Below are 115,343 nucleotides of genomic sequence, written 5' to 3'. Positions count from 1 at the left end.
CCGCCATATGGCCCGGCGTGCAGAAGGTGTATTTACCCTCTTTCACGTAGTTAAACAGCGCGCGGGTAAACGGCGGGGTGATGTTATCGAGATATTCTTTGGTGTACTGCCCTATGCGCGTGGCGATGTCTTCCTCCGCGCCCAGCGCGTACTCAAAGAACCACAACGCCATGCGCATATCGTTGATGCTGACGTCGAGCGTCGAATGGGTGTTGATAAAGGCGTACAGCGGCAGGTATTCGTTGAGCTGATTGATATCGCCGCACAGATCCTCGCCGTACTCATCCCAGTCGAAGATAACGCCGCAAATCCGCGGATTTTGCTCAACAAACTTAATGAGATCGGCGCTGTTCTGCGGCCAGATGATTTTAAATCCCTGTTGGGTCAGCGCCGCTTCAAGATCTTTAATCGGCTGATCTTTGTGGTAGACACCGTGCGGGCCCATGATGGCGATAATATTCACGCATTCCTCCTGGAAAAAACCTCCGTTAATCATAGCGCAAGTGAATAGCGGATATAAAAAAAGCCACATAATCTGTGGCTTTTTCGGAGCACTCTTTTTACGCGCTTTTAAGCGTAGCCGTAGCTCATCAGACGCTGATAGCGACGGTTCAGCAGATCTTCGGTGCTCAGCACGTCGAGATCGGCCAAATCGGCCAGAATCTGCGCTTTCAGGCTTGCGGCAATCACTTCTGGCTTACGGTGCGCACCGCCCAGAGGTTCCGGGATCACGGTGTCGATAAGCTTCAGCTCTTTCAGACGCGGAGCGATAATGCCCATCGCTTCTGCGGCCAGCGGCGCTTTGTCGGCGCTTTTCCACAGAATGGAGGCACAGCCTTCCGGAGAGATAACGGAATAGGTGCTGTACTGCAGCATATTCACTTTATCGCCCACGCCAATCGCCAGCGCGCCGCCGGAACCGCCTTCGCCGATGACGGTGCAGATAACCGGCACTTTCAGGCGAGACATTTCACGCAGGTTGCGAGCGATAGCTTCAGACTGGCCGCGCTCTTCCGCGCCCACGCCAGGGTATGCGCCCGGCGTGTCGATGAAGGTCACGATTGGCATGTTGAAGCGCTCTGCCATTTCCATCAGGCGCAGCGCTTTGCGATAGCCTTCCGGTGCTGGCATGCCGAAGTTACGGCGAATTTTCTCTTTGGTTTCACGGCCTTTCTGATGGCCGATGACCATCACCGGACGTCCGTCCAGACGCGCGATGCCGCCCACGATGGCTTTGTCGTCGGCATAGGCGCGGTCGCCTGCCAGTTCGTCAAATTCATCAAACGCCAGACGCAGATAATCCAGGGTGTATGGGCGCTGCGGATGGCGAGCCAGCTGAGCAACCTGCCATGCACCGAGATCGGCGAAGATTTTGCGCGTCAGCTCTACGCTTTTTTCGCGCAGACGATGCACTTCTTCGTCGATGTTAATATCCAGTTTTTCATCCTGACGGCCAACGGACGTCAGAGAATCGATTTTCGCTTCCAGCTCTGCAATCGGCTGTTCGAAATCAAGGAAATTCAGACTCATAGTATTCCTGTATTAGTCAAACTCCAGTTCCACCTGCTCCGACCCAATGAGGCCACGCAGATCGTTGAGTAAACGATCGCTCGGAGAAACACGCCAGGTCGCGCCAAAGCGCAATCGTGCGCGTGCATCCGCCCTCTGATAGTAGAGATGTACTGGAATGGTCCCCGACCGATGGGGTTCCAGAGACTGACGGAGACGGTTTAAAAGCTGGTCATCAATTTGCCTGTCCGTCAGCGAGATAGCAAGCCCGCGAGCATATTTTTCCCGGGCTTCGTCAATATCCATGACTTCGCGGGCCATCATTTTAAGGCCTCCGCTGAAGTCATCAAAGCTGACCTGTCCGCTGACGATGAGTATGCGGTCTTTTTCCAGCAAATGCTGGTATTTATCCAGCGCTTCGGTGAATAACATCACCTCCAGGCGCCCGGAACGGTCATCCAGCGTACAGATGCCGATGCGATTCCCGCGCTTGGTGACCATGGTCCGCGCGGCAATAACGAGACCCGCCGCCATGGTCACTTTACCACGATCGGTCGGATGCATGTCTTTAAGCCTTACGCCACCGGCGTAGCGCTCAATCTCTTTCAAATATTGGGTAATCGGGTGACCGGTGAGGTACAAGCCCAGCGTTTCACGCTCGCCTTCCAGCACCACCGGTTCAGGCCACGGCATACAGCTGGCATACGATTGTTCGACCTGTTCTGGCTCCTCGGCCAGTACGCCGAACATATCTGCCTGCCCGATGGCTTCGGCTTTCGCATGCTGATCGGCCGCTTTCAGCGCATCCGGCAGCGAGTTTGCCAGCGCCGCACGATGCGGGCCCAGCCTGTCGAACGCGCCGGACATTATCAACTTTTCCAGCACGCGCTTGTTCAATTTTTTGGTGTCTACGCGAGCACAAAGATCGAAGAGCTCACGGAAGTAACCGCCTTCGTTTCGCGCTTCGAGAATGGCTTCGATCGGGCCTTCACCCACGCCTTTAATCGCACCGATGCCGTAAACAATCTCACCGTCGTCGTTGACGTGGAAGTGATACAGCCCGGAGTTAATGTCCGGCGGCAGAATCTTCAGGCCCATGCGCCAGCACTCGTCCACCAGGCCTACCACTTTCTCAGTGTTGTCCATGTCGGCGGTCATTACCGCGGCCATAAACTCTGCCGGATAGTGCGCCTTCAGCCATAGCGTCTGGTACGACACCAGCGCATACGCCGCGGAGTGAGATTTGTTGAAGCCGTAGCCGGCGAATTTTTCTACCAGGTCGAAGATCTTCATCGACAGTTCGCCGTCGACGCCGTTGTTCTTCGCGCCATCTTCGAAGGTGCCGCGCTGCTTGGCCATCTCTTCAGGCTTTTTCTTACCCATCGCACGACGCAGCATATCCGCGCCGCCGAGGGTATAACCCGACAGAACCTGGGCAATCTGCATGACCTGTTCCTGGTACAGAATGATACCGTAGGTTGGCTCCAGAACAGGTTTCAGGCTTTCATGCTGCCACTGCACGTCCGGGTAGGAAATCTCTTCACGACCGTGCTTACGGTCGATGAAGTTATCCACCATGCCCGACTGCAGCGGCCCCGGACGGAACAGCGCCACCAGGGCGATCATGTCCTCGAAGCAGTCCGGCTGCAGGCGCTTAATCAGGTCTTTCATGCCGCGGGATTCAAGCTGGAACACGGCGGTCGTTTCCGAGCGCTGAAGCATGTCGAAGCTTTTCTTATCTTCCAGCGGAATGGCGGCAATATCAATTGGCTCCAGACCCTGCTTCGCCCGGCGCGGGTTGATCATCTTCAGCGCCCAGTCGATGATCGTCAGCGTGCGCAGGCCAAGGAAGTCAAACTTCACCAGCCCCGCATATTCCACGTCGTTTTTATCAAACTGGGTAACGGGATGATGCCCGGATTCGTCGCAGTACAGCGGCGCAAAATCGGTAATTTTGGTCGGCGCGATAACCACGCCACCGGCGTGCTTACCGGCGTTACGCGTGACGCCTTCGAGCTTACGCGCCATGTCGATCAGCGCTTTAACCTCTTCATCCGCCTCGTAAATTTCCGGCAGCTGCGGTTCGGCTTCGAAGGCTTTGGCCAGCGTCATGCCCGGGTCGGGCGGCACAAGCTTAGAAATACGGTCGACGAAGCCATAAGGGTGACCGAGCACGCGCCCTACGTCACGGATAACCGCTTTCGCCGCCATCGTACCGAAGGTGATGATCTGCGATACCGCATCGCGCCCATACATATCGGCGACGTGTTCAATCACCTGGTCGCGTTTCTCCATGCAGAAGTCGACGTCGAAGTCGGGCATCGAGACACGTTCCGGGTTAAGGAAACGTTCGAACAGTAGGTCAAATTCCAGCGGATCGAGGTCGGTAATTTTCAGCGCGTATGCGACCAGCGAGCCCGCACCGGAGCCACGGCCTGGGCCTACCGGCACGCCGTTGTCCTTCGACCACTGGATAAATTCCATTACGATAAGGAAGTAGCCCGGGAACCCCATCTGGTTGATAACCTGAAGTTCAATGTCCAGACGTTCGTCGTATTCCGGGCGTTTCTCTGCGCGCTCAGCCGGATCCGGGAATAAGAACTCCAGGCGCTCTTCCAGCCCTTCCTTCGATTTCACAACGAGGAAATCTTCAGTGGTCATCTCACCGGTCGGGAACTGCGGCAGGAAGTATTCGCCGAGGCGAACGGTCACGTTGCAGCGCTTGGCGATTTCAACGGTATTCGCCAGCGCTTCCGGAATATCAGAGAACAGCTCGCACATTTCATCTTCGGTGCGCATGTACTGCTGCGAAGAGTAATTGCGTGGGCGCTTTGGATCGTCGAGGGTAAAGCCGTCGTGGATGGCGACGCGGATTTCGTGGGCGTCGAAGTCACCTGCGTCAATAAAACGCACGTCGTTGGTCGCGACAACCGGCAGTCCGCGCTCTTCGGCGAGCTTCACCGCAGCGTGAAGATAACTCTCTTCATCGGCACGGCCTGTGCGGATTAACTCAAGGAAATAGCGATCCGGGAAGTGCTCTTCGTAAAAGGCCGCACACTGCTCAACCAGCGCAGGGTTTCCGCGCAGCAGCGCTTTTCCGACATCGCCCATCCGCGCGCCGGAGAGTAAAATCAGCCCTTCTTTCTGCTCCACCAGCCAGTCGCGATCGATGTACGGCCCCTGAGCGCCGTAACCGCGCTGGTACGCACGTGAAATCAGCAGCGTCAGGTTCTGATAGCCTTCGTTGTTGGCGGCGAGTACCGTCACCTGCGTCAGCTCATCGGCAAACAGATCGCTCTTAACGTGGAAATCGGCGCCGATAATCGGCTTCAGGCCAGCACCGTGCCCCGCGCCATAGAACTTCACCAGACCGCAAAGGTTGGTGAAATCGGTGATCGCCAGCGATGGCATGCCGAGCGCGGCCGCCTTTTTCACCAGCGGCCCGGTTTTCGCCAGCCCGTCAATCATGGAGTAGTCGCTATGCACCCGCAGGTGTACGAAACGTGGTTCAGCCATCTTCAGTTTCCGCTTAGCTTATTCAGGCAATGCCCAGTGCGCGTTTGACCGGCCCGAAGCTGCGCCGGTGATGTTCGGTGGCGCCATGCAGAGCCAGCTTTTCCAGATGAAAAGCCGTTGGATACCCTTTGTGCTGAGCAAAGCCATATTCGGGGAATGTCTGGTCCAGCGCCGCCATCTCCGCGTCGCGGGAGACTTTCGCCAGAATGGAGGCCGCACTAATTTCTGCCACGCGGCTGTCGCCTTTGACTACAGCCATTGAAGGCACCGGTAACGCAGGGCAGCGGTTGCCATCAATCAGGACATATTCCGGAGGAATGTGCAGGCCCGCAACGGCGCGCTGCATGGCCAGCATTGTGGCATGCAGAATATTGAGTTCGTCGATTTCATGCGGCTCGGCGCGGCCAAGGCTCCAGCTCAGCGCCTTCTCTTTAATTTCATCGAACAGCGCCAGGCGGCGTTTTTCGCTTAATTTTTTAGAGTCGTTCAGGCCGACGATTGGCTTGGCAGGATCGAGGATCACCGCAGCGGTGACAACCGCGCCCACTAAAGGACCGCGGCCCACTTCATCAACGCCCGCCACCAGAGTGGTGTGTGGATACACAAATACGTCGGTCATTGCGCCAGCTCCAGCACCGCATCGGCTGCCTGCTCATCGGCATTGCAGCGGATCTGCTGGTGCAGTTCGCGGAAGGTGTCATGCATGGCGTGGCTGGTTTTACCATCCGCCAGCAGAGGGAGCAGCGCTTCGGCCAGGCTTTCCGGCTGACACTCATCCTGCAAAAGTTCTTTCACCAGTTCCCGGCCCGCCAGCAGATTAGGCAGAGAAACATAGTCGGTTTTCACCAGACGTTTCGCCAGCCAGAAGGTGAACGGTTTCATGCGATAACCCACGACCATTGGGCATTTTGCCAGCATGCATTCGAGCGCCGCCGTGCCGGAAGCCAGCAGTGCGGCATCGCTGGCAATCATCGCCTCGCGCCCCATGCCGTTCAGCATATGGACGTTGAGCTCGGGAGCCACCTCAGCTTTGATTCGCTCGAACTGTTCGCGGCGTTTGGCATTGACCAAAGGCACGACAACTTCGAGGTCCGGATAGTGATTACGCAGCAGCTGGGCCGTTTTCAGGAAATCCGCGCTGAGCATTTCAACCTCAGCCCCACGGCTTCCCGGCAGCAGCGCCAGGCAATGCACGTTGTGAGCAATGCCGAGCGTGTCTCGCGCGGCATTTTTATCGGGATCCAGCGGCATGGCATCTGCCATTGTGTGGCCGATAAAGCGGCAAGGCACGTTGAAACGGTCGTAAAACGCTTTTTCGAAAGGCAGAAACGCGAGCACCAGGTCGGTGGCTCTGCCGATTTTGAAAACGCGTTTTTGTCGCCAGGCCCAGACGGACGGGCTGACGTAGTGAATGGTTTTGATCCCCTGCTTCTTCAGGTTCCCTTCGAGGGTAATGTTGAAATCCGGGGCATCAATGCCGACAAACACATCGGGCTTGAGTTCGGTAAAGCGGCGGGTCAGGTCGGCACGAATATGCAACAGACGGCGCAGACGACCGAGGACTTCAACAATCCCCATCACCGCCAACTCTTCCATTTCGTACCAGGCTTCGCAGCCTTCAGCCTGCATCAATGGCCCCGCCACGCCGACGAATCGGGCGTTTGGAACGCGTGCTTTCAGGGCCCGAATCAGGCCAGCACCAAGAATATCGCCGGAGGTTTCTCCGGCGACCAGGGCAATCGTTAGCGGGCGGTTCTCGACCATTAACGAATCAGACCACGAGTAGAGCGTTCGAAGAAATCAGAGAAGGCTTTCACTTCAGGATGCTGCTCTGCAAGCTCAGCGATTTCCGGTTTAACTTCTTCCAGCGTTTTACCGCTGCGGTAAAGCAGTTTGTACGCATTGCGGATGGCAATGATCGCCTCTCTGCTGAAACCACGGCGCTTCAGCCCTTCGATGTTAACACCGTAAGGCGTGGCGTGGTTGCCCTGCGCGATAACGTAAGGCGGGACGTCCTGTGCTACGCCGGAGCAGCCGCCAACCATCACGTGTGCACCAATGATGCAGAACTGATGGATAGCCGTCATGCCGCCGACAATCACAAAATCGTCCAGAGACACGTGACCAGCGAGCGTGGCGTTGTTCGCGAGGATGCAGCGGTTGCCGACTGTGCAATCGTGCGCGACGTGCGCGTTGATCATCAGCAGGTTGTCGCTGCCTACCTTCGTCAATCCGCCGCCCTGTGTTGTGCCGCGGTGAATGGTGACGCTTTCGCGGATGCGGTTGCGATCGCCAATCTCCACGCGAGTCGGTTCGCCAGCGTATTTCAGATCCTGGTTAACTTCCCCGATGGAAGCGAACTGATAAATTTCATTGTCGCGGCCAATGGTCGTGTGACCGTTAACCACCACATGAGACTTCAGTACGGTCCCTTCGCCAATCGTGACGTTCGGGCCCACAATACAAAACGGACCAATGTGTGCGTTGGCACCGATAACGGCACCCTCTTCCACAATGGCGGTAGGATGGATAAAGGCAGTTTTATCAATCACGTATCAGGCCTCCCGGCTACGCGCACACATCATCGTTGCTTCGCAAACCACTTTACCGTCAACCAACGCCACGCCCTTAAAGCGGGTCAGGCCACGGCGAGTTTTCTCGAAAGTCACTTCCATGATCATCTGATCTCCAGGCACAACCGGGCGCTTGAAGCGCGCTTCATCGATACCTGCGAAGTAATAGAGTTCACCCGGCTCGAGTTTACCGACGCTCTTGAATGCCAGAATACCGGTGGCCTGAGCCATGGCTTCCAGAATCAGTACGCCTGGGAAAATCGGCTTACCCGGGAAATGCCCCTGGAAAAACGGCTCATTTACGGAGACATTTTTAACTGCGCGCAGAAAACGACCTTCTTCAAAATCCAGCACGCGGTCGACCAGTAAGAACGGGTAGCGGTGTGGCAGAAGTTCCAGAATCTCTTCAATGTGCAGAGTATGAGTGTCAGTAGTCAAAATACTCTTCCTGTCTAAAAATACTTAAAGTGCAATAATAACACGGCCTGCCGGATTATAAAAAATCAGACAGGCCGGGAAGGTTGGCGCTTAAGATGAAACGTTAGTCTTGCTGACTGTTTTTACGCTCGAGTGCTTTGAGGCGCTTGCTCATGTCATCAATGTTCATCACCAGCGCTGCGGTTTTACGCCACGCCTTGTTAGGCTGCAGCGGAATGCCGGAGGAGTAGACGCCAGGCTCGGTGATCGGGCGCATTACCATGCCCATGCCGGTCACCGTCACTTTGTCGCAGATCTCCATATGGCCGTTGATGACGCTTGCGCCACCAATCATGCAGTAGCGGCCAATTTTGAGGCTGCCGGCCATGATAACCCCGCCCGCAACGGCAGTATTGTCACCGATGACCACGTTGTGCGCAATCTGGCACTGGTTATCAATGATCACGCCGTTGCCGATCACGGTGTCATCCAGCGCACCGCGGTCGATCGTCGTACATGCCCCGATCTCCACACGATCGCCAATGATAACGCGACCTAACTGGGGGATCTTCACCCAATTGCCGCGATCGTTCGCGTAGCCGAAACCATCCGATCCGATAACGGTGCTGGACTGGATCAGGCACTGCTCACCGATCTCAATTTCGTGATAGACCGAAACGTTCGCCCAGAGGCGTGTTCCGTTACCAATTTGGGTGTTTTTACCCACGAAACAACCTGCGCCAATGCGCACGTTATCACCCAGCACAACGCCGGATTCGATAACCGCATTCGCCCCGATTGAGACGTTTTGTCCAAGCTTCGCCGTGGCATCAACGACCGCGCTGGGCGCGATGTCCTGTGCCGGCTGCGGCGTGGAATCAAGAATTTGAGCCATACGGGCGTAGGTCAGGTAGGGATTTTTCACTACCAGCGCCGCGCTTTTGGCGAAAGGTAAATCGTCCGCGGTCATAACGACGGCGGAGGCCTGGCATGCGGCCAGGTGTTCACGGTACTTAGGATTTACCATGAACGTAATTTGGCCTGCATTAGCGGATTGCATGGACGCAACAGCGGTGATGACGATATCGCCATCACCGTGTAATTCTGCATCCAACTGCTGCGCTAAGTCAGCCAGTCGAATTGAAGGCATTACTTATTTAACCTGTTTCAGCACATCAGCGGTGATGTCTTTCACGTCACTGCTGTTGTAAGCAACGGTATTGGCATCAACAACCAGATCGATTTTCTGGTCTGCCGCTACGCTCTTCACTGCAGCCTGGATACGGGTAACCAGTTTGCCGCGCTCTTCGTTAGAACGACGCGCACGATCCTGCTCAAACTGCTGAGCTTTCTGGGAGAAAGCCTGGCGCTGAGACATGATGTCTTTTTCCATTTTGCTGCGATCGCTGGCTTTCATGGTAGAGCCGTCACGCTGCAGACGCTGCATTTTGCTCTGCAGGTCAGATTCCTGACGCTGCAGATCGCTTGCACGACCTTTGAACTCGTTTTCAAGCGTAGCAGATACGCCCGTTTTCTGAGCAACCTGCTGGAACAGACTACCCATGTTAACAATTGCAATTGTGTCTGCTGCTTGTGCAGACGCGGCCATTGCCAGACCCAGACCTGCAGCTACTAACCACTTTTTCACAATAAAACTCCTTACCATCCCATGAGTGCCCGAAGGCACCGTTCTTTGCGAAGTCACATACAACCACGCGAGTGATCGTCAGATGTCATCGCTACACTGCACTAGCATTCCTTTGCACAGAACAATTACCAGGTTTTACCAATGTTAAACTGGAACTGTTCCGCTTTGTCTCCATCGTACTTTTTAAACGGCTGGGCGTAGGAGAAGACCAACGGCCCCAATGGTGACATCCATTGTAATGCGATACCGGCAGACATACGAATGTTGCCCGGGTCGCCGTAATCCGGCACCCCTGCGGCCTGCATCTGCGCGGTGTTTTCCCAGTTTGTATCCCAGACGGTACCGGTATCCCAGAAGAGAGAGGTACGGACTGAGTTAGCATATTTATCGCTGATAAACGGCGTTGGTACAATCAGCTCGGCGCTGGCGACAGCCATGGCGTTACCGCCGACAGCATCATCAGATTTACACAGCGTGTCGTTACTACAGTTATCCTGGTTTGGTCCGTAGTAGACCGCTTTAGGACCGATGTTGTTCGACTGGAAGCCACGCACAGTGCTGGAACCACCGGCATAGAAGTTCTCATAGAACGGCAGCTCTTTACCGCCTAAACCGTCGCCGTAGCCCCAACGTGTACGACCCAGCAGCACCCACTTGTGATCGTCATCGATCGGGAAGTAGGAAGCCGTGTCCAGCGTCACTTTGTAGAACTCGTTATCGGAGCCTGGAATGGTCACTTTACCGTTCAGATTGACGCGAGAGCCGTCCGTCGGGAAGAAACCGCGGTCAAGATGGTTATACGTCCAACCGTAGTTGAATGTGAAATCATCCGCTGAGAATCCGGCATCATCGTTGGTGGTACTGGTGCCCTGACCAATCGAGTCAAGGTAGCGGTTCATCGCCACCTGCGGCTGCATGTTAGACAGGTCGTTATGCACGTAACCTAAGCCTGCACGCAACGTGTTGTACTCGTTGATTGGGAAGCCCAACGTTCCGTCCACACCATAGCTTTTGTTGGTGTAGGAGGAGAGGTCCGCATCATCTGCTTTGAAGTCATTGTAGAAGATACGCCCGCCGAGGCTGACACCATCCACCGTAAAGTACGGGTTGGTCACAGAAAACTCAGAGTAGGTCTGATAATCGTTCTTGGTGCCGTTGATGCCGACGGAGTAGCCAGTACCCAGCCAGTTATCCTGCTGGACGCCAACCTGGAAGCTGATACCACTTTCGGTACCGTAGCCCACGCCGAAGTTGAAGCTACCGGTGTTACGCTCTTTCACCTTGTAGACAACGTCAACCTGATCCGGGCTACCCGGTACGCGCTGCGTGTCCACATCTACGGTTTCGAAGTAACCCAGACGGTTCAGACGATCTTTACCGGAATCGACCAAATCACTGCCAAGCCACGCGCCTTCCATCTGGCGCATTTCGCGACGCAGAACGGCATCTTTGGAGGTGTCGTTACCTTCAAAGCGAATTTTACGCACGTAGTAACGGTTGCCCGCATCCACGCTGACGTGCAGCTTAACGGTTTTATCCGCATCGTTGATTTCAGGCTGAGACTGAACGTGCGGGTAGGCGTAGCCGTAGCGACCGAGAAGTTTCTTGATGTTATCTTCCATTTTGGTCACTTTGGCGCCGTTGTAAAGCTCACCTGGCTCCACTTTGGTCAGGCTTTCGATCTCCGCAGAGTGGCCTGCCAGGTTCCCGTTCACCTCAACGCCCTGCAGCTTATACTGATCGCCTTCGGTAATGTTGATAGTGATGTAGATACCTTTCTTGTCCGGCGTCAGGCTGACCTGCGTGGAGTCGATGTTGAAGCGTGCATAGCCGCGATCCAGATAGTAGCTGCGCAGGGTTTCAAGGTCGCCCGCCAGTTTCTGCTTCTGATATTTACGATCGCCGACCACGTTCCACCACGGCACTTCGTCACGCAGCTGGAAGGTGGAGATCAGCTCATCGGTGCTGAACGCATGGTTACCGACGATGTTGATCTGTTGAATTTTGGCCGAAACGCCTTCCTGGAAGACCAGCTTGAGGTCTACGCGGTTACGCGGCAGCGGCGTGACAACGGCTTTAACGCTCGCGCTGTACTTACCGACGCTGTAGTAGAAATCTTCCAGGCCTTTTTCGATGTCCCCGAGCGTTGTACGGTCGAGGGACTCGCCGACGCGAACGCCAGAGGCTTCGAGGTTTTGCTTCAGCATGTCATCTTTCACCGACTTGTTGCCGGAGAAGGTGATGCTGGCAATCGTTGGGCGCTCTTTGACCTGCACCAGCAACGTATCACCATCACGCAGAACGCGCACATCCTCGAAGTTGCCGGTGGCAAACAGCGCACGGATGGTGTTACTGATATCTTCATCAGTCACCGTGTCGCCGGGACGAACGGGCATGCTGAGGAGGGCCGCACCAACAGCGACTCGCTGCAAGCCTTCGAAATGAATATCCTTCACTACGAATCCGTCAGCACCGTATACGGTCGCGCTGCCGAAAAGCAGCGACGCTATGAGCAACTTTTTCATCGCCATCGTTATTATGCGTTCTTCCTAACACTCTCGCTTATAAGCGAGAGAAATCATTGAAAAGTGCAAGCCCCATTAACAGCACCAGCAGTATTGAGCCAATGCGATAACTAAAGTCTTGAACTCGCTCGGATACCGGCCCGCCCTTCAGCTTTTCAATCGCCAAAAAGAGCAGATGACCCCCGTCTAAAACGGGTAGCGGGAACAGGTTGATAATGCCCAGATTCACACTGATGAGCGCAAGAAACATCAGATAGTAAATCAACCCAAACTCCGCTGACATCCCAGCCCCCTGAGCAATCGAGATTGGCCCACTGAGGTTGTTCAGTTTTACGTCACCGGTTATCAATTTCCCCAGCATTTGAACCGTCAGCTTCATCAACTGCCAGGTTTTATCCGTGGCCTGGATGATGGCGGCAAACGGCCCGTACTGGCGCACTGTTTTGTACTCATTGGGCAGCGGGATAATTTTTGGTACAACCCCTGCAAACCCTTCAGCTTTCCCTTTACCGGGCTTTGTGTCTGGCGTCAGCGTAACGGACAAGGTACTGCCCTGTCGATCAATCTCGAGCGCCAGCGGCTTCCCGGGATTGTCGCGCACCAGAGTGACAAATGTCATCCACTGAGTCAGTGGCTGACCATCGACTTTAACGATCCTGTCCCCCGCTTGCAAACCTGCTTTTCGCGCAGCGGAGTCGTTTTGCACTTCTGCCAGCACCGGTTCTATCTGCGCACCCTTAGGTCGAATCCCCAGTGACGTAACGGGATCTTCCTTATCGGGCTCAAAAGCCCAGTGGCGCAGATTGAGAATTTTATCCTGACGCTGCTCTGTTCCGAAAGGGGCAACGGTGAGCGTTGTTTGCTCGTCGCCAATTTTGGTGACCAGAGCCAGGCGAACTGCATCCCAATCAGGCGTTTCGATACCATCTACGGCTTTAAGTTCCGTTCCAGGTGCAATTTGTGCTTCTGCGGCAATCGAATTGGGTGTTATTTCATCAATGACCGGACGCACGCCAGGGACACCGATGATAAACACCAGCCAGTAGGCAAAGATGGCAAACAGAAAATTCGCAACCGGACCGGCTGCAATGATGGCGGCCCGCTGACCGACAGTTTTGTTATTGAACGCGTAGTGACGCATTTCCGGCGCAACCGGGTCAACGCGCTCATCCAGCATTTTGACGTAGCCGCCCAGTGGGATAAGGGCGATAACATATTCGGTTCCCTGACGATCAACGCGACGCCAGAGCGCTTTGCCAAAACCAATGGAAAAACGCTCCACGCGGACGCCGCAGCGACGAGCAACCCAGAAATGACCAAATTCATGCACGGTGATCAACACACCCAGTGCAACAATGAATGCCGCCAGATTCCAGAGAATGCTCAGCATAAACCCTTCCGTCAAATCGTCCTGAAGACTAAAAGTAGCAGACAAGCGAAGACCGGAACCGCCGCGGTCAGACTGTCAATGCGATCGAGAATGCCGCCATGTCCTGGAATTAAATTCCCGCTGTCTTTGATACCGGCTTCACGTTTGAACATACTCTCGGTCAAATCACCCAGCACAGAAGCCAGCGCAGCAACCAATGAGCACGTTAACAGCGTGGCGGGTGCAACGTCCAGATTCACACACAGGCCATAAATCCAGGAGATAACGGCTGCAGTGAACAGACCACCGATAAAGCCCTGCCAGGTTTTGCCTGGAGAGACCTTCGGAGCCAGTTTGTGCTTACCAAACAGTTTGCCAAACATATAGGCACCGGAATCAGCGCCCCACACCAGAATCATGACGTAGAGCAGCCAGAGCGCGCCACTGTAGTGGTTCTCATCATAATGCCAGGCGCGCAGCGCCAGCATTCCCCAAAAGAAGGGGATGATGGTCAGCAGACCGAACAGCAAACGCAGCGCTTTAGAGTTGCGCCAAATCGTCGCTGACCCCGGGTAAAAGAGCACCAGCAGCAGCGCCGCAATCCACCACCCCATCGACGCCCAAAGCGCCCCTTCAACCAAAGGTTGATGAACGTTGTGATGATATTCCGGCAGCCAAAAGAGCATCGCGGCAAGGATTAACCCGCAAAGCACCGCCAGCCACACTCGCTGAGAGCGAGTTTTAAAACCGCTTAATTGACCCCATTCCCACGCCGCCAGCATGCACACCACCAGGGTGACAATGGCAAAAGCGACGGGCGGCAGTAAAAACAGCGCCGCGATAACAACGGGTATTAAAACGAAAGCAGAGATCAGGCGATACTTCAGCAAGAGCTACCCCCATCAGGCTTTGTCGCCACCAGGCTCGGTGCCGCCGAAACGACGCTCGCGATTGGCAAAAGCATTCAGCGCACCTTCAAAGTCTTGTTCATCGAAATCGGGCCAGAGAACATCTGTAAAGTAAAGTTCTGCATAGGCAATTTGCCAAATCAAAAAGTTACTAATGCGATGCTCTCCCCCAGTCCTAATTACCAAATCTACGGGAGCCAGTTCGTGCATGCTGATTTGCTGACCCAGCAAATCTTCGGTTATCTCTTCCGGACGCAGTTGTCCTTCCTGAACCTGTGCAGCCAGATGCTGAACTCCCTGAATGATATCCCAGCGACCACCGTAATTCGCGGCGATATTGAGCGTCAGCCCGGTGTTGTTTCCGGTCAGCGCTTCGGCCTTACGAATGCGCTCCTGTAAGCGGGCGTTGAAGCGGCGGGTATCACCAATGATGCGCAAGCGAACGTTATGTTTGTGCAGGCTTTTGACTTCGCTGTCCAGCGCCCAAACAAACAACTCCATGAGTGCGCTGACTTCTTGTTCCGGACGGTTCCAGTTTTCACTGCTGAACGCGTAAAGGGTGAGCGCCTCAATGCCGTTATTAGCGGCATATGAAACGGCCCGGCGGACCGATTTCGCCCCGGCTTTATGGCCGAAAGCGCGGATCTTCCCTTGTCGCTTCGCCCAGCGCCCGTTGCCGTCCATAATGATGGCCACATGATGACAGCCGTGGGCAGGCAGGTTCTCGCTGATTGGTTTGTTAGCAGACAACATAACGCGTTATTAGTCCATGCAAAGGAATTAGCGGCACCGGAATACAGACGCTTAGCGCAAAAAAGCCGTGCAAATCCACGGCTCACTCGATAACACTTTGTCGTTACAGCGTTATCGGGTGGCGCAGACTATAACACTGAAGCCCAGCGCTAACAAATGAAGCCGTATCCGTTGAACGGATAATCATCAGCTTGCGAGGCGTATCACCTGCTGGCTTGCAAGGCTTCTGGCGTGGGCATCCACACTCATCACCTCCTCAACGCTGGCAGGTTCCTGCAGATCCAGCGCTGAAAGCACGGCCAGATTGACGGCAGCAATATCCGTAAAGCGGATCTTCGATGTCAGAAACGCTTCAACGCTGACCTCATTGGCAGCATTGAGCGCCGTGGTTGCCGCCTGCCCGTGATCGAACGCGTCCATAGCCAGCTTCAGGCACGGATAGCGCTGGTAATCCGGCGCGGCAAATGACAGTTCACTCAGGGCATAGAAATCCAGAGGCTTCACGCCGGAGGACACACGATTCGGCCAGGCCATAGTGTGAGCAATCGGCGTACGCATGTCCGGCTCGCCGAGCTGCGCCATTACGCTGCCATCGCGGTAACGCACCATCGAGTGAATGACTGACTGAGGATGGATAATGACTTCCATCTGGCTTGCTGAAGCGTTGAACAGCCATCGCGCTTCAATGTATTCCAGACCTTTGTTCATCATGGTGGCCGAGTCGACGGAAATCTTACGTCCCATTGACCAGTTCGGATGCCGGCAGGCCTGATCTGGCGTCATAGCGCGCAGGTCAGCCAACGGCGTTTCACGGAACGGGCCACCAGACCCGGTCAGCAGAATCGATGAAACACCGTTCTGCTCCAGGGAAGCGTAACCCAGCTGGTTTTGAATTGTTTCCGGTAAACTCTGAAAAATAGCGTTGTGCTCGCTGTCCACCGGCAGCAGGCGCGCCCCACTCTCTTTCACTGCATCCATAAACAGGCGGCCGCAGGTGACAAGCGACTCTTTGTTGGCCAGCAGAATGGTTTTTCCGGCGCGAATCGCCGCAAGGGTTGGCATCAGCCCGGCCGCCCCAACAATAGCCGCCATTACCTGGTCGACATCGTCCAGCGCAGCCACTTCGCAGGCAGCCTGTTGTCCACTCAGCACTTCAGTCTGACTTCCGTGCTGGCGCAGGGCCACAATCAGCGCCGCAGCGCTTTGCGCATCATCCATCACCGCGTACTGAGGAGAGAATTCCAGGCACTGTTCGACCATTCGGTCAACGTTTTTGCCCGCCACCAGCGCGGTCACGCTGAAAAGGTCACGATTGTTACGCACCACGTCTAGCGTGCTGCAGCCAATGGAGCCCGTGGAGCCCAGAACGGTTAAATGCTTCATGAAAAACCCGAAGAGAGAGGAACTAAAAAGCAAAACGCCGCCAGCAAAACCCGAAGGTTTCCTGTACGGCGTTCATCAGATAACGTCAGAAATCAGAACTGCATCAGTTCCGCTTCTTTCTCTGCCAGCGCCGCGTCCACTTTCTTGATCGCAGCGTCGGTCATTTTCTGTACGTCGTCCTGAGAACGACGATCGTCATCCTCACTGATCTCTTTTTCTTTCAGAAGAGCTTTCACTTTATCGTTCGCATCACGGCGTACGTTACGCACGGAAACGCGCGCCTGCTCAGCTTCACCGCGAACGATCTTGGTCAGATCTTTACGACGTTCTTCCGTCAGCGGAGGCAGTGGAACGCGAATGTCTGAACCCGCAGAGCTTGGGTTAAGACCGAGATCGGACGCCATGATCGCTTTTTCTACGGCCGGGCCCAGAGAGCGGTCAAACACGTTGATTTTCAGCGTACGGGAGTCTTCTACGGTCACGCTTGCCAGCTGGCGCAGCGGAGTCGCCGCACCGTAGTATTCTACTACGATGCCATCCAGCAGGCTTGGTGAAGCACGGCCAGTACGGATCTTGCTGATCTGGTTTTTGAATGATTCTACGCATTTTTCCATGCGTACTTCGGCATCTTTTCTGATATCGCTAATCACGTTACGAATCCTTGAAATCTTGTCTCAGGCTGACCATACAGCACGCCCACGGGTTGCGAGTGTGCTAAGTATAGCCTGTATAAAACTTGCCGCCGCAATGGGCCGCCCGGTAAGCGTCGCAAAAATAAAGCGGAATCTTACCCTGATTTGTGGCTGACGGAAATTATTCCGTAATTAAAGTGCCTTCTTTCTCACCCATTACCACGCGACGCAGTGCCCCTGCTTTGTTCATGTTGAAGACACGAATCGGCAACTTGTGGTCACGAGCCAGCGTGAACGCTGCAAGATCCATCACTTTCAGCTCTTTATCCAGCACTTCAGTATAGGTGAGCTGTTCGTACATGGTGGCAGTGGGATCTTTTGCCGGATCGGCGGTAAACACGCCGTCAACTTTAGTGGCTTTCAGCACCACGTCAGCTTCAATTTCGATCCCGCGCAGGCAGGCCGCTGAATCAGTGGTGAAGAACGGGTTACCGGTACCGGCGGAGAGGATCACCACGCGGTTGTTACGCAGCAGGCTGATAGCTTCGGCCCAGCTGTAATTGTCACAAACGCCATTCAGCGGAATGGCGGACATCAGGCGGGCGTTCACATAGGCGCGGTGGAGTGCATCACGCATAGCCAGGCCATTCATAACCGTTGCCAGCATGCCCATGTGGTCGCCCACAACGCGGTTCATACCCGCTTTTGCCAGACCCGCACCACGGAAGAGGTTACCGCCACCAATTACCACACCGACCTGGATCCCCAGTTCAACCAGTTCCTTAATTTCCTGCGCCATACGGTCGAGAATGCTGGCATCGATACCGAAGCCTTCAGTTCCCTGCAGTGCTTCGCCGCTGAGCTTAAGCAGAATGCGTTTGTAGACGGGTTTTGCATTGGTAGCCATATTTCTTTCCTGGGACTGTCAACGTTTGAGAAGGGTAAAATCTGGCGACAAGAGTATGTCGCTCATCAGTGCAAGCCTATAGGAACCTGACTGATTTTCACTTGATGGGGCTCAAAAAGAAGCCGCCCTCAGGCGGCTCCTTTAAGAAAATTAAGACTGCTTGGACATCGCAGCAACTTCTGCTGCAAAGTCAGTCTCAACTTTCTCAATACCTTCGCCCACTTCGAAGCGGATGAAGTTAGTCACGGTCGCGTTGTGCTCTTTCAGGAACTGACCCACGGTTTTGCTTGGATCCATAACGAAAGGCTGGCCGGTCAGAGAAACTTCGCCGGTGAATTTCTTCATGCGGCCTTCAACCATTTTCTCTGCGATTTCTTTTGGCTTACCGGACTGCATGGCGATGTCCAGCTGAACCTGGTACTCTTTTTCTACTACTTCAGCAGAAACGTCTTCCGGGTTCACGAACTCAGGCTTGCTTGCAGCAACGTGCATTGCAACGTGCTTAACCAGCTCTTCGTCAGCGCCTTTAGCGGCAACCAGAACACCGATGCGAGCACCGTGCAGGTAGCTACCCAGAACTTCGCCTTCCAGCGCAGCAACGCGACGGATGTTGATGTTCTCACCGATTTTAGCAACCAGAGCAACGCGCTCTTCTTCGAACTGCGCTTTCAGCACTTCAACGTCAGTGATTTTGCCAGCAACAGCTGCGTCCAGAACTTTGTTTGCGAAAGCCTGGAAACCGCCGTCTTTAGCCACGAAGTCAGTCTGGCAGTTAACTTCCAGAATGATGCCGTAGTTGCCGTTGATCTTAGTGATGATCACGCCGTCAGCAGCCACGTTGCCTGCTTTCTTAGCTGCTTTGATCGCGCCAGATTTACGCATGTTTTCGATTGCCAGCTCGATGTCGCCGTTCGCTTCAGTCAGCGCTTTTTTGCAATCCATCATGCCTGCGCCAGTACGCTCGCGCAGCTCTTTTACCAGGGAGGCGGTAATTTCAGCCATTCTAAAATCCTCGGGAAATGGTGACCGCCCGGCGTTAAGCCAAACGGTCTAAAAGTGAAAAAGGGGCCGCTAAGAGGGCCCCTATCCATACTCGGTACTAATAAGGGCTAAACCTTATTATTCAGCTTCTACGAAGCTTTCTTCCGCCTGAGAAGCCAGATCCTGAGAACGGCCTTCACGAACGGTCTGAGCAACGGCATTCAGGTACAGGTTAACTGCACGGATTGCATCGTCGTTACCAGGGATAACGAAGTCAACGCCGTCTGGATCAGAGTTGGTATCAACGATAGCAAATACTGGGATACCCAGGTTGTTTGCTTCTTTGATAGCGATGTGCTCGTGGTCAGCATCGATAACAAACAGTGCGTCCGGCAGGCCGCCCATGTCTTTGATACCGCCGAGGCTGTTTTCCAGCTTGCCCAGTTCACGAGTACGCATCAGCGCTTCTTTCTTGGTCAGCTTGTCGAAGGTGCCGTCCTGAGACTGAGTTTCCAGGTCTTTCAGACGTTTGATAGACTGACGAACGGTTTTCCAGTTAGTCAGCATACCGCCCAACCAGCGATGGTTCACGAAGAACTGGTCGCAGTTGTTAGCAGCTTCTTTTACCGCTTCGCTTGCAGCACGCTTAGTACCAACGAAAAGGATTTTGCCTTTGCGAGAAGAGATCTTGTTCAGTTCAGCCAGAGCTTCGTTGAACATTGGTACAGTTTTCTCAAGGTTGATGATGTGAACTTTGTTACGCGCGCCGAAGATGAAAGGCTTCATTTTCGGGTTCCAGTAACGGGTCTGGTGACCGAAGTGAACACCAGCCTTGAGCATGTCGCGCATGGAAACAGTTGCCATGTTTAAAACCTCTATATAAATGTTGGGGTTATGCCTCCACGTATCCCATACGACCGACCCCGAAGGGCACCCCGGCGTATGTGCCGATACGTGTGTGTTATTACACAAAGTGAGATTAGTCGCTGCCAGACCGCTTTTGTGCATATCAAACGGAATGGAAGTTCGGCGCGCTTTATACCATAAATCACGAGTGGAAACCAATAAATGTTGGCGCAGTGTGCTGTTAATGATTCTCAGTTTGGCACGAGGTACGGCGGGCTGATACCATTGACGGCACTTACACTAGTATTGCCGATAAATCGGCCCTGATGGACAGAATTCATGGCTATCTCTATTAAGACCCCCGAAGAAATCGAAAAAATGCGCGTCGCTGGCCGCCTGGCTGCCGAAGTGCTGGAAATGATCGAAGCGCACATTAAACCGGGCGTCAGCACCGGCGAACTGGACCGCATTTGTAACGACTACATCGTCAACGAGCAGCACGCCGTCTCCGCCTGCCTCGGCTATCACGGTTTCCCGAAATCCGTCTGCATCTCTATTAATGAAGTGGTGTGTCACGGCATCCCGGACGACGAGAAGCTGCTGAAGGATGGCGACATCGTCAACATCGACGTCACCGTCATTAAAGATGAATACCACGGCGACACCTCGAAGATGTTTATCGTCGGCAAACCGACCATCCTCGGCGAACGCCTCTGCCGCGTCACCCAGGAAAGCCTCTACCTGGCGCTGAAAATGGTGAAACCGGGTATCCGTCTGCGCACGCTGGGCGCGGCGATCCAGAAATTTGCCGAAGCGGAAGGCTTCTCCGTGGTGCGTGAATATTGTGGTCACGGTATTGGCCGCGTGTTCCATGAAGAGCCGCAGGTTCTGCACTATGATGCAGATGACGGCGGCGTGGTGCTGCAAAAGGGCATGACCTTCACGATTGAACCGATGGTGAACTCTGGCGATTACCGCATCCGTACCATGAAGGACGGCTGGACGGTGAAAACCAAAGACCGGAGCTTGTCTGCGCAGTACGAGCATACTATTGTGGTGACAGACAACGGCTGCGAAATACTGACGTTACGCAAGGATGACACCATCCCGGCGATAATCTCGCACAACGAATGATGAAAAGCCGGCGCGAGCCGGTTTTTTTTTGGAGTAATTGTTTTTTCTTATGGGTGGCGCAATGAGTAATTTCTTCCCTGAAACCGCCTTATCCGTTCTGCCTGACCCGCCGGAAGATCCGGCCAGCTGGGCCGAATCCGAGCTGAACTGCGCCAGCATCAAGGCGCATCTTGACGCATTCCAGCACTGGCTGGGTGAAGCCTTCGACAACGGCACGTCCGCCGAACAGCTGATCGCCGCCCGGACAGAATTTATCGATCAGATGCTCCAGCGCCTGTGGCTGCATTACGGTTTTGGTGAGGCCGACGATGCGGCGCTGGTTGCCGTCGGCGGCTATGGCCGTGGAGAGCTGCATCCGCTCTCCGATATCGACCTGCTGATCCTCAGCCGCAAAAAGCTGCCCGACGACCTGGCGCAGAAAATTGGCGAGCTGCTGACGCTGCTGTGGGATCTGAAACTCGAAGTCGGCCACAGCGTGCGCACCCTCGAAGAGTGCCTGCTGGAAGGCCTCTCCGACCTCACCGTCGCCACCAACCTGATTGAGTCCCGCCTGCTTATCGGTGACGTTGCCCTCTTTCTGGAACTGCAAAAGCACATTTTCAGCGAAGGCTTCTGGCCGTCTGAAAAATTCTTCGCCGCTAAGGTGGAAGAACAGAACGAGCGCCACAAGCGCTACCACGGCACCAGTTACAACCTGGAGCCTGATATCAAAAGCAGCCCCGGCGGCCTGCGCGACATCCACACGCTGCAATGGGTGGCGCGCCGCCACTTCGGCGCCACATCGCTGGATGAAATGGTCGGCTTCGGCTTTCTCACAGAAGCAGAGCGTAATGAGCTGAATGAGTGCCTGCACCTGCTGTGGCGCATTCGTTTTGCTCTGCATCTGGAAATTAACCGCTACGACAACCGCCTGCTGTTCGACCGCCAGCTGAACGTCGCTCAACGCCTGAATTACAGCGGCGAAGGCAACGAGCCGGTTGAGCAGATGATGAAGGACTTCTACCGCGTCACACGACGGGTCAGCGAACTCAATCAGATGCTGCTCCAGCTGTTTGATGAGGCGATTCTGGCCCTCACCGCTGACGAAAAGCCGCGTCCGATTGACGACGATTTTCAGCTGCGCGGCACGCTTATCGACCTGCGCGACGACGACCTGTTTATGCGCGAGCCGCAGGCCATCCTGCGCATGTTCCACATTATGGTGCGTAACAGCAGCATAACCGGTATTTATTCGACCACGCTGCGCCATTTGCGCCACGCCCGTCGTCATCTCAGCCAGCCGCTTTGCTACATCCCGGAAGCGCGTGAGCTGTTTTTAAGCATGCTTCGGCATCAGGGCGCAGTCAGCCGTGGTTTGCTGCCAATGCACCGTCACAGCGTGCTTTGGGCCTATATGCCGCAGTGGTCGCACATCGTCGGCCAGATGCAGTTCGACCTGTTCCACGCCTATACCGTGGATGAGCACACCATTCGCGTGCTGCTCAAACTGGAAAGCTTCGCCAAAGAAGAAACCCGCTCCCGCCATCCGCTGTGCGTGGAACTGTGGCCGCGCCTGAATCATCCCGAACTGATCCTGATCGCCGCCCTCTTCCACGACATCGCCAAAGGCCGCGGCGGCGATCACTCCATTCTCGGTGCGCAGGACGTGCTGAAATTCGCCGAGCTGCATGGGCTGAATTCGCGCGAAACCCAGCTGGTCGCCTGGCTGGTGCGCCATCACCTGCTGATGTCCGTCACCGCGCAGCGCCGCGACATTCAGGACCCGGAAGTGATCAAGCAGTTTGCCGAAGAAGTGCAGACGGAAAACCGCCTGCGCTATTTAGTCTGCCTGACCGTCGCCGATATCTGCGCCACCAACGAAACGTTGTGGAACAGCTGGAAGCAGAGCCTGCTGCGCGAACTCTATTTCGCCACGGAGAAACAGCTGCGTCGGGGCATGCAAAGCACGCCGGACATGCGCGAGCGCGTGCGTCACCATCAGCTTCAGGCGCTGGCCCTGCTGCGCATGGACAATATCGACGAAGAGGCGCTGCATCAGATCTGGTCTCGCTGTCGCGCAAACTACTTCGTGCGCCACACGCCAATCCAGCTGGCGTGGCACGCGCGGCACCTGCTCAAACACGATTTGCTGAAACCGATGATCCTGCTGAGTCCGCAGGCCACGCGCGGCGGCACTGAGATTTTCATTTGGAGTCCAGACAGGCCGTATCTGTTTGCCGCCGTCTGCGCGGAGCTCGATCGCCGCAATCTCAGCGTTCACGACGCCCAGATCTTCACCACCCGCGACGGGATGGCGATGGACACCTTTATCGTGCTGGAGCCGGACGGCAGCCCGCTTTCCGCCGATCGGCACGAGGCGATTAGTCAGGGTCTGGAGCAGGCCATCACCATGCGCAGCTGGCAGCCGCCCGCACCTCGCCGCCAGCCTGCGAAGCTGCGTCATTTTACCGTTGATACCGAGGTCAATTTCCTGCCCACTCACACCGACAGAAAGTCATTCCTCGAGCTGATTGCTCTCGATCAGCCAGGGCTTCTGGCGCGCGTCGGCCAGGTGTTCGCCGACCTCGGTATTTCGCTCCACGGGGCGAGAATTACGACAATTGGTGAACGAGTAGAAGATTTATTTATAATCGCGACGGCAGACCGGCGTGCCCTTAATAATGAGCTGCAGTTGGACGTGCAACAGCGGTTGACAGAGGCCCTCAATCCAAACGATAAAGGGTAGTGTTTTTTTTAATGGAAAGAGTTTAACAATGCAGCAGTTACAGAACGTTATTGAGACCGCTTTTGAGCGCCGCGCCGACATCACGCCGGCGAATGTAGATACCGTGACCCGTGAAGCGGTTAACCAGGTGATTTCCCTGCTGGATTCCGGCGCACTGCGCGTAGCGGAGAAGATTGACGGTCAGTGGGTAACGCATCAGTGGCTGAAGAAAGCGGTTCTGCTCTCTTTCCGTATTAACGACAACCAGGTCATCGACGGCGCAGAAAGCCGCTACTTCGACAAAGTCCCGATGAAATTCGCCGACTACGACGAAGCGCGTTTCCAGAAAGAAGGTTTCCGCGTGGTACCACCGGCGGCGGTGCGCCAGGGCGCATTCATTGCACGTAACACCGTGCTGATGCCATCTTATGTGAACATCGGTGCCTACGTTGACGAGGGCTCAATGGTGGACACCTGGGCGACCGTCGGCTCCTGCGCGCAGATTGGTAAAAACGTTCACCTGTCCGGCGGCGTCGGCATCGGTGGCGTACTTGAGCCACTGCAGGCCAACCCAACCATCATCGAAGACAACTGCTTCATCGGCGCACGCTCCGAAGTGGTTGAAGGCGTTATCGTTGAGGAAGGCTCCGTCATCTCCATGGGCGTTTACATCGGCCAGAGCACCAAAATCTACGACCGTGAAACCGGCGAAGTGTTCTACGGTCGCGTACCGGCGGGCTCCGTTGTCGTTTCCGGCAACCTGCCGTCGAAAGATGGCAAATACAGCCTCTACTGCGCGGTTATCGTGAAGAAAGTGGACGCGAAAACCCGCGGTAAAGTGGGCATTAACGAACTGCTTCGCACCATCGACTAAGCGGGTCGTTCAAAAAGCGGGGGCAACCCCGCTTTTTTTATATCTGCCGCTGGCGAAAATAGATTTTTTCGTTAATTATTCAAAGGTTATGTTTAATTCAAGGATACCGCTATGTACGACAATCTGAAAAGTTTGGGCATTACCAATCCTGATGAAATCGATCGTTACAGCCTCCGGCAGGAAGCCAACAACGATATCCTGAAAATCTACTTTCATAAGGATAAGGGCGAGTTTTTCGCGAAAAGCGTGAAGTTCAAATATCCACGTCAGCGTAAAACCGTGGTCGCCGATGGCGTGGGCCAGGGCTACAAAGAAGTGCAGGAAATCAGCCCCAACCTGCGCTATGTGATTGATGAGCTGGATCAGCTGTGCAAACGCGATCGCACTGAAGTGGATCTGAAGCGCAAGATCCTCGACGATCTGCGCCATCTCGAGAGCGTGGTGGCGAACAAGATCAGCGAAATTGAATCCGATCTTGAGAAGCTGACTCGCGGGAAATAAGTGCGGTAATGAAGGGATTGTGCGGTCTGATGCCCTCACCCCGGCCCTCTCCCACAGGGAGAGGGTGCAAACACTAAAAACGGCAACCGAGTGTTGCCGTTTTGCATTAAGCTATCTCTGTTCATCCAGCTGCAAAGCCACATACAGCAACAGCCTGTCGTCAAAATTCCCTAAGTCCAGCCCGGTCAGTTCAGAAATGCGGTTCAGCCGATATTCCAGCGTGTTGCGGTGAATAAATAAGGCTTTGGAAGTGGCCAGCGGCTGCACGTTATGGCGAAACCAGGCCGCAAGGGTGCGCCTAAGCAACCCGTTGTTATCCATCGTTTTCAGTTTTGCCAGCGGGCGCGCAAGTTCGTTGGCCTGCCAGCCACCGCGCAGGCTGTCGAGCAGCACCGGCAGCATCAAATCCTGATAGAAATAGCTGCGGCTCTCTGGCATGCGCTGTTTGCCAACCATGAGCGTGGTGCGGGCCGTGCGATAGGAACGGGCAATGCTGCCCTCCCCGGTAAAATAGTTGCCCAGGGCTACGCGAAATCGCAGCTGACCGTTCTCTTTCATCCGCGCAATCAGCTGCTCAACGCGCTTGCGATGATCTTCCGCATCCCAGCGCCCAAAGGGGTTCAGCGCAGGCTTCAGCACCACCATTTCCGTCAGTGACACAATCGCCACCAGGTTGTTGCGCTCAGGAACAGTCAGCGCGGTTTGCAGCTGCTGCAATTCCGCCATCGCGCTGTCCACACCCAGCTGCCCGCTGTCGACTTCAACAACAGCAACCACACGCGGCTGATTGAGATCGATCCCCAAACGTTGCGCCCACTCGGTCAGCGCGGGCGTCTGTTCTTCCGCCTGGATCAGGTTCATCACCAGCTCTTCGCGCAGACGCGTATCCTGCGCCAGCAGATGCATCAGCCGCGACTGCTCAAGCATCATTTCGGCGGTCATGCACACCAGTTCACCGTATTTTCGCAGCTGTTCGGGCTCCCCCGTCAGGCCAATCACGCCGACGATTTCACCCTCCAGCCGCAGCGGCAGGTTAATCCCCTGGCGAACACCGTGCAGATGGCGCGCTACGGCGTCGTCGATATCCACAACGCGCCCCTGGGACAGCACCAGCAGTGCACCTTCGTGCAATTCACCAACACGCTCGCGATCGCCACTGCCGATAATGCGCCCGCGCGCATCCATGACGTTGATATTGGTATCGATAATGCGCATTGTGCGCGCCACGATATCCTGCGCCATTTTGGTATCAAGATGCCAGCCAGCCATAACCCCTCCCGTCTGCAGGAGAACAGAATAAGGGAGCGAATCAGCCCGCGCATTGTGCAATTGCACAAACTGCCGCGGGGAAGTATGAATATGTGGGAAGGTTCACAGAAACAGCGGAGGGCCAAAGAAAAGCGCCCTCCTCACTGCGGAGAAGGGCGTTTGAAGCTTACTGCATCAGCAGATAAATGGTGCTGTCACCACGCTGAATGTTCAGCGCCAGTACGGACGGTTTGCTGTCGAAAAGCTTACGCAGGTCAGCAATGTTTTTCACCGGCTGCTGGTTAGCACCGATAATCACATCACCTTTCTTCAGACCGATTTGCGCGGCCTGAGAGCCCGCTTTCACGTTGCTCACCACCACGCCTTTGTCATCACCTTTGTTGCTCATCTCTGCGCCATCAATACCGCTGAAGATGCTGTTGGAATCGACCTGAGTCTGGCTGCTCTGCTGCAGTTCGAGATTCACGGTTACCGGCTTGCCGTCACGAACCAGGCCAAGCTCGATTTTGCTGCCCACTGGCATCGTACCGACCTGAGCACGCAGCGCCGAGAAGCTGCTGATTGGTTTGCCGTTCAGGGAAGTGATCACGTCCCCGGCTTTAATACCCGCTTTTGCCGCAGAAGAATTCGGCAGTACCTGGCTTACGAATGCGCCACGCTGCGCGTCCACTTTCATCGCTTTCGCCAGATCGGAGCTCAGTTCGGTGCCCATAATGCCCAGCTCGCCGCGCTTAACCTGGCCGTATTTCACCATCTGGCCGGTCAGGCTCTGAACCATGTTGCTTGGGATAGCAAAGCCGATACCGATGTTGCCGCCATCCGGGGCCAGAATCGCGGTGTTAATACCAATCAATTCACCGTTGAGATTCACCAGCGCACCACCGGAGTTACCACGGTTGATAGCCGCATCCGTCTGGATGAAGTTTTCGTAGTTTTCGACGTTCAGGCCGCTACGACCCAGCGCAGACACGATACCCGAAGTCACGGTTTCACCCAGGCCAAACGGGTTGCCGATAGCCACGGTGTAGTCACCTACGCGCAGCGCGTCGGAGTCGGCGATTTTAATGGCGGTCAGGTTTTTCGGATCCTGAATCTGGATCAGCGCAATATCGGAGCGCGGATCTTTGCCGACCACTTTCGCATCAAACTTACGCCCATCGCTCAGTGAAACCTTAATGGTGCTGGCGTTATCCACCACGTGGTTGTTGGTGACCACGTAGCCTTTCGCGGCATCAATAATGACGCCGGAGCCCAGCGCCATGAATTTTTCCTGCTGGCCGCCGCCGTTACCGCCAGGTCCGGCCTGGCCGCCTTGACAGAATGGCGAATTCTGGAACGGAGAACCGTCCTGGCAGAACGGAGAATTGTCACCAAAGAACTGCTGGAAGTTACGTCCCATCCGCGGGGTGTTCACCGTGGTGCTGCCTTCCACATTGATGCTCACAACGGAAGGCATCACTTTTTCAAGCATCGGTGCCAGGCTTGGCATCTGCTGGGCGTTTGCTGCTGAGGAAGCGGTTTCCGCAGCTGATGCAGACAGCGGGGAAAGGGCCAGACCTAAACTCAGAGCCAGTGCACTCATTGCTAATGTGGTTTTTTTCATGTTTCGTCGTCTCGAATGTCAGATAATGCAAAAATTGCCGTGTATGTGACTGTCAGAGTCAATTTATTACGCTAAGTTCCGGATTTAAGTCTCTGTGAAAAGTAAAAATTTATTGTCCGTCTTTACAAAACTTCGCGCCTTATTCCACAGCCATTAGCCTTCGATATTCATCCCACGCATAGAGATCGGTCATACCGCTGATATAGTCCTGAATCAGGCGACAGCGATAATAGTACTCCATGAGCGGATACTCTGTGGCATCACGCGGGACTTTATTCACCGCTTCAACATAAGCCAGCCGGTGTCGCGTAGAGAGTTTCTGGAACAGCCGACTTTCAATGGGCAAATGGCGCAGGCGCTCTTTTTCCACCAGCTCGTTAAAATCCGCCAGAGATAATTTCAGCAGCGGCTGGTAGATCTCCAGCAAACCGGTAATGACGCGGTATCCCTGCAGTTCGAGCTGTTCAACGTCCGGGTGGCTGAACACCTGTTTAATGGCGACATTTTTATATAATTCAAGTAGCTGACTGAAGTCGCTGTCGTCTTCCAGCAGCGCGTGATTGAAGTCACCGGCAAATATCTGCGGAAGATTATCAATAAACCGCTGCGCGGCGAACGGCACCAGTTTATTCAGCGTATTCACCCGCAAATACATAAAGAACTGATCTTCCGTGCTGCGGCTCAGGGTATTAGAACGCGATTTTTCCCAGGCGTTTTCGACAACCTGAGAGAACAGGGAACCTTTTTCGTGGCTGCCCCATGCGTCATACAAATGCTGATAAAGTTGTTCCACGCTGAAGATGCGTTTTTCCACGGCATCTTCAAGATCGGCCACGCAATAAGAAATATCGTCGGCCGCTTCCATAATCCACGTCAATGGAAAGCGGCTGTAAGGAGCCAAATCGAGTTCTTTACGTAACCTTGAAATATAGGCTTCTTCGGAGAAGTAGTAGCCGGGCTTCTTCATTAAATAGCTGTGGCTTTCGGGGGGATTTCCGCGCCACCAGGCCGGACGGGTGTACTTAAGAATACAGCCCACCTGTGCCCAGGTCAGGTTCATTCGCATCAGGGTATGCACCAGACGAATGCCCTGCGCGTTGCCCTCAAACTGGCACAGGTCCTGACGCACGCGGCGGCGTAATTCATTCAGCGTATCTTCGCCATCACGCAGGCGCAGCGTACCGACCAGACAGCGATCGTCGCTCAGCGGCTGAGTGGCCGCATCGCCGGGCCACAGGAGTTTACGGAACCAGTCGTTAATCGCCGCTTCGCCAAAATGCCCGAACGGTGGATTGCCGATGTCGTGCATCAGGCAAGCCATCTCGACGATGCTTTCAAACGGCCCGGTGAGTTCATCCAGCCCATAGGTTTCCAGCAGCTTGCGTGCTTTCAGGCGGCTCAACACTTCTTTGGCGATATAGCGCCCGACCTGCTGTACTTCGAGAGAATGCGTCAGGCGCGTGCGAACCGCGGCGTTGCGCTCCAGCGGGAAGACCTGGGTTTTCTGCTGCAATCGTCGGATTGCCGGAGAATTGATAATTCGCCCGCGATCGCTTTCGAAAATGCGCAGAATTTCATGTTCCGTCGCGGCACTCTGCGGCGAGCGGTAACGCCGGTGCCAGTTTATCTTTGTGCGAAAATCAATTGTGGCCATAGCCTCTCCCGGTCCGGAAATGCGAGCTCCGTGATAAACTATGCCTTTAAACCCAAAACATCGCGAGTAAATCTATGAAAATCGGCATTATTGGTGCAATGGAAGAAGAAGTGACGCTGCTGCGTGACAAGATCCAGAACCGTCAGACCCTCACCATTGGCGGCAGCGAAATCTACACCGGCCAGCTGAACGGCGCTGACGTTGCGCTGCTGAAATCAGGGATCGGCAAAGTGGCCGCCGCGATGGGTGCTGCCCTGCTGATCGAGCTGTGCAAACCAGACGCTATCATCAACACCGGTTCCGCGGGCGGCCTGGCGCCAACGCTGAAAGTGGGCGATATCGTCGTGTCTGATGAAACCCGCTACCACGATGCCGACGTCACCGCGTTCGGCTACGAGTACGGCCAGCTTCCAGGCTGCCCGGCAGGGTTTGCCGCCGACACGAAACTGATTGAAGCGGCGGAAAGCTGCATTAAACAGCTCAACCTGAATGCCGTACGTGGCCTTATCGTCAGCGGCGATGCGTTCATCAACGGCTCCGTGGGCCTCGCGAAAATCCGCCACAACTTCCCGCAAGCCGTCGCCGTCGAAATGGAAGCCACCGCTATCGCGCACGTTTGCCACAACTTCGGAATGCCGTTTGTGGTCGTTCGCGCCATCTCTGACGTGGCCGATCAGCAGTCGCACCTGAGCTTCGACGAGTTCCTCGCCGTCGCCGCCAAACAGTCCAGCCTGATGGTGGAAACCCTGGTTCAGAACCTGGCGAATGCGTAAGCGCCTGACTTCGGGGCTTGTCGCCCTGCTGTTCACCCTTCCGGCGTGGCTGATGGCCGCGCCGAGGGTTATCACCCTCTCCCCCGCCAATACCGAACTGGCTTTTGCTGCGGGTATTACCCCGATCGGCGTCAGCAGCTTTTCTGATTATCCTCCAGAGGCGAAAGGCATAGAAGAGATTGCCAGCTGGCAGGGAATGAACCTGGAACGCATCGTGGCGCTGAAGCCTGACGTGGTTCTGGCCTGGCGCGGAGGCAATGCCGAACGGCAGGTGAATCAGCTGAGCGCGCTGGGAATCAAGATTATCTGGGTTGAAACCGGCAGCGTGGAGCAAATTGCCAATACGTTACAGCAGCTGGCGGCATGGAGCCCAAAACCACAGCAGGCAAAAGAGACAGCAAAATCACTTCGCGACGAATTTGCCGCGCTGAAACGTGCACACGCCCAGGACAGAAAGAAAACCGTCTTCCTGCAATTCGGTACGAACCCTCTGTTTACCAGCAATCAGGACTCGATTCAGAACGAAGTGATTGAAGCCTGTGGTGGCAAAAATATCTTCGCCAACAGCCGCGTGCCCTGGCCGCAGGTGAGCCGTGAACAGGTGCTCGCCCGTCAGCCACAGATAATAGTGACCGCAGGCAATGAGGCAGAAAGAGACAAAATTGCGCAATACTGGCGCGGTCAGCTCACTATTCCGGTGATTCCTGTGAACAGCAACTGGTTTGAACGTGCTTCCCCGCGTATTATCCTCGCCGCGAAACAACTCTGCACCGCCCTGGCGCAGGTCAATTAACGGGAAACGGATCGATGCTTGTCTATTGGCTGGATATTGTCGGGACTGCCGTCTTTGCCATTTCCGGCGTGCTGCTGGCCGGTAAATTACGGATGGATCCTTTTGGCGTGCTGGTGCTTGGCGTGGTTACCGCCGTCGGTGGCGGAACCATTCGTGATATGGCGCTCGCGCACGGCCCGGTCTTTTGGGTCAAAGATCCCACCGACCTGGTGGTGGCGATGGTGACAAGCATGCTGACCATTCTGCTGGTGCGACAGCCACGCCGTCTGCCAAAGTGGATTTTGCCGGTGCTGGATGCTGTCGGCCTGGCGGTGTTCGTCGGCATTGGGGTTAATAAAGCCTTTATAGCCGGAACCGGCCCGCTGGTCGCCATCTGTATGGGCGTGATAACCGGCGTTGGCGGCGGCATCATTCGTGACGTGCTGGCGCGTGAAGTGCCCATGATCCTGCGAACTGAAATCTACGCCACGGCCTGTATCGTCGGAGGGATTGTGCATGCGACGGCGCATTACACCTTCAACATGTCGCTGGAAAATTCCGCGATGTTCGGCATGTTAGTCACGCTGGGGATTCGTCTGGCGGCCATTCGCTGGCACTTAAAACTGCCGACGTTTGCGCTGGATGAGAACGCCAGATAGCAAAAAGCCGCTAAATTTAGCGGCTTTTTTGTTTCGGCAGCATGATCAGACGCTGAACGAAGATCCACACCCGCAGGTGCTTTTCGCATTCGGGTTGGTCACGATAAAGCGTGAACCTTCCAGCCCTTCGGTGTAATCCACCGAACCGCCCACCAGATACTGCAGGCTCATCGGGTCAACCACCAGGCCTACGCCCTGTTTCTCGATGGTCATGTCACCGTCGTTGATCTGATCGTCAAAGGTGAAGCCGTACTGGAAACCGCTACAGCCACCGCCGGTGATATAAACGCGCAGTTTCAGGTTCGGATTGTCTTCATCCGCAATCAGGTTTTTCACTTTGCTGGCGGCTGCGTCGGTAAATTGCAGAGGCAGCGCTACGTCATCGCTCATGTCTTACTCCAGTTAATTCGCCTGGCCTGAAATCTCGCCGGGTCTTTTCACTCATTATCCAATACCTGACTAAATCGTTCAAGTATTGTCCCCGACGGGCTGCTTCTCTTTTGCCGCCTGCTCCGCTTCCTGTTTCGCCAGCGTCCGCGTCAGAATCGACGAATAGAGCGGCTTGCCGCCCAGGAACTGGGCCAATAGTGTTGCGCCAAGACAGGTAATAATCATTGGCAAAATGAGCTGATAATTGTCGGTCATTTCCAGTACAAGCACGATTCCGGTCAGCGGCGCACGCACCGAAGCCGCAAACAACGCGCCCATGCCAGCAATGGCGAAGGTTCCAGGTTCAAGATGATAGGCCGGGAACCACGCGGTCACAGCCATGCCGAAAGCGGTCCCCAACAGCGTACCGAGCGCCAGCATCGGGGCAAAAATGCCGCCCGGTGCGCCAGAGCCAAAGCACAGTAATGTGGTCACGACGCGGGCAATAAAGATAAACATCAGCAGGCCGACGGTGTAATTCCCAGCCGCCGCGATCGGAATAAGGTTAAAGCCGCCACCTGCCGCTTCAGGCTCAATCAGCCCCAGCACGCCGCAGAGGCCACCAAGCAGGCCGCCGATCAGCACCCATTTTTTGATGTTCCCGCCGTGGATACGCTGGAACATATCCTGGGTACGCAGCACCAGGCTGTTAAACAGCGGACCAAAGCAGCCAAAAATCATCCCCAGAACGAGGTACAGCCAGAGCGTATTAACCGGCGCGTTGGCGAGCTTGCCCACCTCAATCACCGCCGTTTCCCCGTTGAAGACGCGGAACACCACGCTGGACATGATGACGCCGATAAACACCGCTTTAATGGAAATCAGGTTGTAGCGGAACTGCGGACGCATCTCTTCGATGATGAACAGAATGCCCGCCAGCGGCGCGTTAAAGGCCGCAGCCAGACCCGCCGCCGCACCGGTTGCCAGTAAAGAGTGGCGCGCTTCGGCGGTACGCAGCCGGAAGATATCGAGCACCATTCGCCCAATGTTGCCACCCAGCTGTACCGTCGGCCCTTCACGTCCCAGCACCATACCTGCGCCAAGCGTGCCCATGCCGCCGATAAATTTCACTGGGATAACACGCCACCAGCGTACAGGACGTAGCTCTTCCAGCGCCCCTTCGATTTCAGGAATGCCCGAGCCGCCCGCTTCCGGCGCAAAACGGCGCACCAGGTAATAGCCAACCATCGCCAGCAGCGCGGAGAGAATAAAGGCCAGCGGCCAGACCAAAAACCAGTGATTTGCCACCTGAGCCAGTGAGCCGATACGCACGTTCTGCACCCAGTTGACGGCTTTCTCAAACGCGACACCGACCAGCCCCGCCAGCGTGCCGACTACGGCCGCCATCAGCAGAATTGCCAGGGGTGTTTTATCCCTGCGAACTAAACGACGAACCGCATCCCCGCGGCGCAAACGAACGATTTGCTGTGATTCAAAAGAGGGAGTTTCTGCTTTCATGCCATTAATCATTTATTGGTAATACAAATTGCAGAGCGCATTGTAACCAGCTCAGAGCGGTACGTCGCGTTAAAAGTCCTTCATAATGACATTGTTTCAATTGGGCAAAACTTTCATAACCTTCCTGGAATACCTTAGAATAGTCGGCTAATACGCTTTCTACGAACCAGGACCCTCGCAATGAGCAAATCTGAGAATCTCTACAGCGCGGCGCGCGAACTGATCCCCGGCGGCGTCAACTCGCCGGTACGCGCCTTTACCGGCGTTGGCGGCACCCCACTGTTTGTTGAGCGCGCTGATGGTGCGTATCTGTACGATGTGGACGGCAAAGCCTACATCGATTACGTCGGTTCCTGGGGCCCGATGGTGCTGGGTCATAACCACCCGGCCATCCGCGACGCGGTGGTTGAAGCCGCCACGCGCGGCCTGAGCTTCGGCGCGCCCACCGAGATGGAAGTCAAAATGGCGGAGCTGGTCACCGAACTGGTGCCGACCATGGACATGGTACGTATGGTGAACTCCGGCACCGAAGCCACCATGAGCGCCATCCGTCTGGCGCGCGGCTTCACCGGCCGCGGCAAAATCATCAAGTTTGAAGGCTGCTACCACGGCCACGCCGACTGCCTGCTGGTGAAAGCGGGCTCCGGCGCGCTGACCCTCGGCCAGCCGAACTCCCCGGGCGTACCTGCGGATTTCGCAAAGCATACGCTGACCTGCACCTATAACGATCTGGATTCCGTTCGTGCCGCGTTTGAGCAGTATCCGCAAGAGATTGCCTGCATCATCGTGGAACCCGTCGCGGGCAACATGAACTGCATCCCGCCACAGCCGGAATTCCTGCCGGGGCTGCGCGCGCTATGCGATGAGTTTGGCGCGCTGTTTATCATTGATGAAGTCATGACCGGTTTCCGTGTTGCGCTCGCGGGCGCACAGGATTACTACGACGTGGTGCCCGATCTCACCTGTCTGGGCAAAATCATCGGCGGCGGCATGCCGGTGGGTGCGTTTGGCGGACGTCGCGACGTGATGGAAGCCCTGGCCCCGACGGGCCCTGTATACCAGGCGGGTACGCTCTCCGGTAACCCAATCGCCATGGCCGCAGGTTTTGCCTGTCTGACGGAAGTCGCCCAACCGGGCGTGCACGAAACCCTCACCAGCCTGACGAACCAGCTGGCGGACGGTCTGCTGCGTGCCGCGCACGAAACCGGCATTCCTCTGGTGGTAAACAACGTGGGCGGCATGTTCGGGATCTTCTTCACCGAAGCGAAAACCGTGACCTGCTATGCCGACGTGGTGAAGTGCGACGTGGAACGTTTCAAGAAGTTCTTCCATCTGATGCTGGAAGAAGGCGTGTACCTTGCGCCATCGGCGTTTGAGGCGGGCTTTATGTCCGTGGCGCACAGCAAAGAAGATATCAATAAAACAATTGATGCGGCTCGTCGGGTATTTGAAAAGCTGTAATGATCGATGCGGCCTGATGCCCTCTCCCACGGGAAGAGGGTGTAAATACTAAAAACGGCAACCAAGGTTGCCGTTTTGCATTTTTACCGACTCTGCTTCCTCAGCAAATAGATAAAGTACGGCGCGCCGATAAACGTCGACAGCAGCCCCGCCGGGATCTGGTACGGGAACAGCAGCATACGGCCACACCAGTCCGCAATGACTAACATAATGCCCCCAACTAGCGCCGACAGGATCATGTGCGGCATCGTACGGCGGAAGCCCATCATTCGCGCAATGTGCGGCGCCATCAGGCCGATAAAGCTCAGCGGACCGATGGTCATCGTGGCGGTTGCCGTCAGGCTCGCAGCCAGCAACAGAAGCAGCACGCGGCTCGGCGTTAACGCTATCCCGACCGCTCGCGCCGTATCGCCACCGAGCGGCAGAATCGTCAGCCAGCGGCGGCAGAGCGGTGTCAGAGCCAACAGGACGATCATCACCAGCCCGGTACGCCAGACCTGCTCGTAAGAGGCGTTATACGTCGAACCTGAAATCCAGGTAAGGATTTGCGCCATGCGCGGATCGCCGCTCGCCTGAAGCATCATCAGCAGCATAGTGAACGCGGTGCTGAGCGCCATCCCCGCAAGCAGCATCCGGTGTGGCGAAAAACCGCCCCGCCCGGCCGCAATCAGAATGATCATCAGCGTTACCGCCGCGCCCAGGCTCCCCGCAGGCAGCAGCCAGCCAAAAGCGTTGCCCGGCACGAAGAACAGCATCAGCACCACGCCGAACGCCGCACCGGAAGAAATCCCCAGCACTTCAGGGCTGGCCATCGGGTTGCCGGTCAGGCGCTGGATAATGCACCCTGCCACCGCCAGCATCATCCCGGCGATCAGCGCGGCAAGAATGCGCGGCGCGCGCCACTCCATCAGCGCGTTAAGCAGTTCGCCATTTGCCCAGTGCCAGCCGTGCGCATCGCGCCCCAGCGTCAGGGCAACGTACATCCCCAACAGCAGCACAGCCAGACCGATTAACGACCAGGTCAGCACGCGCTGACGCTCAACGTACACTCTGTCGCCCGCATCCATCGCTGGCGCGCTGATACTGCGCAGACGCGGCAGCAGCCACAGCAGCAGCGGCGCGCCAATCAGCGCCGTTACCGACCCCGTAGACACTTCCATCCACACGGTAGAAAGCCAAAGGATAATTTGGTCGGACAGCCAGAGGATCAGCGCCCCGATCAGCGGCGCGAGCATAAGGCGTGCCAGCAAGCGCCGTGCACCGAGCATCTTGGCCAGCAGCGGCGCGAACAGGCCGATAAAGCCGATAATACCCACGGCATTAACCAGCAGCGCACTGATGACAATCGCCAGCGTCAGGGCACCAAGGCGTGCAAGCGACAGCGCCAGGCCAAGATTGCGGGCTACGCCGTCGTCCAGCCCCATTAACGTTAGCGGACGCAGCAGAAGCAGCGTCAGCATCACGCCGCCGAGCAGCTGTGGCCAGAGCTGATGCACCACGCTCCAGTCGGTTTGCGTCAGGGTGCCGGTGCTCCACAGGAACATGCTTTGCAACTGATCGTGATGGAAAATCACCAGCAGCTGATTCACCGCGCCGCAGTACATGCTGACGACCAGCCCGGCGAGGATCAACGTCACCGGTGAGAGACGCTTGCCCCAGGAGACGCCGAATACCAGCGCTCCAACGATGCAGGCCCCCGCCAGGGCAGCAAACTGCGTGGAAAACGCACCTGGCAACGCAAACAGCGTAGTGATGGTGATCCCGAGCTGTGCGCCGGTTGCCACGCCGAGCGTGGTCGGTTCCGCTAACGGGTTGCGCAATACCTGCTGGAACAGCACGCCAACCAGCCCGAGCCCTGCGCCTACCAGCAGTGAAATCACCACGCGCGGGAGCAAACTGTAATGGAACAGCATCTGGCGGATGCTGTCGACGTCCGGCTGCCAGAGCGCTTCACGCCACTGCGCGCGAGGCAGCGCAACGTTAAAGTTGTGCCAGCTCAGCCAGGCCGAAATCACAAACAGCACCAGAAGGAGCAACGCCGGGAAACGCGCGATGCGCGGGCTCATGCTTTGCCTCCCAGGGCGTTATCCAGAATGCGAACAAAATTCATCACCGAGAGCGTCGCGCCGTAGAACCACACGGCGGGCACGCGCTGGAATCGCTGCTGGCGAACAAACGGCATCGCCTGCCACAGCGGCGTCGCCATCAGCTTTTGCATGTCAGCTTCATTGCCGTGATCGAAGCAGATAACGTCGGCGTCTTTGAACTCGCCGAGCCTGTCGATACCGACCACCTGGCTGCCCCAGAAGTTGGTTTCGCCCTGCCAGGCGTTCACGATGCCGTAATCATCAAGGATCTGCTGGAATAGGCAGTTGGGCCCGAAAGCCAGTACGTGGCGGGCATCGAGCAGCGTAATCATCAGTAGCGGGCGGCTGCCGCGGGCGGCAAAGCGTGGTTTACGCTGGGCCACAAATTCGTCGAAATGCGTGAGGTGAGCGTGAGCCTGATTTTCCATGCCCAGCAGCTGCCCCATTTCGACGAGCGACTGGCGAGCGTTAGTGAGCGGGTGCTTACCATCGCTGAAATTAAAGCCGCGCCCCGGGGCGATACGCGCCAGCTTTTCCGGTGACGGGCCATAACCTGCCGACCACACCATGTACGACGGTTTCATTTCGGTCAGCAGTTCGAGATTGGGTTCAGTGCGCAGGCCAACGTCAATCACCGAGGCTGGTAGCCCAGGTTCGTTCACCCACAGGTTGTAATTGGGAATGTCGGCGACGCCATAAGGCGTGACGCCCAGCGCCAGCAGCAGTTCGACCGGCAGCCATTCGAGGGCTACGATCCGCTGCGGATCCACTGCGGCAGCGTGCGCGCTTTTCATCTGCCAGAGCAGAGGCGACAGGGCCATCGCCGTCAGCAAACGACGACGGCTAATCAGATGTGAGTTAGTCATCAGTAAACAAAACTTACCGGGGCGGCGCCTGCGGGATGCGGCAGGATGCCCATTGGAATGCCGTAAATCTGTTCGAGCGTTTCACCACGCATCAGCGTCTCTGGCGTGCCCTGAGCGATCATTTCGCCGCCGCGCAGCGCCACAAGATAGTCGCAGTAGCGTGCCGCCATGTTGATGTCGTGCAGCACGGCAATCACCGTTAAGCCGCGCTGCTGGCTGAGGCGATGCACCAGCGCCAGCACATCAACTTGATGAGCGATATCCAACGCGGATGTAGGTTCATCAAGCAGTAAGCAACGGCTGTCCTGCGCCACCAGCATTGCAATCCATGCACGTTGGCGTTCACCGCCGGAGAGGCTGTCCACCAGACGATGGGCCAGCGGCTTCAGGCCGACTAACGCTATGGCCTCTTCCACTTTCTCACGATCCGCCACGCCGAAGCGCCCCAGCGCCCCGTGCCACGGATAGCGACCAATCGCCACCAGCTCGCGCACCGTCATGCCTTCCGCCTGCGGTAACTGCTGCGGCAGATAAGCCACTTTGCGGGCAAAGGCTTTGCTGTTCCAGCTCTCCAGCGGCTGCCCGTCGAGCATAATCTCGCCCTCAGATGGCGGCTGGTGACGGCCCAACATTTTCAGCAGCGTGGATTTTCCGGAACCGTTATGGCCGATAAGGCCAGTCACTTTTCCCGGAGGGAAGGTCAGCGAAAGCGGGTGCAGCAGCGTACGGCCTGGCACACGGAAGGTGACCGCGTTCAGGGCGAACGTGGTGTCGGTCTGAGATGTGGTGTCCTGCATAACGGCCAACTTGTTAAAAGGGCACGGCGAACCGTGCCCAAAGACGAGATTAGAAACGGAAGGTGGCGGTGGCCACAACCTGACGCTCCGCGCCCCAGAAGCAACCGTAAGTATTGAAGCAGCTTGCCACGTATTCACGGTCGAACAGGTTGTTTACATGAAGCGCCACGTTGGAACCTGCCATGTTGAAGCGAGCCAGGTCATAACGTACCAGTGCATCTACCACCGTGTAACTGCCCACCTTGAAGGAGTTCGCCGGGTCGCCGTAGCTGGAACCGGTTAAGCGACCGCCGGTGCCTAAGGTCAGGCCTGAAAGCACGCCATCATAGAAGGTATAGTCGCCCCACAGAGAAGCCATGTGTTTTGGCACCTGCGCCGGTGTGTTGCCCTTGTAGTTGGTGTCGGTGGTGTACTGTGCATCCGTGTAGGTATAGGAGCCTACAACGTTAACGCTGGCAGACAACGCCGCTTTGGCTTCAATTTCAACGCCGCGGGAACGGATTTCGCCGCCCTGAACGGAGAAGAATGAACCCGCCGGGTCGGCCATCAGGTTATTGGTCTTCGTCAGCTGATAAACCGCACCGGTGATAACGATAGGACGATCGTTTGGAACATACTTCACGCCCGCTTCGTACTGCTTGCCTTTCGACGGTGCGAACAGTTTACCCTGTGCATCGGTTTGTGAGGCTGGCTCGAAGGATTCGCTGTAGCTGAAATATGGCGTCACACCGTTATCAAACAGGTAGTTAACACCGCCACGCCAGGTGAACTGCTTATCGTCACGCTCTGAAGTTGTACCCGCCACGCGGTTAAAGGAACTCTGATCGGCCCAGTCATAACGGCCACCCAGGGTCACTAACACCTTATCCCACTGCGCCTGGTCCTGAACGTACAGGCCCGTTTGCTTCTGACGGTTCAGTACCTGATAAGCGCCTGAGTTAGACGGATCTTTCGAGTTGAAATCGAAGTCAGTATAGACCGGGTTGTACAGATCCAGCAGTGGAACGGAGCCGTCGTAACCAAACCAGGAGTTGATGTCGTTACGCATACGCATAAAGTCAACGCCCGTCAGCAAGGTATGGTCGACGTCACCGGTCGCAAATTTGCTCTGCAGCTGCGTATCAACGTTAAAGTTTTGCAGCTTTTCATTATCGACAACGTATTTACGCGCCAGGTAATGGCCTTTGTCTTCCGGCGCTAACGCTGAGCAAAGCGCATTGAAGCTGTTTGCAGGATCGGAACAGACGCCATAGCCGTACACGCTGTTTTGAGAGGTTTTGTTCTCAGCAAAACGCAGGTTCTGACGTACGGTGAAAGTGTCGTTAAACTCGTGGTCGAAGCTGTAGCCAACCATCTTCTCGTTACGAGAATAGGTATTGTTGTTCGCCCCTTCGTTGAAATCGGTAGGCAGACGACTGCCGTTTGGCAGCGGTTGAACAGTCCCCTCTTTTGGCAACCAGCCGTAGTAGCCTGTATCAGGCTCATTCTGGAAATAAGAGAGGAAGGTGAAATTGGTCTTATCATCCGGACGCCAGGAGAACGATGGCGCGATGGTGTAACGCTGCTCTTCTGCACGCTCTTGTTGCGCATTGTTGGAACGCGCAAGGCCCGTTAAGCGATAGGAATATACGCCGTTATCGTCGATGGCATCGCTGAAATCGAAGCCCGTCTGCAGCAGGTTATCGGTTCCTACTTTGAACTGAATTTCCTTCAGCGGCTCCGTCGTCGGGCGCTTACTGACCATGTTCAGCAAACCGCCAGGGCTGCTTTTTCCGTACAGAACGGATACCGGGCCACGCATAATTTCAGCGCGCTCCAGCATGTAAGGATCAACGACCGCATCGTTGTAGAAGTTGCCCTGCAGCTTCATCCCATCCAGATAGTTGTTCTGGCTTTGCCCATCAGCGGCAAAACCGCGGATAACAAGGTAGTCATAGGTGTTGGAAGCACCACGCGTCCCTACGGCAACACCCGGGGTATAGCTCAGCGCTTCTTTAACTGAGCGAGGCTGGTGCAGCGCCATCTCTTCGGCAGTGACGACGGAGATAGACTGAGGAACTTTTTGAATAGGGGTATCGGTTTTGGTACCGGTCGCAGACTGGCGTGCAGCAATTGTCGCCGCAGGCCCCCACGCGCTTTCCGTTGGGGCAGGAGCGGCCGTTACGGTGATGGTTTCTTCTTTTGGTTGTGTTGCCGCATGTGCAAAAGCAGACATGCCGCCGACCGCTGTGGCTACTACCACGGCAAGCTTACGCAACGAGGTATTGACTGGCTGAGCAGTGTTGAGACGCGCCATTGTTGTTCTCTGATGATATTGAGTGAATGATAACGTAAACGAGAATTATTATTATGCCCGCAGAATAATAGGCGAAACGCGGAAGGCATAGCAAGCGGAATACGCCCCTACCAGAATTGAGGGTTTAAAAAATAACCTGAGGGTTGGTAAGGAGTTATGAGAAAGTTAACGCGAGGTTTGAAAAACCCTCTCCCTGACGGGAGAGGGTTAAGGCTTAGTTACCGCCGAACATGTCTTTGATCCAGCCCGCTACACCGTCGCTCTTCTCCTGCTGCGCGGGTTGCTGTTGCTGCTGCGGCTGCTGCTGAGGCTGCTGGGTACCGCCGCTGAACGGGTTATTATCCTGCTGCTGCTCCTGCATCGCCTGGCTCTGCTGGCAGAGCTGATCTGGGTTGGTGGTCCAGACAGGAAGCTGACGCATCCCGCCACCGCCGCAGATAAAGTTGCCGTTGTCATCGACGCCCATATTGACGATATCTTCCGGCGCCGTCAGATCCAGTGGGATCGGCGACTCGTTAGACAGATAGCGCTGGTAGATGGACATCGCGCCGCTGGCACCGTAGAGCTTCGTCGGCTGGTTGTTATCGCGACCCACCCAGGTGATCACCACTTCACGACCGTCGATTCCGGCAAACCAGGTATCGACGTTGTTATTGGTGGTCCCGGTTTTCCCTGCCAGGTGCAGGTTCGGGTATTTCGCGCCCAGCTGACGACCAGTCCCGCGCTGCACAACCTGCTGCATGGTCCACAGGGTCATGTAAGCAGCCTGGGCAGGAACGGCGCGTTCCGCCTGCGGATAGCTCTGATAGAGCACGGTGCCGTCTTCAGCGATCACCGAACGCAGCGCAGAAAGCGTCGCGCGGTTACCGCCGCTGGCGATGGTCTGGAACGCCTGCGCGACTTCGATTGGCGTCAGGTTCAGCGCCCCCAGCAGCATCGCCGGTACGGCATTGAGCTGATCTTTCGGCGCGCCAAGCTTCTGCCAGGTGTCGATCACGGCTGGCAGACCGTTCGCCATCCCGAGATTTACCGTCGGTACGTTCATGGAACGCGTCAGTGCGTCCACAAGCATCACCTGCCCGCTGAAGCGCTTATCATCGTTCTGCGGCGACCAGGTCTGGCCGTTAGAAAGATGAATAGTCACTGGCGCATCGGCAATCCAGGTGTTCAGTCGATAGGTGTTCGGCTGGCTCAGCGCGGTCAGATAGGTGGCCGGTTTCGCCAGGGAACCAATCGAACGGCGCGCCTGCATCGCACGGTTGTAGCCTGCAAACTGCGGCTCTGCCCCGCCGACCATCGCACGTACTTCGCCGGTCATTCGGTCGACAATCACCATCGCCGTTTCGAGGTCGGCAAGCTTACGCTGCTTCTTCAGCACCGGAATGCCTTCGGTGGCCGCTTTTTCAGCCGCGTCCTGGGCGACGGAGTCGAAGGTGGTAAAGATTTTCACGCCGGAAAGATCTTTCACCTTGTCGCCGAGCTTCGCCTGCAGCTCCTGACGCACCATCTGCATAAAGGCAGGCTGCGGCGAAATCACGCCGCCGCGCGGCTGCACGCCCAGTGGACGGGCGCTCAGCATGTCGTACAGTTCCTGATCGATAACCTTCTGCTGCTGCAGCAGGCGCAGGACCAGGTTACGACGCTCCAGCGCCAGTTTCGGGTTACGCCACGGGTTGTAGATCGACGCCCCTTTCACCATGCCCACCAGCAGCGCCTGCTGGTCAAGGCTCAGCTCTTCCACCGGACGGCCAAAGTAGTAAAGGCTCGCCAGCGGGAAGCCGCGGATTTCATTGTCGCCGCTCTGACCGAGGTACACCTCGTTCATGTACAGCTCAAGAATGCGATCTTTGCTGTAGCGCGCGTCCATGATCAGCGCCATGTACGCTTCGTTCGCTTTACGCCAGTAGGAGCGTTCGCTCGAGAGGAACAGGTTTTTGACCAGCTGCTGCGTCAGGGTACTTGCGCCCTGCACCGTGCGCCCTGCCGTCAGGTTCGCCAGAACCGCACGCCCCATCGAGTAGAAGCTGATGCCGTCATGCTCGTAGAAGTGACGGTCTTCGGTGGCGATCAGCGTGTCGATCAGCAAATCCGGGAAACCGCTGCGCGGCACAAACAGACGCTGCTCGCCGTTTGGCGACGACATCATGGTGATAAGACGCGGATCGAGACGGAAGAAACCGAACTGGCGGTTGTTATCCATGTTGGTGATCGAATCCAGACGATCGCCGTCGAAGGTCAGACGCGCACGCACCTGCCCTTCTTTACTGTCCGGGAAATCGAACGGGCGGCGGATCATCTCGATGCTGTTCGCCTGCACGGTGAACTCACCCGGACGCGTCATCGCCGTCACCTGACGATACTGCGTCGCGGTCAGCAGGCGCACCATCTCACCTTTGCTGATCGACATATCCGGCTCGAGGCTGACCATACGGCCATAAACTGCCGCCGGCAGTTGCCACACTTTACCGTCGATTCGGCTGCGAATTTTTTGGTCCAGGTAGACGCCATAAATCGCCATCAGCACCGCAAAGACGATGCCAAGCTTCACCAGCAGCCAGAACCTGCCGTGCTTACGCCGTGGTTTTTTACCTTTGCCTTTCCCGTTGCGCGGCATGGGCTCATCTTCCTCATCATCGTAATCGTCGTCGTCGTACTCATCGTCCCGAAGACGACGACGGCTAATCTTTTGCTTTGCCGGCCGCGCAGGCTTGCCTTTGCGTCCAATCGGCTCGCGGTCATTCCCCGCCATACATTTTCTCCGCTAAATTCAGGCGTAAGCGCCTGATTCTCTTTTCTTTCACCCAAAGGTGAAAGAAGAAATCTCTCAAAATAAACTGCAAACGCTTTTCAACGAAAAGCGTTTTAGTGTTTGCACCCTCTCGAGGTAAACAGCAAGGCGTGCCTTTCGTGTTTGCTCCCTCTCCCTGTGGGAGAGGGTTGGGGAGAGGGCATCAGACCGCACAATTTTCCCCCTCTCCCAAAATCACGAATACTTCTTCGTGCGCCGCGTCGGCGCCGTATTCGCCGGATCGTCCGGCCAGACGTGCTTCGGGTAGCGCCCTTTCATCTCTTTTTGCACTTCGCGATACGCCCCGGCCCAGAATGCGCTCAAATCGCGCGTAATCTGCAACGGTCGCTGCGCCGGGGAAAGCAGCTCCAGCACCAGCGCCACGCGGCCCTGAGCAATCGTCGGCGTGGCAGCTTCGCCAAACATCTCCTGCATCCGCACAGAGAGTACAGGCGGGTTATCGGCATCATAGCGCAGCGCTATCCGACTTCCGGTCGGCACAGTGTAATGCGTGGGTAACTCAGTATCCAGACGTTGTCGCAGTGACCAGGGCAGAAGCCCCTGTAATGCCTCACGAATATTCAGCGCCTTCAGGGCTTTGAGCGAATGCACGCCCGTCATGTGCGGCAGCAGCCATGACTCCAGCCCAGCCAGCAGCACCTCATCGTCCATTGCCGGCCACTCATCATCCGGCAGCCAGCGCGCGGCGCACTGAATACGCAAGCGTAGCTGCTCCGCCTCCGGCGTCCAGTTCAGTATGCTCAATCCTTTGTCACGAATGCCGTTGAGCATCGCCTGATGCAGCTCCTCCTCGGAGGGCTTCGCCAGCGGCTGGACTTTCACCGTCAGCTCGCCGATGCGGCTGCGACGCCAGGCCTTCAGCGTGCCCTGTTGTTCATCCCATTCAATGATGTCGGACTGCGTGAGCAGCGCCGGACAAGCCGCCACCAGGGCGTCAACATCCAGAGGCTGGGCCTGCAATATCCGCGCATCCGGCGACTGGCTGCCCTGCAACAGCAGCGGCGCAATCAGCCATTCATGGCGGCCCAGCGCATCGTCTACGTCGAGCATTGCGCCCATGCCGTTTGCCAGCTGATAGCGGCCTTCCTGACCGCGGCGACGGGCGATTCGGTCGGCAAAACCCTGCGCCAATAGCAGGGGTATTAGCCCGGCATCCGGCGAACCAGGGGCTGTATTCAGCCGCTGAACCAGCGCCCTAGCACGCTGCTGCCAGTTCGGCTGATTTCGCGCAAAGGCTGAGCTGAGATCGGCATTACCGCCTCGCGGTGGTTCTTCCAGAATCGCCGCCAGTTTTGCCGCCGTCGCCATTTCATCCGGGGTTTTCGCCGCAATCAGCATCGCCGCCAGGCGCGGGTCGTTGCCGATGGACGCCATCTTCTGCCCCTGCGGCGTCAGCTGCTTGCCGTCATAAGCGCCGAGCTGTGACAGCAACCTGCGCGCAGCCGCCAGATTGGTTTCAGGCGGCTGATCCAGCCAGCTAAGCTGCGCCGGATCCTGACAGCCCCACTGCAACAGTTCGAGCATCAGCCCACACAGGTCGCTTTGCAGAATCTCAGGCTCACCCTGAAGCGCCGCACGTTCGGCCTGCTCTTTGCCAAGCAGATGCAGGCCGATCCCCGGTTCCAGACGCCCCGCTCGCCCGGCACGCTGCGTCATTGATGCCTGGCTCACTCGCTGTGTGACCAGACGGGTCAGCCCGCTACGAGGGTCGAAACGCGCCACGCGCTCCTGAGCGCAGTCCACCACCAGCCGGATGCCTTCGATGGTCAGGCTGGTTTCGGCGATATTGGTTGCCAGCACCACTTTTCGCGTGCCTTTTTCCGCCGGGAGAATCGCTTTGCGCTGATCGGCGAGCGACAGTGCTCCATAAAGCGGGCAAAGCACGACATCCGTTCCCACTCGCCCGGCGAGCTGCTCCGCCACGCGCTGAATCTCTCCGACGCCCGGCAGAAACAGCAGCAACGAACCAGACTCCTGGCGCAGCAGTTCTGCCGTCGCCACAGCCACGGCTTCATCAAAACGCTGGTGTGTGGGCAATGCCTGATAGCGCCGCTCCACCGGGAACGCACGACCTTCCGAGGCAATGACCGGTGCGTCCGGCAACAGCGTTTGCAGGCGGGCGTTGTCGAGCGTGGCTGACATGATCAGCAGTTTGAGATCGTCCCGCAGACCGCCCTGGACGTCGAGCAGCAGTGCCAGCGCCAAATCGGCCTGTAAGCTGCGCTCGTGGAATTCATCGAGGATCACCAGCCCCACGCCGCTGAGTTCAGGATCGCGCTGGATCATGCGCGTCAAAATCCCTTCGGTCACCACTTCCAGCCGCGTGTTCTTACCCACGCAGGTTTCCGCCCGCATCCTGTAACCGACCGTCTCGCCTGGCTTTTCATTCAGCAATTCGGCCAGACGCTGGGCAACGTTACGTGCCGCCAGTCTGCGCGGCTCCAGCAGGATGATTTTGCCTTCAATAACACCCGCCTGAAGCAGCTGAAGCGGCAGCCAGGTGGATTTACCGGCCCCGGTGGGCGCATTGAGCAGCACCTGTGGCGCGCGGGTGAGTGCTTCGAGCAGTTCGGGAAGGATGGCGGCGACGGGCAGTGACGACACAACGGACTCCGGTGGGTGACTTTAGAGGGCCCGGCATTGTAGCATTGCGCCAAATCATTACCGAGTCCCTCGCATGTCTGAACCCAAAAGACTGTTTTTCGCCCTCGAACTTCCCGACGACGTGCAGCAGCAGATTATCCACTGGCGAGCCGCAAATTTTCCCGCCGACAGCGGACGCCCGATCGCGGCGGCGAACCTGCATCTGACGCTGGCGTTTCTCGGTGAGGTGAGCACTGAAAAGCAGCGGGCGCTGGCGGCGATGGCCGGACGCATTCGCCAGCCGGGTTTTGCCCTGGAGTTAAACGACGCGGGGCAATGGCTGCGTTCGCAGGTGGTGTGGCTCGGCACGCGCCAGCCTCCTCGTGGATTACTCCAGCTGGCGAATATGCTGCGCGCTCAGGCCGCACGCAGCGGCTGTTACCAGAGCCCACTGCCGTTTCACCCTCACATCACGTTGATGCGCAACACAGCCCATGCGGTCCCCATTCCCGCGCCGGGTTTTAGCTGGAAAGTACCCGTCACAGAGTTCGGTCTCTACAGCTCCGAATTTTCCCGCGGTCGCACCCGCTACACCCGGCTTGAACGCTGGACGCTGAACGATAAATAAGGACGCCTATGCAGTTTTCGCCCCCGCTCAAACCCGCCCGTTTGCTCCAGCGCTATAAGCGCTTTCTGGCCGACGTGGTCACGCCTGAAGGCGAAGAACTTACTTTGCACTGCCCGAACACCGGGGCAATGACCAGCTGCGCGACGCCTGGCGATACCGTCTGGTATTCCACGTCGGACAGCAAAACGCGGAAATATGCCCATACCTGGGAAGTGACGGAAACGCAAAATGGAGCGTTTATTTGCGTGAACACGCAGCGGGCCAATCAGCTGGTGAAGGAAGCACTCCTGTTGGAAAACATTCCTGAACTTACCAATTACAGTGTATTGAAAAGTGAAGTGAAATACGGTGAAGAGCGCAGCCGGATTGATTTTCTGCTACAGGCAGAGAACCGCCGCAACTGCTATATTGAAGTGAAATCGGTTACGTTGGCGGAAGAAGAGTACGGTTATTTTCCCGATGCGGTGACAGAACGTGGCCAGAAGCATTTGCGAGAGTTGATGGGGGTGGCGGCCTCAGGCGATCGTGCCGTGGTGTTATTTGCGGTCCTTCACTCTGCCATTACCCGTTTTTCACCCGCGCGCCATATCGATGCTAAATACGCGCAATTGTTGAATGAGGCACAAAACAAGGGGGTCGAAATTCTGGCTTATAAAGCGGAACTTTCTGCCGATAATATGACTCTGATAGAGCCGTTACCCGTGGTGCTATCCCCGGAGATAACGACTGAACAATAAGTGTGCTGGTCGCGTGCGCAAATACGCTTTTCCTCACAGGGTTGTCAAGTGTAACGTTTAGACAATTGCTATCCTGAAAAGCATCTGCTATTTATAGCGGCCTGATTTTTCCCCCACATGGGGATCGATAGTGCGTGTTAAGGAGAAGCAACATGCAAGAAGGGCAAATCCGTAAAACATCGTCCCTGAGTATTCTCGCCATCGCTGGGGTGGAGCCATACCAAGAGAAGCCGGGTGAAGAGTATATGAACGAAGCCCAGCTGTCTCACTTCAAGCGTATTCTTGAAGCGTGGCGTAACCAACTCAGGGATGAAGTTGATCGTACCGTGACACACATGCAGGATGAAGCTGCCAACTTCCCGGACCCGGTAGACCGTGCGGCCCAGGAAGAAGAGTTCAGCCTCGAACTGCGTAACCGTGACCGTGAGCGTAAGCTGATTAAAAAGATCGAGAAAACGCTGAAGAAGGTCGAAGACGAAGATTTTGGCTACTGCGAATCCTGCGGAGTGGAAATCGGAATTCGTCGTCTGGAAGCGCGTCCAACTGCCGATCTTTGCATCGACTGCAAAACGCTGGCGGAAATCCGCGAAAAGCAAATGGCGGGCTAAGTCCCCCGATTGCATCATCACCATGGCGGGAGCACTTCCCGCCTTGTTCTTTTCTGAACCTGAGACATGGCAATTTCTGATTATATCGGGCGTTTTGCGCCTTCCCCTTCTGGTGAACTCCATTTCGGCTCTCTGATTGCCGCCCTCGGCAGCTATTTGCAAGCCCGCGCCCTGGAGGGAAAGTGGTTAGTTCGCATCGAAGATATCGATCCCCCCCGTGAAGTTCCCGGTGCCGCACAGACGATTCTGCGTCAGCTGGAACATTATGGTCTGCACTGGGATGGCGAGGTGCTGTGGCAATCTCAGCGCCACGAGGCCTACCGCGAAAGGCTCGCCTGGCTGCGCGAACAGGGCCTGAGCTATTACTGCACCTGCACCCGCGCACGTATTCAGAGCGTCGGCGGTATTTACGACGGCCACTGTCGTGAATTACACCTCGGCCCGCAGAATGCCGCACTGCGTTTGCATCAGACGCATCCTGTCCTGAATTTTCACGATGGCCTGCGCGGCAATATTGTCACTAACGAATCGCTCGCCCGCGAAGATTTTATTATTCATCGCCGGGATGGGTTATTCGCCTACAATCTGGCTGTCGTGGTCGACGACCATTATCAGGGCGTGACCGAAATAGTGCGCGGCGCAGATTTAATTGAACCAACGGTGCGGCAAATTTCTCTGTATCGCCATTTCGGCTGGGCGGAGCCTGACTATATTCATCTGCCGCTGGCGCTGAATCAGGAGGGCGCGAAATTATCCAAGCAGAATCACGCGCCCGCGTTATCCACCGGCGACCCGCGTCCGGAAATTATTCGGGCATTACAGTTTCTTAATCAGTCTATTGTTAATGAGTGGCAGGACTGCTCGCTTGAGAGCCTGCTGGCGAATGCGGTGGCAAACTGGAGCCTCCCGGCGGTAAAAGATTCTCAAACGCTCCCCGGTGAGCTATGATTAGCCGCAATTTTTTGTCCGCACGTCTTCCGACTGACACGATAACCGAGGTGTAACATTTTTACCCGAGTCGCTAATTTTTGCCGTAAGGTGCTAACCCGTGATGAAACCGGGGCTGAAACCGTCGACGTAAAACCTGAAATGACGGTCATTCCGCGTGAGCAGCACGCTATTTCCCGCAAAGATATCAGTGAAAATGCCCTCAAGGTGCTCTATCGCCTGAATAAAGCAGGCTATGAGGCTTATCTCGTCGGCGGTGGCGTACGCGACCTGCTGCTGGACAAAAAACCAAAAGATTTTGACGTGACCACCAGCGCCACGCCTGAACAGGTGCGTAAGCTGTTCCGCAACTGCCGTCTGGTCGGTCGCCGTTTCCGTCTGGCCCACGTGATGTTCGGCCCGGAAATTATTGAAGTCGCCACCTTCCGCGGCCATCACGATGGATCCCCGGACGATCGCGCCACCTCACAGCGCGGCCAGAACGGCATGCTGCTCCGCGACAACATCTTCGGCAACATCGAAGAAGATGCCCAGCGCCGCGACTTCACCATCAACAGCCTCTACTACAGCGTGGCGGATTTCACCGTTCGCGATTACGTCGGTGGCATGCGTGATTTGCAGGAAGGCATCATTCGCCTGATTGGCAACCCGGAAACCCGCTACCGTGAAGATCCGGTGCGTATGCTGCGCGCGGTGCGTTTCGCCGCCAAGCTGAACATGCGTATCAGCCCGGACACCGCCGAGCCCATTCCACGCCTGGCAACGCTTATCAACGACGTGCCGCCCGCGCGCCTGTTTGAAGAATCCCTGAAGCTGCTGCAGGCCGGTTACGGCTTTGAAACTTACAAGCTGCTGCGTGAATACAGCCTGTTCCAGCCGCTGTTCCCGACCATCACCCGCTACTTCACCGAAAACGGTGACAGCCCGATGGAGCGCATCATCAGCCAGGTGCTGAAAAATACCGATAACCGCATTCACAACGACATGCGCGTGAACCCGGCGTTCCTGTTTGCCGCCATGTTCTGGTATCCGCTGCTGGAAACCGCGCAGCGCATCGCGCAGGAAAGCGGCCTGGCCTATTACGACGCCTTTGCGCTGGCAATGAACGACGTGCTCGACGAAGGCTGCCGTTCGCTCGCCATTCCAAAACGCATTACCACGCTGGTGCGCGATATCTGGCAGCTTCAGCTGCGCATGTCTCGTCGTCAGGGTAAACGCGCCTGGAAGCTGATGGAGCATCCGAAATTCCGCGCTGCCTACGATCTGCTGGCGCTGCGTGCCGAAGCGGAAAGCAACCATGAGCTGCAACGTCTCACTCAGTGGTGGGGCGAATTCCAGGTGGCCGCGCCGCCAGCACAGAAAGATATGCTCAACGGCCTGGATGAAGAACCGGCCGCACGTCGTCGTCACCGCCGTCCACGCAAGCGCGCCCCGCGTCAGGGTGGCAACGCGTGACACGCGTTTATATCGCCGTCGGCAGCAATCTGGCTTCACCGCTCGATCAGGTGAATGCGGCGATCGCTGCGCTCGGCGAAATTCCACACACGGCAATAGCTGCCGTGTCGTCGTTTTACCGCACGCCTCCGCTCGGTCCGCAGGATCAGCCTGACTATCTCAATGCCGCCGTAGCGCTCGACACGGAACTGGAACCAGAAACCCTTCTGGACAATACCCAGCGCATCGAGCTCCAGCAGGGCCGCGTGCGGAAAGAAGAGCGCTGGGGGCCGCGCACGCTGGACCTCGATATCATGTTGTTCGGCGATCGCATCATCCATTCTGACCGCCTGACGGTGCCGCACTACGACATGCACAACCGTGGCTTTATGCTTTGGCCGCTGGCCGAAATCGCTGCGGATCTCATTTTCCCTGACGGCAAAACTCTGGCCTCTCTCCTGCAAACGCTTAACAGCGCAAAACCTGCTCACTGGTAAACGGCAAAACGATTGCCCGTGTGAATGTGACTGATACAATGCCGCAAGATTCGGCTTTCGTTATCAGGAAACGCTATGAAACCCACCACCATCTCCCTGCTGCAGAAATGCAAACAGGAAAAGAAACGCTTTGCCACCATCACCGCCTATGATTTCAGCTTTGCGAAACTGTTCGCCGATGCCGGGATCGACGTCATGCTGGTCGGCGACTCGCTGGGCATGACCGTGCAGGGTCATGACTCCACGCTGCCTGTAACCGTTGAAGATATCGCCTACCACACCCGCGCCGTGCGCCGTGGTGCGCCGAACTGCCTGCTGCTGGCGGACCTGCCGTTTATGGCTTACGCCACGCCGGAGCAGGCGTTTGAGAATTCCGCCGTGGTAATGCGTGCAGGCGCCAATATGGTGAAGCTTGAAGGCGGAGCCTGGCTTGCGCCAACGGTGAAAATGCTGGCTGAGCGCGCCGTGCCGGTGTGCGGGCATCTCGGTCTGACGCCGCAGTCGGTGAACGTGTTCGGCGGCTACAAGGTTCAGGGCCGTGGCGATGCCTCGCAAACCCTGTTTGACGATGCCCTGGCGCTGGAAGCCGCAGGCATTCAGCTGCTGGTGCTGGAGTGCGTGCCCGTTGCGCTGGCAAAACGCATTACCGAAGCGCTGACCATTCCGGTTATCGGCATCGGCGCGGGCAACGTGACCGACGGGCAGATCCTCGTGATGCACGATGCGTTTGGCATTACCGGCGGCCATATCCCTAAATTTGCCAAAAATTTCCTGACGGATGCGGGCGACATGCGCGCCGCCGTGCGGCAGTATATTGCCGAGGTCGAGTCCGGTGTCTATCCGGGTGAAGAACACAGTTTCCACTAAGGAGTTTGTTGTGCTGATTATCGAAACCCTGCCGCTGCTGCGTCAGCATATCCGTCGTCTGCGTCAGGAAGGCAAGCGCATCGCGCTGGTGCCGACCATGGGCAACCTGCACGATGGCCATATGAAACTCGTCGATGAAGCCAAAGACCGCGCCGACGTGGTGGTGGCCAGCATCTTCGTCAACCCTATGCAGTTCGACAGAGCCGACGACCTCGCACGCTACCCGCGCACGCTGCAGGAAGACTGCGAAAAGCTGAACAAGCGCAAAGTGGATTTCGTGTTCGCGCCTGCGCCAGCGGATATTTACCCGAAAGGCACTGACGCCCAGACCTTCGTCGACGTGCCGGGCATTTCCACTATGCTGGAAGGCGCCAGCCGCCCGGGCCATTTCCGTGGCGTCTCCACCATCGTCAGCAAGCTGTTCAACCTGGTACAGCCGGACGTGGCCTGCTTCGGCGAGAAGGACTACCAGCAGCTGGCTCTGATCCGCAAAATGGTCGCCGACATGGGCTACGACATTGACATCGTTGGCGTGCCAACCGTGCGCGCCAAAGACGGCCTCGCGCTAAGTTCCCGCAACGGCTACCTCACCAGCGATCAGCGCAAAATCGCGCCGGGTCTGAGCAAAGTGATGAACGGCATGGCGGAAAAAATCACAGCCGGTGACCGCGATATCGAAGAGATGATTGCCCTGGCGGAGCAGGAGCTGAACGACAAAGGCTTCCGCGCCGATGACATTCAGATCCGTGATGCCGACACCCTGCTTGAGCTGTCAGAAACCAGCCAGCGGGCGGTTATCCTGATGGCCGCATGGCTCGGTCAGGCGCGGCTTATCGACAACAAAACCGTTGAATTAAGCTGATAGACAAGGGTTAAAAAACGGGCAATACTGCCGTGAATTACGCCCGGCGGCACTTTCGCCTGCCGGGCCTACGTAGGTCGGGTAAGCGAAGCGCCACCCGACACAGCACCGTGAAGGTAAAGGTAAAGTTATGATTCGCACTATGCTGCAGGGCAAGCTCCACCGCGTTAAAGTCACTCATGCGGACCTGCATTATGAAGGCTCTTGCGCCATCGATCAGGATTTCCTGGATGCTTCGGGGATTCTGGAAAACGAAGCCATTGATATCTGGAACGTTAACAACGGTAAGCGTTTCTCCACTTACGCAATCGCGGCGGAACGTGGCTCGAAAATCATCTCCGTTAACGGCGCGGCGGCACACAACGCCGAAGTTGGCGACATTGTGATTATCGCAAGCTTCGTCACCATGTCCGACGCCGAAGCACGCAGCTGGCGTCCAAACGTTGCCTACTTCGAAGGCGACAACGAAATGAAGCGCACCGCAAAAGCCATTCCGGTTCAGGTCGCTTAAGCTTTACCCCTGCGGCTGATTGCTGATCAGCCGCGACATCGTCTCTAACGAATCCGTTCTTAAGATATACAAGCGCTTCAGTAAGAACGGATTATCGCCCGGTTTCACCTTCCCCTTCACCGTCGTCACCGCCAGATGAAAACCTGCGTCGTTCGCCGCCTGCACTGCCGTCGCGTTATAGCCGCCGAACGGGTATGAGAGGTACAGCACGTGCGGGTTGAATTGGGTTAACGCGCGACGGGAACGCTCGAAATCAAACAAAATGTTGTGATAGCTGCGGCTCAGCAGAATTGGCCGCCGGTATCCATCCACCCGGTGCAGGAAATGGGTGTGCGACTGAATATCAAACACGTCCTGAATTTGACGCAGCTCTGAGATGCTCATGAACTGTAGCGATTTCGGATCCCACTTTTGCGGATGGCGCTTGATGCGCGACGAGATGATAAAAGCCGTCGCCTTGAAGCCGTACTCCTTCAGAACCGGGTAGGCATAGCGATCGACCGACTTCAGGCCATCGTCAAAGGTGATCACCACCGAGCGCGCCGGAAGATTCATTTTATTGCGGATATAGCCTTCCAGCTGATACATCGTCAGGGTGGTGTAGCCCTGATCGCGCAGCCAGGTCATCTGGTTGCTGAACGCGCGCACGGAGGTTGTGGTGGAGGTATGGCGGAAACGGGTGTTCTCTTCATCGCGCAGAATGTGGTGGTAAGTCAGGATCGGAATGCCGTTGTCGAGCTGCGCATCGAGGCTGCTGACCCACGCCAGACGGTTGCCGATACGGATCTGAAACCAGGTCTGATTAAGGCGGTCTTTAAGCTTCGCCATCACCGGGTAGCGCAGGTTATCCGCCAGTACGCCAAAAGGTGCACTGCCTGCATTCGGGGCGTTATAGACCGGCGTGTCGCGCCAGGTGATGAGATTCTGATTGCTGAGCGGCTTGTTCAGGTCGCCGAGGCTGTCCTCCACCCGCTGGTTCCCCTGTACGGGTTCCAGGTGCCCTTTGTCGATAAACCCGGTGCCAAAGCCGAAGCTAAACTCGTAATAATCGGCCGCCGTAGGCACAACCGCGAGAATTTGCCCGGCGTGCACGTTGCCGACGGTGACGACATTATTCCCGACCTGCGCCCAAATGGTGGCATCTTCGGTGGTTTGCATGTAGCGGGCGGGTTGACCTTGCTGGCTCAGCAGGCTGGCAGAAGCCCCGCCAGAAAGGAGGATCAGAAGGGAGAATATAACGCGTATCAGCATGCGCTCTAACCGGTGCGATAAGTCAGCCGTTAGTGTAACAAATACCTCATCAATACCAACGCTTAATTCGCATACAGGTCATGCAGGAGAACAAAAGGTGGATTTTTTTGCTGCTGGTGCCAGAGGCTGCTGGCTTCAGGTCGCCCTTTCGCCACGATAGCATCGCGAAAGGCTTCGCTGCTGAGAATATCGCGAAACGGAAGCATAGATTCAATCAGTGGATAGCTGATACCGGAAATGACTTCACAGTGCGAATGCTTGTGACTCAGCAACGCGCCGACACGATAAGGCGCGTCTCCGGCGCTGTCGGTGAGAAAAATGACGCCGTCGCCGGTGTCGGTTTGATGCAGCGCATCACACATCATACGGCTGAGCATATTGGTGCTGAGCCCACGCCAGAAGGTCACCGCCCGGCAGTGCGGCAGCGCCCCATACTTTTTCTCCAGCCGATCCAGCAGCACCTGCGCCCGATCGTCATGGCAGGCAATCACCCAACCCAACATAGCTCATCTCCTTCGCAGGCAAGTAGTTTAGCGAAGTGAAGATTGCGCTGAGGTGCGATCGATCAAGGTTTGGGGCAGCCGGGCAACTGTGCGCTGCCCGGCGGGTCAGACAATCAGCTACGCAGGCCGCGCCCGCGCTGAATCAGGTACCAGCACAGCGCGTAAAACGCAATGATGAACACCACCAGCACTCCAACGGTGGTGAACAACGGCACGTCAGTAATACCCAGGAAGCCGAAACGGAAGCCGCTAATCATGTAGACAATCGGGTTCAGGTGCGACAGCGCCTGCCAGAAAGGCGGCAGCAGCGTCAGCGAGTAGAACACCCCGCCGAGGTAGGTCAGCGGCGTCAGCACGAAGGTCGGGATCAGGCTGATGTCATCAAACGTCTTGGCGAATACCGCATTCAGCAGGCCCGCCAGCGAGAACAGGATTGCCGTCAGCAGCAGCGTCAGCCCGACGAACAACCAGGAGTGCACCTGGAACGGTACGAAGAACAGCGAAATTGCCGTCACCAGAACCCCCACGCACAGCCCACGCGCTACGCCACCGCCAACGTAACCAGCAATAACGACATGCGTCGGCACCGGCGCCACCAGCAGCTCTTCAATATTGCGCTGGAACTTGGCGCTGAAGAACGATGAAGCCACGTTGGCATAGGCGTTGGTGATCACCGCCATCATAATCAGGCCCGGCACGATGAACTGCATGTAAGTGAAGCCATGCATGTCGCCAATGCGGGAACCGATCAGGTTGCCGAAAATAATGAAATAGAGGGTCATGGTGATGACCGGCGGCACCAGCGTTTGGATCCAGATCCGCATAAAGCGGTTAATTTCTTTGGCCCAGATACTTTTCAGCGCCACCCAATACAGCTGCATCATGCCTGCTCTCCTGTCTTACCCTGCACCAGCGTGACGAACAGCTCTTCCAGACGGTTGGCCTTGTTACGCATACTCAATACCTGCACGCCCTGCTCGCTCAGCTGCGCAAAGACGCTGTTGATGCCCTGCTCGCGCAGCACTTCCACTTCCAGCGTCGACGTATCAACCAGGCGGTACTGATAGCCTTCGAGCTTCGGCAGCGGGCTTTTCGCCGCCAGGTCCAGAATGAAGGTTTCCGACTTCAGCTTCGACAGCAGATTTTTCATCGAGGTGTTTTCCACCAGTTCACCGTGCTGAATAATGCCGATGTTACGGCACAGCATCTCGGCTTCTTCCAGATAGTGGGTGGTCAGAATGATGGTGGTGCCTTTATCGTTGAGATCCTTCAGGAACCCCCACATGGAGCGGCGCAGTTCGATATCCACGCCCGCGGTCGGCTCATCGAGGATCAAGAGCTTTGGCTCATGCATCAGCGCACGGGCAATCATCAGACGGCGCTTCATCCCGCCGGATAACATGCGCGCACGTTCGTTACGCTTTTCCCACAGATCGAGCTGTTTAAGGTACTTTTCGCTGCGAGTGACCGCTTCTTTACGCTCAACGCCGTAGTAACCCGCCTGATTGACCACAATCTGCTGGACGGTTTCAAACGGGTTGAAGTTGAACTCCTGCGGCACCAGTCCGAGCTGGCGCTTGGCGTTGACGACGTCCTTTTCGAGACTGTAGCCAAAGACGTTTACCTGCCCGGAGGTTTTGTTCACCAGTGAGCTGATGATCCCGATGGTGGTGGATTTCCCCGCGCCGTTCGGCCCGAGCAGAGCGTAAAAGTCTCCCGCCTCGACCGTCAGGTCGATACCGCGCAGCGCCTGCACGCCGCCCGGATAGGTTTTTTTAAGCTGTTTCAGTTCAAGTGCAATGGTCATTCATATTCTCTTTTTAAGATTTTGCCATCGATGTTTGGTTTTCAATAAAGCCCGGTTGACCTATATTAGCGCAACGCACTTATTGGGTTACAGGTCATCAACCTCCATGAACGACATAGATACACTCATCAGCAACAATGCACTATGGTCAAAAATGCTGGTGGAAGAGGATCCCGGTTTTTTTGAGAAGCTGTCGCAGGCTCAGAAGCCCCGCTTTCTCTGGATCGGCTGCTCCGACAGTCGCGTACCGGCGGAACGCCTGACCGGGCTGGAGCCGGGTGAGCTTTTTGTTCACCGTAACGTAGCAAACCTGGTTGTTCACACGGACTTAAATTGCCTGTCAGTCGTTCAGTATGCGGTAGATGTGCTGGAAGTCGAACACATCATCATTTGCGGCCACTACGGCTGCGGTGGCGTGCAGGCGGCTGTTGAGAACCCGGAGCTGGGCCTTATCAACAACTGGCTGCTGCACATCCGCGATATCTGGTTCAAGCACAGCTCACTGCTCGGCGAAATGCCGCAGGACCGCCGTATGGACACCCTCTGCGAACTGAACGTAATGGAGCAGGTTTATAACCTGGGCCATTCCACCATCATGCAGTCAGCGTGGAAACGCGGGCAGAAAGTGACTATCCACGGCTGGGCATACGGCATTCATGACGGCCTGCTGCGCGATCTTGACGTGACGGCCACCAACCGCGAAAGCCTGGAACAGGGCTACCGTAAAGGCATCTCCAACCTGCACACGCGTCATATCAATCACAAATAACATCTGTAAAAAAGCCGGGTGGCGGAAATAAATGCAAAACGGCAACTTCGGTTGCCGTTTTTAGTGTTTGCTCCCTCTCCCCGTGGGAGAGGGTCGGGGTGAGGGCATCAGGCCGCACCGAGGTAAATTACTCGTCCAGCAGCACCACTTTGCCGACGTACGGCAGATGGCGATAGCGCTGTGCGTAGTCAATGCCGTAGCCGACCACGAACTCATCAGGAATTGAGAAACCAACAAACTCAACGGGCACCTGAACTTCACGGCGCTCTGGTTTGTCGAGCAGGGTACAAATCGCCAGTGATTTTGGCTCACGCAGACTCAGGATTTCGCGCACTTTGGAGAGCGTGTTGCCGGAGTCGATAATGTCTTCGACGATCAGCACGTCTTTGCCGCGAATGTCTTCGTCCAGGTCTTTGAGGATTTTCACATCACGGGTGGTCGACATACCGCTGCCGTAGCTTGAGGCCGTCATAAAATCGACTTCGTGGGAGACGTGAACTTCACGGCACAGGTCCGCCATGAACATGAATGAACCACGCAGCAGGCCCACCAGCACCATTTCGCTGCCGCTGTCCTGATAATGTTCGGTAATCTGGCGGCCCAGTTCAGCGATACGCGCTTTGATCTCCGCTTCGGGGATCATCACTTCAACAGTATGTTTCATTATACTAACCATCTGATTTCAGAGATAAATCTCTCAACCACGCGCACCTCAGCACACGCCGTTGATCGGCAAGCCATGCAGTATACCAGCAAAATGATTTATCTGGGGTATGAGAAAAGAAAGCTCATTTTGTGATTCCGATCACACTTGTTAAATCCTATAATTAATTGCTACTAAAAAATTAAATAGTTAGAGGTGTGCTTTCTATGGCGGAAACAAAAACACAACAGCCCGGGCTTCTGGTGAAGCTGACGGCGCTGTTCGCAGCCTTCTGCGGGCTGTATCTTCTTATTGGTGGGGTCTGGCTCGTCTCACTGGGCGGTTCATGGTATTACCCGATTGCCGGGCTGGTGATGCTGGCCGTCACCGCAATGCTGTGGCGCAGTAAGCGCGCGGCACTGTGGCTGTATGCGCTGGTGCTGCTGGTAACCATGGTCTGGGGCGTCTGGGAAGTTGGCTTTGACTTCTGGGCGCTGACGCCGCGCAGCGATATCCTGGTCTTCTTCGGCATCTGGCTGATCCTGCCATTCGTCTGGCGTCGCCTGATTGTGCCTTCCGCGGGGGCGGTTGCCGCGCTGGTGGTGGTGCTGTTAGTGACCGCAGGCATTCTGACCTGGGCAGGCTTCCACGACCCGCAGGAAATCAACGGCACGCTGAGCACGGAAGTGACGCCAGCGGCACCAATTTCTCAGGTCGCCGATCAGGACTGGCCGGCGTATGGCCGTAATCAGGAAGGTCAGCGCTGGTCGCCGCTCAAGCAGATCAACGCCGATAACGTGCATCAGCTGAAAGAGGCCTGGGTCTTCCAGACCGGCGATCTCAAGCAGCCGAACGATCCGGGTGAAATCACCAATGAAGTAACGCCGATTAAAGTCGGCAACATGCTCTATCTCTGCTCCGCGCACCAGCGTCTGTTCGCGCTCGATGCCGCAACCGGGAAAGAGAAATGGCACTTCGATCCACAGCTCAATACCAACACCTTCTTCCAGCACGTGACCTGTCGCGGCGTGTCTTACCATGAAGCCAAGGCGGACAGCTCTCCGGCTGACGTGGTGGCTGACTGCCCGCGCCGTATCCTGCTGCCGGTGAACGACGGTCGCCTGTTCGCGCTGAATGCCGACACCGGCAAGCTGTGCGAAACCTTTGGCAACAAGGGCGTGCTGAACCTGCAAACCAATCAGCCAGTGACCACGCCGGGAATGTACGAACCGACGTCACCGCCGATTGTGACCGACAAAACCATTGTCATTGCGGGCTCCGTAACGGACAACTTCTCCACGCGTGAAGCGTCCGGCGTGATCCGTGGTTTCGACGTGAACACCGGTAAGCTGCTGTGGGCCTTCGATCCGGGTGCAAAAGATCCAAACGCCATCCCGAACGACGAACACAAATTCAGCCTGAACTCGCCGAACTCCTGGGCGCCTGCCGCCTACGATGCGAAGCTGGATCTGGTTTATCTGCCGATGGGCGTCACCACGCCGGACATCTGGGGTGGCAACCGCACACCAGAGCAGGAACGCTATGCCAGCTCGATTGTGGCGCTGAATGCGACGACCGGGAAACTGGCCTGGAGCTACCAGAGCGTTCACCACGATCTGTGGGACATGGACCAGCCTGCCCAGCCAACGCTGGCGGACATCACCGTTGACGGTAAAACCGTGCCGGTAGTCTACGCCCCGGCCAAAACCGGGAACATCTTCGTGCTGGATCGCCGTAATGGCCAACTCGTGGTGCCAGCGCCTGAAAAACCTGTGCCACAAGGGCCAGCCAAAGGCGATCGTCTGAGCCCGACTCAGCCGTTCTCTGAACTGAGCTTCCGTCCGAAGAAAGACCTGACCGGCGCGGACATGTGGGGTGCCACCATGTTCGATCAGCTGGTGTGCCGCGTGATGTTCCATCAGCTGCGCTATGAAGGCATCTTCACGCCGCCGTCTGAGCAAGGCACGCTGGTGTTCCCGGGTAACCTGGGGATGTTCGAATGGGGTGGCATTTCTGTCGATCCGAATCGTCAGGTTGCGATTGCTAACCCGATTGCTCTGCCGTTCGTTTCGCGCCTGATGCCGCGTGGCCCGGGCAACCCGATTGAACCACCGAAGGATGCGAAAGGCTCCGGGACTGAAACCGGTATTCAGCCACAGTACGGCGTGCCATATGGCGTGACGCTGAATCCGTTCCTGTCACCGTTTGGCCTGCCGTGTAAGCAGCCGGGCTGGGGTTATATCTCTGCGCTGGATCTGAAAACCAACCAGATCGCCTGGAAAAAACGTATCGGTACCCCGCAGGACAGCCTGCCGTTCCCGATGCCGTTTAAGCTGCCGTTCAATCTGGGGATGCCAATGCTGGGTGGCCCGATCTCCACCGCCGGTAACGTGCTGTTTGTAGCGGCAACCGCGGATAACTATCTGCGCGCTTACAACATGACCAACGGCGACAAGCTGTGGGAAGGTCGTCTGCCAGCAGGTGGCCAGGCAACACCGATGACTTATGAGGTGAATGGCAAGCAGTACGTGGTCATTTCCGCAGGCGGTCACGGCTCGTTTGGCACGAAGATGGGCGACTATATTGTGGCTTACGCTTTGCCGGACGACGCTAAGTAACTGAAATGCCCGGTGGCGCGCTGGCGCTTACCGGGCCTACAAAACGATCCGTAGGCCGGGTAAAGCGAAAGCTGCCACCCGGCTTTTTTTACACCGTAAACCCGAGCATCATTCCGGTATCTTCATGCTCGAGCAGATGGCAGTGCGCCATATACATATGCTCTTTCGACGCCTCATGATCGAACTTCACCAGCACTTCACTCACCGCCCCTTCCACTCTCACCGTATCCTTCCAGCCTGAGCGATGCGCCGCTGGAGGTTTGCCATTCTCCGACAGAATGCGGAACTGCGTGCCGTGAATATGGAACGGATGGAGCATCATGTCGCCCTCGCCTGAAATCGTCCAGCGCTCAAACTGCCCGCGTTGGGCGGCAAACATCGGCTGATTCATATCGAAGGCTTTGCCGTTGATCATATTGGCGTTATGGAAATCAAAGCCTTTGCCACCGTGATTCATGTGGCCCATGCTGCCGTGATCCATATTGCCCATCTTCATGTCGCCGTGGCCCATCATCTGACCGTGGTCCATGCCGCCCATCGCCTGTTTGCCGTACTTTTTCATCAACGCCTGCATGCCCATCATATCGAGCATCGGGTCCATTGAGAGCTGGAACTTGCGCTGCGTCAGTCCGTCCAGCGACGGCAGAGCAGGCAGGCTTGCCAGTGAATCAGGCAGTTCGGCGGAGCCCAGGATCGCCAGCGGCTGAATACGCATCACCGGGTGAGCCTTATCGAACGGTGCGATTGCCATCCCCATCTGATTGACCGGCAGCATGACGAGGTCGAACGCTTTGCCATCGCTGGTATCCACCAGCACCTCGAAGCGCTCACCCATCAGCATCGGCAGCTCAGTCACCTTAACAGGCTCGGCGAGCAAACCGCCGTCGCTGGCAATGACGTACAGCGGGCGATTATCGCTGGCCGCCAGATTCAGCGAGCGGGCGTTACACCCGTTCAGCAAACGCAGACGCAGCCAGCCTTTGGGTGCCGCGTGCTGCGGGTAAATTGCGCCGTTGGTCAGCAGCGTGTCGCCAAACCAGCCCACCGCAGCGCTCATAATATCCAGCTGATAGTCGATTTCCCCATCAGCGTTAAAACGCTTGTCCTGAACGATCACTGGCACATCGTCGATGCCCCACTGCTTGGGTAACAGAAGGCTGTGAATCTGCGGATCTTCAATTAATACCAGCCCCGCCAGCCCCATCGCTACCTGATGCCCGGTTTTGCCGTGCTGATGCGGATGGAACCAGCAGGTTGCGGCCTGCTGCGTGGGGGTAAAGGTAACGGTGCGCGTCGCGCCCGGTTTGATAATGCCCTGCGGGCCGCCGTCAACGTCGCCCGGGATCTCCAGTCCGTGCCAGTGAACGGTTGTCTCTTCAGAAAGCTGATTGTGGATATCAACGGTGACCGCTTTTCCCTGCTGCAGCTGCAAAGCCGGGCCAAGCAGATTGCCGTTATAGCCCCAGGTTAGTGCATTTTGCGAGCCAAACTGCGTTTTGCCACTTTGCACCGTCAATGCGATGCGGCTGCGGGCATCTGCGGTAAGTAAATTAGGAATGGGTAAAGCCGGGCGTTCGGCCGCCAGCACGCTTCGACTCCATAGCGGTAAGGCGCTGGCAACCCCCACGGCGGTGGCTAATTTGATAAATTCACGACGTTGCATCTGCACTCCCTTTTCGACGACTGGTGATTAATTGAGCTTAAACCTTTCCCTTACCGGAAGGTCAAGGAGAATCCCTTGAATAAAGCCCTGCGGACCTTTCAGAAGTGTGCTAACGTTGAATTTCGTGGATGCATTGGTAACTAAAATGAAGACGTTATTCAGAACTGTGGTACTTGGATCGCTGCTTGCTCTCTCCTCTAACAGCTACGCACTGAACGAATCCGAGGCCGAAGATATGGCCGATCTGACGGCGGTATTTGTCTTTCTGAAAAACGACTGTGGTTACCAGAATTTGCCGAACCAGCAGATTCGTCGCGCTCTGGTCTTTTTTGCCCAGCAAAATCAGTGGGATCTCAGCAACTACGACACCTTTAATATGAAAGCGCTCGGCGAAGACAGCTATCGCGATCTGAGCGGCATTCGTATCCCCACCTCTAAAAAGTGCAAAGCCCTGGCTCGTGACTCTCTGAGCCTGCTCGCCTACGTCAAGTAAGACCTCCTGCTGAAATATTGACCGTGCATCATCGGTCAATGTTAGCTATTATGTTGCGCCTGTTTTGACGGGGTGTTAACGAAGGAGGGTGCAATCCATGACCGATAACAAAGTGTGGCATGAAACGCTGCACGACCAGTTTGGTCAGTACTTTGCCGTTGAAAATGTGCTGTATCACGAAAAGACGGATCACCAGGATCTCATCATCTTTGAAAACGCCGCCTTTGGCCGCGTGATGGCGCTCGACGGCGTGGTGCAGACCACCGAGCGTGACGAATTCATTTATCACGAGATGATGACTCACGTCCCCCTGCTGGCCCATGGTCACGCAAAACACGTGCTGATTATTGGCGGCGGTGATGGTGCAATGCTGCGTGAAGTCAGCCGCCATAAAAACATTGAAACCATCACCATGGTGGAAATCGATGCGGGCGTGGTTTCCTTCTGCCGCCAGTATCTGCCGAACCACAATGCGGGCAGCTATGACGACCCGCGCTTCAGCCTGGTTATCGACGACGGCGTCAATTTTGTTAACCAGACGACGCAAACGTTTGACGTGATCATCTCTGACTGCACCGATCCGATTGGCCCAGGTGAAAGCCTGTTCACCTCGGCGTTTTACGAAGGCTGCAAGCGCTGCCTGACTCCGGGCGGCATTTTCGTGGCGCAGAACGGCGTGTGCTTACTTCAGCAGGACGAAGCGCTCGACAGCCACCGCAAGCTCAGCCACTACTTTGCCGACGTGAGCTTCTATCAGGCAGCAATCCCGACCTACTACGGCGGCATCATGACCTTTGCCTGGGCGACGGACAACGAAGCGCTGCGCCATCTCTCAACGGAGATTATCCAGGCCCGCTTCCACCACGCCGGATTGACCTGCCGCTACTACAACCCGGCCATTCACACCGCGGCCTTTGCACTCCCGCAATACCTGCAAAACGCCCTGGCCGCGACCCGGGAGGTGAACCCAATTGAAAAAGCTTAAACTGCATGGCTTTAACAACCTGACCAAAAGCCTGAGTTTTTGTATTTACGATATCTGCTATGTGAAAACGGCAGAAGAGCGCGATGGCTATATCGCCTATATCGACGAACTCTATAACGCCAACCGCCTGACGGAGATCCTGTCAGAAACCTGCTCCATCATCGGCGCGAACATCCTGAACATCGCGCGTCAGGATTATGAGCCACAGGGCGCCAGCGTCACCATTCTGGTGAGTGAAGAGCCGGTTGACCCAAAACTTATCGACCCCACCGAGCATCCTGGCCCGCTGCCGGAAGCGGTGGTGGCGCACCTCGATAAAAGCCATATCTGCGTGCATACCTATCCGGAAAGCCACCCGGAAGGTGGGCTCTGCACCTTCCGCGCCGATATCGAAGTCTCGACATGCGGCGTGATTTCACCGCTAAACGCACTGAACTATCTTATTCACCAACTGGAGTCCGATATTGTGACCGTCGACTATCGTGTACGCGGCTTTACCCGCGACGTGAACGGCATGAAACACTTTATCGATCATGAAATTAACTCCATCCAGAACTTTATGTCTGAGGATATGAAGGCGCTGTACGACATGGTGGACGTGAACGTCTATCAGGAAAACATCTTCCATACCAAGATGTTGCTGAAAGAGTTCGACCTGAAGCACTACATGTTCCACACCAGACCGGAAGATTTGAGCGAAGCGGAACGCAAAGCCATCACCGACCTGCTGTGGAAAGAGATGCGTGAGATTTACTACGGCCGCAATATTCCGGCCGTATAGGTTGTTGGGAGCAGGGAAGCTCCCGTGAGTTACTTCTGCTGCATAAAGGCGCGATACGCCGTGACCACCTGAAGAAAGTCCTCCACGCCACACATGGATAAGCTCTCTTCGTCGTAGTAGCTCATACCCTCTTCCATCTCATCGCCTGAAAATTCCAGCTGGTTGGCACGAACCATCACTTCTTCACCGTCCATCCAGACCGTGTATTCGTGACCCGCACTCTGCCATGAGTTTTCGGTTCCCTTTACCGTCTGTGCCGCCGCTTCGACTTCATCGAGCAGCGCAAGGTTCTCTTTTACTTCTTCGTTAAACCAATGCCCAACCGCTTCGTGGCCCATCGACATACGCACTTTCACCACCCCGGTGATGTCGCGCAGAAATTCGTAATCCATGGTGTTGTCCTCTGCAAAGCCATTGCTGTAATTATCGCAGGTGGAGAGGAGAAAAAAAGCGGGACGGGTGTCAGGAGTGGAAAATAAAAACCCCACGCAGAAAACGTAGGGTTTTGGAGGCCTGATAAGCGCCAGCGCCATCAGGCAATTCGGGGAACAGTACGGTCTGGTGCCCTCTCCCCCAGCCCCTCTCCCACGGGGAGAGGGGAGCTGAACATTCCCTCTCCATTTGGGAGAGGGTGCAAACACTAAAAACGGCAACCGAAGTTGCCGTTTTGCTGTTTATACAGCCGTCTGGAAAATCACGCCGTCGGCTTTCTCGGTGTACTGAGTCAGCTGGTCGAAGTTCAGATAGCGGTAGGTGTCTGCAGCGGTCTTATCAACCTGCGCCACAAACGTCTGGTACTCTTCCGGCGTTGGCAGCTTACCAATCAGCGCCGCAACGGCTGCCAGCTCCGCAGAGGCCAGGTAGACGTTTGCCCCGGTACCGAGACGGTTCGGGAAGTTACGGGTTGAGGTGGACACCACCGTCGCACCGTCTGCCACGCGCGCCTGGTTACCCATACACAGGGAGCAGCCCGGGATCTCGATACGCGCGCCGCTCTTACCAAAGACGCTGTAGTAGCCTTCTTCAGTCAGCTGTGCTGCATCCATACGGGTAGGCGGTGCCACCCACAGGCGCGTTGGCAGCTGGCCTTTGTGCGTATCCAGCAGTTTACCTGCGGCACGGAAGTGACCGATGTTGGTCATGCAGGAGCCGATAAACACTTCGTCGATCTTGTCGCCCTGCACGTCTGACAGCAGACGCGCGTCGTCCGGATCGTTTGGCGCACAGAGAATTGGCTCTTTGATATCCGCCAGATCGATGTCGATCACCGCCGCGTACTCCGCGTCAGCGTCAGCTTCGAGCAGTTGCGGGTCCGCCAGCCATTTTTCCATGCCCTGGATACGGCGCTCCAGCGTACGGCGATCGCCGTAGCCTTCGGCAATCATCCACTTCAGCAGCACGATGTTGGAGTTCAGATACTCTTCGATCGGCGCCTGGTTCAGCTTGATGGTACAGCCCGCGGCGGAACGCTCGGCGGACGCATCGGTCAGCTCAAACGCCTGCTCGACTTTCAGATCCGGCAGACCTTCAATTTCCAGAATGCGGCCAGAGAAGATGTTCTTCTTACCTTTCTTCTCAACGGTCAGCAGGCCCTGCTTGATGGCATACAGCGGAATGGCGTGAACCAGGTCGCGCAGGGTGATGCCCGGCTGCATTTTCCCTTTGAAGCGCACCAGCACGGATTCCGGCATGTCGAGCGGCATGACGCCGGTCGCGGCGGCAAACGCCACCAGGCCAGAGCCCGCCGGGAAGGAGATACCGATCGGGAAACGGGTGTGGGAGTCACCGCCGGTACCGACGGTGTCCGGCAGCAGCATGCGGTTCAGCCAGGAGTGGATCACGCCATCGCCCGGACGCAGGGACACACCGCCACGGTTCATGATGAAGTCCGGCAGCGTATGGTGCGTGGTGACGTCAACAGGCTTCGGATAGGCCGCAGTGTGGCAGAAGGACTGCATCACCAGGTCAGAAGAGAAGCCCAGGCACGCCAGGTCTTTCAGCTCATCACGGGTCATCGGGCCGGTGGTGTCCTGAGAACCGACGGAGGTCATCTTCGGCTCACAGTAAGCGCCCGGACGAATGCCGGTCACGCCGCAGGCGCGGCCAACCATTTTCTGCGCCAGAGAGTAGCCACGGTTGCTTTCAGCTACGTCTTTCGCCTGACGGAACACTTCGCTGTGTGGCAGGCCCATCGCTTCACGCGCTTTGGTGGTCAGACCGCGGCCGATAATCAGCGGAATACGGCCACCGGCGCGCACTTCGTCGATCAGCACGTCGGTTTTCAGCTCGAAGCTTGCCAGAAGTTCGTTGGTTTCGTGGTTGCGTACTTCACCCTTGAACGGGTAAACGTCGATCACGTCGCCCATGTTCAGGTCGTTTACGTCCACTTCAATCGGCAGCGCGCCCGCATCTTCCATGGTGTTGAAGAAGATAGGTGCAATTTTGCCGCCGAGGCACAGGCCGCCGCCGCGCTTGTTCGGCACGTGCGGGATATCATCGCCCATGAACCACAGCACGGAGTTAGTCGCGGATTTACGCGAAGAACCCGTACCGACAACGTCGCCGACGTAAGCCAGAGGGAAGCCTTTTTTCTGCAGTGCTTCGATCTGTTTGATCGGGCCAACAACGCCTGGCTGATCCGGATCAATGCCTTCGCGGGCGTTTTTCAGCATCGCCAGAGCGTGCAGTGGAATATCAGGGCGGGACCATGCATCCGGTGCCGGAGAGAGGTCATCGGTGTTGGTTTCACCGGTCACTTTGAAAACGGTGACGGTCATTTTTTCCGCCAGCGCCGGACGGCTCAGGAACCACTCGGCATCGGCCCAGGATTGCATCACCTGCTTCGCGTGGGCATTGCCCGCTTTGGCTTTCTCTTCCACGTCGTAGAAGTTGTCGAACATCAGCAGGGTGTGAGACAGCGCTTTGGCGGCAATCGGTGCCAGCTTTTCGTTGTCCAGCGCGTCGATCAGCGGATGAATGTTGTAGCCGCCCTGCATGGTGCCCAGCAGTTCGATGGCTTTTTCAGGGGTTACAAGTGGGGAGGTTGCTTCGCCTTTGGCGACAGCAGCAAGGAATCCGGCTTTCACGTAGGCGGCTTCGTCTACGCCCGGTGGTACACGATTGATTAACAGGTCTAACAGGAATTCTTCTTCGCCCGCAGGCGGCGCTTTCAGCAGCTCAACCAGTCCGGCCATTTGGGTTGCATCTAAAGGTTTTGCAACAATCCCCTCGGCGGCACGCTCAGCTACGTGCTTACGGTATTCTTCTAGCACGACGGTATCTCCTCGCTCTCATTGTCATATGCGGCCGGCGTTCTCTTCACGCTCCTGTGAGACAGCAGTTTGTAGGGTACATGCCCGATACCGCGTCGGGCAGCATAGCAGGATTTCAGGGGGGTGTTAATCTGTTTACAAAAAAGCAACATTAAAATTTTGCTGAATCGTTAAGGTCAGCATAAAGCCGCCTGAAACATTATTTTTGGACATAATAATCTTATCCGGATACACATCTGGCCTGCCGATCCCAACTAAAGTCAAAAACGAAAAATAAGTCTCCCTATACTCCCGTCAATGCTGCCATTTTCGGCAATACTCTGTGCAACAGGCTCAAATCTTTGCGCCAGGAGAAAATCATGACGTTGCCTTTTAAGCCCCATATTCTCGCGCTGCTGTGCAGTGCCGGGTTGCTAGCCGCTGCGGGTACGCTGTATGTGAAAAGCCACGCGGCAGAGACGTCGCCAGCACCTGCCCCCGTCGCTCAACCGGCCACGCCTGCACCCGCAGCCGCTCCTGCCAGCACACAGCCAGTTGCCGCCACTTATACTGCCGCGCAAATCGATCAGTGGGTCGCCCCGGTTGCGCTCTACCCGGACAACCTGCTCTCGCAGGTGTTGATGGCATCAACCTATCCGAGCAACGTTTTGCAGGCTGTGCAGTGGTCGCAGGATAACCCGACCATGCAGGGCGACGCCGCCGTGCAGGCCGTGGCAAACCAGCCGTGGGATCCGAGCGTGAAATCGCTGGTCGCCTTCCCGGCGCTGCTTTCCCTGATGGGTGAAAACCCGCAGTGGGTGCAGGATCTCGGCAACGCGTTCCTCGCCCAGCCGCAGGACGTGATGGATTCCGTGCAAAAATTGCGTGCCGTCGCACAGCAAACCGGCACGCTGAAATCCTCGCCGCAGCAAAAGGTGACCACCACCAAAGTCACGCCACCACCGGCAAGCGCAACATCAACCACCACGGCGAAGAGCAGCACCACTACCGTCGTTGAACCTGCGCCGACCACGCAAGTCATCAAGATTGAGTCCACCGATCCGAACGTGGTGTACGTGCCTACCTACAACCCAAATACCGTTTATGGCACCTGGCCGAACACGTCCTATCCGCCGGTTTATCTGCCCCCGACGCCGGGCCAGCAGTTCACCAACAGCTTTGTAAACGGCTTTGGCTACAGCCTGGGCGTGGCGACCACCTGGGCGCTGTTCAGCAGCATCGACTGGGATCATGATGATTACCACCATCACGATGACGACTGGGATCACGGCGGCTATCACGGAGGCGGAAACAACAATATCAATATTAATGTTAACCGCTATAACCACTTCCCTAACCAGCATCTGGATGGCAACGGCACGAACTGGCAGCATAATCCGACATACAGGAATAACGTGCCGTATCCGAACAACAACGTCGCGCAGAAGTTCCATCAGACCAACGTGGCCGGCGGCCTGAGTGCGACACAACGAACGGCACCCGCCAACCTGACCAGCCAGCGCCAGGCAGCCCTGGATCAGTTCCAGCACAGCACGCACAACGGGGCCGCGAAAGGCCTTACAGCGGGCGGTGTAGCCGCAGCGGGTAACCGCAATGTGCAGCGTGAAGCCGCGTCACAGCAGCTCAATAACATCACTCAGCGCAGCAACTACCGGGGTTACGATACGCCGGAAAAACGCACGGCGGCAAAAGAGAAACTGCAGAATCCAACGGCGCAACAGCAGCAGCGTCGGGAGACGGCAAAATCCCATGTGCAGAACCCGACGGCCCAGCAGCAACAGCATCGTGAACAGGTGAAAGAGCATCATGCCTCCGTCACGCCCGCGCAGCATCAGCAGCGCCAGCAGCAGGCGCAGAACCTCCGCTCTAACGCCTTCAGCGGGAACGACAGTCGTTCACCGTCCTGGGAGGCCCAGCGCCAGCGGGGAATGCAAAGCCGTAACACCGCGCACCTGAACAACAGTCAGCGTTCAGCCGTCCAGCAGCATGCGTCGCAACACCGCGAACTGCGTCATCGCTAAGGAGCCGTGATGAAAAAACTACTGATTTCAGGCTGGCTCGCGCTGTTTGCCCTGCCCGCCTTTGCGCAGCAGCATTTTGACAATCCTGACAAAGCCGCCAGCGCGCTGGCCGACGCAGTCGCAACACAGAATGAAACGGCGCTGAACGACCTTCTGGGCGAAAACTGGCGTCAGTATCTGCCCCAGCGGGAAGCCGATCCGCAAGCCGTGGCCCGTTTTCTGCGGGACTGGAAAGTGAGCCACAAAACCGTGGTGAGCGGTGATATGGCCCATCTGAACGTGGGGCGAGAAGAGTGGCAGCTGCCGCTCCCGATGCTGAAAACCGCTGAAGGCTGGCATTTTGATATGGCGCGAGCCGAGGAAGAAATCCAGACCCGCGAGATTGGCCGTAATGAGCTTTCTGCCATTCAGGCGATGCACGCCTACGTCGATGCGCAAGAGGATTACCACCAGCGATTCCAGGTTTATGCGAAAAAACTGCTGAGCAGCGAAGGGCAAAAAGATGGCCTCTACTGGCCAACGCAGGCGGGTGATGAGCCGAGCCCGCTAGGCCCGGCCTACAGCCCCGTCGAGCCGGATGCCGGCTATCACGGCTATCGTTTTCGCATCATCCCGGATTCCGACCCGCAGGGCTTCGCGCTGATTGCCTGGCCTGTGAAGTACGGCGAAACGGGGATCATGAGCTTTATGATCGATCACAACGACAAGGTCTGGCAGATGGATGCAGGCCTGCACTCTGCGGACAAAGCAAAAGAAGTTAAAGCTTTTGCGCCGGAAAAACCCTGGCAGGAAATCAGTCAGTAACGGCAAAGGGGTTTACTGCGGGTAAACCCCTTCGTTTTCCCCTCCCCCCTTTCCTGCTGGCGAGCGTCCTCTTACTCTGTGATACTGACGCGCAATCGGCAGCGAAAGAGTGAGTTCAGGATGACAACAAATCGCGCGTTTCTTCTGCGTGGCCTGGTGGCCTGGCTGGCCCTCAGCCTGCTGTGCTGCGCCCTGCTCTACGCCGAACAGATTCGCCGCCAGTACTGGCAGTTTGATCGCGCCTTTGGGCTGCTTTACAGCACCATCAATACCGCACTGACTCAGAATGAATCGGTCATTCCCGTGCTCAGCGGCGGTGAAAATCTCGCACTGCTGCAGCAAAAGTTCCCACAAATTGAGGCCCTGGAGACAACCATCGCTCGCCCGCTCGATGCGCCGCGCGTGGAAAAGCTCTCACCGACAAGCTACTGGCTGTACAACCCTTACCGCCAGATTCGTGTGCGGATTAACCTTGCCTCCTTCCTTCAGTCTGCCCCGCACTTTTCAGCCGTGCGGCTCAGCATGAGCACGCCATCCGCCCTCGGGCCGGAGCACTGGCAGTGGACTCGGCAATTTCAGCAGCACTTTCAGCCCTTCACCCTTCAGGCCAGCGCCACGCCGCAGTGGTTCGCCGTCGCATGGCTGCCCCATCTGCTTATCGTCCTCTGTTGGGGAGCGATCGTCAGCCTGCTGATACTCCTGCTGTGGGGACGCAGAGAGCAGCGAACAGACCGCCAGCGTGCCGATTATTATCAGCACGCGCGGCTGAACACGCTGGGTGAAATGGCGGCGGGCGTGGTGCATGAAATCAATCAACCTCTGACCGCCACGCAAATGTGGCTGCAGGGTGGCATGCGCCAGCTCGACAACGGGAGACCTGAAGAAGCCCGACACGCGATACACTCGGCCCTGACGCAGACCCAGCGCATAAGTGAACTGCTTACCCGCTTTCGGGCGCATCTGAGCCAGGAAGACGTGACCCTCACTGCGGTGAATCTGGCCCACAGCTGGCAGCGCGTTGGCAATTTACTGGAGCGCGAGCCGGGCTCTGAGCGCATCCGCATTACCCATTCGCTTCAGGCCCTTCACGTCCGGGCCGACCGCCTGTGGCTGGAACAGGTACTACACAATTTACTCAACAACGCGATTCAGGCTCAGTCATCACGGGGTGAAGGCTGGGTACATATTACCAGCGAGGCCTCGGGCGAAAGGGTTTGCGTCACGCTCACTGACGGCGGGCCGGGCTTTAGCGCAGAGGCGTTGAAGCTCGCGCTGATGCCACTTTACACGGAGCGCAAAGGCGGGCTCGGTCTGGGGCTGACGCTCAGTGAATCGCTGATGACCCGCATGGGCGGCAGCGTGATGCTGACGAACACACCGGAAGGCGGCGCGCAAATCCGCCTGTGGTTTATCAAAGAGGCATAACCGGCATGGACAAAATTATCTACATCATCGACGACGACGCATCCATTCGCGAATCGCTGACTTTTCTCTTCTCCACGCTGAACTGGCCGGTAAAAGACTTTGCGTCCATCGACGCCTTTATGGCCGCGAACGCCCCGGAAGACCAGCTGACCGGCTGCCTGCTGCTGGATATGAGAATGCCGGGCAGCAGCGGGCTCAGCTGGCTTGAAAACAACAGCGCATCGCACTCGTTGCTGCCGGTGGTGATGATGACGGGACACGGCTCCATCGATGCCTGCCGTCGGGCGTTTCACCATGGTGTGTTTGAGTTTTTCACCAAGCCACTGGACGCCGATCGGCTTATCGAAACCGTTCACGCTGCCTTTGCCGAAAGCGAACTGCGTCACCAACGCTGGCAGGAAAACGTTCACGCTAAGCAGCTTTTCGCCCAACTGACCGCAAGGGAAACAGACGTGCTGCGGGAACTGATGACTGGCGCCAGCAACAAGGAGGTCGCAACACGCCTGGATCTCTCCACCCGCACTGTAGAGGCGCATCGCGCGGCGATTTTCAGCAAGCTTGGCGTCAGCAGCCTGGTGCAGGCCACCCGCGATTACGACAAACTGCACTAAGTAGAATTACCAGGACGGCTGCGTAATCGTGCGAATTACGCTTCCTGTCTGGCCTTGTTAGCATCACGGCTATCAACCAGGAGGAAGCACAGCATGAAAAAACTCATTCTCTCTGCGGCACTGATCGCCGCTTTCACCACCTCTGCTGCGCAGGCAGCTCCAATCAGCCAGAAAAATATCTCTCTGGAGCAGGCGAACGCCCTGGCGCAGCAAGCGATCAAAGCCTGCACCACAAAAAACTACCAGGTGAGCGTCACCGTCGTTGACCGCGCAGGCGTCGTTAAGGCCGTGCAGCGTACCGATAACGCCGGGCCACACACCGTTAAAGCCAGCGAAATGAAAGCCTTCACCGCACTCAGCATGAAAAATGCCAGCGGTAAAGTGATGGAAGCCGCGCAAGGCAATGCGGGCGCGCAGAACCTGAAGGATATTCCGGGCCTGCTGTTGCTGGCGGGCGGTTTGCCGGTGAAGGATGGCAATGAAGTGATCGGCGCAATTGGCATCGGCGGCGCGCCGGGCGGTAATCTGGATGAGGCCTGCGCCCAGGCTGCGCTGGATAACGTGAAGCTTTAAGCCTGTTGCCCGGCGGCACTGCATTTGCCGGGCCTACATAAGAGACAAAATTCGTAGGCCGGGTAAGCGTTAGCGCCACCCGGCATTTTTATATCAATTGGTCGGCGACGGTGCGCCTACTGAGGGATGCGCAGGCGTCAGCACATCTTCATCCGCCTTGATACTGCCTGAGTTTGCTGCCCAGACGCCTTCCTGGGTTTGGGTAATGTGCTGATGCTGCCCGTTCAGGTTTTGCCCCACTGCGGCGATGTGGGTTGTTTCGGTCCCGCCGCTGTTATCCGCCCATGGGATCACCGGGTCGTCAGCCAGTGCGAAACCTGAAATCAATGTCGTGGCGAGAACTGCTGTAGTCAGAAGGGTTTTCATGGTGCACCTCACTTATCGTTTTGACGCTATTAGTTTAGTAGGAAACTATTATCAAAATGATGAGCGGATGTTCGCAGATGTTTACGCAGAAATGTTTATAAATAAATAAGTTACCGCTTCGCCTTGCCCGCCGGGGCTCTCACGGACATAAAAAAAGCGGCCCGCAGGCCGCTTCTTTACATCTCGAAAACTTATTTCTTCTTCGCTTTCGGGTTTGGCAGGTCGGTGATGCTACCTTCAAACACTTCTGCCGCCAGGCCCACGGACTCGTGCAGAGTCGGGTGCGCGTGGATGGTCAGCGCGATGTCTTCTGCATCACAGCCCATTTCGATGGCCAGGCCGATTTCACCCAGCAGCTCGCCGCCGTTGGTGCCGACAATCGCGCCACCAATAACACGGTGGGTTTCTTTGTCGAAGATGAGCTTGGTCATACCGTCTGCGCAGTCGGAAGCGATAGCACGGCCAGAAGCAGCCCACGGGAAGGTGGCGGTTTCGTAGCTGATGCCTTTCTCTTTCGCTTCTTTCTCAGTCAGACCAACCCAGGCAACTTCTGGCTCGGTGTAAGCGATGGATGGGATCACTTTCGGATCGAAGTAGTGCTTCATGCCGGCGATAACTTCGGCGGCAACGTGACCTTCGTGAACACCTTTGTGCGCCAGCATCGGCTGACCGACGATATCGCCGATAGCAAAGATGTGCGGTACGTTGGTACGCAGCTGCTTGTCAACGCGGATGAAGCCACGGTCGTCCACTTCCACGCCAGCTTTGCCCGCGTCGAGGTTTTTACCGTTCGGCACACGACCGATTGCCACCAGCACCGCGTCATAACGCTGCGCTTCAGCAGGGGCTTTTTTGCCTTCCATGGAAACGTAGATACCGTCTTCTTTCGCTTCAACGGCGGTCACTTTGGTTTCCAGCATCAGGTTGAATTTCTTGCTGATGCGCTTGGTGAAGACTTTCACCACGTCTTTGTCGGCAGCCGGGATAACCTGGTCGAACATTTCAACCACGTCAATGTCTGAACCCAGCGCGTGATACACGGTACCCATTTCCAGGCCGATGATCCCGCCGCCCATGACCAGCAGGCGTTTTGGAACGGTTTTCAGCTCCAACGCATCGGTGGAGTCCCACACGCGCGGATCTTCATGAGGAATGAACGGCAGTTCGATCGGACGGGAACCCGCCGCGATGATCGCGTTGTCGAAGTTGATCACGGTTTTGCCGTTCTCGCCTTCCACTTCCAGGGTGTTAGCCCCGGTGAATTTACCCAGACCGTTAACCACTTTGACCTTACGGCCTTTTGCCATACCGGCCAGACCGCCAGTCAGCTGAGTGATCACTTTTTCTTTCCAGGTACGAATCTTGTCGATATCGGTTTTCGGCTCGCCGAAGACGATACCGTGTTCAGCCAGCGCTTTGGCTTCTTCGATAACTTTGGCTACGTGCAGCAGCGCTTTAGAAGGGATACAGCCGACGTTCAGACAAACACCGCCGAGGGTGCTGTAACGTTCTACGATGACGGTTTCCAGACCTAAATCCGCGGCGCGGAAGGCTGCGGAATACCCTGCCGGGCCTGCACCAAGCACCACGACCTGAGTTTTGATTTCAGTACTCATCATGACCTCTGTAATTTATTTCCGGCGGTCCCTGGTCTTATCGCCCATCATCCACCGGGACGTTCTATCCGCCCGTATTTTACAAAATTGTTAACAATTTTGAAACAACAAACGGCTCACGATTTGATGTTGATCTTATAACCTCATAAAGCACAGTGAGATTACCAGAAAAAAGCCGGCCGACTGGCCGGCTTTTCGCTTACATCACCAGACGGCGAATGTCGCTCAACATGTTGTTGATGATGGTGATGAAACGCGCACCATCAGCGCCGTCGATCACGCGGTGGTCGAAGGAGAGAGACATCGGCATCATCAGACGCGGAGTGAACTCTTTCCCGTTCCACACAGGCTCCATCGCGGACTTGGAGACACCGAGGATAGCCACTTCCGGCGCGTTAACGATTGGCGCGAAGTGAGTCGTCCCGATACCGCCGAGGCTTGAGATGGTGAAGCAGCCGCCCTGCATTTCGCCAGCGGTCAGCTTGCCGTCACGTGCTTTCTTAGAGATAGCCATCAGCTCGCGAGACAGCTCGGTGATGCTCTTCTTGTTCACGTCTTTGAAGACCGGAACCACCAGGCCGTTTGGCGTATCAACCGCCACGCCGATGTTGATGTATTTCTTCAGCGTCAGCTTTTGACCGTCTTCGGACAGGGAGCTGTTGAAGCGTGGCATCTGCTCCAGCGCTGCGGCAACAGCCTTCATGATGAAGACCACTGGAGTGAATTTCACGTCCAGTTTGCGCTTAGCGGCTTCGTCGTTCTGAGCTTTACGGAACGCTTCCAGATCGGTGATATCGGTTTTGTCGAAGTGGGTAACGTGCGGGATCATCACCCAGTTACGGCTCAGGTTCGCGCCAGAGATTTTCTGGATGCGGCCCATTTCCACTTCTTCGATTTCGCCGAACTTGCTGAAGTCCACTTTCGGCCATGGCAGCATGCCTGGCAGACCACCGCCGGTAGCGGCTGGTGCAGATTCAGCGCGTTTCACCGCGTCTTTCACGTAAGTCTGAACGTCTTCGCGCAGGATACGACCTTTACGGCCCGTGCCCTTCACTTTCGCCAGGTTTACGCCAAATTCGCGCGCCAGGCGGCGAATCAGCGGAGTCGCGTGAACGTATGCGTCGTTTTCAGCAAACTCGGATTTGCCTTCTGCTTTCGCAGCTGGCGCTGCGGCAGGCGCAGACTGGGCCGGTGCCGGAGCAGCAGCAGCTGGTGCAGCAGCCGGAGCCGCGGCAGGCGCAGCGCCTTCCACTTCGAAGACCATGATCAGGGAGCCGGTTTTTACTTTGTCGCCGGTGCTGATTTTGATCTCTTTCACGGTGCCCGCGAACGGTGCCGGAACTTCCATGGAAGCCTTGTCACCTTCTACGGTGATCAGTGACTGTTCAGCGGCAACTTTGTCGCCCACTTTCACCATCACTTCAGTGACTTCAACTTCGTCACCGCCGATATCCGGAACGTTCACTTCTTTAGAACCGGTAGCCGCTGGTGCAGCCGCTGCCGGAGCAGCAGCCTGTGCAGGAGCCGCACCCGCCACTTCGAAGACCATAATCAGGGAGCCGGTAGACACTTTGTCGCCGGTGTTGATTTTGATCTCTTTCACTACGCCCGCAAACGGCGCTGGCACTTCCATAGAAGCTTTGTCGCCTTCTACGGTGATCAGGGACTGTTCAGCGGCAACGGTGTCGCCCACTTTCACCATGATCTCAGTGACTTCAACTTCGTCGCCGCCGATGTCTGGCACGTTAACTTCTTTGGCTGCCGCGGCAGCAGCAGGGGCTGCGGCCGGAGCGGCTTCTTTTTTCTCTTCCTGCGCAGGTGCAGCAGCTGCTGCACCTTCGGCGGAATCGAAAATCATGATCAGTTTGCCGGTCTCGGTTTTGTCGCCGACGGAGACTTTAATCTCTTTCACGACGCCAGCCTGTGGAGACGGGACTTCCATAGAGGCTTTGTCGCCTTCTACGGTGATCAGCGACTGTTCTGCTTCAACTTTGTCGCCTACTTTGACCAGGATCTCGGTGATTTCAACTTCATCAGCCCCGATGTCCGGTACCTTGATTTCGATAGCCATTATTCTTTTACCTCTTACGCCAGACGCGGGTTAACTTTTTCTGCATCGATGTTGAACTTGGTGATCGCATCCGCCACCACTTTCTTGTCGATTTCACCACGTTTAGCCAGTTCGCCCAGGGCTGCAACCACGACATAAGAAGCATCTACTTCGAAGTGGTGACGCAGGTTTTCACGGCTGTCGGAACGACCGAAGCCATCGGTACCCAGTACGCGGTAATTGTCCGCCGGTACATAAGTACGAACCTGTTCAGCAAACAGTTTCATATAGTCAGTGGAGGCCACGGCTGGTGCATCGTTCATCACCTGAGCGATGTACGGCACGCGTGGGGTTTCCATTGGGTGCAGCATGTTCCAGCGCTCACAGTCCTGACCGTCACGGGCCAGTTCGGTGAAGGAGGTGACGGAGTACACGTCAGAGCCCACGCCGTAGTCTTTCGCCAGGATCTGAGCCGCTTCACGTACGTGACGCAGGATAGAACCGGAGCCCAGCAGCTGAACTTTACCTTTGCTACCTTCAACGGTTTCGAGTTTGTAGATACCTTTACGGATACCTTCCTCAGCACCTTCCGGCATCGCCGGCATGTGGTAGTTTTCGTTCAGAGTGGTGATGTAGTAGAACACGTTCTCTTGTGCTTCACCGTACATACGCACCAGGCCGTCGTGCATGATCACAGCGACTTCGTAAGCGTAAGACGGGTCATAAGAGATACAGTTCGGGATAGTCAGAGACTGAATGTGGCTGTGACCATCTTCGTGCTGCAGACCTTCACCGTTCAGGGTGGTACGACCGGAAGTACCGCCAACCAGGAAGCCGCGAGCCTGCTGGTCGCCAGCCTGCCAGCACAGATCGCCGATACGCTGGAAGCCGAACATCGAGTAGTAGATGTAGAACGGAATCATCGGCAGGTTGTTGGTGCTGTAAGAAGTCGCAGCCGCCAGCCAGGATGCGCCCGCACCCAGTTCGTTGATGCCTTCCTGCAGGATCTGACCTTTCTCGTCTTCTTTGTAGTATGCAACCTGCTCACGGTCCTGCGGGGTGTACTGCTGACCGTTGGAGCTGTAGATACCAATCTGACGGAACAGACCTTCCATACCGAAAGTACGCGCTTCGTCGGCCAGAATCGGCACCAGGCGCTCTTTGATGGACGGGTTCTTCAGCATCACGTTCAGGGCACGAACGAAGGCGATGGTGGTAGAAATTTCTTTGTTCTGCTCTTCGAGCAGCTGCTGGAAGTCAGCCAGGGCTGGCATTTCCAGTTTCTCGCTGAAGTTCACCTGACGGGATGGCAGGTAGCCGCCCAGTTTCTGACGCTGTGCGTGCAGATAGGTGTGCTCTTCAGAGCCTTCAGGGAAAGTCACGTACGGCAGTTTTTCGATGTCTGCATCGGATACCGGCACGTTGAAACGGTCACGGACGTAGCGTACGCCGTCCATGTTCATTTTCTTCACCTGGTGAGCGATGTTTTTGCCTTCGGCAGTTTCACCCATGCCATAACCTTTAACGGTATGAGCAAGGATAACGGTCGCTTTACCTTTGGTGTCCTGCGCGTTTTTCAGTGCAGCGTAGACTTTCTTCGGATCGTGACCACCGCGGTTCAGGGCCCAGATCTGATCGTCAGACCAGTCGGCAACCAGGGCAGCAGTCTCCGGGTATTTACCGAAGAAGTGCTCACGCACGTAAGCGCCGTTTTTGGATTTGAAGGTCTGGTAGTCACCGTCAACGGTTTCGTTCATCAGCTGAATCAGCTTACCGCTGGTGTCTTTACGCAGCAGCTCATCCCAACGACCGCCCCACATCACTTTCACTACGTTCCAGCCAGCGCCCGCGAAGATGCCTTCCAGTTCGTTAACGATTTTGCCGTTACCGGTGACCGGGCCATCCAGACGCTGCAGGTTGCAGTTGATGATGAAGCAGAGGTTGTCCAGCTTGTCGCGGGTGGCGATGGTGATCGCACCTTTGGATTCTGGTTCGTCCATCTCGCCGTCGCCGAGGAAGGCGTAAACGGTCTGCTGAGAGGTATCTTTCAGGCCACGGTGTTCCAGATATTTCAGGAACTTCGCCTGGTAGATGGCACCGATTGGGCCCAGACCCATGGAAACGGTCGGGAACTGCCAGAATTCTGGCATCAGTTTCGGGTGCGGATATGAAGAGAGGCCTTTGCCGTGAACTTCCTGACGGAAGTTGTTCATCTGCTCTTCGGTCAGGCGACCTTCAAGGAAGGCACGCGCGTAAACGCCTGGAGAGATGTGGCCCTGGAAGTAAACCAGGTCGCCGCCGTCCTGTTCGGTACGGGCGCGGAAGAAGTGGTTGAAGCACACTTCATAAACGGTCGCAGAAGACTGGAAGGAGGACATGTGGCCACCCAGCTCCAGGTCTTTCTTCGACGCGCGCAGAACGGTCATGATTGCGTTCCAGCGGATAGCTGAACGAATGCGACGTTCCAGATCCAGATTCCCCGGGTATTCCGGCTCATCTTCAACGGCAATCGTGTTCACATAATTGTTTGCCCCGGCACCAGCTGCCACGCTCACGCCGCCTTTACGGGCTTCGGAAAGCAGTTGGTCAATCAGATACTGAGCACGCTCAACACCTTCTTCACGGATGACCGATTCGATCGCCTGTAGCCAGTCGCGAGTTTCGATCGGATCCACGTCATTTTGTAAACGGTCTGACATGGGGGATTCCTTATCTGTCTAATCGTTGATTTGTCTGGAACCTGTCCCATTGAGTTCTTATTGAAGAGCTCAATAAGACAGGTTCTGCGTTTAGTTGCCGCGCTCGAAAAACTGGCGCTGAAAAAAATCGGTGTTGCTAGTCCTTTCGTTGCTGTAGGCGGCGAAGCGAGCGGTCTCGGCGACTTTGCTCACGGCTGCGGTCCAGCAAGATTTCCTCAATGAAGGCCAGGTGACGGTGCGACGCTTCGCGCGCCTGCTCCGGCTCTCTGGCCATTATCGCCTCGAATACTCGAGTGCGATGGCTGCTGACCAGCGGGAGCATTTCCCGACGGGCGTACAGCAATTCAAAGTTCTGTCGTACATTCTGCGCCAGCATCGGTTCCATGCAGCGCAGAAGATGCAGTAAGACCACATTATGGGCGGCTTCGGTGACGGCAATTTGATACTGGACGACGGCGCTGGATTCAGCATCGAGGTCGCCAGACTGCTGGGCAACTTCAATGGCGCGGTGCAGCTCACGGATGCGAGTGCGATCTTCATCGTTACCGCGCAGTGCGGCGTAATACGCGGCAATGCCTTCCAGAGCGTGACGGGTTTCCAGCAGATCAAACTGGGATTCAGGGTGGTCGGAGAGCAACTCTACCAGCGGATCGCTGAAGCTCTGCCAGAGGTTACTTTGCACAAAGGTCCCGCCGCCCTGGCGACGAAGCAGTAAGCCCTTCGCTTCGAGACGTTGGATCGCCTCGCGCAGTGAGGGGCGGGAAACGTCGAACTGTTTAGCCAGCTCGCGTTCAGGTGGAAGTTTTTCACCGGGGCGCAGCGTCCCCTCAAGAATCAAAAACTCCAGCTGCTGCTCAATCACATCGGATAATTTTGGTTGGCGGATTTTGCTGTAGGCCATGGTTCCCTGTCTTAAGCCATTTACCCAGAGTCAATTGGTCTTACCAATTCATCGTTCTTGACGCTAAAGTAACAAAGTATTCACCTTCTGTCCATACAGGTTTTGATTGAAATCAGTAAACCCGGCACATTTTAACAACCTTACAGAAATCACGTTTCAGAAATGTAACTTTGCACAAATGTCATCTTTACCACCAAAGAGGCAGTTTTAACGTAATCGAAACGAAAGTTGTGCAGTCTGAACCGATTCAGGAGGCGGAAAAGTGCATGAACAGTCAGCAATTTTCGCTAAAAGTGAAATACAGCGCTGCACATCAGAAGGCATCAGGCATTTACATTTGGTTTCTTTTTATGCAACTCGTCAGCAGCCCTGCACAAAGCAGGTGCATTCGGCGGCACTTACCACTATTCTTCCAGCTGCGGAAGACTCACACGCAACTTTCAGCCATCCGCTCTGTAAAAAATATTGTACAGGATATGGAAGTTCATAATGACACGCGCTTAACCAAAGCGTAGAAAAAACAATCACTCACGAGGTTTCATAATGGAAGGTCAACAGCAAGGCGAACAGCTGAAGCGCGGCCTTAAAAACCGCCACATCCAGCTTATTGCGCTGGGTGGAGCTATCGGTACAGGCCTGTTTCTGGGCAGCGCCTCCGTCATTCAATCCGCAGGGCCGGGTATTATCCTCGGTTACGCGATCGCAGGTTTTGTGGCCTTCCTTATCATGCGCCAGCTGGGCGAAATGGTGGTGGAAGAGCCGGTAGCAGGTTCCTTCAGCCACTTTGCCTATAAATACTGGGGCAATTTTGCCGGTTTCGCCTCCGGCTGGAACTACTGGGTGCTGTACGTCCTGGTAGCAATGGCTGAGCTGACCGCAGTCGGCAAATACATTCAATTCTGGTACCCGGAAATCCCGACCTGGGCTTCCGCCGCCGTCTTCTTCGTGGTTATCAACGCCATCAACCTGACCAACGTTAAAGTGTTTGGTGAGATGGAGTTCTGGTTTGCCATTATTAAAGTGGTCGCGGTTGTCGCGATGATCCTGTTCGGCGGCTGGCTGCTGTTTAGCGGTCATGGCGGCCCGCAGGCAACCGTTCGCAACCTCTGGGAACAGGGCGGCTTCCTGCCGCACGGCATTCAGGGGCTGGTGATGATGATGGCGATCATTATGTTCTCCTTCGGCGGCCTGGAGCTGGTCGGCATCACCGCTGCGGAAGCAGATGACCCGCAGAAAAGCATCCCGAAAGCCACCAATCAGGTTATCTACCGCATCCTGATTTTCTATGTGGGCTCGCTGGCCGTGCTGCTTTCTCTGCTGCCGTGGACCCGCGTCACCGCGGACACCAGCCCGTTCGTGCTGATTTTCCACGAGCTGGGTGACACCTTTGTTGCCAACGCGCTGAACATCGTGGTGCTGACCGCGGCGCTCTCCGTGTACAACAGCTGCGTGTACTGCAACAGCCGTATGCTGTTCGGCCTGGCGCAGCAGGGCAACGCCCCGAAAGCGCTGACCAAAGTCGATAAGCGCGGCGTGCCGGTTAACACCATTCTGGTGTCTGCGCTGTTCACCGCCCTGTGCGTGCTGATCAACTACCTGGCGCCGGAGTCCGCTTTCGGCCTGCTGATGGCGCTGGTTGTTTCTGCGCTGGTCATCAACTGGGCGATGATTAGCCTCGCGCACATGAAGTTCCGCAAAGCGAAACAGCAGCAGGGCGTCAAAACTCGCTTCCCTGCCCTGTTCTATCCGCTCGGAAACTGGATTTGCCTGTTCACCGTGGCAGCCGTGCTGGTCATCATGCTGATGACGCCGGGCATGGCGATTTCCGTCTATCTGATCCCTGCATGGATCGTTATTCTCGGAATTGGCTACGCGGTTAAACAGAAAGGGGCGAAAGCCGTCCGCGCGTAATCCCTTCACGTCTCTGTACCCAAATCCTGGGTACAGAGCGTTTCTCCCCCGCCAAAAGTGATGTACCATCCGTGGGTTGCCGCTATCAAAAGGACTCCCGCGACCGATGAAAAAGCCCCTGACGATCAAAGACATTGCTGAACTGGCCAACGTCTCCATCGCAACAGTTTCTCGGGTGCTGAACAACAACAGCTGGGTGTCGGATAAAACCCGTGAGAAGGTGCAGAAGGTGATCGACGAGCATCACTTCAGCCCCAACCTGATGGCTCGCAGCATGATTTCCCGCAAAAGCATGACCCTCGCGGTCGTCGTGTCCGACATCACCAGCCCCTACTTCGCCACCCTGGTCGAACAGATCGAAAAAGCCTGCCAGCAGGCCGGGTACAAAATCGTGCTGTTCGATACCCAGTCGGCAAACAAGCGCAGCGAATCGAGCCTGGTGATAGCCGAAGATCAGATTTTCAGCACCATCATCGACAGCCAGCTCGACGGGGTGATCATTCTCGGCGGCAACATCGACTATCTGAATATCCCCGAAGGCTATCTGGAGGGTTTACAGAAGCTTATCGCCACGCTGCCGGTAATAGTGGTGGGCCGCAAGCTTGCCCATTACGGCTACACCTGCCTGCAACGCGATCAGGTCAACTGCGTGAAAATGATAACCGGATACCTGCTGGAGAAAGGCCACCGCGATATCGCGTTTATTGGCGGTTCACCGGGCGTGTATATGACAGGCCAGCGCGTGAATGCTTTCAGGGAAACCCTGCAACAGGCAGGAATCGCAGCCGAGAACGCGCAAGTTATTGAAACGAACTTCTATGCCCAGCACGGTTATGAGGCAATTAAAAAACTGCTCGCATCCGGCCGCGCATTGCCGCAGGCGCTGCTGGCGATTAACGATCGCGTGGCAATGGGCGCCATCCGCGCGTTGAAAGATAACGGCATCAGCGTGCCGGAAAATATCGCCGTCGCCAGCTGCGAATGCTTCCCCGGCAGTGAATATTATGTACCGCGCCTGACCACCGTCGATCATCAGAATAACGTTTTAGGTCAACATGTTATTCAGCAGATGATGACTTTATTGCAGGATATGCTGCCGGAATCGCCGGCGATCCCTCCCCTGTTTGTTGCGGGCGAATCGGCCTGATCCTTTCTCTTTTCGTCGGGTGACACTCACGCCATCCGGCCTGTCTCCGATGACGAAATAACCCGATCCTTATCACAAATCCTTATACGTAAAATTGACCATCAGATTTCCCTCATCATATTTTACTGAAAACGTTTTCAGGTTTTCAGCGAAGAGGGTAATATGAAACCGACCATGATGACTTACATCCACGAAGAGCATGCAACGCTTGCAGCGATTCTGGAGAACTACCCGGCATCCATCCCGGCTATCGACGACGAAAGCGAATGGTTACTGCTGGCCACTGGCTCCAGCGTGAATGCCGCCGTAAGCGCGAAGTACTACATCGAAAGCCTCTCTGACGTGCGCATCACCATTGCCGAGCCGTTCCACTATCAGCACTTTGAGAAACACAACCCGGCTATCCGCACGGTGATTGCCGTTTCCCAGAGCGGCGAAAGCACCTCCACCCTGCACGCCCTGGCGCAGCTGAAAAAGCAGTTTCCGGTGAAAACCATCGGCCTGACCAGCAAGCCGCAAAGTGAACTGGCAAAAACAGCTGATACCTTCGTGCAGCTGGATATTGGCGAAGAGCGCGTGGGCTACGTCACCAAAGGCTACGTCGCCACCATTCTGACGCTGATGCTGATGGGCCTGCGCCATGCGCATGCCGTCGGTGCGATCGACGATGCACGCGAACAGACGGAGCTGACTATTCTGCGCGAAGCGGTGCAGACTATTCCGTCCATTATCGACACCACCGAATCCTTCTTCACTCGCTGGGAAGCCGATCTGGTAGCTTCCCCACGCTTCACCAGCATCGGCTACGGCCCGGCGGTTGGCGTGTGTATGGAGATGGCAACCAAGTTTACCGAAACCGTGCGCGTGCCTTCCCAGGGCATTGAAATGGAAGTCTTTATGCACGGTCCGTATTTCGAAATTAACCCGCAGCACCGCCTGTTTTTCCTCGATGTACCGAGCGTGGCGCAGGAGCGTCTGGGCCTGCTGCGTGAGTACGAGCAGCGTCATACACAGTACGTTTACACCGTCACGCCAGGCCAGAGCGAAGACCCACACACGCTGGCGCTGAACACAGACGCGCCGGAAAACGTGCTGCCGCTGCTGATGATCATTCCGTTCCAGATCCTCGCCCACCACATCGCCGAAGGGAAAGGCAACAACCTGCCGCAGCGCATCTTCACGGACTTTGGCGTGGCGGTAAAAAGCAAAACGAAACCGGGCGATTACGCCTGACAGCCGCTCGTACCCTACACACAAAAAGGTGCTTCAACATGGCGACTTCATTCTTACCCGTTGCTGAACAGATCCTCGCCGCCGTTGGCGGTAAGGAAAATGTGGTTCACGCCACCCATTGCGCCACCCGGCTCCGCCTGAATCTGAAAGACGACGGCGCGATTAATGAGGAGCAGCTTTATAAGCTGCCGGAAGTGGTCAAGCTGGTGAATAACGGCAGCCAGTTCCAGATAGTGATTGGCCCGAAGGTAGAGAAGGTCTTCGCGGCGCTGAGTACGCTGCTGCCAAACGATAGCGCACCAGCCGAACAGCCTGCGCAAAAAAGCTCATTGTTCAACCGCCTGCTGGCAACGCTTTCCGCCATATTCACGCCCTACATCGGTGTGCTGGCGGGCGTAGGCGTGGTGAAAGGCCTGGTCGTGCTGTTGCAGACGATGGAGCTTATCTCGACGAAGTCCTGGCTCTTTATCGTGCTTAATGCGCTCTCCAGCGGCGTGTTCGTGATGCTACCGCTGTTTATTGCCGTCACCGCGGCGGACAAATTCAAAACCAGCCGCTTCACCGCCCTGGCGCTGACCGCGGCGATGATCTTCCCACTGACCGACGCCGCCACGCCGAACAGCATTGAGATTTTCCACCTCACCTTCCCACTGAAAATCTACGGTGGCGCGGTGATCCCGGCGATCTTTGCCGTCTGGTTCCTGAGCTACGTCGAGCGCTGGTTTAAGAAGGTGATCCCGGAAGTGGCGGCGCTGGTATTCGTGCCTTGCCTGTCGCTGCTGGTGTGCGGGTTCGTGGTCTTCACCGTGATTGGCCCGATTGCAGACTACGTAGGGATCGGCATCGCCAACGGCTACACCTGGCTTTACAACCTGAGCCCGGTGCTCTCCGGCGCGCTGCTGGCGGGGATTGGTCAGCTGTTTGTGGTGTTCGGCGTGCACTGGGGCATCATCCCAATTGCGCTCATCAACATGCAGGTGAACGGCTACGACACGGTAATGGCGATGTTCATGTCCGCCGTCATGGGGCAGTTTGGCGCGGCGTTTGGGGCTATCTTTATCGCCCGTAACCTGAAGGACAAGCAGCTGGCGATTTCTGCATCCATCTCGGCCTTCTTTGGCATCACTGAACCGGCGCTGTACGGCGTGAATCTGAAGTACCGGATGCTGTTTATCTTCGGCTGTATCGGCGCGGCAATGGGCGGGGCGATCACAGGCTTCCTGCGGGTGAAAACCTACAGCTTCCTGCCGGTGCTGAACGTCTTTGAACTCGGCTTATTCAGCGGCCCGGACTCGAAAGCCATCTATGAAGTGATTGCGATTGTCGTGGCCTTTAGCGTCCCGGCTATCCTGACCATTCTCTACGGCAAGAGCCGCGTGCTGGTGCCCGCGACCGACTTACGCTGATTATCCACATGCTGTAGCGGCTGAAAACCGCTACAGCAGCATGTTACCTGCTTCACACTTTCCTTCCTGTAGCTGAATAATCCATATCAGCGCCGCATTCCTGCAACGCTTTTTTTCCAAAGCCTGCGAATAATTCTCTGCATATCAAATGCGGGGACCTCTCGATGGAAAACAACAGATTATCGGTCAAAGAAAAAATCGGCTACGGCATGGGCGACGCAGGGTGCAACATCATCTTCGGCGCCATCATGCTGTTTGTTAACTACTTCTATACGGATATTTTTGGGCTGGCCCCGGCGCTGGTTGGCGTTTTACTGCTATCCATTCGCGTCATCGACGCCGTCACCGACCCGATTATGGGCGCGCTGGCGGACCGCACGCGCAGCAAGTACGGCCGTTTCCGCCCGTGGCTGCTGTGGATTGCCTTTCCGTATGCGCTGTTCAGCGTGCTGATGTTTACCACGCCGGAGTGGAGCTATAGCAGCAAGGTTATCTATGCCTTCGTCACCTATTTCCTGCTCTCCATTACCTACACGGCAATCAATATTCCCTACTGCTCGCTCGGGAGCGTGATCACCAACGATCCAAAAGAGCGCGTGGCCTGCCAGTCTTATCGTTTCGTGATGGTCGGCATCGCCACGCTGCTGCTTTCGCTGACGCTGCTGCCGATGGCCGACTGGTTCGGCGGCGACAACAAAGCCAAAGGCTACCAGATGGCAATGACCGTGCTGGCGTTTATCGGCATGTGCATGTTCCTGTTCAGCTTCGCCACCGTGCGCGAACGCGTGCGTCCGGCGGTACAAACCAACGATGAAATCAAACGTGATCTGAAGGACGTGTGGAAAAATGACCAGTGGGTGCGCATTCTGCTGCTGACTCTCTGCAACGTCTGCCCGGGCTTTATCCGCATGGCGGCAACGATGTATTACGTCACCTGGGTGATGCAGCAGAGCACCCATTTCGCCACGCTGTTTATCAGCCTCGGCGTGGTAGGCATGATGATTGGCAGCATGCTGGCGAAGGTCCTCACCGACCGCTGGTGCAAGCTGCAGGTGTTCTTCTGGACCAACATCGCGCTGGCGATTTTCTCCTGCGCTTTCTACTTCTTCGACCCGCACGCCACGATGATGATTCTGGTGCTCTACTTCCTGCTCAATATCCTGCATCAGATCCCTTCCCCGCTGCACTGGTCGCTGATGGCGGACGTCGACGACTACGGCGAGTGGAAAACCGGCAAGCGCATCACCGGGATCAGCTTCTCCGGCAACCTCTTCTTCCTGAAGGTCGGGCTGGCGGTGGCGGGCGCGATGGTCGGCTTCCTGCTCTCCTGGTACGGTTATGACTCAGGTGCAAAAGCGCAGAGCGCCGACGCCCTCAACGGCATAGTGCTGCTGTTCAGCGTGATCCCTGGCGTCGGCTACCTGATCACCGCCGGTGTGGTCTGTCTGCTGAAGGTCGATCGGGAAATGATGAAGCAGATCCAAAGCGATCTGGAAAAACGCCGCCAGAACTACCGTGAACTGAGCGACTATCAGGCACAGGCAGAACTGATAAGGAAACCACAATGAGCCACTGGCCGAACCCTTTTATTGAGCAACGCGCCGACCCGTTTATTCTGCGCCACGAAGGACTTTACTACTTTATCGCTTCCGTACCGGAATATGACAGGCTGGAGATCCGCCGCGCTGCAACGCTGGAAGGCCTGCGAGATGCCGTCCCGGTTACCGTCTGGCGCAAGCCGGAAAGCGGGCCGATGAGCCAGCTGATTTGGGCACCTGAATTACATTGTATTGACGGGACCTGGGTCATTTACTTTGCCGCCACCCACACCCATGATTTAGATGCGCTCGGTATGTTCCAGCACCGGATGTTTGCCCTGGCCTGTAACGATGCCGATCCGCTGACCGGGCGTTGGGAAGAAAAAGGGCAGGTAAACACGCCGTTTGATACCTTCGCGCTGGATGCCACTGCGTTCCGGCACCAGGGAAAACAGTGGTATCTGTGGGCGCAAAAAGCGCCGGATATTGCCGGAAACTCCAATCTGTATTTGGCTGAACTGGAAAACCCCTGGACGCTCAAAGGCCCGCCGGTGATGCTCAGTAAACCCGAATTCGACTGGGAATGTCGGGGCTTTCTGGTCAACGAAGGACCGGCGGTGGTGGTTCACGGCAATCGTCTGTTTGTCAGCTACTCCGCCAGCGCCACCGATGAAAACTACTGCATGGGATTATTGTGGATCGATGTTGATGCCGATCCGATGCAGGCCAGCAGCTGGCACAAGTCTCCGAAACCCGTGTTCACCACCAGCTACGAAAACCGCCAGTTTGGGCCTGGCCACAACAGCTTTACTCAAACGCCGGAGGGACAAGATGTGTTGGTCTATCACGCACGCAATTACACGGAAATTGAGGGCGACCCGCTGTACGACCCGAATCGCCACACTCGCCTGAAGCTGATTCACTGGAAAGAAAACGGGATGCCTGATTTTGGCATCCCGCCTGCGGATACAATTTGAAGGGCTGCCCGGCGGTGCTACGCTTGCACGGGCCTACAAAGTATATCGTAGGCCCGGTAAGGCGAAGCTGCCACCGGGCAATCAGGCATCACACCAAAGTCCCGTAAATCGTCAGCAGCGCCATGATCACCACGGTGACGTAAGAGGCTTTCTTCGCCATCGATACGGCCGCTTTTGGCGTTGCCACTTTGTCGACGTGCGGCTCGCGGGCCAGAGAGAACTGCGCCAGCTGCGTCAGCACCTGATACTGCGACGTATGGCGATCGCCCAGCGAAGCAAACCACGCCGGAAGCGCTTTCTCGCCGTGACCAATCAGCGCGTACACCACGCCGACCAGACGAACCGGCAGCCAGTCCAGTACATGCAGGATTGCATCCACGCCCGACTGCTGGCGATCGCGTGGCGTCTGGTAACGAGCCAGCCAGCTTTGCCAGGCGCGCAGGAAGGCATAGCCCATCAGCGTGACCGGCCCCAGCGGCCCGCCCACCACGAACCAGAACAGCGGCGCGAGATAGAAACGGTAGTTGATCCACAGCAGCGCGTTTTGCAGCTCGCGCAGATACTCACGCTCATCGCAGCCCGGCGGCACGCCGTGAATCAGCGTCAGCTCGCCCGCCATCGCATCCCGGGCGTGGGCATCATCGCGCGAGGCGGCTTTCAGGTAAGCGTGGTAGTGCATCCGCACCTTCCCGGCCCCAATGCAAAGCACGCCGAGCAGGATCCACACCACCAGCACAGGCACGTTAAACAAGACGCCATGCAAACCGCGCAGCAGCAACCAGACAATCGCCATGGCGACAGCGGTCATCAGCAGCGTCACCACAAAGGAATAGTTTTTGATTCGGCGGAACAGCACTTCCAGTCGGTGATCGAGCTGCCAGTGCTCGCCGAGCTTGAAAAGACGTTCAGCGATCAGCACCAGCAAAGTGGTAAACAGCGTCATTTCATCTCCTTATTTGACGTAGCGCTCACCAGAGCACGGAAGCGCGCCCAGTCAAACGCCGGGCCGGGATCGGTTTTGCGTCCGGGCGCAATGTCGCTGTGGCCCGTCATGTTGTCGACAATCTTTGGATAAACCGCAATCAGCGTGTGGGCGATGGCCGCAAGCTGCTGATATTGTTCTTCCGTGTAGGCCAGAGTGTCCGTGCCCTCCAGCTCGATACCTATCGAAAAATCGTTACATTTTTCGCGCCCCTGATAGTTTGAGACGCCCGCATGCCAGGCTCGTTTATCGAAGGGAACGTACTGCACAATTTCGCCGTCACGGCGAATCAGGCAGTGGGCAGAAACCCGCAGATGGGCGATTTCGGCAAAGAACGGATGCGCATCCGGATCGATTGTGCCAGTGAATAATGCGTCAATCCACGGGCCGCCAAATTCGCCGGGTGGCAGGCTGATGTTATGTACCACCAGCAGCGTCGGAGTTTCATCATCCGGGCGACAATCGAAATGGGGCGAAGGGACGCGGCGGGCATCGTCCAGCCAGCCACCGTGTAACTGCATGCGGGCTCTCCTTATTCTGTGGTGCTGAAATCCGGTTCAGAGTAGCATGTTTATAACTTATGATTCCTTACCATTTGGAGTTTTATCATGCCGCCTCGCCGCTACAATCCTGAGCATCGTCGTGACGCGCTGCTGGAACGAATTAACCTGGATATCCCTGCTGCCGTCGCCCACGCGCTACGCGAAGATCTCGGCGGCGAAGTGAATGCCGCCAACGACATCACCGCCCAACTGTTACCGGAAGACACGCGCTCTCACGCGGTGGTGATCACCCGTGAAGATGGCGTATTTTGCGGCAAGCGCTGGGTAGAGGAAGTGTTCATCCAGCTGGCTGGGGATGATGTCACCCTGAGCTGGCATGTCGAAGATGGCGACGTGCTGACGGCCAACCAGCCGCTGTTTGAACTGGATGGCCCTTCCCGCGTGCTGTTAACCGGCGAACGCACCGCGCTGAACTTTGTACAGACGCTGTCCGGTGTCGCGAGCGTCGTTCGCCGCTATGTCGATCTGCTTGAAGGCACCAAAACCCAACTGCTTGATACCCGTAAAACCCTGCCCGGCCTTCGCACTGCGTTGAAGTACGCCGTGCTCTGCGGCGGCGGCGCGAATCACCGCCTGGGCCTGTCCGACGCGTTTCTGATCAAAGAGAATCACATCATTGCCTCCGGCTCCGTACGCCAGGCCGTTGAGAAAGCCTTCTGGCTGCACCCGGACGTGCCGGTAGAAGTGGAAGTCGAAAGCCTTGAAGAGTTGCAGGACGCGCTGAAAGCCGGGGCGGATATCATCATGCTCGATAACTTCGAAACCGATCGGATGCGCGAAGCAGTGAAGCTGACCAACGGCAAGGCGCGGCTGGAAGTCTCCGGCAACGTCACCTTCGACACCATTCGGGAGTTTGCGGAAACGGGCGTGGATTACATCTCCGTTGGTGCATTGACCAAGCACGTGCAGGCGCTCGATCTCTCCATGCGCTTTAAATAATTGCTGATGATGCGAAGAGGATTACGCGATCCTCTTCGCAGCGTTTCGTAACGCCGCTGCAAGCCATGAAATAATTCAGAAGCCTTCTTCCCGATTTCTTTTTTCCCCTTCGCAATTCATCCGTCCTGCCGCCTACAGTGCTCCCGTCAAAACCAGGAGACACTTATGAATAAACAACAAGGCTTCACCCTGATTGAACTGATGATCGTCATCGGCATCATCGCCATTCTGAGCGCCATCGGCATTCCTGCCTATCAGAACTACCTGCGCAAAGCCGCGCTGACCGACATGCTGCAAACTTTTATGCCTTACCGAACCGCCGTGGAACTGTGCGCCCTCGACCATGGCGGGGTGGCTTCGTGTGATGGCGGTACCAATGGGATCCCTTCCCCGACAACCAGCCGTTATGTTTCGAGCATGCAAATAGCTCAGGGCACCGTGACCTTAACGGGTCAGGAAAGCCTCAATGGGTTGGGCGTCACGCTGAAACCGCTGTGGAGCAACACTCAGGGCATGACGGGCTGGGAGCGCTCCTGCGTTATTGCCAGCGACAGTGCGCTGAAGCAGGCCTGTGAAGACGTATTCCGCTTTAATACCCCTGATACTACCGACACGTCTGATGCCCCTGAAGCCTCCTGAGACTGGAGACCACAGCAATGAATCACGACCAGCTCGTCACACTTTGTCTGCGGCACCAGGCGGTGCTGCTCAGCAACAGCGAGAGCGTACTGAGTATTGCTGTTGTCGGCTCGCCGCCTGCTGAACTGATGGATGCCCTGCGCTTCGCCACCCATAAACGGATAGATATTGAATGCTGGGACAGGCCACGTATGGAGAAACATCTGCAAACGGCTCAGGAATCGCACTTACCCGTAGCACGCGATGACACCGGCGATGTCATCGAACTGCTGAATCAGACCTTCCGGCAGGCGCTACAGCAGCGCGCTTCGGACATTCATATTGAGCCTGGCGAAGAGGCACTTCGCATTCGCTTGCGCGTGGATGGCGTGCTCCATGCTCTGCCCGCCCTGTCACCGACGCTCGCAAGCCCGCTCATCGCACGCCTCAAGGTATTGGGCAACCTTGATATCGCCGAACGAAGGCTGCCGCAGGACGGGCAATTTACCGTGGACATCGCCGGGCGCAGCATCTCCTTTCGCATCGCCACGCTTCCCTGCCGCGGTGGAGAGAAAGTGGTGCTGAGGCTGCTTCATCAGGTCGATCAGGCGCTGGATGTAACGGCCTTAGGCATGAATCCACCACAGCTTCAGGCCTTTCGTCTGGCGCTGGAGCAGCCTCAGGGTTTACTGCTCGTCACGGGCCCGACCGGGAGCGGAAAAACAGTAACGCTATACAGCGCGTTGCAGATGCGTAACCGGCCGGAGATCAACCTGTGCAGCGTGGAGGACCCGGTTGAAATTCCGCTCGACGGCATTAATCAGACGCAAATAAATACCCGCGCTGGGCTCACGTTTCAGAACGTCCTGCGGGCGCTACTTCGTCAGGATCCCGACGTGGTCATGGTGGGGGAAATTCGCGATACCGAGACGGCTGAAATCGCCATCAAAGCGGCGCAGACCGGGCACCTGGTGCTTTCAACCTTACACACAAACTCCACCACAGAGACGCTCGTTCGCCTGCAACAAATGGGCGTTGCCCGCTGGATGATCTCCTCTGCCCTGCTGCTGGTCGTTGCGCAGCGCCTGGTTCGTCGGCTTTGCCCGGACTGCCATATTCAGGAAGGAGAGTATAACGCCCTGCCGGTATCGTTATGGCCGCGAAAGCTCCCCCGCTGGCGAGCAGCAGGCTGTGAGCGCTGCTACCACGGTTTTCACGGGCGGATCGCACTCTTTGAAGTGCTGGCGGTTACGCCGTCGTTAAAGCAGGCGATTGTGAGCGGTGCAACGCCGGATGAGGTGGAACGGCTGGCGCGCCAGTCCGGCATGGTGATGCTCTTTGAGCACGGCTGCGAGGCCGTTGAGAGAGGGCAAACGACTGTAGAAGAGCTGTTACGGGTATTGGGGGCGCCGCCTGATGCCTGACTCTCTTTGGCACTGGCGAGGCGTGACGGAGCAGGGAGAGGCCAGAGAAGGTAGCGTCCGGGCTGAGAGCAAAATCGCCGCCATGGCGCTTATCGGGCAGGAAGGCGTGTATCCGCTAGCGATAAAGCGAAAAAAGCACAGCAAATCACAGTGGCGAAAGCAGTACAACAGCGAGCTAATAAAACAGTTGTCCACGCTGCTCAAGGCTGGATTGACGCTCACCGACAGCCTGATGCTGCTGGCAGAACAGCACCCCAGCCCACAGTGGCAGGCCCTGATGCAGGATCTTGCCCGGCAGCTGGCGCAGGGGCAGTCCCTTTCCACCGCCATGCAGCAGTGGCCGGAAGCCTTTCCGCCCTTGTATCCTGCGATGATTCAGGCGGGTGAAATGACCGGCAAGCTGGATTACTGCTGCGCGCATCTGGCCCGTCAACAGGAGGAGCAACACAGGCTCAGCCAGAAGGTAAAAAAAGCGCTGCGTTATCCGCTGATCATTCTGTCGCTTGCCGTGCTGGTCGTTATCGGGATGTGCGGCTTCGTGCTGCCGGAGTTTGCCGCCATCTATCGCACTTTCAACACGCCGCTGCCTTTGCTCACCCGGCTGGTGATGTCACTTGCTGATATCGTCCAGCAGGGTTGGCCACTTATTTTTGGCGGTGTTGCCCTGCCCTTTATCCTGCGGCCGCTGTTACAACGAAGTCCCGGCTGGCAAAAGCTCCGCCCACAAGTGTTGCTGAAATTGCCGGTGGTTTCTGGGCTGATACGCGGGCAAATGCTGAGCCAGATATATACCGTACTGGCCTTAACTCAGAATGCGGGGATCCCCTTTTTGCAGGGGCTGGAATGCGTCGAAAAAACGCTGAGCTGCCCGTGGTGGCGCAGGGTCATTGAGCAGATGAGTGTTTCGGTCGCGTCGGGAAGCACCATCTGGCAGGCGATGGAGAAGCAAAGCGTTTTCACGCCGTTGTGCAAACAGCTGGTCAGAACCGGGGAAGCGTCGGGCGCGCTTGATGCCATGCTGGATAATCTGTCGCACTACCACAGCGGGCAAACGCATCAACAGGCAGATAATCTGGCGACGCTGCTAGAACCGATAATGTTGCTGGTGACGGGCGTCATTATTGGCACGCTGGTGGTGGCAATGTATTTGCCTGTGTTTCAGTTGGGGGATGCCATTAGCGGCGGATAAACGCTGGCGCAGGGGCTACGCCAGCGTCTGACAACATTACAGGCTGTTGAACACGCGGTTCTCTTGTTCCTGAACGCGGATAAAGGTGGTGCGCTTGGTCAGCTCTTTCAGGCGCGCTGCGCCGACATACGTACAGGCAGAACGCAGGCCTCCGAGGATATCACGCGCGGTATCTTCTACCGGCCCACGCAGTTTCAGCTTCACGGTTTTACCTTCAGCTGCACGGTATTTTGCAACGCCGCCAACGTGGCGATTCATCGCTGATTCGGAGCTCATGCCGTAGAACAGCATGAATTTCTCACCGTTCTCTTCCACCACGGTGCCACCGCTCTCTTCGTGACCGGCCAGCATCCCGCCGAGCATCACGAAGTCCGCGCCGCCGCCGAAGGCTTTCGCTACGTCACCCGGCATGGTGCAGCCGCCATCGCTGACGATCTGACCGCCAAGGCCGTGCGCGGCATCGGCACATTCAATTACGGCAGAAAGCTGCGGATAACCCACACCCGTTTTAACGCGAGTGGTGCATACGGAACCCGGACCGATCCCGACTTTAACAATATCTGCACCAGCCAGAATCAGCTCTTCGCACATTTCGCCAGTGACCACATTACCGGCACAGATAGTTTTAGTCGGCCAGGCTGCGCGCGCTTTCGACAGGAACTGAACGAAGTGCTCGGAGTAGCCGTTCGCCACGTCAATGCAGACGAAATTCAGCGCCGAATGCAGATTCAGAATCTGTTTAGTTTTATCGAAATCCGCATCAGAAGTGCCGGTAGAAACCATGACATGCTTCAGAACATCGTCAGAGACGCTCGCCGTGAAGGCTTTCCACTCTTCAACAGAATAGTGTTTGTGAACGGCGGTCAGAATACCAAACGACGCCAGTGCTTTTGCCATTGCAAAAGTCCCAACGGTATCCATGTTTGCCGCAATAACAGGTACGCCAGACCATTTCTGACCAGAATGCTTAAAGGTGTATTCGCGTTCGAGTTCAACTTCGGAACGGCTTTTGAGGGTAGAGCGTTTAGGGCGGATAAGAACGTCTTTAAAACCTAACTTCAGATCTTCTTCGATACGCATGTAGGGATTCCTGGGGTTAGAGGCAAAAAAGGACTAAGCACAACTCCAGTGACGCTATCATACGCAGTAATCATCCCTTCGCAAGACTGCGATTTTCACTTTTTTTACGCTACAATCGTTCAAATTTACCTGGTGAACGGCGGCATTCACGTTTGTTAGGGTAGTGGTCAGAAATGCATATTTTAACCAATTGATTTGCATTGGTTATTCTTCACGGGACAGGGTTTATGGGCTATATAGTGGCGTTAACAGGCGGCATCGGCAGCGGGAAAAGTACCGTCGCGAATGCCTTTGCAGACCTGGGAACACACGTGATTGATGCCGATATTATCGCCCGTCAGGTTGTCGAACCGGAAAGCCCGGCGCTACAGGCAATCGTCACTCGCTATGGCGCAGAGATGCTGCTGGCGGATGGCAGCCTGAATCGCCGCCTGCTTCGTGAACGTATTTTTGCTCATGCCGCCGAGAAAGCCTGGCTGAATGCCCTTCTCCACCCTCTGATTCAGCAGGAAACCCAACGCCAGATGCAGCAGGCAACCTCCCCATATGTTCTGTGGGTTGTGCCGCTACTGGTGGAAAACAAGCTCTGGCAAAAAGCCAACCGGGTGCTGGTGGTCGATGTTTCCGTCGAAACTCAGCTGAAACGCACTATTCAGCGCGATCATGTGTCTGAAGACCATGCGAAACAAATTCTTGCCGCCCAGGCCACACGCGAACAGCGTCTTGCCGTGGCGGATGACGTCATTGATAACAACGGCGCACCAGATGCCATCGCATTGGATGTAGCCCGCCTGCACGCCCGCTATCTGAAGCTGGCGCATCAGGCCGATTTACAGGAAAAACCGTAATGCACACCCACGTCCTCTTTGAACATCCCCTGAATGAGAAAATGCGCACATGGCTGCGAATTGAGTTTCTGATTCAGCAGCTCAACAGCAATCTGCCGGTGCAGGATCACGCCAGCGCCCTGCATTTTTTCAGAAACATTGCGGATTTACTGGACGTGTTCGAACGCGGTGAAGTGCGCACAGAACTGCTGAAAGAGCTGGAGCGCCAGCAGCGTAAACTGAAGCAGTGGGACGAAGTGCCGGGCGTCGATCAAACCCGCATCGAAGCGCTGCGCCAGCAGCTGAAGCAGAGCAGCGGCATACTGATGACGGCCCCGCGCGTCGGGCAGGTATTGCGTGAAGATAAGCTGGTTGGCCTGGTTCGCCAGCGTCTGAGCATTCCCGGCGGCTGTTGCAGCTTCGATTTACCCACGCTGCATATCTGGCTTCATGCCCCGCAGAGCAAACGCGACGCACAGGTGACTTACTGGCTTCAGAGCCTGGAGCCGATGAACCAGGCGCTGAACCTGATCCTCGATCTTATCCGTAACTCCGCGCCGTACCGTAAACAGACCAGCCTGAACGGCTTCTTCCAGGACAACGGTGATGATGCCGATCTGCTGCGTTTACAGCTGGCGCTGGACGCTCAGCTTTACCCGCAGATTTCCGGACATAAAAGCCGCTTCGCCATTCGATTCATGCCGCTGGACAGCGAGAACGGCCAGGTGCCGGAACGTCTGGACTTTGAACTGGCCTGCTGCTGAGGAACGGAGCACACATGACCGATATCACCACCGTCAACTGCCCGACCTGCGGCAAAAGCATCGTCTGGGGCGAACAGAGTCCGTTCCGCCCCTTCTGCAGCAAGCGCTGTCAGCTGATCGATCTTGGCGAATGGGCTGCTGAAGAGAAGCGGATCCCAAGCTCCGGCGATCTTTCCGAAAGCGACGACTGGAGCGAAGAACAGCCTTAAGCTTCGGCGATCAGTTTCGCAATCACAGGCTCGTTGGCAGGAGGGAACTCTTCTGCCAACAAATCCTTCTGCGCCACCCAGCGCCCCGGCTGCCCTTCTTTGCCCCACGGCTCGCCCTGCCAGCTGTCTACCAGCCAGAACCACAGCGTGATGTGCCTGTCCGGGAACTGATATTCCAGTTTGTCGAACAGATAAGCGGATTCTGGCAAAATGCCCACTTCCTCAAACAGCTCACGCGCCAGCGCCATCTCCGGGCTTTCGCCCTCTTCGATTTTGCCCCCCGGGAATTCCCACATGTTGGCCATGTGTGAATCCGCAGCGCGCTGGGTAATAAAGATTTCACCGGCGGCGTTACGTAAAATACCAGTCGAGATTTGCAGGGTTTTCATTGTATTAGCTCCATAAAAAAGGCGCTGTTACCAGCGCCTCAGCTTTTATTTATCGCAGTGATCAGGCAATGCGGCCATGACACTGCTTGTATTTTTTACCGGAACCGCATGGGCAAGGATCGTTGCGACCAACTTTGCGATCGCCGGTCTGTGCGGCCAGGGACTCTGCTGCGGCGGTGTCGTCGTCAGCATGGCTGAGCTGCTGCATCTGCGCCAGACGTTCAGCTTCTTCGCGGCGCTGCTCTTCCATCGCTTCCACTTCTTCCGGCATGCGGACCTGAACCTTGCACAGGGTGCTGATCACTTCATATTTCAGCGATTCCAGCATCGCGGCGAACATGGAGAAGGATTCACGCTTGTACTCCTGCTTAGGATCCTTCTGCGCATAGCCACGCAGATGGATGCCCTGGCGCAGGTAGTCCATCGCTGCCAGGTGCTCTTTCCACAGGGAGTCGAGGGTCTGCAGCATCACGCCTTTTTCGAAGTGGCGCATCATCTCGGTGCCAACCACTTCTTCCTTACGCTGATACACTTCGATACCGCTTTGCAGGATACGTTCGCGCAGGGTTTCTTCGTGCAGCTCTGGCTCTTTGTCCAGCCACTCTTTGATTGGCAGGTCGAGGTCGAAGTCATTTTTCAGGCGTTCCTGAAGGCCTTCGATGTCCCACATTTCTTCCAGAGACTGAGGCGGAATGTGCGCATCAATGGTCGCTTTGAACACGTCTTCACGGATGCTGGCGATGGTTTCGCTCACGTCAGACACGTCCAGCAGTTCGTTACGCTGGGTGTAGATCGCACGACGCTGGTCGTTGGCGACGTCATCATACTCCAGCAGCTGCTTACGAATATCGAAGTTGCGGCTTTCCACTTTACGCTGCGCGTTGGCGATAGCTTTGGTTACCCAAGGGTGTTCAATGGCTTCACCAGGCTTCATACCCAGTTTACGCATCATGCCGGACACGCGATCCGAGGCAAAAATACGCATCAGCGCATCTTCCATCGACAGGTAGAAGCGGGAAGAACCGGCGTCACCCTGACGGCCTGAACGGCCACGCAGCTGGTTATCGATACGACGTGATTCGTGACGTTCGGTACCGACGATGTGCAGGCCGCCCGCCGCCAGAACTGCGTCGTGGCGAACCTGCCAGTCTGCTTTGATCTGTGCGATTTGTTCTTCCGTCGGCGCTTCAAGCTGCGCGACTTCCGCCTGCCAGCTACCGCCGAGCATGATGTCCGTACCACGACCTGCCATGTTAGTGGCGATGGTAACGGTGGACGGATAACCCGCCTGAGCAACGATATCGGCTTCGCTGGCGTGGAATTTGGCGTTCAGCACGTTGTGCTTGATGCCTGCTTTGGTCAGCTCCTGAGAAACCACTTCCGATTTTTCGATAGAGATGGTACCCACCAGCACCGGCTGGCCGTTAACAGTACGCTCTTTAATATCTTCGATAATCGCCTGAATTTTCTCGGCTTCGGTCATGTAGACCAGGTCCGGCATGTCCTTACGGATCATCGGACGGTTGGTTGGCACCACCACGGTATCAAGTTTGTAGATGGAGCTGAACTCGAATGCTTCGGTGTCTGCCGTACCGGTCATACCCGCCAGTTTTTCGTACAGGCGGAAGTAGTTCTGGAAGGTGATAGAGGCCAGCGTCTGGTTTTCGTTCTGGATGTCCACGCCTTCTTTGGCTTCAACCGCCTGGTGCAGACCATCGGACCAGCGACGGCCCTGCATGGTACGACCGGTGTGTTCATCGACGATGATGACTTCGCCATCTTTCACGATGTAGTCAACGTCGCGAGCGAACAGCACGTGCGCACGCAGCGCCGCGGTGACGTGGTGCATCAGCATAATATTGGCAGGAGAATAGAGCGACTCGCCCTCATCCATGATGCCTTCTTTCACCAGTAGCTCTTCAACCAGCACCAGACCACGTTCGGTGATGTTCACCTGGCGCGCTTTCTCATCAACGGAGAAGTGGCCTTCGCCCTGGAAGGTGTCAGAGTCTTCTTTTTCCTGACGGATCAGGTTTGGAATGATTTTGTTAACCTGCTTGTACATCTCAGAGCTGTCTTCAGCCGGGCCGGAGATGATAAGCGGGGTACGGGCTTCATCGATAAGGATGGAGTCCACCTCATCGACCAACGCGTAGTGCAGTTTACGCTGAACGCGTTCTTCAGGGCTGAACGCCATGTTATCGCGCAGGTAGTCGAAGCCGTATTCGTTGTTGGTGCCGTAGGTGATGTCGGCTGCATAGGCTTCACGCTTCGCCGGAGCAGGCATACCGGACATGTTCACCGCGACGCTCATGCCGAGGAATTCGAACAGAGGACGGTTGTTTTCAGCATCACGCTGGGCCAGATAGTCGTTGACGGTTACAACGTGAACGCCTTTGCCAGACAGGGCGTTGACGTAGGCCGGCAGCGTTGCCGTCAGGGTTTTACCTTCACCGGTACGCATTTCTGCGATGCAGCGATCGTTAAGCACCATCCCGCCGAGCAGCTGTACGTCGAAGTGACGCATGCCGAACACGCGCTTGCTCGCCTCACGTACAACGGCAAAAGCTTCCGGGATCAGGCTTTCAACAGTGGCACCTTTTTCCAGACGGGCACGGAACTCTTCGGTTTTCGCTTTCAGCTCATCGTCAGAGAGCTTTTCCAGGTCAGGTTCCATGGCATTGATTTGTGCAACGGTTTTACGCATGCGGCGCAGCGTACGGTCGTTACGGCTACCGAAAACTTTGGTCAAAATATTAAGCATGATTACAGTCTCAATCGCCCCGCTTTGCGGAGTTTTAGTTATTAGTTGAAGGTGAGTTCTTTTCAGCTAAGGCGTTGAGGTCCGGCGCGGATGCCCTGCACCTGGCTTAACCAGCTACGGACAGAGAAGATGTTATCGGAAGGAGGCTCCGATTGAACGGATGCAGAATGGACAGCAGCAGGCGGCTGGCCTTCGCGCATTAGCAGCGCGCTGAGCGTATCCAGTAAGGCAAGGTGATGAACTTCAAGCGGTGCGGAGGCTTCCGCTACCGGCAGCGCCTGCGGTGCCATCGCGAACGAAAGATGCCGGATAACCGTGCGAATTGCGTGCTGATGCCAGTAATCGACGGTAAACGCTGGCCGACGATTGGCCTCCAGCATCAGATGCGTGAAGTTAACCTTCGTCGTGGCCGTGTGGCTGCTGGCAGTTTTGGTTGGCGGTGCGGATTCTGCTGTACTGGCAATCGCAGGCAAGCCGAATCCCGCCGCAACCATCCCCAACAGGAGATGCGGCCAGAAGTATCGTCTGCCAAACTGTCGCCAGCGCGTCAGTATTCCGTTCACTTACCTTTTCACCTTCGTTACCAGGCAACCCACTAAAAATTTTAAGCGTTCAGATAGTACCACTAATGACGCTTGCCAGCAGCAGGAATGACGGAAAACCACGTGGGAAAGTGCTCACAAAATCAGCTGTCGGACGTATTTGAAGCAGAAATTAACAACAGGAGAAGGGAGGGAGAGGTATCAGAGATACAAAAAGAAAAACGACTGGGACCCAGGACGGAGAGAGTACCTGAGTTAACCAGTCGATTTTACTGAATGGTCAGGCTTACGCCAGAACCATTGAAGGTGCTTTGAACGCCAGCGGCAGTTCTGCTTCGTCTTCGAAGGTCACAAATTCCCAGGCTTCCTGTTTTGCCAGGACGGCCTGCAACAATTTGTTGTTCAGTGCGTGACCCGATTTGAACGCCGTGAATGCACCGATAATGTTGTGACCACACATAAAGAGGTCACCGATAGCATCCAACATTTTGTGGCGAACAAATTCATCTTCAAAGCGAAGACCGTCTTCGTTCAGTACGCGATAATCGTCAACAACGATGGCACAATCGAAGCTGCCGCCCAGGCACAGGCCACGGGACTGCAGATATTCGATATCACGCATGAAGCCAAAAGTACGCGCGCGGCTAATCTGGCGCATGAACGCGTCCGCAGAGAAGTTCATAGCATAACGCTGGTTGCTGCCGTCAATCGCCGGATGGTTAAAGTCGATGGTGAAATCCAACGAGAAACCATTGTACGGCTTGAATTCAGCCCATTTGTCGCCGTCTTCTACGCGAACTGTCTCTTTGATGCGCACAAATTTCTTGGCACAGTTCAGTTCATCAATGCCTGCGTCGAGCAGCAGATAAACGAACGGAGCAGCGCTACCGTCCATAATCGGGATTTCTGGTGCATCGACTTCAATCATGATGTTGTCGATACCCAGACCCGCCAGGGCGGCATTCAGGTGCTCAACCGTTGAAATCCGCACGTCATGCTCGTTGACAAGGCAAGTACAGAGCATGGTATCACGCACAGATTTGGCATCTGCCGGAAAATCAACCGGTGGATTCAAGTCGGTGCGACGATAGATGACCCCGGTATTTGCCGGCGCAGGGCGCAGCGTCAGTGTGACTTTTTTGCCGGTGTGTAAACCGACGCCAGTCGCCTGAACGATACGTTTAAGAGTCCTTTGTTTGATCATCGTTTAATCTCGCCAAATTACTTATCCAACCGAAGTGTACTATACATTCGGCAGGCCAGTTTAGCACAAAGAGCGCAGATTCCCAAATTCCAGCTAATTCTTAATCAGCTTGCTTGCGCAGGAATGCAGGGATATCCAGATAATCCGGCTCTTTGGTGGTCTGCGGCGTATTGTCGTTAACCACTTTTGCTACCGGCTTCTGCTCTTGCGTCAACGGCGCCATGCCGTGCTGCTGATAACGGTCCATCACTGGCTGCTGCTGTTGCTTGTTGGTGACCAGGGTAATTTCTGGACGTTTGTCCATACCGATACCGGTGGCCACAACGGTCACGCGCAGTTCGTCGTTCATGTCCGGGTCGAGAGAAGTACCGATAACCACGGTCGCGTTATCCGAAGCAAACGCACGGATAGTGTTACCGACGGTTTCGAACTCATCCAGACGCAGGTCGAAACCAGCGGTGATGTTGACCAGCACGCCGCGAGCACCCGACAGGTCGATATCTTCCAGCAGTGGAGAAGAGATAGCCATTTCAGCCGCTTCTTCCGCACGGTCTTCACCGCTTGCCAGACCGGAGCCCATCATCGCGTAGCCCATTTCGGACATCACGGTGCGCACGTCAGCGAAGTCGACGTTCATCAGACCCGGACGCGTAATCAGTTCGGCGATACCCTGAACCGCGCCTTTCAGCACGTCATTGGCTGCGCCAAACGCATCCAGCAGGGAAATGCCGCGACCCAACACTTTCAGCAGCTTGTCGTTAGGAATGGTGATCAGCGAGTCCACATGTTTGGACAGCTCAGCGATACCCTGCTCCGCGAACGCCATGCGCTTCTTGCCTTCAAAGTTGAAAGGCTTGGTCACCACGGCAACGGTCAGAATACCTAAATCTTTAGCTACTTCAGCCACAACAGGTGCTGCACCGGTACCGGTACCGCCGCCCATGCCGGCTGCGATGAAGACCATGTCAGCACCATCAAGGGCAGCACGCAGCGCTTCACGGTCTTCGTCTGCCGCGTTGCGACCGACTTCCGGGTTAGCACCCGCGCCCAGACCTTTGGTAATCCCGTTACCAATCTGGATGGTCTGACCGACAGCAGTTTTACGTAACGCCTGGGCGTCCGTGTTCACCGCGAAGAATTCAACGCCCTCAATGCGCTCGCGCACCATGTGTTCAACGGCGTTGCCACCGCCACCACCGACGCCGATGACTTTAATCACCGCGTCGTTGGTCAGTTCCATAGGTTCAAACATAGTTTCTCTCTCCGTTGTGCCTGTCGCCTGAGAGCGCAATTTTCGGCGCTCTCATAAAAAATTAAAACTCTTTTCGCAGCCAGGTGTTGATTCGTTTGATCCACGAACTCACTGCGACACGTTTTTCCACTTCTGCTTCACCACTCAGGTGTGACTCTTTTCCGTAGTGCAGCAGGCCCACAGCCGTTGAATAGTAAGGCTCCTGGGCATAATCCGTCAGGCCGGTGATGTTCAGCGGCGCACCAATGCGCACCTGCGTATGGAACACGCGCTGTGCGCAGGCCGCCAGGCCTTCAATTTGCGCCGCACCGCCGGTCAGAACAATGCCTGCCGCCAGATGGTGTTTGACACCCTGCTGGCGCAGCTGTTCCTGCAACTGCAAAATCTCTTCGTTCACCAGGTTCAGCAGCTCGGTATAACGCGGCTCGATGACCTCGGCCAGCGTCTGGCGCTGCAGGCTGCGCGGTGGACGACCACCCACGCTTGGCACTTCCACGCTTTCGTCTTTGCCGACGATAGAGCCGAGCGCACAGCCGTGGCGAACTTTAATCGCCTCGGCATCGCTTGGTGGCGTACCGAAGGCGTAAGCGATGTCGCTGGTGACCACGTTCCCGGCATACGGGATAACTTTGGTATGACGCAGCGCACCGCCGGTATACACGGCGATGTCCATAGTACCACCGCCGACATCGACCACACAGACGCCCAGCTCACGTTCGTCTTCCGTCAGCACGGAATAACTCGATGCCAGCCCGGCAAAAATGAGTTGGTCAACTTTCAGGCCACAGCGTTCCACGGCTTTGACGATATTTTTCGCCATGTCGTTGTGGCAGGTAATCAGATGCACTTTCGCCTGCATGCGCACGCCAGACAAGCCGACAGGGTTTTTGATCCCTTCCTGATAGTCAATGGCGTACTCCTGCGGAATAACGTGCAGGACACGATGCTCATCACGAACGCGTACGGACTTTGCCGTGTGCACCACGTTCTCAACGTCTTCCTGGGTCACTTCTTCTTCGGAAATCGGCACCATGCCGATTTCATTCTGACAGCTAATATGTTTGCCTGAAAGCGCCAGATACACGGATGAGATCTGGCAATCAGCCATCAGTTCAGCCTGGTCAATGGCGCGCTGAACGCATTTCACCACGGATTCCAGGTCGTTAACGCCGCCTTTGTCCATACCCCGGGATGGGCAGCTGCCCACGCCGATAATATTCACCATTCCGTCGGGCAGAACTTCCCCTACCAAAGCGGCTACCTTCGCGGTACCAATTTCCAGTCCTACTACCAGTTTTCTGTCCGTCGCTTTGATCATTGTTGCTCTGCCTGTGCCTGATTCGGTTGTTGATGTGTATCCTCTACGGGAGCGGGCTGCCAGCCTACTGCCGCGCCTGAGTCATAACGCAAATCAACGTAGCTAATCCGTTTGCCATCGGTCTGCGCCTGCTGCTGAAGAACAGGATAGAGTTCTAAAAAGCGCTCAAGCCGTTTCATCGTATCGCCACGCCCCAGGTCCAGCTTGATGTCGTTACTCAACGTCAGCTGCCAGGAGCGGCGTGCGGTCATCGCCGCCACTTTCAACGTAAACTTCCCTTTTGCCAGCATCTGTCCCATATCGCGATAGCCCTGCAGCACTTCATTCTCACTGCCTTCCGGGCCATACAACATGGGCAGATTCTGCTTGCTGGTGCGATCTGCCGGGACGCTGAACGCGTTTCCGTCACTATCGACCATATGCTGATCATTCCAGCGTGCAATCGGCACATATTCAACCAGATGAATCTTCAATTCGTCCGGCCACTGCTTGCGAACGCTTGCCTGCTTGATCCAGGGCAGGCGTTCGATCTGACTCTGAATAATATTCACGTCCTGCGTCATGAACGTGCCCGGCGAACCGAGCGCCAGAATCGCCTGGCGAATATCGTCATTTTTCGTGTAGTGCCGTTCACCGGTCACCACCAGCTTGGATAAAGGCAGACGCTGCGCATCTTCCATCCAGCCCAGTACCATCCAGCCGCTCATCAACACGGTGCATAATACCGCGAGCAGGAACACAATACCTGCAAGACGCGTTCCATTATTCCTGCGTGAAGAAGCAATATCGTCCTCTTCTTCACGGTTCCGTGTGTTCAGTGCTGCCTGCGACATATCAACCCGCCAGGTCCAGAATACGTACTACCAACTGCGAGAAGCTCATGCCCGCCTGACGCGCCGCCATGGGCACCAGGCTGTGGCTGGTCATCCCTGGAGAGGTGTTCGCCTCCAGCAGATAGAGTTGACCATCGCTGTCCTGCATCACGTCAATGCGTCCCCAGCCTGAGCAACCTAAAACAGTCCAGGCTTTAAGCACCAGGGCGCGCATTTCTTGTTCACGGTTCAGATCTTCACAACCAGGGCAGAAATACTGCGTCTCGTCAGAGAGATACTTCGCCTCATAATCATAGAAGACTCCGGCCGGTTGGATGCGAACTGACGGTAAAATTTCTTCACCGAGCACCGCGACGGTAAATTCCGGGCCGCTTAACCATTTTTCGACGAGAACTTCTTCATCATGCTGAAAAGCCAGCGTTAAGGCATCATGCAATGCACCACTTTCGGTCACTTTTGACATGCCAACGCTGGAACCTTCACGGCTTGGCTTGACGATCAGCGGTAAACCCAGTGCCGCAATGCGCTGTTGCTCATCCTGGCTCATGCCTTTTGCGAACTGTGCGCGGGTCAAAGCCACCCACGGCGCAACGGGCAATCCTGCGCCCTGCCACAGCAGTTTGCTGCGCAGTTTGTCCATCGACAGCGCCGATGCCATTACGCCACTGCCGGTGTAAGGCAGGCCAATAAGCTCAAGAAGCCCCTGAAGCGTGCCATCTTCCCCACCGCGACCGTGCAGGGCAATAAACGCTTTCCTAAAGCCTTCGTTTTTCAGCTGCGTAATATCGACGTCGCGCGGGTCAACGCCGTGTGCGTCAATACCCGCTTCGCGCAAACCTGCCAGCACTGCCGCGCCTGAATTGAGGGACACTTCACGTTCAGCAGAGGTGCCGCCGAGGAGGACAGCGATTCTATCAGCCATGACGCTCTTCCTCCTGAGTTTGCGGCTTGAGTTTGATTTCAGCTAAGTTCCGCGCGATTTTGCCGATATTTCCCGCACCCTGAATCAGGATCAGGTCGTTACCGGTCAGCACCGGGGCCAGCATTTCAGCCACTTTCGCCGGGTCAGACACCAGAATCGGGTCAACCTTGCCACGCCCACGAATGGTGCGGCACAGCGTGCGGCTGTCGGCACCTGGAATCGGCGCTTCACCTGCGGCATAGACTTCCAGCATCAGCAGGGAATCCACTTCCGTCAGCACGTTGGCGAAATCGTCGTACAGATCGCGCGTACGGGTATAGCGATGCGGCTGGAACACCATCACCAAGTTTTTGTCCGGCCAGCCCGCGCGGGCAGCCTTGATGGTGACATCCACTTCCGTCGGGTGGTGACCGTAATCGTCCACCAGAATGGCGGTGCCGGACTTGCCGTTCACCTCTTCCAGCGGGAACTCACCGAGGAAATCAAAGCGGCGACCGGTGCCCTGGAAGCTTTCCAGTGCGCGCAGAATGGCCTCGTCTTCGATGCCTTCTTCTGTTGCTACCGCAACCGCCGCCGCCGCGTTCAGGGCGTTGTGGCGGCCCGGCGCGTTCAGCGTGACCTTCAACGGCGCGCTGTCCTGACGAATCAACGTAAAGTGACCCTGGGCGCCAATCTGTTTGTACTCTTCTACGCGCACATCAGCATCATCGCTGAAGCCGTAAGTTGTAGTCTGACGGCCCACGCGCGGCAGCAGCTCGCGAATTACCGGGTCGTCCACGCACATGACTGCACGTCCATAAAACGGCAAATTGTGCAGGAAATTAATGAACGTCTGCTTTAAATTTTCGAAGTCGCCCTGGTAGGTATCCATATGGTCGGCTTCGATGTTGGTGACGATCGCCACCATCGGCTGCAAATGCAGGAACGACGCGTCGCTTTCGTCTGCTTCGGCAATCAGGTAACGGCTGTGGCCAAGACGAGCGTGAACGCCTGCCGCTTTCACCAGACCGCCGTTCACAAAGGTCGGATCCAGCCCTGCTTCCGCATAAATGCTTGCCACCATTGCGGTGGTGGTCGTTTTGCCGTGGGTCCCGGCAATCGCGATGCCGTGGCGGAAACGCATTAACTCGGCCAGCATCTCTGCGCGACGAATAACCGGAATACGCGCTTCATGCGCGGCAACGATTTCAGGGTTATCCGCAGAAATCGCAGTGGACACAACCACCACGCTCGCATCACGCACGTTTTCCGGGCGATGATTGAAATAAATCGTGGCACCCAGCGCCGTCAGCTGCTGAGTCACCGGGTTCGGCGCTAAATCCGAACCGCTGATCTGATACCCTTCATTGGCCAACACTTCGGCAATACCGCCCATGCCAGCACCGCCGATGCCAACAAAGTGGATGTGCCGGACGCGACGCATCTCGGGCACAATGGAACGCAGTTTTGCCAGTTGTTGTGTATTCATTCTCTAAACGCCATCGACTACTTAAAAATTCGTGCAGCGCAAAAAGGCGCTGCGATGATTAGGCCTTCGCGGCCAGGCTCACTTCTTTCGCGACCCGCTCGGTCGCATCCGGAATGGCGGCGGCTCGTGCCCGCTCTGCCATATCCAGCAATGCCTTTCTGTCCCAGCCTGCCAGCGTGCTGGCCACGGCTTCGGCCGTAAACTGCGGCTGCTCAAAAATGGTGGCGGCGCCCGCTTTTTCCAGCGGCAGCGCATTCCAGTACTGCTGGCGGTCTTTGTGCTGGAACGGCACAAAAATCGCAGGCAGCCCGGCGGCGGCAATTTCGCTGACCGTCAGCGCGCCCGAACGACAAACTACCACGTCGGCCCAACCGTAGGCGGCGGCCATGTCGTCAATAAACTCCGTCACTTTATGCTGCGGCTGACCGGCATCGGCATACGCCTGCTCAACGGTCTGCTGCGCGCCTTTCCCGCTCTGGTGCCAGATAGTGACAGCAGAGCCCAGTTTCGCGGCAACCTGCGGCATGGTCTGATTCAGCACGCGCGCGCCCTGTGATCCGCCGACCACCAGCACGCGAATTTCACCTTCGCGCCCGGTAAGACGCTGCTCGGGAAGCGGCAGCGCCAGCACGTCTGTGCGAACCGGGTTGCCGACGACTTCAGCCTTTGGAAACGCACCAGGGAACGCCTGCATCACGGTGGTGGCAATTTTCGCCAGCCATTTGTTGGTCAGGCCCGCAATACCATTCTGCTCATGCAGCACTACAGGAATACCCAGCGACCAGGCCGCTAAACCGCCAGGCCCAGAGACATAACCGCCCATCCCCAGCACGACATCAGGTTGAAAACGCTGCATAATTGCGCGTGCCTGACGCCAGGCCGTGAAGATACGTATCGGCGCAAAAAGCATTGCCTTGAGGCCTTTTCCACGCAGACCTGAAATCTGAATGAAATCGATGTCGATGCCGTGTTTGGGAACCAGGTCTGCTTCCATACGATCGGCGGTACCGAGCCAGCGAACCTGCCAGCCCTGATCCATCAGATGGTGCGCCACGGCCAGCCCCGGGAACACGTGTCCGCCGGTCCCGCCCGCCATCACCATCAACCGCTTCGCCTGAGCACTCATCGAACACCTCGTGTAAACGCCTGCGCTTTTTCCAGACGCGTTTCATAATCAATTCGCAACAGCAGCATAATGGCCGTCGACATAATCAGCAGGCTGGAACCACCGTAGCTGATAAGCGGCAGCGTCAGACCTTTGGTTGGCAGCATTCCCGCCGCCGCGCCCACGTTTACCAATGCCTGGAAGCTAAACCACACGCCGATAGAGCACGCCAGAAAACCTGAGAAGCGCTGGTCAATCTCCAGCGCCTTGCGGCCAATGGACATGGCGCGGAAAGCGACGAAGAATACCATTAAAAGCGCCAGTACCACACCGACGTAGCCGAGTTCTTCACCAATGATGGCGAAGATGAAGTCGGTATGCGCTTCCGGTAAATACTCCAGTTTCTGTACCGAGTTGCCGAGGCCCTGCCCCCACATCTCTCCGCGTCCGAACGCCATCAAAGATTGCGTCAGCTGATAGCCGCTGCCGAACGGATCTTCCCACGGGTTCCAGAAAGAGGTTACGCGACGAATACGATACGGTTCGGCCAGGATCAGCAGCACGACCGCCGAAATCCCCATGCCGATAATCGCGATGAACTGCCAGAGCTTCGCCCCGGCAAGGAACAGCATCGCAAGCGTCGTGACAAACAGCACGACCACGGTCCCGAGGTCTGGCTGTGCCAGCAGCAGGATCGCCAGCACGAAAATCACACCCATCGGTTTCAGGAAGCCGCGCAGGTTGTTACGGACCTCATCGCCTTTACGCACCAGGTAGTTGGCGATGTAGCAGAACAGCGACAGCTTAGTAAATTCCGCAGGCTGAATACGCAGCGGGCCAAAGGCAATCCAGCGCGATGCCCCGTTCACCGAGCTGCCCACCACCAGTACGATAAGCAGCATGCCGATCGACAAGATCAGCATCGCGGTACTGTGGCGCTGCCAGAAGGACATTGGCCAGCGCAGCGTGACCAGACCCAGACAGAACGCCAGCACGATGTACAACCCGTCGCGTTTCGCGAACAGGAACGGATCGTTCGCCAGGCGCTGCCCGACCGGCATCGAGGCCGAAGTCACCATGATAAAACCGATGGCCGCAAGGCCCAGCGTCAGCCACAGCAGGGTACGATCGTACATCACCAGGCTGTCGGTATCTTTCTCGCGGGAGCCCATCACCCAGCCCTTCAATGCGGCGAACAGCCAGACCAGGATCCCCGATCCCGGCAGGTGCGGCATTCTCAGGCGAGGGAGAGATAAACGCATCAGCCTAACTCCTTCGCCAGGCGGGTAAACACATCCCCGCGCTGCTCAAAATTCTTGAACTGATCGAGGCTGGCGCAGGCCGGAGAGAGCAGCACCATATCGCCGGACTTCAGCTGTGGCGCAAGCTGACGCATCGCCTGCTCCATGGTTTCAGTGCGAGTCGCCACTTCCGGGCGCAGCTCTGCCAGCGCATCGCCGTCACGACCGAAGCACCACAGGCGCACGTTGTCGCCTTTCAGCCAGGTTTTCAGCGACGTGAAATCGGCCGACTTGCCATCACCGCCGAGCAGCAGGTGCAGCGTGCCGTCCACGTGAAGGCCGTTCAGCGCCGCTTCGGTGCTGCCGACGTTGGTCGCTTTCGAATCGTTAATCCAGCGCACGCCGTTATGCTCCAGCGCCAGCTGGAAGCGATGCGCAAGGCCGGCGAAGGTGGTCAGCGCTTTCAGGCTGCTTGCGCGCGGCAAACCGGCGGCATCCGCCAGCGCCAGTGCGGCCAGCGCGTTGCTGTAGTTGTGCTGTCCGGAGAGTTTCATTTCACGGACGTTCAGGACCTTCTCACCCTTCACGCGCAGCCAGGTTTCGCCCTGCTGGCGGTTCAGGTGATAGTCGCCCATATTGACGCCGAAGCTCACGCAGCGCTCATCAGCCCCGCGAACCGGCATGGTCAGCGCATCGTCGGCGTTCACCACGCAGGTTTTAGCATTCTCATAGACGCGCAGTTTGGCGGCGCGATACTGCTGCAAACCAAACGGATACCGGTCCATATGATCTTCAGTGACGTTGAGGATCGTCGCGGCAACCGCCTGAAGGCTGTTGGTCGTTTCCAGCTGGAAGCTGGAAAGTTCGAGCACGTACAGTTCGCGGGTGACGTCCAGCAGCATTAACGCGGGCAGACCAATGTTGCCACCAACGCCGACGTTCACGCCTGCCGCTTTCGCCATTTCACCCACCAGCGTGGTCACGGTGCTTTTGCCGTTGGAACCAGTGATGGCGACGATCGGCGCCTGCGCCTCACGGCAGAACAGTTCAATATCGCCGACGATTTCCACGCCCGCATCCGCAGCTGCGCTCAGGGAAGGATGTGCAAGGGCAATACCAGGGCTGGCAACGATCAGGTCCGCCGCCAGCAGCCAGTCGTCATTCAGACCACCGACATAACGCTCCACCTCTTCCGGCAGCTTATCGAGCCCCGGTGGCGTGGCGCGAGTGTCCATCACGCGCGGCGTTACGCCGCGGGCGAGGAAGAAATCGACGCAGGACAGCCCGGTCATTCCCAGACCGATGATGACAACGTTTTTATCCTGGTATTCAGCCATCATTAACGTACCTTCAGCGTGGCCAGGCCAATCAGCACCAGCATCAGTGAGATAATCCAGAAGCGCACAATCACGCGCGGTTCCGGCCAGCCTTTCAGTTCATAGTGGTGATGGATAGGCGCCATGCGGAAGATGCGCTGACCGCGCAGCTTGAAGGAGCCTACCTGCAAAATCACCGACAGCGTTTCGACAACAAAGACGCCACCCATAATCACCAGCAGGAATTCCTGACGCAGCAGCACGGCGATAATGCCCAGCGCGCCGCCGAGGGCCAGAGAACCCACATCGCCCATGAAAACCTGGGCCGGATAGGTGTTAAACCACAGGAAGCCTAACCCTGCGCCGACAATCGCCGTACAGACGATCACCAACTCACCCGCGTGACGCAGGTAAGGAATGTGCAGATAGTTGGCGAAGTTCATGTTGCCAGTTGCCCACGCCACCAGCGCGAAGCCTGCCGCTACGAAGACGGTTGGCATAATTGCCAGGCCATCCAGGCCGTCCGTCAGGTTCACCGCGTTACCGGTCCCAACGATGACGAAGTACGCCAGCAGAATGTAGAAAATACCGAGCTGTGGCATGATGTCTTTGAAGAACGGCACCACCAATTCGGTCGCCGGAGTGTCTTTCCCTGCCATATACAGCGCAAACGCCACGCCAAGCGCTATCACCGACATCCAGAAGTACTTCCAGCGGGCAATCAGGCCTTTGGTGTCTTTGCGAACCACTTTGCGATAGTCGTCAACGAAACCGATGATGCCGTAACCGATAAGCACCGTCAGCACGCACCAGACGTACGGGTTGGAGGGATAAGCCCACAGCAGAACCGAGACAACAATCGCGGTCAGGATCATGATCCCACCCATCGTTGGCGTTCCGCGCTTGCTGAAGTGGGACTCCGGGCCGTCGTTACGCACGACCTGGCCGAAGGACAATTTTTGCAGACGGGCAATCATGCGCGGGCCCATCCACAAGGAGATGAACAGCGCGGTCAGCAGGCTGACGATGGCGCGAAACGTCAGGTAGGAAAAGACGTTAAAGCCAGAATAATATTTGACCAAATGCTCGGCCAGCCAAACTAACATGTTCCGTTCTCCTGTAGAGCGCAAACCACCTCTTCCATGGCAGCGCTACGTGAACCTTTCACTAAAAGGGTGATGACCTGATGTTCTTCGACCAGGGCCTTGAGACGCGCAATGACAGCAGGCTTGTCGGTGAAGTGTTCGCCCACGCCGCTCGCATCACTGATGGTTTTGCTCAGCTTTCCAACGCTCAACACGCGGTCGATACCTGCGGCTTTCGCCGCTTCGCCCACCTGGCGGTGGCACTCTTCGCTTTCATCGCCAAGTTCGGCCATGTCGCCGACCACAAATACGCGGTAGCCCGGCATTTCGGACAGCACCTGTGCCGCCGCGGTCATGGAACCGACGTTCGCATTGTAGGAGTCATCCAGCAGCAGCTGGTTTTCCGCCAGCTGAATGGGGAACAGACGCCCCGGCACGGCTTTCAGCGTGGCCAGGCCCGCTTTTACCGCAGCCAGATCGGCCCCAACCGCCATGGTCAGCGCCGCTGCCGCCAGGGCATTGGCGATATTGTGGCGGCCCGGCAGCGGCAGCAGCACGTCTACGTTGCCCGTTGGCGTTTGCAGCGTGAACTCGGTGCCGTGGCTGGTGATATGAATGTTGTTGGCCGTGAAATCACTGTTCGCGGCATTCGGCGAGAAGCGCCACACTTTACGATCGCCGATCACGCTCTGCCAGTTCAGCCAGTCGTTGTTGTCGGCGTTCATGATAGCGATGCCGTTCAGCGGCAGGCCGGTGTAGATTTCACCTTTGGCTTTCGCGACGCCTGCCAGCGACCCAAACCCTTCCAGATGCGCGGCAGCGAGGTTGTTGACCAGCGCCGCTTCCGGACGCGTCAGGCTGACGGTCCAGGCGATTTCGCCCTGATGGTTTGCGCCCAGTTCAATGACGGCAAACTCGTGTTCTTTCGTCAGGCGCAGCAGCGTCATCGGCACGCCGATGTCGTTGTTCAGGTTGCCCGCGGTGTACAGCGTGTTGCCACACTGGCCGAGAATGGACGCCGCCATCTCCTTCACCGAGGTTTTGCCGGAGGAGCCGGTCAGCGCCACCACGCGCGTAGGCACCTGCTGACGGACCCATGCCGCCAGTTCGCCAAACGCCAGGCGGGTATCTTTCACGATAACCTGCGGCAGTGCGATGTCGAGTTTGCGGCTGACCAGCAGCGCACCTGCGCCCGCGCCTTTCGCCTGTTCAGCAAAATCGTGGGCGTCGAAACGCTCACCTTTCAGCGCCACAAAAAGGCAGCCCGAGGTGATTTTGCGGGTATCAGTGGTGACGGCGTCAATGGTGACGTCTTCGCCCACGCATTCGCCGCTCAGGATCTCCGCCATTTTGCTCAGGGTAATGTTAATCATGCGATAACCCCCAGCAGACGAGCCGCGGTGACGCGGTCGGAATAGTCGAGACGACGGTTGCCAACGATTTGATAGTCTTCATGGC

The 115,343-nt window shown here is 56.5% G+C and carries 100 protein-coding genes (2 of these 100 only partly in view); 40 read left to right on the top strand and 60 right to left on the bottom strand.

What is annotated here, in order from left to right; genetic code table 11:
- The 18 genes from CRO87_RS10870 to rpsB all read right to left on the bottom strand — a co-directional run.
- Positions 1-463: the 5' end (the start) of a lysine decarboxylase LdcC gene (locus CRO87_RS10870; protein ID WP_097162957.1), read on the bottom strand. 1,676 nt of this gene lie to the left of the window's left edge; only the first 463 of its 2,139 coding nucleotides appear in the window; its start codon is at positions 461-463; the stop codon falls past the left edge of the window.
- A gap of 107 nt (positions 464-570) precedes the next feature.
- A complete protein-coding gene (accA, locus tag CRO87_RS10865; RefSeq protein ID WP_097162956.1) occupies positions 571-1,530 on the bottom strand; it encodes an acetyl-CoA carboxylase carboxyl transferase subunit alpha in 960 nt (319 codons plus the stop codon).
- A gap of 12 nt (positions 1,531-1,542) precedes the next feature.
- Positions 1,543-5,025, bottom strand: a complete 3,483-nt coding sequence (gene dnaE, locus CRO87_RS10860) for a DNA polymerase III subunit alpha (RefSeq protein WP_097162955.1) — start codon at positions 5,023-5,025, stop codon at positions 1,543-1,545.
- A gap of 22 nt (positions 5,026-5,047) precedes the next feature.
- Positions 5,048-5,644, bottom strand: a complete 597-nt coding sequence (rnhB, locus tag CRO87_RS10855) for a ribonuclease HII (protein WP_097162954.1) — start codon at positions 5,642-5,644, stop codon at positions 5,048-5,050.
- Complete coding sequence (gene lpxB / locus CRO87_RS10850) at positions 5,641-6,789, bottom strand: lipid-A-disaccharide synthase (protein ID WP_097162953.1); 1,149 nt, start codon at positions 6,787-6,789, stop codon at positions 5,641-5,643. Before lpxB ends, rnhB begins: the two co-directional genes overlap by 4 nt.
- The gene (lpxA, locus tag CRO87_RS10845; protein WP_097162952.1) at positions 6,789-7,577 is read right to left on the bottom strand and encodes an acyl-ACP--UDP-N-acetylglucosamine O-acyltransferase; all 789 of its coding nucleotides are present in this window, start codon (positions 7,575-7,577) and stop codon (positions 6,789-6,791) included. The genes lpxB and lpxA overlap by 1 nt, the downstream gene beginning before the upstream one ends.
- Before the next feature lie 3 nt (positions 7,578-7,580).
- Entirely contained in the window at positions 7,581-8,036 is a 456-nt protein-coding gene (gene fabZ / locus CRO87_RS10840) for a 3-hydroxyacyl-ACP dehydratase FabZ (RefSeq protein WP_007373234.1), read from the bottom strand.
- 103 nt (positions 8,037-8,139) lie between these two features.
- A complete protein-coding gene (lpxD, locus tag CRO87_RS10835; RefSeq protein ID WP_097162951.1) occupies positions 8,140-9,165 on the bottom strand; it encodes a UDP-3-O-(3-hydroxymyristoyl)glucosamine N-acyltransferase in 1,026 nt (341 codons plus the stop codon).
- A 3-nt stretch (positions 9,166-9,168) separates the two neighbouring features.
- Positions 9,169-9,663, bottom strand: a complete 495-nt coding sequence (gene skp, locus CRO87_RS10830) for a molecular chaperone Skp (RefSeq protein ID WP_097162950.1) — start codon at positions 9,661-9,663, stop codon at positions 9,169-9,171.
- Between the two features lie 125 nt (positions 9,664-9,788).
- Complete coding sequence (gene bamA / locus CRO87_RS10825; protein WP_097162949.1) at positions 9,789-12,194, bottom strand: outer membrane protein assembly factor BamA; 2,406 nt, start codon at positions 12,192-12,194, stop codon at positions 9,789-9,791.
- A 31-nt stretch (positions 12,195-12,225) separates the two neighbouring features.
- On the bottom strand, positions 12,226-13,578 hold the full coding sequence (gene rseP / locus CRO87_RS10820) for a sigma E protease regulator RseP (RefSeq protein ID WP_097162948.1): 1,353 nt from the start codon (positions 13,576-13,578) through the stop codon (positions 12,226-12,228).
- 11 nt (positions 13,579-13,589) lie between these two features.
- A complete protein-coding gene (cdsA, locus tag CRO87_RS10815) occupies positions 13,590-14,447 on the bottom strand; it encodes a phosphatidate cytidylyltransferase (protein WP_097162947.1) in 858 nt (285 codons plus the stop codon).
- A 12-nt stretch (positions 14,448-14,459) separates the two neighbouring features.
- Positions 14,460-15,218 (bottom strand): (2E,6E)-farnesyl-diphosphate-specific ditrans,polycis-undecaprenyl-diphosphate synthase, encoded by a 759-nt coding sequence (ispU, locus tag CRO87_RS10810; RefSeq protein WP_097162946.1) that lies wholly within the window; start codon positions 15,216-15,218, stop codon positions 14,460-14,462.
- A 186-nt stretch (positions 15,219-15,404) separates the two neighbouring features.
- Complete coding sequence (gene ispC / locus CRO87_RS10805) at positions 15,405-16,601, bottom strand: 1-deoxy-D-xylulose-5-phosphate reductoisomerase (protein ID WP_097162975.1); 1,197 nt, start codon at positions 16,599-16,601, stop codon at positions 15,405-15,407.
- Between the two features lie 92 nt (positions 16,602-16,693).
- Positions 16,694-17,251, bottom strand: a complete 558-nt coding sequence (gene frr, locus CRO87_RS10800; protein WP_097162945.1) for a ribosome recycling factor — start codon at positions 17,249-17,251, stop codon at positions 16,694-16,696.
- Between the two features lie 163 nt (positions 17,252-17,414).
- The gene (gene pyrH / locus CRO87_RS10795; protein ID WP_097162944.1) at positions 17,415-18,140 is read right to left on the bottom strand and encodes a UMP kinase; all 726 of its coding nucleotides are present in this window, start codon (positions 18,138-18,140) and stop codon (positions 17,415-17,417) included.
- A 150-nt stretch (positions 18,141-18,290) separates the two neighbouring features.
- Complete coding sequence (tsf, locus tag CRO87_RS10790; protein WP_097162943.1) at positions 18,291-19,142, bottom strand: translation elongation factor Ts; 852 nt, start codon at positions 19,140-19,142, stop codon at positions 18,291-18,293.
- A 117-nt stretch (positions 19,143-19,259) separates the two neighbouring features.
- The gene (gene rpsB / locus CRO87_RS10785) at positions 19,260-19,985 is read right to left on the bottom strand and encodes a 30S ribosomal protein S2 (RefSeq protein ID WP_097162942.1); all 726 of its coding nucleotides are present in this window, start codon (positions 19,983-19,985) and stop codon (positions 19,260-19,262) included.
- Positions 19,986-20,306: 321 nt separating this feature from the next.
- Between rpsB and map the strand changes: the two genes are divergently transcribed.
- From map to CRO87_RS10765, 4 genes are all read left to right on the top strand, one after another.
- On the top strand, positions 20,307-21,101 hold the full coding sequence (gene map / locus CRO87_RS10780) for a type I methionyl aminopeptidase (RefSeq protein ID WP_097162941.1): 795 nt from the start codon (positions 20,307-20,309) through the stop codon (positions 21,099-21,101).
- 61 nt (positions 21,102-21,162) lie between these two features.
- Positions 21,163-23,826, top strand: coding sequence for a bifunctional uridylyltransferase/uridylyl-removing protein GlnD (gene glnD / locus CRO87_RS10775; protein WP_097162940.1), 2,664 nt, complete (start codon positions 21,163-21,165; stop codon positions 23,824-23,826).
- Positions 23,827-23,854: 28 nt separating this feature from the next.
- Entirely contained in the window at positions 23,855-24,679 is an 825-nt protein-coding gene (gene dapD, locus CRO87_RS10770) for a 2,3,4,5-tetrahydropyridine-2,6-dicarboxylate N-succinyltransferase (protein WP_097162939.1), read from the top strand.
- A 111-nt stretch (positions 24,680-24,790) separates the two neighbouring features.
- Positions 24,791-25,180: a DUF3461 family protein gene (locus tag CRO87_RS10765; RefSeq protein WP_097162938.1), complete on the top strand. Its 390-nt coding sequence runs from the start codon at positions 24,791-24,793 to the stop codon at positions 25,178-25,180.
- A gap of 111 nt (positions 25,181-25,291) precedes the next feature.
- Here the strand turns inward: CRO87_RS10765 and cdaR are convergent, their stop codons facing one another.
- The 3 genes from cdaR to dgt all read right to left on the bottom strand — a co-directional run bounded on the left by cdaR (position 25,292) and on the right by dgt (position 29,706).
- Positions 25,292-26,449, bottom strand: coding sequence for a DNA-binding transcriptional regulator CdaR (gene cdaR / locus CRO87_RS10760; protein WP_097162937.1), 1,158 nt, complete (start codon positions 26,447-26,449; stop codon positions 25,292-25,294).
- A gap of 166 nt (positions 26,450-26,615) precedes the next feature.
- The gene (gene degP / locus CRO87_RS10755; protein ID WP_097162936.1) at positions 26,616-28,052 is read right to left on the bottom strand and encodes a serine endoprotease DegP; all 1,437 of its coding nucleotides are present in this window, start codon (positions 28,050-28,052) and stop codon (positions 26,616-26,618) included.
- 139 nt (positions 28,053-28,191) lie between these two features.
- Positions 28,192-29,706 carry a dGTPase gene (dgt, locus tag CRO87_RS10745; protein WP_097162935.1) on the bottom strand — a complete coding sequence of 505 codons (1,515 nt, stop codon included), beginning with the start codon at positions 29,704-29,706 and terminating at the stop codon, positions 28,192-28,194.
- A 74-nt stretch (positions 29,707-29,780) separates the two neighbouring features.
- On the opposite strand from dgt, the gene mtnN reads away from it, so the two are divergent.
- Genes mtnN through CRO87_RS10730 form a run of 3 tightly spaced genes read left to right on the top strand, consistent with a single transcriptional unit; the run spans position 29,781 to position 31,910 of the window.
- Positions 29,781-30,479 carry a 5'-methylthioadenosine/S-adenosylhomocysteine nucleosidase gene (gene mtnN / locus CRO87_RS10740; protein WP_097162934.1) on the top strand — a complete coding sequence of 233 codons (699 nt, stop codon included), beginning with the start codon at positions 29,781-29,783 and terminating at the stop codon, positions 30,477-30,479.
- A complete protein-coding gene (gene btuF / locus CRO87_RS10735) occupies positions 30,472-31,272 on the top strand; it encodes a vitamin B12 ABC transporter substrate-binding protein BtuF (protein WP_097162933.1) in 801 nt (266 codons plus the stop codon). The genes mtnN and btuF overlap by 8 nt, the downstream gene beginning before the upstream one ends.
- A 14-nt stretch (positions 31,273-31,286) precedes the next feature.
- Positions 31,287-31,910, top strand: coding sequence for a TRIC cation channel family protein (locus CRO87_RS10730; protein WP_097162932.1), 624 nt, complete (start codon positions 31,287-31,289; stop codon positions 31,908-31,910).
- Between the two features lie 45 nt (positions 31,911-31,955).
- On the opposite strand, the gene erpA is transcribed toward CRO87_RS10730, so the two are convergent.
- Complete coding sequence (gene erpA / locus CRO87_RS10725) at positions 31,956-32,300, bottom strand: iron-sulfur cluster insertion protein ErpA (RefSeq protein ID WP_097162931.1); 345 nt, start codon at positions 32,298-32,300, stop codon at positions 31,956-31,958.
- 78 nt (positions 32,301-32,378) lie between these two features.
- Entirely contained in the window at positions 32,379-33,797 is a 1,419-nt protein-coding gene (gene clcA, locus CRO87_RS10720) for a H(+)/Cl(-) exchange transporter ClcA (protein WP_097162930.1), read from the bottom strand.
- 180 nt (positions 33,798-33,977) lie between these two features.
- Between clcA and hemL the strand changes: the two genes are divergently transcribed.
- The gene (hemL, locus tag CRO87_RS10715) at positions 33,978-35,258 is read left to right on the top strand and encodes a glutamate-1-semialdehyde 2,1-aminomutase (RefSeq protein WP_097162929.1); all 1,281 of its coding nucleotides are present in this window, start codon (positions 33,978-33,980) and stop codon (positions 35,256-35,258) included.
- 83 nt (positions 35,259-35,341) lie between these two features.
- Here hemL and fhuB read toward each other — a convergent pair whose 3' ends face one another.
- From fhuB to hrpB, 6 genes are all read right to left on the bottom strand, one after another.
- Positions 35,342-37,324, bottom strand: coding sequence for a Fe(3+)-hydroxamate ABC transporter permease FhuB (gene fhuB, locus CRO87_RS10710; protein WP_097162928.1), 1,983 nt, complete (start codon positions 37,322-37,324; stop codon positions 35,342-35,344).
- The gene (gene fhuD, locus CRO87_RS10705; protein ID WP_097162927.1) at positions 37,321-38,211 is read right to left on the bottom strand and encodes a Fe(3+)-hydroxamate ABC transporter substrate-binding protein FhuD; all 891 of its coding nucleotides are present in this window, start codon (positions 38,209-38,211) and stop codon (positions 37,321-37,323) included. The genes fhuB and fhuD overlap by 4 nt, the downstream gene beginning before the upstream one ends.
- Positions 38,211-39,008, bottom strand: a complete 798-nt coding sequence (gene fhuC / locus CRO87_RS10700) for a Fe3+-hydroxamate ABC transporter ATP-binding protein FhuC (RefSeq protein WP_097162926.1) — start codon at positions 39,006-39,008, stop codon at positions 38,211-38,213. The genes fhuD and fhuC overlap by 1 nt, the downstream gene beginning before the upstream one ends.
- A 49-nt stretch (positions 39,009-39,057) precedes the next feature.
- The gene (gene fhuA / locus CRO87_RS10695; RefSeq protein ID WP_097162925.1) at positions 39,058-41,304 is read right to left on the bottom strand and encodes a ferrichrome porin FhuA; all 2,247 of its coding nucleotides are present in this window, start codon (positions 41,302-41,304) and stop codon (positions 39,058-39,060) included.
- A 214-nt stretch (positions 41,305-41,518) separates the two neighbouring features.
- Positions 41,519-44,053, bottom strand: a complete 2,535-nt coding sequence (gene mrcB, locus CRO87_RS10690) for a bifunctional glycosyl transferase/transpeptidase (RefSeq protein ID WP_097162924.1) — start codon at positions 44,051-44,053, stop codon at positions 41,519-41,521.
- A 234-nt stretch (positions 44,054-44,287) separates the two neighbouring features.
- Positions 44,288-46,717, bottom strand: a complete 2,430-nt coding sequence (gene hrpB / locus CRO87_RS10685) for an ATP-dependent helicase HrpB (RefSeq protein ID WP_097162923.1) — start codon at positions 46,715-46,717, stop codon at positions 44,288-44,290.
- 73 nt (positions 46,718-46,790) lie between these two features.
- On the opposite strand from hrpB, the gene thpR reads away from it, so the two are divergent.
- The 9 genes from thpR (at position 46,791) to panD (ending at position 53,788) form a co-directional block, all read left to right on the top strand.
- A complete protein-coding gene (thpR, locus tag CRO87_RS10680) occupies positions 46,791-47,324 on the top strand; it encodes an RNA 2',3'-cyclic phosphodiesterase (RefSeq protein ID WP_097162922.1) in 534 nt (177 codons plus the stop codon).
- Between the two features lie 8 nt (positions 47,325-47,332).
- Positions 47,333-48,061, top strand: a complete 729-nt coding sequence (gene sfsA, locus CRO87_RS10675; RefSeq protein WP_097162921.1) for a DNA/RNA nuclease SfsA — start codon at positions 47,333-47,335, stop codon at positions 48,059-48,061.
- Positions 48,062-48,213: 152 nt separating this feature from the next.
- Positions 48,214-48,669, top strand: a complete 456-nt coding sequence (gene dksA, locus CRO87_RS10670; RefSeq protein ID WP_097162920.1) for an RNA polymerase-binding protein DksA — start codon at positions 48,214-48,216, stop codon at positions 48,667-48,669.
- Between the two features lie 66 nt (positions 48,670-48,735).
- Entirely contained in the window at positions 48,736-49,617 is an 882-nt protein-coding gene (gene gluQRS / locus CRO87_RS10665; RefSeq protein ID WP_097162919.1) for a tRNA glutamyl-Q(34) synthetase GluQRS, read from the top strand.
- A 57-nt stretch (positions 49,618-49,674) separates the two neighbouring features.
- Entirely contained in the window at positions 49,675-51,072 is a 1,398-nt protein-coding gene (pcnB, locus tag CRO87_RS10660; protein WP_097162918.1) for a polynucleotide adenylyltransferase PcnB, read from the top strand.
- Entirely contained in the window at positions 51,069-51,548 is a 480-nt protein-coding gene (gene folK, locus CRO87_RS10655) for a 2-amino-4-hydroxy-6-hydroxymethyldihydropteridine diphosphokinase (protein ID WP_097162917.1), read from the top strand. Before pcnB ends, folK begins: the two co-directional genes overlap by 4 nt.
- 75 nt (positions 51,549-51,623) lie before the next feature.
- Positions 51,624-52,415 (top strand): 3-methyl-2-oxobutanoate hydroxymethyltransferase, encoded by a 792-nt coding sequence (panB, locus tag CRO87_RS10650; RefSeq protein WP_097162916.1) that lies wholly within the window; start codon positions 51,624-51,626, stop codon positions 52,413-52,415.
- A 10-nt stretch (positions 52,416-52,425) separates the two neighbouring features.
- Positions 52,426-53,277: a pantoate--beta-alanine ligase gene (gene panC, locus CRO87_RS10645; protein WP_097162915.1), complete on the top strand. Its 852-nt coding sequence runs from the start codon at positions 52,426-52,428 to the stop codon at positions 53,275-53,277.
- Between the two features lie 130 nt (positions 53,278-53,407).
- Entirely contained in the window at positions 53,408-53,788 is a 381-nt protein-coding gene (gene panD, locus CRO87_RS10640; RefSeq protein ID WP_097162914.1) for an aspartate 1-decarboxylase, read from the top strand.
- 3 nt (positions 53,789-53,791) lie between these two features.
- Here panD and CRO87_RS10635 read toward each other — a convergent pair whose 3' ends face one another.
- The 4 genes from CRO87_RS10635 to CRO87_RS10620 all read right to left on the bottom strand — a co-directional run bounded on the left by CRO87_RS10635 (position 53,792) and on the right by CRO87_RS10620 (position 57,349).
- Positions 53,792-55,039, bottom strand: a complete 1,248-nt coding sequence (locus CRO87_RS10635; protein ID WP_097162913.1) for a polysaccharide deacetylase family protein — start codon at positions 55,037-55,039, stop codon at positions 53,792-53,794.
- A 62-nt stretch (positions 55,040-55,101) separates the two neighbouring features.
- Positions 55,102-55,542 (bottom strand): PTS sugar transporter subunit IIA, encoded by a 441-nt coding sequence (locus CRO87_RS10630; RefSeq protein WP_097162912.1) that lies wholly within the window; start codon positions 55,540-55,542, stop codon positions 55,102-55,104.
- Positions 55,543-55,655: 113 nt separating this feature from the next.
- Positions 55,656-56,426 (bottom strand): ABC transporter permease, encoded by a 771-nt coding sequence (locus tag CRO87_RS10625; protein ID WP_097162911.1) that lies wholly within the window; start codon positions 56,424-56,426, stop codon positions 55,656-55,658.
- The gene (locus CRO87_RS10620) at positions 56,423-57,349 is read right to left on the bottom strand and encodes an ABC transporter ATP-binding protein (protein WP_097162910.1); all 927 of its coding nucleotides are present in this window, start codon (positions 57,347-57,349) and stop codon (positions 56,423-56,425) included. Before CRO87_RS10620 ends, CRO87_RS10625 begins: the two co-directional genes overlap by 4 nt.
- Positions 57,350-57,455: 106 nt before the next feature.
- Between CRO87_RS10620 and can the strand changes: the two genes are divergently transcribed.
- A complete protein-coding gene (gene can / locus CRO87_RS10615) occupies positions 57,456-58,118 on the top strand; it encodes a carbonate dehydratase (RefSeq protein WP_097162909.1) in 663 nt (220 codons plus the stop codon).
- A gap of 127 nt (positions 58,119-58,245) precedes the next feature.
- On the opposite strand, the gene hpt is transcribed toward can, so the two are convergent.
- Positions 58,246-58,782, bottom strand: coding sequence for a hypoxanthine phosphoribosyltransferase (hpt, locus tag CRO87_RS10610; protein WP_176504293.1), 537 nt, complete (start codon positions 58,780-58,782; stop codon positions 58,246-58,248).
- A gap of 206 nt (positions 58,783-58,988) precedes the next feature.
- Here hpt and CRO87_RS10605 point away from each other — a divergent pair, with 206 nt between their 5' ends.
- Positions 58,989-61,379: a glucose/quinate/shikimate family membrane-bound PQQ-dependent dehydrogenase gene (locus CRO87_RS10605; protein WP_097162907.1), complete on the top strand. Its 2,391-nt coding sequence runs from the start codon at positions 58,989-58,991 to the stop codon at positions 61,377-61,379.
- 88 nt (positions 61,380-61,467) lie between these two features.
- Here CRO87_RS10605 and cueO read toward each other — a convergent pair whose 3' ends face one another.
- On the bottom strand, positions 61,468-63,042 hold the full coding sequence (gene cueO, locus CRO87_RS10600; protein ID WP_097162906.1) for a multicopper oxidase CueO: 1,575 nt from the start codon (positions 63,040-63,042) through the stop codon (positions 61,468-61,470).
- 145 nt (positions 63,043-63,187) lie between these two features.
- On the opposite strand from cueO, the gene CRO87_RS10595 reads away from it, so the two are divergent.
- The 3 genes from CRO87_RS10595 to speD all read left to right on the top strand — a co-directional run bounded on the left by CRO87_RS10595 (position 63,188) and on the right by speD (position 65,301).
- Positions 63,188-63,535 carry a YacC family pilotin-like protein gene (locus tag CRO87_RS10595; protein WP_097162974.1) on the top strand — a complete coding sequence of 116 codons (348 nt, stop codon included), beginning with the start codon at positions 63,188-63,190 and terminating at the stop codon, positions 63,533-63,535.
- A 97-nt stretch (positions 63,536-63,632) separates the two neighbouring features.
- Positions 63,633-64,520 (top strand): polyamine aminopropyltransferase, encoded by an 888-nt coding sequence (gene speE, locus CRO87_RS10590; RefSeq protein ID WP_097162905.1) that lies wholly within the window; start codon positions 63,633-63,635, stop codon positions 64,518-64,520.
- Positions 64,507-65,301: an adenosylmethionine decarboxylase gene (gene speD / locus CRO87_RS10585; protein ID WP_097162904.1), complete on the top strand. Its 795-nt coding sequence runs from the start codon at positions 64,507-64,509 to the stop codon at positions 65,299-65,301. The genes speE and speD overlap by 14 nt, the downstream gene beginning before the upstream one ends.
- 29 nt (positions 65,302-65,330) lie before the next feature.
- Here the strand turns inward: speD and yacL are convergent, their stop codons facing one another.
- Both yacL and acnB read right to left on the bottom strand, forming a co-directional pair.
- Positions 65,331-65,693: a protein YacL gene (gene yacL, locus CRO87_RS10580; protein ID WP_097162973.1), complete on the bottom strand. Its 363-nt coding sequence runs from the start codon at positions 65,691-65,693 to the stop codon at positions 65,331-65,333.
- Positions 65,694-65,975: 282 nt separating this feature from the next.
- Entirely contained in the window at positions 65,976-68,573 is a 2,598-nt protein-coding gene (acnB, locus tag CRO87_RS10575) for a bifunctional aconitate hydratase 2/2-methylisocitrate dehydratase (protein ID WP_097162903.1), read from the bottom strand.
- A gap of 359 nt (positions 68,574-68,932) precedes the next feature.
- Here acnB and CRO87_RS10570 point away from each other — a divergent pair, with 359 nt between their 5' ends.
- The 5 genes from CRO87_RS10570 (at position 68,933) to CRO87_RS10550 (ending at position 74,007) form a co-directional block, all read left to right on the top strand.
- Positions 68,933-70,594 (top strand): DUF3300 domain-containing protein, encoded by a 1,662-nt coding sequence (locus tag CRO87_RS10570; protein WP_097162902.1) that lies wholly within the window; start codon positions 68,933-68,935, stop codon positions 70,592-70,594.
- A 9-nt stretch (positions 70,595-70,603) separates the two neighbouring features.
- Entirely contained in the window at positions 70,604-71,398 is a 795-nt protein-coding gene (locus CRO87_RS10565) for a DUF2950 family protein (RefSeq protein WP_097162901.1), read from the top strand.
- Positions 71,399-71,518: 120 nt separating this feature from the next.
- On the top strand, positions 71,519-72,823 hold the full coding sequence (locus CRO87_RS10560; protein ID WP_097162900.1) for a sensor histidine kinase: 1,305 nt from the start codon (positions 71,519-71,521) through the stop codon (positions 72,821-72,823).
- Between the two features lie 5 nt (positions 72,824-72,828).
- Positions 72,829-73,434, top strand: a complete 606-nt coding sequence (locus CRO87_RS10555; RefSeq protein ID WP_097162899.1) for a response regulator transcription factor — start codon at positions 72,829-72,831, stop codon at positions 73,432-73,434.
- A gap of 93 nt (positions 73,435-73,527) precedes the next feature.
- Positions 73,528-74,007, top strand: coding sequence for a heme-binding protein (locus CRO87_RS10550; protein WP_097162898.1), 480 nt, complete (start codon positions 73,528-73,530; stop codon positions 74,005-74,007).
- 93 nt (positions 74,008-74,100) lie between these two features.
- Here the strand turns inward: CRO87_RS10550 and CRO87_RS10545 are convergent, their stop codons facing one another.
- The 5 genes from CRO87_RS10545 to pdhR form a co-directional block, all read right to left on the bottom strand.
- Entirely contained in the window at positions 74,101-74,373 is a 273-nt protein-coding gene (locus tag CRO87_RS10545; RefSeq protein WP_097162897.1) for a hypothetical protein, read from the bottom strand.
- Positions 74,374-74,564: 191 nt separating this feature from the next.
- Entirely contained in the window at positions 74,565-75,989 is a 1,425-nt protein-coding gene (lpdA, locus tag CRO87_RS10540) for a dihydrolipoyl dehydrogenase (protein ID WP_097162972.1), read from the bottom strand.
- Positions 75,990-76,188: 199 nt separating this feature from the next.
- Positions 76,189-78,060, bottom strand: coding sequence for a pyruvate dehydrogenase complex dihydrolipoyllysine-residue acetyltransferase (gene aceF, locus CRO87_RS10535; protein WP_097162896.1), 1,872 nt, complete (start codon positions 78,058-78,060; stop codon positions 76,189-76,191).
- A gap of 14 nt (positions 78,061-78,074) precedes the next feature.
- Complete coding sequence (gene aceE / locus CRO87_RS10530) at positions 78,075-80,738, bottom strand: pyruvate dehydrogenase (acetyl-transferring), homodimeric type (RefSeq protein WP_097162895.1); 2,664 nt, start codon at positions 80,736-80,738, stop codon at positions 78,075-78,077.
- Positions 80,739-80,874: 136 nt separating this feature from the next.
- Entirely contained in the window at positions 80,875-81,639 is a 765-nt protein-coding gene (gene pdhR / locus CRO87_RS10525; protein WP_097162894.1) for a pyruvate dehydrogenase complex transcriptional repressor PdhR, read from the bottom strand.
- A gap of 543 nt (positions 81,640-82,182) precedes the next feature.
- Between pdhR and aroP the strand changes: the two genes are divergently transcribed.
- The 6 genes from aroP to CRO87_RS10490 all read left to right on the top strand — a co-directional run bounded on the left by aroP (position 82,183) and on the right by CRO87_RS10490 (position 89,851).
- Positions 82,183-83,550, top strand: a complete 1,368-nt coding sequence (gene aroP / locus CRO87_RS10515) for an aromatic amino acid transporter AroP (RefSeq protein WP_141398688.1) — start codon at positions 82,183-82,185, stop codon at positions 83,548-83,550.
- A gap of 106 nt (positions 83,551-83,656) precedes the next feature.
- A complete protein-coding gene (locus tag CRO87_RS10510; protein WP_097162891.1) occupies positions 83,657-84,697 on the top strand; it encodes a LacI family DNA-binding transcriptional regulator in 1,041 nt (346 codons plus the stop codon).
- Positions 84,698-84,859: 162 nt separating this feature from the next.
- A complete protein-coding gene (locus CRO87_RS10505) occupies positions 84,860-85,930 on the top strand; it encodes an SIS domain-containing protein (RefSeq protein ID WP_097162890.1) in 1,071 nt (356 codons plus the stop codon).
- A gap of 38 nt (positions 85,931-85,968) precedes the next feature.
- Positions 85,969-87,336, top strand: coding sequence for a PTS transporter subunit EIIC (locus CRO87_RS10500; protein ID WP_097162889.1), 1,368 nt, complete (start codon positions 85,969-85,971; stop codon positions 87,334-87,336).
- A gap of 164 nt (positions 87,337-87,500) precedes the next feature.
- Positions 87,501-88,904 (top strand): glycoside-pentoside-hexuronide (GPH):cation symporter, encoded by a 1,404-nt coding sequence (locus CRO87_RS10495; protein WP_097162888.1) that lies wholly within the window; start codon positions 87,501-87,503, stop codon positions 88,902-88,904.
- Complete coding sequence (locus tag CRO87_RS10490) at positions 88,901-89,851, top strand: family 43 glycosylhydrolase (protein WP_097162887.1); 951 nt, start codon at positions 88,901-88,903, stop codon at positions 89,849-89,851. Before CRO87_RS10495 ends, CRO87_RS10490 begins: the two co-directional genes overlap by 4 nt.
- A gap of 88 nt (positions 89,852-89,939) precedes the next feature.
- Here CRO87_RS10490 and ampE read toward each other — a convergent pair whose 3' ends face one another.
- Both ampE and ampD read right to left on the bottom strand, forming a co-directional pair.
- Entirely contained in the window at positions 89,940-90,794 is an 855-nt protein-coding gene (ampE, locus tag CRO87_RS10485) for a beta-lactamase regulator AmpE (RefSeq protein ID WP_097162886.1), read from the bottom strand.
- Complete coding sequence (gene ampD / locus CRO87_RS10480) at positions 90,791-91,354, bottom strand: 1,6-anhydro-N-acetylmuramyl-L-alanine amidase AmpD (protein ID WP_097162885.1); 564 nt, start codon at positions 91,352-91,354, stop codon at positions 90,791-90,793. The genes ampE and ampD overlap by 4 nt, the downstream gene beginning before the upstream one ends.
- Positions 91,355-91,441: 87 nt before the next feature.
- On the opposite strand from ampD, the gene nadC reads away from it, so the two are divergent.
- The 4 genes from nadC (at position 91,442) to hofC (ending at position 95,566) form a co-directional block, all read left to right on the top strand.
- Positions 91,442-92,335 (top strand): carboxylating nicotinate-nucleotide diphosphorylase, encoded by an 894-nt coding sequence (gene nadC / locus CRO87_RS10475; RefSeq protein WP_097162884.1) that lies wholly within the window; start codon positions 91,442-91,444, stop codon positions 92,333-92,335.
- Between the two features lie 165 nt (positions 92,336-92,500).
- A complete protein-coding gene (ppdD, locus tag CRO87_RS10470) occupies positions 92,501-92,974 on the top strand; it encodes a prepilin peptidase-dependent pilin (RefSeq protein ID WP_097162883.1) in 474 nt (157 codons plus the stop codon).
- A gap of 17 nt (positions 92,975-92,991) precedes the next feature.
- Positions 92,992-94,377 carry a type II secretion system protein GspE gene (gene gspE / locus CRO87_RS10465; RefSeq protein ID WP_097162882.1) on the top strand — a complete coding sequence of 462 codons (1,386 nt, stop codon included), beginning with the start codon at positions 92,992-92,994 and terminating at the stop codon, positions 94,375-94,377.
- Positions 94,370-95,566, top strand: coding sequence for a protein transport protein HofC (hofC, locus tag CRO87_RS10460; protein WP_097162881.1), 1,197 nt, complete (start codon positions 94,370-94,372; stop codon positions 95,564-95,566). Before gspE ends, hofC begins: the two co-directional genes overlap by 8 nt.
- A gap of 36 nt (positions 95,567-95,602) precedes the next feature.
- Here the strand turns inward: hofC and CRO87_RS10455 are convergent, their stop codons facing one another.
- On the bottom strand, positions 95,603-96,646 hold the full coding sequence (locus tag CRO87_RS10455) for a GMP reductase (protein WP_097162880.1): 1,044 nt from the start codon (positions 96,644-96,646) through the stop codon (positions 95,603-95,605).
- A gap of 227 nt (positions 96,647-96,873) precedes the next feature.
- Between CRO87_RS10455 and coaE the strand changes: the two genes are divergently transcribed.
- Genes coaE through yacG form a run of 3 tightly spaced genes read left to right on the top strand, consistent with a single transcriptional unit; the run spans position 96,874 to position 98,446 of the window.
- A complete protein-coding gene (coaE, locus tag CRO87_RS10450) occupies positions 96,874-97,494 on the top strand; it encodes a dephospho-CoA kinase (RefSeq protein WP_097162879.1) in 621 nt (206 codons plus the stop codon).
- Positions 97,494-98,237: a cell division protein ZapD gene (zapD, locus tag CRO87_RS10445; protein ID WP_097162878.1), complete on the top strand. Its 744-nt coding sequence runs from the start codon at positions 97,494-97,496 to the stop codon at positions 98,235-98,237. Before coaE ends, zapD begins: the two co-directional genes overlap by 1 nt.
- Positions 98,238-98,251: 14 nt before the next feature.
- Entirely contained in the window at positions 98,252-98,446 is a 195-nt protein-coding gene (gene yacG, locus CRO87_RS10440; RefSeq protein ID WP_097162877.1) for a DNA gyrase inhibitor YacG, read from the top strand.
- On the opposite strand, the gene mutT is transcribed toward yacG, so the two are convergent.
- The 15 genes from mutT to murE all read right to left on the bottom strand — a co-directional run.
- Complete coding sequence (gene mutT / locus CRO87_RS10435) at positions 98,443-98,835, bottom strand: 8-oxo-dGTP diphosphatase MutT (protein ID WP_097162876.1); 393 nt, start codon at positions 98,833-98,835, stop codon at positions 98,443-98,445. The two genes, yacG and mutT, sit on opposite strands and share 4 nt — an antisense overlap.
- A 61-nt stretch (positions 98,836-98,896) precedes the next feature.
- Entirely contained in the window at positions 98,897-101,602 is a 2,706-nt protein-coding gene (gene secA / locus CRO87_RS10430) for a preprotein translocase subunit SecA (RefSeq protein ID WP_097162875.1), read from the bottom strand.
- A 59-nt stretch (positions 101,603-101,661) separates the two neighbouring features.
- The gene (gene secM, locus CRO87_RS10425) at positions 101,662-102,162 is read right to left on the bottom strand and encodes a secA translation cis-regulator SecM (RefSeq protein ID WP_097162874.1); all 501 of its coding nucleotides are present in this window, start codon (positions 102,160-102,162) and stop codon (positions 101,662-101,664) included.
- 265 nt (positions 102,163-102,427) lie between these two features.
- On the bottom strand, positions 102,428-103,345 hold the full coding sequence (lpxC, locus tag CRO87_RS10420) for a UDP-3-O-acyl-N-acetylglucosamine deacetylase (RefSeq protein ID WP_097162873.1): 918 nt from the start codon (positions 103,343-103,345) through the stop codon (positions 102,428-102,430).
- 100 nt (positions 103,346-103,445) lie between these two features.
- A complete protein-coding gene (gene ftsZ / locus CRO87_RS10415) occupies positions 103,446-104,597 on the bottom strand; it encodes a cell division protein FtsZ (protein WP_097162872.1) in 1,152 nt (383 codons plus the stop codon).
- 61 nt (positions 104,598-104,658) lie between these two features.
- Positions 104,659-105,915, bottom strand: a complete 1,257-nt coding sequence (gene ftsA / locus CRO87_RS10410) for a cell division protein FtsA (RefSeq protein ID WP_097162871.1) — start codon at positions 105,913-105,915, stop codon at positions 104,659-104,661.
- Positions 105,912-106,748, bottom strand: coding sequence for a cell division protein FtsQ (gene ftsQ, locus CRO87_RS10405; RefSeq protein ID WP_097162870.1), 837 nt, complete (start codon positions 106,746-106,748; stop codon positions 105,912-105,914). The genes ftsA and ftsQ overlap by 4 nt, the downstream gene beginning before the upstream one ends.
- A 1-nt stretch (position 106,749) precedes the next feature.
- Positions 106,750-107,670, bottom strand: coding sequence for a D-alanine--D-alanine ligase (locus CRO87_RS10400; protein ID WP_097162869.1), 921 nt, complete (start codon positions 107,668-107,670; stop codon positions 106,750-106,752).
- Positions 107,663-109,138 (bottom strand): UDP-N-acetylmuramate--L-alanine ligase, encoded by a 1,476-nt coding sequence (gene murC / locus CRO87_RS10395; RefSeq protein WP_097162868.1) that lies wholly within the window; start codon positions 109,136-109,138, stop codon positions 107,663-107,665. The genes CRO87_RS10400 and murC overlap by 8 nt, the downstream gene beginning before the upstream one ends.
- A 58-nt stretch (positions 109,139-109,196) precedes the next feature.
- Positions 109,197-110,264, bottom strand: coding sequence for an undecaprenyldiphospho-muramoylpentapeptide beta-N-acetylglucosaminyltransferase (gene murG, locus CRO87_RS10390; protein WP_097162867.1), 1,068 nt, complete (start codon positions 110,262-110,264; stop codon positions 109,197-109,199).
- Positions 110,261-111,505 (bottom strand): cell division protein FtsW, encoded by a 1,245-nt coding sequence (ftsW, locus tag CRO87_RS10385; protein WP_097162866.1) that lies wholly within the window; start codon positions 111,503-111,505, stop codon positions 110,261-110,263. Before ftsW ends, murG begins: the two co-directional genes overlap by 4 nt.
- A complete protein-coding gene (gene murD, locus CRO87_RS10380) occupies positions 111,505-112,821 on the bottom strand; it encodes a UDP-N-acetylmuramoyl-L-alanine--D-glutamate ligase (protein WP_097162971.1) in 1,317 nt (438 codons plus the stop codon). The genes ftsW and murD overlap by 1 nt, the downstream gene beginning before the upstream one ends.
- Positions 112,822-112,823: 2 nt before the next feature.
- Positions 112,824-113,906 carry a phospho-N-acetylmuramoyl-pentapeptide-transferase gene (gene mraY / locus CRO87_RS10375; RefSeq protein WP_097162865.1) on the bottom strand — a complete coding sequence of 361 codons (1,083 nt, stop codon included), beginning with the start codon at positions 113,904-113,906 and terminating at the stop codon, positions 112,824-112,826.
- Complete coding sequence (murF, locus tag CRO87_RS10370; RefSeq protein WP_097162864.1) at positions 113,900-115,258, bottom strand: UDP-N-acetylmuramoyl-tripeptide--D-alanyl-D-alanine ligase; 1,359 nt, start codon at positions 115,256-115,258, stop codon at positions 113,900-113,902. Before murF ends, mraY begins: the two co-directional genes overlap by 7 nt.
- On the bottom strand, positions 115,255-115,343 hold the end of the coding sequence (murE, locus tag CRO87_RS10365) for a UDP-N-acetylmuramoyl-L-alanyl-D-glutamate--2,6-diaminopimelate ligase (protein WP_097162863.1). Its footprint extends 1,399 nt past the window's final position; 89 of the gene's 1,488 nt are visible here — the last part of the coding sequence; its start codon lies beyond the right edge, outside the window; the stop codon is at positions 115,255-115,257. The genes murF and murE overlap by 4 nt, the downstream gene beginning before the upstream one ends.

It is taken from the genome of Enterobacter sp. CC120223-11, from assembly GCF_900215375.1.
Classification (GTDB): Bacteria; Pseudomonadota; Gammaproteobacteria; order Enterobacterales; family Enterobacteriaceae; genus Scandinavium.
This window is presented reverse-complemented; position numbering and strand designations above follow the sequence as displayed.

Coding starts and splice junctions, on each gene's coding strand:
- accA (WP_097162956.1), bottom strand. CDS start 1,530: ATGAGTCTGAATTTCCTTGATTTCGAACAGCCGATTGCAGAGCTGGAA.
- dnaE (WP_097162955.1), bottom strand. CDS start 5,025: ATGGCTGAACCACGTTTCGTACACCTGCGGGTGCATAGCGACTACTCC.
- rnhB (WP_097162954.1), bottom strand. CDS start 5,644: ATGACCGACGTATTTGTGTATCCACACACCACTCTGGTGGCGGGCGTT.
- lpxB (WP_097162953.1), bottom strand. CDS start 6,789: ATGGTCGAGAACCGCCCGCTAACGATTGCCCTGGTCGCCGGAGAAACC.
- lpxD (WP_097162951.1), bottom strand. CDS start 9,165: ATGCCTTCAATTCGACTGGCTGACTTAGCGCAGCAGTTGGATGCAGAA.
- bamA (WP_097162949.1), bottom strand. CDS start 12,194: ATGGCGATGAAAAAGTTGCTCATAGCGTCGCTGCTTTTCGGCAGCGCG.
- rseP (WP_097162948.1), bottom strand. CDS start 13,578: ATGCTGAGCATTCTCTGGAATCTGGCGGCATTCATTGTTGCACTGGGT.
- ispU (WP_097162946.1), bottom strand. CDS start 15,218: ATGTTGTCTGCTAACAAACCAATCAGCGAGAACCTGCCTGCCCACGGC.
- ispC (WP_097162975.1), bottom strand. CDS start 16,601: ATGAAGCATTTAACCGTTCTGGGCTCCACGGGCTCCATTGGCTGCAGC.
- pyrH (WP_097162944.1), bottom strand. CDS start 18,140: ATGGCTACCAATGCAAAACCCGTCTACAAACGCATTCTGCTTAAGCTC.
- tsf (WP_097162943.1), bottom strand. CDS start 19,142: ATGGCTGAAATTACCGCCTCCCTGGTAAAAGAGCTGCGCGAGCGTACT.
- rpsB (WP_097162942.1), bottom strand. CDS start 19,985: ATGGCAACTGTTTCCATGCGCGACATGCTCAAGGCTGGTGTTCACTTC.
- map (WP_097162941.1), top strand. CDS start 20,307: ATGGCTATCTCTATTAAGACCCCCGAAGAAATCGAAAAAATGCGCGTC.
- glnD (WP_097162940.1), top strand. CDS start 21,163: ATGAGTAATTTCTTCCCTGAAACCGCCTTATCCGTTCTGCCTGACCCG.
- dapD (WP_097162939.1), top strand. CDS start 23,855: ATGCAGCAGTTACAGAACGTTATTGAGACCGCTTTTGAGCGCCGCGCC.
- CRO87_RS10765 (WP_097162938.1), top strand. CDS start 24,791: ATGTACGACAATCTGAAAAGTTTGGGCATTACCAATCCTGATGAAATC.
- cdaR (WP_097162937.1), bottom strand. CDS start 26,449: ATGGCTGGCTGGCATCTTGATACCAAAATGGCGCAGGATATCGTGGCG.
- degP (WP_097162936.1), bottom strand. CDS start 28,052: ATGAAAAAAACCACATTAGCAATGAGTGCACTGGCTCTGAGTTTAGGT.
- dgt (WP_097162935.1), bottom strand. CDS start 29,706: ATGGCCACAATTGATTTTCGCACAAAGATAAACTGGCACCGGCGTTAC.
- mtnN (WP_097162934.1), top strand. CDS start 29,781: ATGAAAATCGGCATTATTGGTGCAATGGAAGAAGAAGTGACGCTGCTG.
- btuF (WP_097162933.1), top strand. CDS start 30,472: ATGCGTAAGCGCCTGACTTCGGGGCTTGTCGCCCTGCTGTTCACCCTT.
- CRO87_RS10730 (WP_097162932.1), top strand. CDS start 31,287: ATGCTTGTCTATTGGCTGGATATTGTCGGGACTGCCGTCTTTGCCATT.
- erpA (WP_097162931.1), bottom strand. CDS start 32,300: ATGAGCGATGACGTAGCGCTGCCTCTGCAATTTACCGACGCAGCCGCC.
- clcA (WP_097162930.1), bottom strand. CDS start 33,797: ATGAAAGCAGAAACTCCCTCTTTTGAATCACAGCAAATCGTTCGTTTG.
- hemL (WP_097162929.1), top strand. CDS start 33,978: ATGAGCAAATCTGAGAATCTCTACAGCGCGGCGCGCGAACTGATCCCC.
- fhuB (WP_097162928.1), bottom strand. CDS start 37,324: ATGAGCCCGCGCATCGCGCGTTTCCCGGCGTTGCTCCTTCTGGTGCTG.
- fhuD (WP_097162927.1), bottom strand. CDS start 38,211: ATGACTAACTCACATCTGATTAGCCGTCGTCGTTTGCTGACGGCGATG.
- fhuC (WP_097162926.1), bottom strand. CDS start 39,008: ATGCAGGACACCACATCTCAGACCGACACCACGTTCGCCCTGAACGCG.
- fhuA (WP_097162925.1), bottom strand. CDS start 41,304: ATGGCGCGTCTCAACACTGCTCAGCCAGTCAATACCTCGTTGCGTAAG.
- mrcB (WP_097162924.1), bottom strand. CDS start 44,053: ATGGCGGGGAATGACCGCGAGCCGATTGGACGCAAAGGCAAGCCTGCG.
- thpR (WP_097162922.1), top strand. CDS start 46,791: ATGTCTGAACCCAAAAGACTGTTTTTCGCCCTCGAACTTCCCGACGAC.
- sfsA (WP_097162921.1), top strand. CDS start 47,333: ATGCAGTTTTCGCCCCCGCTCAAACCCGCCCGTTTGCTCCAGCGCTAT.
- dksA (WP_097162920.1), top strand. CDS start 48,214: ATGCAAGAAGGGCAAATCCGTAAAACATCGTCCCTGAGTATTCTCGCC.
- gluQRS (WP_097162919.1), top strand. CDS start 48,736: ATGGCAATTTCTGATTATATCGGGCGTTTTGCGCCTTCCCCTTCTGGT.
- panB (WP_097162916.1), top strand. CDS start 51,624: ATGAAACCCACCACCATCTCCCTGCTGCAGAAATGCAAACAGGAAAAG.
- panD (WP_097162914.1), top strand. CDS start 53,408: ATGATTCGCACTATGCTGCAGGGCAAGCTCCACCGCGTTAAAGTCACT.
- CRO87_RS10635 (WP_097162913.1), bottom strand. CDS start 55,039: ATGCTGATACGCGTTATATTCTCCCTTCTGATCCTCCTTTCTGGCGGG.
- CRO87_RS10630 (WP_097162912.1), bottom strand. CDS start 55,542: ATGTTGGGTTGGGTGATTGCCTGCCATGACGATCGGGCGCAGGTGCTG.
- CRO87_RS10625 (WP_097162911.1), bottom strand. CDS start 56,426: ATGATGCAGCTGTATTGGGTGGCGCTGAAAAGTATCTGGGCCAAAGAA.
- CRO87_RS10620 (WP_097162910.1), bottom strand. CDS start 57,349: ATGACCATTGCACTTGAACTGAAACAGCTTAAAAAAACCTATCCGGGC.
- can (WP_097162909.1), top strand. CDS start 57,456: ATGAACGACATAGATACACTCATCAGCAACAATGCACTATGGTCAAAA.
- hpt (WP_176504293.1), bottom strand. CDS start 58,782: ATGAAACATACTGTTGAAGTGATGATCCCCGAAGCGGAGATCAAAGCG.
- CRO87_RS10605 (WP_097162907.1), top strand. CDS start 58,989: ATGGCGGAAACAAAAACACAACAGCCCGGGCTTCTGGTGAAGCTGACG.
- cueO (WP_097162906.1), bottom strand. CDS start 63,042: ATGCAACGTCGTGAATTTATCAAATTAGCCACCGCCGTGGGGGTTGCC.
- CRO87_RS10595 (WP_097162974.1), top strand. CDS start 63,188: ATGAAGACGTTATTCAGAACTGTGGTACTTGGATCGCTGCTTGCTCTC.
- speE (WP_097162905.1), top strand. CDS start 63,633: ATGACCGATAACAAAGTGTGGCATGAAACGCTGCACGACCAGTTTGGT.
- yacL (WP_097162973.1), bottom strand. CDS start 65,693: ATGGATTACGAATTTCTGCGCGACATCACCGGGGTGGTGAAAGTGCGT.
- CRO87_RS10570 (WP_097162902.1), top strand. CDS start 68,933: ATGACGTTGCCTTTTAAGCCCCATATTCTCGCGCTGCTGTGCAGTGCC.
- CRO87_RS10565 (WP_097162901.1), top strand. CDS start 70,604: ATGAAAAAACTACTGATTTCAGGCTGGCTCGCGCTGTTTGCCCTGCCC.
- CRO87_RS10560 (WP_097162900.1), top strand. CDS start 71,519: ATGACAACAAATCGCGCGTTTCTTCTGCGTGGCCTGGTGGCCTGGCTG.
- CRO87_RS10555 (WP_097162899.1), top strand. CDS start 72,829: ATGGACAAAATTATCTACATCATCGACGACGACGCATCCATTCGCGAA.
- CRO87_RS10550 (WP_097162898.1), top strand. CDS start 73,528: ATGAAAAAACTCATTCTCTCTGCGGCACTGATCGCCGCTTTCACCACC.
- CRO87_RS10545 (WP_097162897.1), bottom strand. CDS start 74,373: ATGAAAACCCTTCTGACTACAGCAGTTCTCGCCACGACATTGATTTCA.
- lpdA (WP_097162972.1), bottom strand. CDS start 75,989: ATGAGTACTGAAATCAAAACTCAGGTCGTGGTGCTTGGTGCAGGCCCG.
- aceF (WP_097162896.1), bottom strand. CDS start 78,060: ATGGCTATCGAAATCAAGGTACCGGACATCGGGGCTGATGAAGTTGAA.
- aceE (WP_097162895.1), bottom strand. CDS start 80,738: ATGTCAGACCGTTTACAAAATGACGTGGATCCGATCGAAACTCGCGAC.
- pdhR (WP_097162894.1), bottom strand. CDS start 81,639: ATGGCCTACAGCAAAATCCGCCAACCAAAATTATCCGATGTGATTGAG.
- aroP (WP_141398688.1), top strand. CDS start 82,183: ATGGAAGGTCAACAGCAAGGCGAACAGCTGAAGCGCGGCCTTAAAAAC.
- CRO87_RS10510 (WP_097162891.1), top strand. CDS start 83,657: ATGAAAAAGCCCCTGACGATCAAAGACATTGCTGAACTGGCCAACGTC.
- CRO87_RS10505 (WP_097162890.1), top strand. CDS start 84,860: ATGAAACCGACCATGATGACTTACATCCACGAAGAGCATGCAACGCTT.
- CRO87_RS10500 (WP_097162889.1), top strand. CDS start 85,969: ATGGCGACTTCATTCTTACCCGTTGCTGAACAGATCCTCGCCGCCGTT.
- CRO87_RS10495 (WP_097162888.1), top strand. CDS start 87,501: ATGGAAAACAACAGATTATCGGTCAAAGAAAAAATCGGCTACGGCATG.
- CRO87_RS10490 (WP_097162887.1), top strand. CDS start 88,901: ATGAGCCACTGGCCGAACCCTTTTATTGAGCAACGCGCCGACCCGTTT.
- ampE (WP_097162886.1), bottom strand. CDS start 90,794: ATGACGCTGTTTACCACTTTGCTGGTGCTGATCGCTGAACGTCTTTTC.
- ampD (WP_097162885.1), bottom strand. CDS start 91,354: ATGCAGTTACACGGTGGCTGGCTGGACGATGCCCGCCGCGTCCCTTCG.
- nadC (WP_097162884.1), top strand. CDS start 91,442: ATGCCGCCTCGCCGCTACAATCCTGAGCATCGTCGTGACGCGCTGCTG.
- ppdD (WP_097162883.1), top strand. CDS start 92,501: ATGAATAAACAACAAGGCTTCACCCTGATTGAACTGATGATCGTCATC.
- gspE (WP_097162882.1), top strand. CDS start 92,992: ATGAATCACGACCAGCTCGTCACACTTTGTCTGCGGCACCAGGCGGTG.
- hofC (WP_097162881.1), top strand. CDS start 94,370: ATGCCTGACTCTCTTTGGCACTGGCGAGGCGTGACGGAGCAGGGAGAG.
- CRO87_RS10455 (WP_097162880.1), bottom strand. CDS start 96,646: ATGCGTATCGAAGAAGATCTGAAGTTAGGTTTTAAAGACGTTCTTATC.
- coaE (WP_097162879.1), top strand. CDS start 96,874: ATGGGCTATATAGTGGCGTTAACAGGCGGCATCGGCAGCGGGAAAAGT.
- zapD (WP_097162878.1), top strand. CDS start 97,494: ATGCACACCCACGTCCTCTTTGAACATCCCCTGAATGAGAAAATGCGC.
- yacG (WP_097162877.1), top strand. CDS start 98,252: ATGACCGATATCACCACCGTCAACTGCCCGACCTGCGGCAAAAGCATC.
- mutT (WP_097162876.1), bottom strand. CDS start 98,835: ATGAAAACCCTGCAAATCTCGACTGGTATTTTACGTAACGCCGCCGGT.
- lpxC (WP_097162873.1), bottom strand. CDS start 103,345: ATGATCAAACAAAGGACTCTTAAACGTATCGTTCAGGCGACTGGCGTC.
- ftsZ (WP_097162872.1), bottom strand. CDS start 104,597: ATGTTTGAACCTATGGAACTGACCAACGACGCGGTGATTAAAGTCATC.
- ftsA (WP_097162871.1), bottom strand. CDS start 105,915: ATGATCAAAGCGACGGACAGAAAACTGGTAGTAGGACTGGAAATTGGT.
- ftsQ (WP_097162870.1), bottom strand. CDS start 106,748: ATGTCGCAGGCAGCACTGAACACACGGAACCGTGAAGAAGAGGACGAT.
- CRO87_RS10400 (WP_097162869.1), bottom strand. CDS start 107,670: ATGGCTGATAGAATCGCTGTCCTCCTCGGCGGCACCTCTGCTGAACGT.
- murC (WP_097162868.1), bottom strand. CDS start 109,138: ATGAATACACAACAACTGGCAAAACTGCGTTCCATTGTGCCCGAGATG.
- murG (WP_097162867.1), bottom strand. CDS start 110,264: ATGAGTGCTCAGGCGAAGCGGTTGATGGTGATGGCGGGCGGGACCGGC.
- ftsW (WP_097162866.1), bottom strand. CDS start 111,505: ATGCGTTTATCTCTCCCTCGCCTGAGAATGCCGCACCTGCCGGGATCG.
- murD (WP_097162971.1), bottom strand. CDS start 112,821: ATGGCTGAATACCAGGATAAAAACGTTGTCATCATCGGTCTGGGAATG.
- mraY (WP_097162865.1), bottom strand. CDS start 113,906: ATGTTAGTTTGGCTGGCCGAGCATTTGGTCAAATATTATTCTGGCTTT.
- murF (WP_097162864.1), bottom strand. CDS start 115,258: ATGATTAACATTACCCTGAGCAAAATGGCGGAGATCCTGAGCGGCGAA.